This window comes from Clostridium sp. TF11-13AC, assembly GCF_003481065.1.
Taxonomy (GTDB): Bacteria; Bacillota; Clostridia; order Lachnospirales; family Lachnospiraceae; genus Otoolea; species Otoolea fessa.
Window position 1 is genome coordinate 1 of sequence record NZ_QUKJ01000006.1, and the last position, 115,343, is coordinate 115,343.

At 50.1% G+C, this 115,343-nt stretch carries 100 protein-coding genes and 6 tRNA genes (1 of these 106 running past the window's edge); 85 read left to right on the forward strand and 21 right to left on the reverse strand.

The window, feature by feature from the left end; translation table 11 throughout:
- Positions 1–87 precede the first annotated feature (87 nt).
- The 17 genes from DXD12_RS11630 to DXD12_RS11710 all read left to right on the forward strand — a co-directional run bounded on the left by DXD12_RS11630 (position 88) and on the right by DXD12_RS11710 (position 13,374).
- Positions 88–160: transfer RNA gene (locus DXD12_RS11630), tRNA-Val, on the forward strand.
- Between the two features lie 18 nt (positions 161–178).
- Positions 179–251, forward strand: a tRNA-Thr gene (locus tag DXD12_RS11635).
- A gap of 9 nt (positions 252–260) precedes the next feature.
- Positions 261–342: transfer RNA gene (locus tag DXD12_RS11640), tRNA-Tyr, on the forward strand.
- 66 nt (positions 343–408) lie between these two features.
- Positions 409–482 (forward strand) — tRNA-Met (locus DXD12_RS11645).
- A gap of 196 nt (positions 483–678) precedes the next feature.
- A tRNA-Phe gene (locus DXD12_RS11650) sits at positions 679–751 on the forward strand.
- A gap of 3 nt (positions 752–754) precedes the next feature.
- Positions 755–827, forward strand: a tRNA-Lys gene (locus DXD12_RS11655).
- Between the two features lie 318 nt (positions 828–1,145).
- Entirely contained in the window at positions 1,146–2,264 is a 1,119-nt protein-coding gene (locus DXD12_RS11660; protein WP_118482601.1) for an MBL fold metallo-hydrolase, read from the forward strand.
- Positions 2,265–2,356: 92 nt separating this feature from the next.
- Positions 2,357–3,949 carry an aminotransferase class I/II-fold pyridoxal phosphate-dependent enzyme gene (locus tag DXD12_RS11665; protein WP_243105387.1) on the forward strand — a complete coding sequence of 531 codons (1,593 nt, stop codon included), beginning with the start codon at positions 2,357–2,359 and terminating at the stop codon, positions 3,947–3,949.
- Between the two features lie 98 nt (positions 3,950–4,047).
- On the forward strand, positions 4,048–4,665 hold the full coding sequence (locus DXD12_RS11670) for a guanylate kinase (protein WP_118638403.1): 618 nt from the start codon (positions 4,048–4,050) through the stop codon (positions 4,663–4,665).
- A 260-nt stretch (positions 4,666–4,925) separates the two neighbouring features.
- Positions 4,926–5,915, forward strand: a complete 990-nt coding sequence (holB, locus tag DXD12_RS11675; RefSeq protein WP_117796592.1) for a DNA polymerase III subunit delta' — start codon at positions 4,926–4,928, stop codon at positions 5,913–5,915.
- Between the two features lie 4 nt (positions 5,916–5,919).
- Entirely contained in the window at positions 5,920–6,831 is a 912-nt protein-coding gene (locus tag DXD12_RS11680; protein WP_022360400.1) for a stage 0 sporulation family protein, read from the forward strand.
- A complete protein-coding gene (locus tag DXD12_RS11685) occupies positions 6,821–7,552 on the forward strand; it encodes a tRNA1(Val) (adenine(37)-N6)-methyltransferase (RefSeq protein ID WP_118638404.1) in 732 nt (243 codons plus the stop codon). The genes DXD12_RS11680 and DXD12_RS11685 overlap by 11 nt, the downstream gene beginning before the upstream one ends.
- A gap of 15 nt (positions 7,553–7,567) precedes the next feature.
- A complete protein-coding gene (gene rsmI / locus DXD12_RS11690) occupies positions 7,568–8,419 on the forward strand; it encodes a 16S rRNA (cytidine(1402)-2'-O)-methyltransferase (protein WP_107001770.1) in 852 nt (283 codons plus the stop codon).
- A 364-nt stretch (positions 8,420–8,783) separates the two neighbouring features.
- Positions 8,784–9,659, forward strand: a complete 876-nt coding sequence (gene pdxS, locus DXD12_RS11695) for a pyridoxal 5'-phosphate synthase lyase subunit PdxS (RefSeq protein ID WP_118638405.1) — start codon at positions 8,784–8,786, stop codon at positions 9,657–9,659.
- A 1-nt stretch (position 9,660) separates the two neighbouring features.
- Entirely contained in the window at positions 9,661–10,239 is a 579-nt protein-coding gene (gene pdxT, locus DXD12_RS11700) for a pyridoxal 5'-phosphate synthase glutaminase subunit PdxT (RefSeq protein WP_107001768.1), read from the forward strand.
- 556 nt (positions 10,240–10,795) lie between these two features.
- A complete protein-coding gene (locus DXD12_RS11705) occupies positions 10,796–11,941 on the forward strand; it encodes a PLP-dependent aspartate aminotransferase family protein (RefSeq protein ID WP_022360405.1) in 1,146 nt (381 codons plus the stop codon).
- Between the two features lie 260 nt (positions 11,942–12,201).
- Positions 12,202–13,374, forward strand: coding sequence for a MalY/PatB family protein (locus DXD12_RS11710; RefSeq protein WP_118638406.1), 1,173 nt, complete (start codon positions 12,202–12,204; stop codon positions 13,372–13,374).
- A gap of 117 nt (positions 13,375–13,491) precedes the next feature.
- On the opposite strand, the gene glgB is transcribed toward DXD12_RS11710, so the two are convergent.
- From glgB to DXD12_RS11730, 4 genes are all read right to left on the reverse strand, one after another.
- Entirely contained in the window at positions 13,492–15,438 is a 1,947-nt protein-coding gene (gene glgB, locus DXD12_RS11715) for a 1,4-alpha-glucan branching protein GlgB (RefSeq protein ID WP_118522886.1), read from the reverse strand.
- Positions 15,439–15,442: 4 nt separating this feature from the next.
- Positions 15,443–16,987: an alpha-amylase family glycosyl hydrolase gene (locus DXD12_RS11720; protein WP_242995791.1), complete on the reverse strand. Its 1,545-nt coding sequence runs from the start codon at positions 16,985–16,987 to the stop codon at positions 15,443–15,445.
- Positions 16,988–17,010: 23 nt separating this feature from the next.
- A complete protein-coding gene (locus DXD12_RS11725) occupies positions 17,011–17,253 on the reverse strand; it encodes a YaaL family protein (protein ID WP_107001765.1) in 243 nt (80 codons plus the stop codon).
- A gap of 81 nt (positions 17,254–17,334) precedes the next feature.
- The gene (locus tag DXD12_RS11730) at positions 17,335–17,748 is read right to left on the reverse strand and encodes a metalloregulator ArsR/SmtB family transcription factor (protein ID WP_242995792.1); all 414 of its coding nucleotides are present in this window, start codon (positions 17,746–17,748) and stop codon (positions 17,335–17,337) included.
- Positions 17,749–18,278: 530 nt separating this feature from the next.
- Between DXD12_RS11730 and DXD12_RS11735 the strand changes: the two genes are divergently transcribed.
- From DXD12_RS11735 to DXD12_RS11795, 13 genes are all read left to right on the forward strand, one after another.
- Positions 18,279–18,854, forward strand: a complete 576-nt coding sequence (locus DXD12_RS11735; protein ID WP_182457074.1) for a prepilin peptidase — start codon at positions 18,279–18,281, stop codon at positions 18,852–18,854.
- Between the two features lie 35 nt (positions 18,855–18,889).
- On the forward strand, positions 18,890–19,894 hold the full coding sequence (locus tag DXD12_RS11740) for a hypothetical protein (protein ID WP_118472977.1): 1,005 nt from the start codon (positions 18,890–18,892) through the stop codon (positions 19,892–19,894).
- A 120-nt stretch (positions 19,895–20,014) separates the two neighbouring features.
- Positions 20,015–21,223: a CpaF family protein gene (locus tag DXD12_RS11745; RefSeq protein WP_347561389.1), complete on the forward strand. Its 1,209-nt coding sequence runs from the start codon at positions 20,015–20,017 to the stop codon at positions 21,221–21,223.
- Positions 21,174–21,956, forward strand: a complete 783-nt coding sequence (locus DXD12_RS11750; protein ID WP_243015269.1) for a type II secretion system F family protein — start codon at positions 21,174–21,176, stop codon at positions 21,954–21,956. The genes DXD12_RS11745 and DXD12_RS11750 overlap by 50 nt, the downstream gene beginning before the upstream one ends.
- 6 nt (positions 21,957–21,962) lie before the next feature.
- Positions 21,963–23,186 carry a hypothetical protein gene (locus DXD12_RS11755; RefSeq protein WP_118638408.1) on the forward strand — a complete coding sequence of 408 codons (1,224 nt, stop codon included), beginning with the start codon at positions 21,963–21,965 and terminating at the stop codon, positions 23,184–23,186.
- A 27-nt stretch (positions 23,187–23,213) separates the two neighbouring features.
- Positions 23,214–23,402: a Flp1 family type IVb pilin gene (locus DXD12_RS11760; protein WP_022360416.1), complete on the forward strand. Its 189-nt coding sequence runs from the start codon at positions 23,214–23,216 to the stop codon at positions 23,400–23,402.
- On the forward strand, positions 23,399–25,333 hold the full coding sequence (locus tag DXD12_RS11765) for a DUF5702 domain-containing protein (protein ID WP_243105388.1): 1,935 nt from the start codon (positions 23,399–23,401) through the stop codon (positions 25,331–25,333). The genes DXD12_RS11760 and DXD12_RS11765 overlap by 4 nt, the downstream gene beginning before the upstream one ends.
- A gap of 207 nt (positions 25,334–25,540) precedes the next feature.
- Positions 25,541–26,380 carry a hypothetical protein gene (locus DXD12_RS11770; RefSeq protein WP_118638409.1) on the forward strand — a complete coding sequence of 280 codons (840 nt, stop codon included), beginning with the start codon at positions 25,541–25,543 and terminating at the stop codon, positions 26,378–26,380.
- A gap of 45 nt (positions 26,381–26,425) precedes the next feature.
- Entirely contained in the window at positions 26,426–26,989 is a 564-nt protein-coding gene (locus tag DXD12_RS11775) for a prepilin peptidase (protein WP_118638410.1), read from the forward strand.
- Positions 26,986–27,378, forward strand: coding sequence for a hypothetical protein (locus DXD12_RS11780; protein WP_118638411.1), 393 nt, complete (start codon positions 26,986–26,988; stop codon positions 27,376–27,378). Before DXD12_RS11775 ends, DXD12_RS11780 begins: the two co-directional genes overlap by 4 nt.
- Positions 27,379–27,391: 13 nt before the next feature.
- Complete coding sequence (locus DXD12_RS11785) at positions 27,392–29,014, forward strand: DUF6382 domain-containing protein (RefSeq protein WP_118638412.1); 1,623 nt, start codon at positions 27,392–27,394, stop codon at positions 29,012–29,014.
- Between the two features lie 215 nt (positions 29,015–29,229).
- Positions 29,230–29,652, forward strand: coding sequence for an HIT family protein (locus tag DXD12_RS11790; RefSeq protein ID WP_022360422.1), 423 nt, complete (start codon positions 29,230–29,232; stop codon positions 29,650–29,652).
- Positions 29,653–29,662: 10 nt separating this feature from the next.
- Positions 29,663–30,220 carry an RNA polymerase sigma factor gene (locus DXD12_RS11795; RefSeq protein ID WP_227589698.1) on the forward strand — a complete coding sequence of 186 codons (558 nt, stop codon included), beginning with the start codon at positions 29,663–29,665 and terminating at the stop codon, positions 30,218–30,220.
- 100 nt (positions 30,221–30,320) lie between these two features.
- Here the strand turns inward: DXD12_RS11795 and DXD12_RS11800 are convergent, their stop codons facing one another.
- Positions 30,321–31,388: an undecaprenyldiphospho-muramoylpentapeptide beta-N-acetylglucosaminyltransferase gene (locus tag DXD12_RS11800; RefSeq protein ID WP_117796602.1), complete on the reverse strand. Its 1,068-nt coding sequence runs from the start codon at positions 31,386–31,388 to the stop codon at positions 30,321–30,323.
- Between the two features lie 175 nt (positions 31,389–31,563).
- Here DXD12_RS11800 and DXD12_RS11805 point away from each other — a divergent pair, with 175 nt between their 5' ends.
- Positions 31,564–32,406, forward strand: coding sequence for a hypothetical protein (locus tag DXD12_RS11805; protein ID WP_117796603.1), 843 nt, complete (start codon positions 31,564–31,566; stop codon positions 32,404–32,406).
- Positions 32,407–32,419: 13 nt separating this feature from the next.
- A complete protein-coding gene (locus tag DXD12_RS11810) occupies positions 32,420–32,956 on the forward strand; it encodes a hypothetical protein (protein WP_117796604.1) in 537 nt (178 codons plus the stop codon).
- A 191-nt stretch (positions 32,957–33,147) separates the two neighbouring features.
- Here DXD12_RS11810 and DXD12_RS11815 read toward each other — a convergent pair whose 3' ends face one another.
- Entirely contained in the window at positions 33,148–33,396 is a 249-nt protein-coding gene (locus tag DXD12_RS11815; RefSeq protein WP_022360027.1) for a TIGR03905 family TSCPD domain-containing protein, read from the reverse strand.
- A 458-nt stretch (positions 33,397–33,854) separates the two neighbouring features.
- Between DXD12_RS11815 and DXD12_RS11820 the strand changes: the two genes are divergently transcribed.
- The 29 genes from DXD12_RS11820 to DXD12_RS11960 all read left to right on the forward strand — a co-directional run bounded on the left by DXD12_RS11820 (position 33,855) and on the right by DXD12_RS11960 (position 70,248).
- Positions 33,855–34,553: a 5'-methylthioadenosine/adenosylhomocysteine nucleosidase gene (locus DXD12_RS11820; RefSeq protein WP_022360026.1), complete on the forward strand. Its 699-nt coding sequence runs from the start codon at positions 33,855–33,857 to the stop codon at positions 34,551–34,553.
- Positions 34,554–34,898: 345 nt separating this feature from the next.
- The gene (locus DXD12_RS11825; RefSeq protein ID WP_117796605.1) at positions 34,899–35,984 is read left to right on the forward strand and encodes a hypothetical protein; all 1,086 of its coding nucleotides are present in this window, start codon (positions 34,899–34,901) and stop codon (positions 35,982–35,984) included.
- Positions 35,985–36,110: 126 nt separating this feature from the next.
- A complete protein-coding gene (locus DXD12_RS11830; protein WP_107001753.1) occupies positions 36,111–37,460 on the forward strand; it encodes a glucose-6-phosphate isomerase in 1,350 nt (449 codons plus the stop codon).
- A 428-nt stretch (positions 37,461–37,888) separates the two neighbouring features.
- Complete coding sequence (locus tag DXD12_RS11835; protein WP_118638413.1) at positions 37,889–39,256, forward strand: ABC transporter substrate-binding protein; 1,368 nt, start codon at positions 37,889–37,891, stop codon at positions 39,254–39,256.
- Between the two features lie 278 nt (positions 39,257–39,534).
- Positions 39,535–40,425: a sugar ABC transporter permease gene (locus DXD12_RS11840; RefSeq protein WP_022360022.1), complete on the forward strand. Its 891-nt coding sequence runs from the start codon at positions 39,535–39,537 to the stop codon at positions 40,423–40,425.
- On the forward strand, positions 40,415–41,239 hold the full coding sequence (locus tag DXD12_RS11845) for a carbohydrate ABC transporter permease (RefSeq protein ID WP_022360021.1): 825 nt from the start codon (positions 40,415–40,417) through the stop codon (positions 41,237–41,239). Before DXD12_RS11840 ends, DXD12_RS11845 begins: the two co-directional genes overlap by 11 nt.
- Before the next feature lie 42 nt (positions 41,240–41,281).
- On the forward strand, positions 41,282–42,430 hold the full coding sequence (locus tag DXD12_RS11850; RefSeq protein WP_117796609.1) for an ABC transporter ATP-binding protein: 1,149 nt from the start codon (positions 41,282–41,284) through the stop codon (positions 42,428–42,430).
- 78 nt (positions 42,431–42,508) lie between these two features.
- Complete coding sequence (locus DXD12_RS11855; protein ID WP_227589700.1) at positions 42,509–43,312, forward strand: sugar phosphate isomerase/epimerase; 804 nt, start codon at positions 42,509–42,511, stop codon at positions 43,310–43,312.
- 150 nt (positions 43,313–43,462) lie between these two features.
- A complete protein-coding gene (locus DXD12_RS11860) occupies positions 43,463–43,729 on the forward strand; it encodes a hypothetical protein (protein WP_107001749.1) in 267 nt (88 codons plus the stop codon).
- Positions 43,730–43,774: 45 nt separating this feature from the next.
- Positions 43,775–44,869, forward strand: coding sequence for a hypothetical protein (locus DXD12_RS11865; protein WP_118638414.1), 1,095 nt, complete (start codon positions 43,775–43,777; stop codon positions 44,867–44,869).
- Between the two features lie 215 nt (positions 44,870–45,084).
- Complete coding sequence (gene yyaC, locus DXD12_RS11870) at positions 45,085–45,684, forward strand: spore protease YyaC (protein WP_117796679.1); 600 nt, start codon at positions 45,085–45,087, stop codon at positions 45,682–45,684.
- A gap of 191 nt (positions 45,685–45,875) precedes the next feature.
- Positions 45,876–47,174, forward strand: coding sequence for a LysM peptidoglycan-binding domain-containing protein (locus DXD12_RS11875; protein WP_117796612.1), 1,299 nt, complete (start codon positions 45,876–45,878; stop codon positions 47,172–47,174).
- Between the two features lie 72 nt (positions 47,175–47,246).
- Positions 47,247–48,530, forward strand: a complete 1,284-nt coding sequence (locus tag DXD12_RS11880; RefSeq protein ID WP_118638415.1) for a DUF5711 family protein — start codon at positions 47,247–47,249, stop codon at positions 48,528–48,530.
- Positions 48,531–48,576: 46 nt separating this feature from the next.
- A complete protein-coding gene (gene tkt, locus DXD12_RS11885) occupies positions 48,577–50,562 on the forward strand; it encodes a transketolase (protein WP_022360014.1) in 1,986 nt (661 codons plus the stop codon).
- A 229-nt stretch (positions 50,563–50,791) separates the two neighbouring features.
- Positions 50,792–51,736 (forward strand): ROK family glucokinase, encoded by a 945-nt coding sequence (locus tag DXD12_RS11890; protein ID WP_107001744.1) that lies wholly within the window; start codon positions 50,792–50,794, stop codon positions 51,734–51,736.
- A 372-nt stretch (positions 51,737–52,108) separates the two neighbouring features.
- Complete coding sequence (locus tag DXD12_RS11895) at positions 52,109–53,773, forward strand: putative manganese-dependent inorganic diphosphatase (protein WP_107001786.1); 1,665 nt, start codon at positions 52,109–52,111, stop codon at positions 53,771–53,773.
- A gap of 94 nt (positions 53,774–53,867) precedes the next feature.
- Positions 53,868–54,143: a type II toxin-antitoxin system HicB family antitoxin gene (locus tag DXD12_RS11900; RefSeq protein WP_107001743.1), complete on the forward strand. Its 276-nt coding sequence runs from the start codon at positions 53,868–53,870 to the stop codon at positions 54,141–54,143.
- Positions 54,144–54,155: 12 nt separating this feature from the next.
- Positions 54,156–54,842: a flavin reductase family protein gene (locus DXD12_RS11905; protein WP_333489860.1), complete on the forward strand. Its 687-nt coding sequence runs from the start codon at positions 54,156–54,158 to the stop codon at positions 54,840–54,842.
- Complete coding sequence (locus tag DXD12_RS11910; RefSeq protein WP_118638416.1) at positions 54,839–55,375, forward strand: shikimate kinase; 537 nt, start codon at positions 54,839–54,841, stop codon at positions 55,373–55,375. The genes DXD12_RS11905 and DXD12_RS11910 overlap by 4 nt, the downstream gene beginning before the upstream one ends.
- Positions 55,376–55,571: 196 nt before the next feature.
- Positions 55,572–56,852, forward strand: a complete 1,281-nt coding sequence (locus tag DXD12_RS11915; protein ID WP_118293721.1) for a DUF1576 domain-containing protein — start codon at positions 55,572–55,574, stop codon at positions 56,850–56,852.
- Between the two features lie 101 nt (positions 56,853–56,953).
- Complete coding sequence (locus tag DXD12_RS11920) at positions 56,954–58,633, forward strand: potassium/proton antiporter (protein WP_117796614.1); 1,680 nt, start codon at positions 56,954–56,956, stop codon at positions 58,631–58,633.
- A 217-nt stretch (positions 58,634–58,850) separates the two neighbouring features.
- Positions 58,851–59,402 carry a TetR/AcrR family transcriptional regulator gene (locus DXD12_RS11925; RefSeq protein ID WP_117796615.1) on the forward strand — a complete coding sequence of 184 codons (552 nt, stop codon included), beginning with the start codon at positions 58,851–58,853 and terminating at the stop codon, positions 59,400–59,402.
- A 301-nt stretch (positions 59,403–59,703) separates the two neighbouring features.
- Entirely contained in the window at positions 59,704–60,825 is a 1,122-nt protein-coding gene (locus DXD12_RS11930) for an efflux RND transporter periplasmic adaptor subunit (protein ID WP_243027860.1), read from the forward strand.
- Positions 60,822–63,872 (forward strand): efflux RND transporter permease subunit, encoded by a 3,051-nt coding sequence (locus DXD12_RS11935; protein ID WP_118629899.1) that lies wholly within the window; start codon positions 60,822–60,824, stop codon positions 63,870–63,872. The genes DXD12_RS11930 and DXD12_RS11935 overlap by 4 nt, the downstream gene beginning before the upstream one ends.
- Before the next feature lie 88 nt (positions 63,873–63,960).
- A complete protein-coding gene (locus DXD12_RS11940) occupies positions 63,961–64,620 on the forward strand; it encodes a TetR family transcriptional regulator (protein WP_118629901.1) in 660 nt (219 codons plus the stop codon).
- 2 nt (positions 64,621–64,622) lie between these two features.
- A complete protein-coding gene (locus tag DXD12_RS11945; RefSeq protein ID WP_182457076.1) occupies positions 64,623–65,864 on the forward strand; it encodes a TolC family protein in 1,242 nt (413 codons plus the stop codon).
- Positions 65,865–65,985: 121 nt separating this feature from the next.
- Positions 65,986–67,194 (forward strand): TolC family protein, encoded by a 1,209-nt coding sequence (locus tag DXD12_RS11950; RefSeq protein ID WP_118629905.1) that lies wholly within the window; start codon positions 65,986–65,988, stop codon positions 67,192–67,194.
- 316 nt (positions 67,195–67,510) lie between these two features.
- Positions 67,511–68,938, forward strand: a complete 1,428-nt coding sequence (locus DXD12_RS11955) for an amino acid permease (RefSeq protein ID WP_107001735.1) — start codon at positions 67,511–67,513, stop codon at positions 68,936–68,938.
- Positions 68,935–70,248 carry a M18 family aminopeptidase gene (locus DXD12_RS11960; protein ID WP_333493401.1) on the forward strand — a complete coding sequence of 438 codons (1,314 nt, stop codon included), beginning with the start codon at positions 68,935–68,937 and terminating at the stop codon, positions 70,246–70,248. The genes DXD12_RS11955 and DXD12_RS11960 overlap by 4 nt, the downstream gene beginning before the upstream one ends.
- A gap of 89 nt (positions 70,249–70,337) precedes the next feature.
- On the opposite strand, the gene DXD12_RS11965 is transcribed toward DXD12_RS11960, so the two are convergent.
- Positions 70,338–71,258, reverse strand: a complete 921-nt coding sequence (locus tag DXD12_RS11965) for a LysR family transcriptional regulator (RefSeq protein WP_117796620.1) — start codon at positions 71,256–71,258, stop codon at positions 70,338–70,340.
- 211 nt (positions 71,259–71,469) lie between these two features.
- Here DXD12_RS11965 and DXD12_RS11970 point away from each other — a divergent pair, with 211 nt between their 5' ends.
- The 3 genes from DXD12_RS11970 to DXD12_RS11980 all read left to right on the forward strand — a co-directional run bounded on the left by DXD12_RS11970 (position 71,470) and on the right by DXD12_RS11980 (position 74,804).
- Entirely contained in the window at positions 71,470–72,333 is an 864-nt protein-coding gene (locus DXD12_RS11970; RefSeq protein WP_117796621.1) for a DUF6282 family protein, read from the forward strand.
- Between the two features lie 13 nt (positions 72,334–72,346).
- Positions 72,347–73,660 carry an SLC13 family permease gene (locus DXD12_RS11975; RefSeq protein ID WP_118638418.1) on the forward strand — a complete coding sequence of 438 codons (1,314 nt, stop codon included), beginning with the start codon at positions 72,347–72,349 and terminating at the stop codon, positions 73,658–73,660.
- Between the two features lie 145 nt (positions 73,661–73,805).
- Positions 73,806–74,804: an isocitrate/isopropylmalate dehydrogenase family protein gene (locus DXD12_RS11980; RefSeq protein WP_022360657.1), complete on the forward strand. Its 999-nt coding sequence runs from the start codon at positions 73,806–73,808 to the stop codon at positions 74,802–74,804.
- 141 nt (positions 74,805–74,945) lie between these two features.
- On the opposite strand, the gene DXD12_RS11985 is transcribed toward DXD12_RS11980, so the two are convergent.
- Together DXD12_RS11985 and DXD12_RS11990 are read right to left on the reverse strand one after the other, a co-directional pair.
- Positions 74,946–76,619, reverse strand: coding sequence for an AAA family ATPase (locus DXD12_RS11985; RefSeq protein WP_118638419.1), 1,674 nt, complete (start codon positions 76,617–76,619; stop codon positions 74,946–74,948).
- Between the two features lie 110 nt (positions 76,620–76,729).
- Complete coding sequence (locus DXD12_RS11990) at positions 76,730–77,644, reverse strand: LysR family transcriptional regulator (protein WP_118638420.1); 915 nt, start codon at positions 77,642–77,644, stop codon at positions 76,730–76,732.
- A gap of 255 nt (positions 77,645–77,899) precedes the next feature.
- Between DXD12_RS11990 and DXD12_RS11995 the strand changes: the two genes are divergently transcribed.
- From DXD12_RS11995 to DXD12_RS12025, 7 genes are all read left to right on the forward strand, one after another.
- Positions 77,900–78,958 (forward strand): TRAP transporter substrate-binding protein, encoded by a 1,059-nt coding sequence (locus DXD12_RS11995; RefSeq protein ID WP_182457077.1) that lies wholly within the window; start codon positions 77,900–77,902, stop codon positions 78,956–78,958.
- Between the two features lie 146 nt (positions 78,959–79,104).
- Positions 79,105–79,581 (forward strand): TRAP transporter small permease, encoded by a 477-nt coding sequence (locus tag DXD12_RS12000; RefSeq protein ID WP_118638422.1) that lies wholly within the window; start codon positions 79,105–79,107, stop codon positions 79,579–79,581.
- 22 nt (positions 79,582–79,603) lie between these two features.
- Positions 79,604–80,890: a TRAP transporter large permease gene (locus DXD12_RS12005; protein ID WP_118638423.1), complete on the forward strand. Its 1,287-nt coding sequence runs from the start codon at positions 79,604–79,606 to the stop codon at positions 80,888–80,890.
- 57 nt (positions 80,891–80,947) lie between these two features.
- Positions 80,948–81,259 carry a citrate lyase acyl carrier protein gene (citD, locus tag DXD12_RS12010; protein WP_118638424.1) on the forward strand — a complete coding sequence of 104 codons (312 nt, stop codon included), beginning with the start codon at positions 80,948–80,950 and terminating at the stop codon, positions 81,257–81,259.
- Positions 81,244–82,143 (forward strand): CoA ester lyase, encoded by a 900-nt coding sequence (locus DXD12_RS12015; protein ID WP_118638425.1) that lies wholly within the window; start codon positions 81,244–81,246, stop codon positions 82,141–82,143. The genes citD and DXD12_RS12015 overlap by 16 nt, the downstream gene beginning before the upstream one ends.
- On the forward strand, positions 82,136–83,707 hold the full coding sequence (citF, locus tag DXD12_RS12020; RefSeq protein ID WP_243105389.1) for a citrate lyase subunit alpha: 1,572 nt from the start codon (positions 82,136–82,138) through the stop codon (positions 83,705–83,707). The genes DXD12_RS12015 and citF overlap by 8 nt, the downstream gene beginning before the upstream one ends.
- 15 nt (positions 83,708–83,722) lie before the next feature.
- Positions 83,723–84,550 (forward strand): amidohydrolase family protein, encoded by an 828-nt coding sequence (locus DXD12_RS12025; protein WP_182457078.1) that lies wholly within the window; start codon positions 83,723–83,725, stop codon positions 84,548–84,550.
- On the opposite strand, the gene DXD12_RS12030 is transcribed toward DXD12_RS12025, so the two are convergent.
- The gene (locus tag DXD12_RS12030; RefSeq protein ID WP_118638427.1) at positions 84,551–86,548 is read right to left on the reverse strand and encodes a LacI family DNA-binding transcriptional regulator; all 1,998 of its coding nucleotides are present in this window, start codon (positions 86,546–86,548) and stop codon (positions 84,551–84,553) included.
- Positions 86,549–86,924: 376 nt separating this feature from the next.
- On the opposite strand from DXD12_RS12030, the gene DXD12_RS12035 reads away from it, so the two are divergent.
- The 5 genes from DXD12_RS12035 (at position 86,925) to DXD12_RS12055 (ending at position 93,119) form a co-directional block, all read left to right on the forward strand.
- Positions 86,925–87,953 (forward strand): sugar ABC transporter substrate-binding protein, encoded by a 1,029-nt coding sequence (locus tag DXD12_RS12035; protein WP_107001728.1) that lies wholly within the window; start codon positions 86,925–86,927, stop codon positions 87,951–87,953.
- A 99-nt stretch (positions 87,954–88,052) separates the two neighbouring features.
- Positions 88,053–89,561, forward strand: a complete 1,509-nt coding sequence (locus tag DXD12_RS12040; RefSeq protein ID WP_118638428.1) for a sugar ABC transporter ATP-binding protein — start codon at positions 88,053–88,055, stop codon at positions 89,559–89,561.
- Entirely contained in the window at positions 89,561–90,547 is a 987-nt protein-coding gene (locus DXD12_RS12045) for an ABC transporter permease (RefSeq protein WP_107001726.1), read from the forward strand. The genes DXD12_RS12040 and DXD12_RS12045 overlap by 1 nt, the downstream gene beginning before the upstream one ends.
- A gap of 36 nt (positions 90,548–90,583) precedes the next feature.
- A complete protein-coding gene (locus DXD12_RS12050; protein WP_118638429.1) occupies positions 90,584–92,059 on the forward strand; it encodes a glycoside hydrolase family 32 protein in 1,476 nt (491 codons plus the stop codon).
- Positions 92,060–92,156: 97 nt separating this feature from the next.
- Positions 92,157–93,119 (forward strand): carbohydrate kinase, encoded by a 963-nt coding sequence (locus tag DXD12_RS12055; protein WP_022360666.1) that lies wholly within the window; start codon positions 92,157–92,159, stop codon positions 93,117–93,119.
- A gap of 116 nt (positions 93,120–93,235) precedes the next feature.
- Here DXD12_RS12055 and DXD12_RS12060 read toward each other — a convergent pair whose 3' ends face one another.
- The 8 genes from DXD12_RS12060 to DXD12_RS12095 all read right to left on the reverse strand — a co-directional run bounded on the left by DXD12_RS12060 (position 93,236) and on the right by DXD12_RS12095 (position 102,505).
- A complete protein-coding gene (locus tag DXD12_RS12060; RefSeq protein ID WP_118638430.1) occupies positions 93,236–94,990 on the reverse strand; it encodes a [FeFe] hydrogenase, group A in 1,755 nt (584 codons plus the stop codon).
- Complete coding sequence (locus tag DXD12_RS12065) at positions 94,984–96,825, reverse strand: NAD(P)-binding protein (protein ID WP_107001723.1); 1,842 nt, start codon at positions 96,823–96,825, stop codon at positions 94,984–94,986. Before DXD12_RS12065 ends, DXD12_RS12060 begins: the two co-directional genes overlap by 7 nt.
- Before the next feature lie 562 nt (positions 96,826–97,387).
- Positions 97,388–98,572 (reverse strand): J domain-containing protein, encoded by a 1,185-nt coding sequence (locus DXD12_RS12070; protein WP_118638431.1) that lies wholly within the window; start codon positions 98,570–98,572, stop codon positions 97,388–97,390.
- A gap of 149 nt (positions 98,573–98,721) precedes the next feature.
- The gene (locus DXD12_RS12075; RefSeq protein WP_117796632.1) at positions 98,722–99,240 is read right to left on the reverse strand and encodes an Hsp20/alpha crystallin family protein; all 519 of its coding nucleotides are present in this window, start codon (positions 99,238–99,240) and stop codon (positions 98,722–98,724) included.
- Positions 99,241–99,557: 317 nt separating this feature from the next.
- Positions 99,558–100,916, reverse strand: coding sequence for an MATE family efflux transporter (locus tag DXD12_RS12080; RefSeq protein WP_117796633.1), 1,359 nt, complete (start codon positions 100,914–100,916; stop codon positions 99,558–99,560).
- Positions 100,909–101,358 (reverse strand): MarR family transcriptional regulator, encoded by a 450-nt coding sequence (locus DXD12_RS12085; protein ID WP_117796634.1) that lies wholly within the window; start codon positions 101,356–101,358, stop codon positions 100,909–100,911. Before DXD12_RS12085 ends, DXD12_RS12080 begins: the two co-directional genes overlap by 8 nt.
- A gap of 153 nt (positions 101,359–101,511) precedes the next feature.
- Complete coding sequence (locus tag DXD12_RS12090) at positions 101,512–101,952, reverse strand: peptidylprolyl isomerase (RefSeq protein ID WP_117796635.1); 441 nt, start codon at positions 101,950–101,952, stop codon at positions 101,512–101,514.
- Positions 101,953–102,067: 115 nt separating this feature from the next.
- Positions 102,068–102,505 (reverse strand): transcriptional repressor, encoded by a 438-nt coding sequence (locus DXD12_RS12095; protein WP_117796636.1) that lies wholly within the window; start codon positions 102,503–102,505, stop codon positions 102,068–102,070.
- A gap of 250 nt (positions 102,506–102,755) precedes the next feature.
- On the opposite strand from DXD12_RS12095, the gene DXD12_RS12100 reads away from it, so the two are divergent.
- The 5 genes from DXD12_RS12100 to DXD12_RS12120 are packed head-to-tail and all read left to right on the forward strand — an operon-like array spanning position 102,756 to position 107,718.
- On the forward strand, positions 102,756–103,772 hold the full coding sequence (locus DXD12_RS12100) for a metal ABC transporter substrate-binding protein (RefSeq protein ID WP_117796637.1): 1,017 nt from the start codon (positions 102,756–102,758) through the stop codon (positions 103,770–103,772).
- A gap of 16 nt (positions 103,773–103,788) precedes the next feature.
- Positions 103,789–104,454, forward strand: a complete 666-nt coding sequence (locus DXD12_RS12105; protein WP_117796638.1) for a metal ABC transporter ATP-binding protein — start codon at positions 103,789–103,791, stop codon at positions 104,452–104,454.
- Complete coding sequence (locus DXD12_RS12110; protein WP_117796639.1) at positions 104,451–105,254, forward strand: metal ABC transporter permease; 804 nt, start codon at positions 104,451–104,453, stop codon at positions 105,252–105,254. Before DXD12_RS12105 ends, DXD12_RS12110 begins: the two co-directional genes overlap by 4 nt.
- Positions 105,251–106,819, forward strand: a complete 1,569-nt coding sequence (locus tag DXD12_RS12115) for a permease (protein WP_118638432.1) — start codon at positions 105,251–105,253, stop codon at positions 106,817–106,819. The genes DXD12_RS12110 and DXD12_RS12115 overlap by 4 nt, the downstream gene beginning before the upstream one ends.
- Positions 106,816–107,718, forward strand: a complete 903-nt coding sequence (locus tag DXD12_RS12120; protein ID WP_118570674.1) for a TIGR03943 family protein — start codon at positions 106,816–106,818, stop codon at positions 107,716–107,718. Before DXD12_RS12115 ends, DXD12_RS12120 begins: the two co-directional genes overlap by 4 nt.
- Before the next feature lie 150 nt (positions 107,719–107,868).
- On the opposite strand, the gene bsh is transcribed toward DXD12_RS12120, so the two are convergent.
- Entirely contained in the window at positions 107,869–108,843 is a 975-nt protein-coding gene (gene bsh, locus DXD12_RS12125) for a choloylglycine hydrolase (RefSeq protein WP_118638433.1), read from the reverse strand.
- Between the two features lie 290 nt (positions 108,844–109,133).
- Between bsh and DXD12_RS12130 the strand changes: the two genes are divergently transcribed.
- Positions 109,134–110,258: a M20/M25/M40 family metallo-hydrolase gene (locus DXD12_RS12130; protein ID WP_117796643.1), complete on the forward strand. Its 1,125-nt coding sequence runs from the start codon at positions 109,134–109,136 to the stop codon at positions 110,256–110,258.
- A 302-nt stretch (positions 110,259–110,560) separates the two neighbouring features.
- Positions 110,561–110,836, forward strand: a complete 276-nt coding sequence (locus DXD12_RS12135; RefSeq protein ID WP_022359589.1) for a hypothetical protein — start codon at positions 110,561–110,563, stop codon at positions 110,834–110,836.
- A gap of 109 nt (positions 110,837–110,945) precedes the next feature.
- Here DXD12_RS12135 and coaBC read toward each other — a convergent pair whose 3' ends face one another.
- Positions 110,946–112,139, reverse strand: coding sequence for a bifunctional phosphopantothenoylcysteine decarboxylase/phosphopantothenate--cysteine ligase CoaBC (coaBC, locus tag DXD12_RS12140; protein WP_182457079.1), 1,194 nt, complete (start codon positions 112,137–112,139; stop codon positions 110,946–110,948).
- A gap of 602 nt (positions 112,140–112,741) precedes the next feature.
- On the opposite strand from coaBC, the gene DXD12_RS12145 reads away from it, so the two are divergent.
- Both DXD12_RS12145 and DXD12_RS12150 read left to right on the forward strand, forming a co-directional pair.
- Positions 112,742–113,365, forward strand: coding sequence for an ECF transporter S component (locus DXD12_RS12145; RefSeq protein ID WP_022359587.1), 624 nt, complete (start codon positions 112,742–112,744; stop codon positions 113,363–113,365).
- Positions 113,366–113,371: 6 nt separating this feature from the next.
- Complete coding sequence (locus DXD12_RS12150; protein ID WP_118638434.1) at positions 113,372–114,136, forward strand: type III pantothenate kinase; 765 nt, start codon at positions 113,372–113,374, stop codon at positions 114,134–114,136.
- A 132-nt stretch (positions 114,137–114,268) separates the two neighbouring features.
- Here the strand turns inward: DXD12_RS12150 and sstT are convergent, their stop codons facing one another.
- A protein-coding gene (sstT, locus tag DXD12_RS12155; protein WP_118638435.1) for a serine/threonine transporter SstT crosses the window boundary here: on the reverse strand, positions 114,269–115,343 show its 3' portion. It continues 149 nt past the right edge of the window; only the last 1,075 of its 1,224 coding nucleotides appear in the window; its start codon lies off the right edge, out of view; the stop codon is at positions 114,269–114,271.

The window sequence follows — 115,343 nt, forward strand, 5'->3', positions numbered from 1 at the left end:
CGTGGGTTCGAACCCCATCCGGGTCGTTTAGATACGACTATTTCAATTCTTTGAAAAATGAATATGGACTGGTGCAGTATCGTAGATGGGGTCTTAGCTCAGCTGGGAGAGCATCTGCCTTACAAGCAGAGGGTCACAGGTTCGAGCCCTGTAGGCCCCATTGTTACCAATGTTTTATGCCGATGTGGCTCAATTGGCAGAGCAGCTGATTTGTAATCAGCAGGTTATCGGTTCGAGTCCGATCATCGGCTTTTTAAAATGGATGGGTTCCCGAGTGGCCAAAGGGGGCAGACTGTAAATCTGTTGCGTCTCGCTTCGGTGGTTCGAATCCACCTCCATCCATTATTATTTTTACAATAATGGTTGTATTTTTCCAGAAATTGTATATAATAATAGAGTAAGAATTAGCGCGGGGTGGAGCAGTCTGGAAGCTCGTCGGGCTCATAACCCGAAGGTCGCAGGTTCAAATCCTGCCCCCGCAATTTTTTTATGCAATGAGAAGTGCGGTCTTCAAAATATAGGAGTCAAAAATATGCTTGCATATTCTTTGACGGATAGATTTTGAAGAACATACGGCGAATGCCGTAAGCGAAAAAACGAAGTTTTTGAGCTGAGCACTTCGGACTAAAAAAAGCGACAAGCAAACTTTTAATCCGCATAAAATCAAATAACCATTACGCCCAGATAGCTCAGTTGGTAGAGCAGAGGACTGAAAATCCTCGTGTCACTGGTTCGATTCCGGTTCTGGGCATATGGGGTATTAGCTCAGTCGGTAGAGCACTTGACTTTTAATCAAGTTGTCCGGGGTTCGAATCCCCGATGCCTCATGAAGATGAGAAGCCGTCACACTGGAGACAGTGTGGCGGTTTTTTTGTAATAGGGAATTCCAAGGAATTTCCTATTACAAAAAAAGGCACTAACGTGCCAATGATGAGCACTCGCGCGAAGAAGAAATAGGAAACTTCGTTTAACATTCATGTTAAGTAAAAAAGCCATTCAGACAGGAGTCTTTCTTGAATATATAATTTCTTGTTTTCGGATATGGCAACTGTTATAATTGATTGAAAACAGAAGCAAATAGAAAACCAAAATGGAAGTAAGAATAGAACTAGGCAAATGCAGAAATTTTAAAATGGAGAAGAAAAATGGAGCCAAACAAGATGAAACAGAAACGCCGGAAATATTTATATGCAGCGGCGCTTGGCATGACGTTCCTTTTGAACTTGAGCGGATGCAGCCGCCGGTTCACGAACTATCCGGAGACAGCCGGAACGGTAGCAATCGTGGACAGTACAGAGCGGGAGACTGTCCGAGATGAAAATGGAGAAAATCCAGATCAGCCGATTGATTTAGATAACCTGGGGGAACAGCAGTCGGCGGCAGAAATGGAAGCATTAGCTGCGGCGGAGGCGGCGGAGCCGGGCGTGGAGGAGCCGTATCTGGACGGGGGAGAGCTTCGGCTTTTAGCGTGTGCGGATATCTGGCAGAACCTCTCCTGCGTTATGAAGACGAAGGAAGGCGCGGTGATCGTGGTAGACGGCGGTCGTGATGTCGATGCACCGCATTTGATTGAGGTTATTCAGGAGTTGGGCGGTCATGTGGATGCATGGCTTTTAACCCATCCGCACAGCGATCATGTGGGGGCGATCACGGAGATTTTAAACATGGATCCGATGCCGATCTCGATCGGTAAGGTGTACTATTCATTTCTGAATAAAGAATTTTTAGGTCAGGAGCAGGTTTCAAGACGGGATTCAGATTTGGAGTGTTATGATCAGATCACGGAAGCGATTGCGAAACTGCCGGAAGCAGAAAAATGCGGGACGCTTACGAAAGGGCAGAAGATTTCAGTGGCGGGCGCGGAGATCACAGTGATGAACGAGCCATTTGCCTGCACGGAAAATAGTTTTAATAACAGCTCGGTCGCGTACCGCGTGGAGATGGGCGGAAAACGGATCCTGTTTTTGGGTGATATGGGCTGGCAGGCAGGGGAAGATTTTCTTGCCAATCATACGCAGGAGGAACTGAAATCGGATGTGCTACAGATGGCGCACCATGGGCAGAGAGGCGTAGAAGAGGAGCTCTATCAGGAGATTTCACCGGAGGTCTGCTTATGGCCGACGCCGGACTGGCTCTGGGATAATGTGCAGGATGGCGTCGCGGGCGCTGGTTCGTATAAGACGCCGATTGTCCGTGGATGGATGGTAACATTAGGTGTGAAGAAAAATCTTTGTGTCAAGGATGGCGATCAGATACTGCGGTAGTTTTTTATAAAAGATTAAAATAAAATTTTAAAAAGTTGTTTTCAGGGAAATGAAATGCTTTTGGGATGCGGTGCAGCGGATAGAAATAAGACATGAGCGAAAAAAGAGAGAAACAGAAGGAAGAAGAAAAAGTGAATAAAGACAGGAAAATGCGGTCGGAAACAATCATCCTACGTCCGGAAGTGCCGCTTTTAGAACGTTTATCCACCTATGCGGCGTCGGATGCCTACCCGTTCCACATGCCGGGCCACAAACGCCAGGTGAAAATGGGGATAACTTCCGTTCCGAATCCATTTTCGGTGGATATCACGGAGATTGATGGATTCGACAACCTGCATCATGCGGAAGATATTTTGAAAGAGTCGATGAATTCGGCGGCTGCGGTGTACGGAGCAGACCGGAGCTGGTATCTGGTGAATGGCAGTACGTGCGGGATTCTGGCGGCGATCGCGGCGGCGGTGAAGCCGGGGGAAAAAATCCTCATGGCTCGAAATTCCCACAAATCGGCGTATCACGCGGTGGTTTTAAACCAGCTGGAACCGGTATATTTATATCCGGAGGAGGTGCCGGAGTTTCAGATTCCGGGAGGGATCGAGCCAGAGCAGGTGGAACGAGCACTTTTGGAGCATCCGGAGATCCGGGCTGTGTTTGTGACTTCCCCGACCTATGAGGGGATCGTGTCGGATATCCAGGGGATTGTAGCGACGGCGCACCGGCATGGAGCGGCGCTGATTGTGGATGAGGCGCACGGCGCGCATCTGCCGTTTGGGGATGGGAACTATTTCCCGGATGGGGCGTTACAGGAGGGGGCGGACCTGGTGATCCAGAGTCTTCACAAGACGCTTCCATCCCTGACACAGACGGCGATTCTGCATCTGAAAAGCCAGATTCTGGATGCGAAGAAGGTGGAACAGTATTTATCGGTTTACCAGAGTTCCAGCCCGTCGTATATTCTGATTGCGTCGATGGAGAACTGCGTCCGGTATATGGCAGAAAAAGGAGCCGGGGAGATGGCGCGGTATGGCGCGCGATTGCGGGAACTCCGGGAAAAATTGGCGAAGCTAAAACATTTCCGGCTTCTGAAAGAGGAAATCTGTGGTGCGGCAGGTGTGTATGGATATGATCCGTCAAAACTGGTGCTATTTCCAGATTTTATGACGGGAACTAGACTGGCAGAGGTTTTGCGGACAGAGTACCATCTGGAGGCGGAGATGTCGAGCGGGCGGTATGTGCTTCTGATGACTTCGTTTATGGATACGGAGGAAGGATTTTCGCGTCTGGAGCGGGCACTTTTGGAGCTGGATGCGCGGGTGGAAAAGCTGGAGGCGGAAAGTGTTGGGCTGAAAGATGCAAAACAAGGCAGGCAGGAACCGTTTTCGGGAGCACAATTGAATCAGAAACCGAACCAAGAAAATGATTCAGAAAACTATCCACAGCAGATGTGTCTCCCCTGGCAGGCATGGCATGGGGATGGCATGCTGGTGCCGCTTGAGGAGGCGGAAGGAAGGACGGCGCGGACCTGCGTTACCATTTATCCGCCGGGGGTGCCGATGCTGATGCCGGGAGAGCGGATTGGAACAAGGGAGATCGCGCGGATCCGTGAGGATTGGAAGCTGGGACTTACGGTGGAAGGAATTTGTGAAAAATCAGACAAATTGGATTTGTGGATAGAGGTTGTTATTTAGCAGGTTCGCACATTTGCCATAAGAAACAGAGAAAAATCGGATTTATATATACGATGGAATGCGTGTGAAAATACTGGCTGGAAAGGCATAATAGGAAGATGGGACATATATTTTACGTGATGGGAAAGAGCGCGTCCGGGAAGGACACGATCTATAAGATATTGAGAGAGCGGCTGCCGCAGATCCGGACGGTGGTGCCGTATACGACCAGACCGATCCGGGCAGGCGAGCGGGACGGTGTGGAGTATTATTTTGTGACCGGAAAAAGGCTTGCGGATTTGGAGAAACAGGGAAAGATCATTGAAAAGAGAACCTACCAGACTGTTTATGGACCGTGGAGTTATGCAACGGTGGACGATGGGCAGATCGATCTGGGATCGCATGATTATTTCATGATCGGGACGCTGGAATCGTATGAGGGGACGCGGAATTATTTCGGTGCGGATGCGCTGGTGCCGCTTTACATTGAGGTGGAGGACGGTGAACGCCTTCAGCGTGCGCTTGACCGGGAACGGCAGCAGACAGAGCCAAAGTATGCGGAGCTGTGCCGCCGTTTCCTGGCGGATGAGGCAGATTTCAGTGCCGAAAATATGGAAAAATGTGGGATCCGGGCGGAAAACCGGTTTGAAAACCGCGAGCTGGAAGCGTGTGTGGATACGTTGGTAAGGGAAATTCGGGCTCAGGGATTGGCACTTTTGGAACCGAAAGTGCCGTAAGAAAACGTGGTGGCAGCAGGAATTTGCCGTATTTAAATGCGAAGCCACGGCAAATTCCGTTACTGGGCACGTATGCGTGAACAGTAACAAATTCGGAATTTCATCGCACTAGGCAGAGGGTAAATCTTGTGTTATACTAAGATGATAGAGATTTACAAATAATAAAAGAAGGGCATGATAGAAGGGATCCCAACCGATCCATACGATTGAAACGATTTTAGAATTAAAATCCAGAGTCCAGCCCTGAAAGGAGCATCAAGATGGCAGGTTTTCACGATATTATTGGACATGAGAAGATAAAAGAGCACCTTCAGAAGGCGATCGGGTATCAGAGAGTTTCACATGCCTACATATTGTCGGGCGAGGAAGGAATGGGACGCAAGACGATCGCGAAGGCATTTGCCATGACGCTTTTGTGCGAGAAACATGGGACGGAGCCATGCATGGAATGCCATTCCTGTAAGCAGTTTTTGTCGGGCAATCATCCGGATGTGATCTGGGTGACACATGAGAAACCTGCGAGCATTGGTGTCGATGATGTCCGGATTCAGATCAATGATACGGTTTCGATCCGTCCGTATAGCAGTCCATATAAGATATATCTGGTCGATGAGGCGGAGAAAATGACGGTGCAGGCGCAGAACGCTCTTTTAAAGACGATTGAGGAGCCGCCGGCCTATGCGGTGCTGGTGCTTATCACGACGAACCCGGAGGTATTTCTGCCGACGATCCTGTCCCGCTGTATCCAGTTGAAACTTCGTCCGCTCAAGGATTCGGTGGTAAGCGATTACCTGACGGAGAAAATGGGCGTTTCGGATGGTCAGGCGGATATTTATGCGGCGTTTGCGAGAGGAAATTTAGGAAAAGCGATTCATCTCGCCTCTTCGGAGGAGTTTGCACTTTTGTACCGAGAGGTGCTGACGCTGCTTAAAAATATTAAGGATATGGATATTCCGATGCTTCTGGATTATATCCGCAAGCTGCAGGAGGACAATCTGGATCTGTATGAGTGCCTGGATTTCATGCAGCTCTGGTACAGGGATATTCTGATGTTTAAGGTCACAAAGGACATGAATTCGCTGATCTTTAAGGAGGAGTATTCAGCGGTCAGCAGTTGCTGCCAGAAGAGTTCCTACGAGGGTCTGGAAGAGATATTGAGTGCGATTGAAAAGGCAAAAGTCCGGCTGAATGCTAACGTCAACACCGATTTGGCGCTGGAGCTGATGCTTTTGACGATGAAGGAGAATTAAATTTATGATAAAGGTAATCGGAGTCCGGTTCCGCAAGGCCGGAAAGGTATATTACTTCGATCCGGCGCAGATGGAAATCAAGATGGGCGATCATGTGATCGTGGAGACCGCCCGCGGAATCGAGTTCGGAGAGGTGGTTCTTGGCGTCCGCGAGGTGGATGAGAAGAAGGTGATCCAGCCGCTGAAATCGGTCATTCGTATGGCGACGAAGAATGACGAGGAGCTGGAACGGAAGAATAAAGAAAAAGAGCATGAGGCATTCCAGATCTGTCAGGAAAAGATCCGCAAGCATGAATTGCAGATGAAGCTGATCGATGCAGAATACACCTTTGATAACAATAAGCTGCTGTTTTATTTTACGGCGGATGGAAGAATCGATTTCCGTGAGCTTGTCAAGGATCTGGCGGCGGTCTTTAAGACGCGGATCGAGCTGCGCCAGATTGGCGTCCGGGATGAGACGAAGATTTTGGGTGGCGTTGGTATCTGTGGTCGTCCGCTCTGTTGTCATTCATATTTATCGGAGTTTATTCCAGTTTCAATCAAGATGGCAAAAGAGCAGAACCTGTCCTTAAATCCGACGAAGATTTCGGGTGTGTGCGGTCGTCTGATGTGCTGCCTGAAATACGAGGAAGAGACGTATGAGGATCTGAACAGCCATCTGCCGAGTGTTGGCGATTACGTCACAACGGATGACGGGCTGAAAGGCGAGGTTCACAGCGTCAGCGTCCTGCGCCAGCAGGTAAAGGTGGTTGTGACGGTAGGACGGGATGAGAAGGAGATCCGTGATTACCGTGTGGATCAGCTCAAGTTTAAGCCGAAGCGCCGCCGTGACAGGGGAAATGTCAACGATGCGGAGCTGAAAGCGCTGGAGGCACTGGAGAAAAAGGAAGGAAAGTCGAAGCTGGATGATAATTAAAGAGGGCGAGCGGATCGATGAACTGCAGCGGAACGGATACCGGATCATCCAGAAGACGAACGGGTTCTGTTTTGGCATGGACGCGGTGCTTTTGTCCGGGTTTGCATCGGTAAAGCTGGGCGAGAAAGCGCTTGATCTGGGAACGGGAACCGGTATTATCCCGATTCTTCTGGAGGCAAAGACGGAAGGAAGCCATTTTACAGGTCTGGAGATCCAGGCGGAGATGGCGGAGATGGCATCCCGGAGTGTGGCGCTCAACAGGCTGGAAGAGAAGGTTTCGATCGTGCAGGGCGATATCAAGGAGGTTCCGACGCTGTTTGAGAAGGCATCCTTTGATGTGGTAACGACGAACCCGCCGTACATGAACGACAGCCACGGGCTGAAAAATCCCGATCTTCCCAAGGCGATTGCCCGCCATGAGGTTCTCTGCAATCTGGAGGATGTCGTGCGCGCGGCGGCTTCAGCACTTCGTCCCGGCGGACGACTCTATATGGTGCACCGTCCGAGACGGCTCATTGAGATTCTGATGGCGATGAAAAGTCAGAAATTGGAGCCGAAGCGGATGAAATTTGTCCATCCGTTTGCAGATAAAGAGGCAAATATGGTTCTCATCGAGGCGGTGCGCGGCGGCGGTGCGCTGATGACAGTGGAAAAGCCGATCATTGTGTACAAAAAGCCGGGCGTGTATACGGATGAGATTTATGATATTTACGGGTATTAATGGAATAGGAGAACGATGGAAGGAACATTGTATTTGTGTGCCACGCCGATCGGCAACTTGGATGATATCACATTCCGGGTGCTGGAGACGTTAAAGCAGGTGGATCTGATTGCGGCGGAGGACACGCGGCACAGTATTAAGCTTCTGAATCATTTTGATATTCATACACCGATGACGAGCTACCATGAGTACAATAAGGTCGAGAAAGCGCGTGTGCTGGTGGAGAAGCTGAAATCAGGTATGAATATTGCCTGCATCACGGACGCCGGGACGCCGGGTATTTCGGATCCGGGCGAGGAGCTGGTGCGCCAGTGCTGCGAGGCGGGAATTAAAGTAACCGCGCTTCCGGGAGCGGTGGCGTGTGTTACGGCGCTGATTATTTCGGGACTTCCGACGAGACGGTTCTGTTTTGAGGCATTTCTTCCGACGGACAAGAAGGAGCACCAGCGGGTGCTTGCAGAGCTTCAGAATGAGACGCGCACGATTGTGCTTTACGAGGCGCCGCACCACCTTCTGCGGACGCTCACGGAGCTTTACGAGGCGCTGGGGGATAGAAAGGCGTCCATCTGCCGGGAGCTGACGAAGAAATACGAGACGGCGTTCCGGACGACGCTTTCGCAGGCGGTGGCGTATTATACGGAAAATGAGCCGAAGGGCGAGTGCGTGATCGTCATCGAGGGCAAATCCGTCCAGGAGATCGAGGCGGAGGATCAGGCGCGCTGGCAGCAGATGTCCCTGGAAGAGCATATGGAACATTATGAATCACAGGGAAACAGCCGCAAGGAAGCGATGAAGCTGGTGGCGAAGGACCGCGGGGTTTCGAAGCGGGATGTGTACCAGGCGCTGCTGGAGGCGGAAGAGGCGTAGATACGATCGGAAATCTGAAAAATGGGTAAGCGGAGTGGTATTGGTGGAATGCCGGGGCGCTCCGGTCTGTGTAGATAAAAGAAAAATAGAATAAGATTTGAGAAAAGAGCAAACTGTACCGATTAAAATATTTAAAAGTGTATATTTTAATCAGTACAGTTTTTGCTATAATTCCTACTAAGTTGATGCGGAAATGAATGTAAAAATACAGAATGTCAGTGAATTGTTTTTCGCAAGGCAGAATAGAAAGGCAGAAGAGGCGCTTGCCTGTGAATGATTCAGTGGATTCGGGTATTGATTGCAAGGATCGTAAGGACGCTTGGCTTACAAAGAAAAATCATATTCAACTACGGGAGGAATAAAAATGGCAGAGAATCGTTATGAACTGAATAAACAGCTGGCACAGATGTTAAAGGGCGGCGTTATCATGGATGTCACAACCCCGGAGCAGGCGAAGATCGCGGAGGCGGCAGGTGCGTGTGCGGCTATGGCGCTGGAGCGGATTCCGGCGGATATCCGGGCAGCGGGCGGTGTGTCCCGTATGAGTGACCCGAAGATGATTCGCGGCATTCAGGAGGCAGTTTCGATTCCAGTTATGGCAAAGTGCCGGATCGGTCATTTTGTGGAGGCGCAGATTCTGGAAGCGATCGAGATTGATTATATCGATGAGAGCGAGGTATTATCTCCGGCGGATGATGTGTACCATATTGACAAGACACAGTTCAAGGTTCCGTTTGTCTGCGGTGCGAGAGACCTGGGAGAGGCGCTGCGCCGGATCGAGGAAGGTGCTTCGATGATCCGTACCAAGGGCGAGCCGGGAACGGGCGATGTCGTACAGGCAGTCCGCCATATGCGTGCGATGAATTCGGAGATCCGCCGGGTTCAGAACCTGCGTGAGGATGAGCTTTATGAGGCAGCAAAACAGTTAAAAGTTCCGGTTCATCTGCTCCGCTATGTACATGACAATGGACGTCTCCCGGTTGTCAATTTCGCGGCAGGCGGCGTGGCTACCCCGGCGGATGCGGCTCTGATGATGCAGCTGGGCGCAGAGGGAGTCTTTGTTGGATCTGGTATCTTCAAGTCAGGCAATCCGGAGAAACGTGCGTCGGTGATCGTGCAGGCAGTAACGAATTACAAGGATGCAAAATTACTTGCTGCGATTTCTGAGGATCTGGGCGAGGCGATGGTTGGTATCAATGAGAATGAGATTGCGATTTTGATGGCAGAGCGGGGACAGTAAGATGGAGAAAAAACAGATAGGCGTGCTGGCGGTGCAGGGCGCGTTTGCCGAACACATTGCCATGGTACGGAGACTGGGCGCAGAGGCGTTTGAGATCCGGCAGCTTCCGGATCTGGAGCGGCCGATGGACGGACTGATTCTGCCGGGCGGCGAGAGTACCGCGATGCGTAAGCTCCTGGATGAGCTGGGGCTTTATGAGCCGCTTCGGGCAAAGATTGCGGCAGGGCTTCCGGTGTATGGAACGTGCGCGGGGCTTTTGCTTCTGGCCAAGGAGATCGAGGGCGGAACGCCGTGCTTTGCGACGATGGATGTGTCGGCGGTGCGGAATGCCTACGGACGTCAGCTCGGAAGTTTTTACACGGAGGCTGAATTTGCCGGTCTGGGGACGATTCCGATGACTTTTATCCGCGCGCCGTACATCGCTTCGGTTCAGAAAAATGTTAAGGTGCTGGCGACAGTGGACGAAAAGATAGTCGCAGCCAGACAGGGAAACCAGTTTGCGACGGCATTTCATCCGGAATTGAATGAGGATGTGACGGTGCACCGGTATTTTCTAGAGGAAGTCTGTAAAGGAAATTAAGAGTGTAATTTGGTAGAAATTAGCGTGTGGTTGATGAAAAGTGAAACCTACTGGTAAGGGGAGCGAGAACTGCAGCCATTTAAAGCGGTCAGAATGGATGATATATTTCTGAAATGTGGGAAGATGTCATTGATTCTGACCGTTTTTTTATCTCAGTCGAGAAGACTCCCACCTCTTCAGGTGGTGAGTAATAGCAAATTTGTCTCAGTGGGAGTCCATTCTCCGACTGAGATAAACGCTCCGCGAGGATGCGCAGTGATTCTGTAAAGAATATGTCAGCTTCGCTGACCAGAATCACGCGCCAAGTCTCACGGACGTTCGACTTGAATTGTTTGGAAGGTGCGTTCTGTGAAAAAACAAAAAATGTACCTTGATAGGTTTTTGCGCTGAGGAAGGAAAACGCCCGGGAAAATGGCGGACTGCATGGAATTCCTATTGACAAAGTAGGAATTTCGCATTACAATCACTGATAAACCAATTAAAACAATATGAAATAAGAAAATTATATAAAAAACGAATTTGCTGATATAGCAAATAGACACAGGAGGATGACATCGTGGCTTATCAGATAGAGACAACTTGTATTTGCGGAGATCCGGAAACTTCTAAAAACCATTCTTTTGGCGCTGTTTCAGTGCCGATTTACCAGACGGCGACTTTTGCCCACCCGGGTATTGGGGAATCAACCGGTCATAATTATACGCGTGAGAGCAACCCGACCAGAGACGAGCTGGAAAAGACTGTTTCGGCGCTGGAAGGAGCGGTTGATACCGTTGCCTGCACATCCGGTATGGCGGCGATCTCGCTGATGATGGAGCTGTTTGACAGTGGCAGCCATTTTGTATGTACCGAGGATCTGTATGGCGGTTCCGTCCGTATTTTTGAGGCACTGGAAAAGAAGCGCGGTTTTTCATTTTCCTATATAAATACAGCCGATGTGGAGGCGGTTGAGAAGGCGATCACGGATCAGACGAAGGCACTCTACATCGAGACACCGAGCAACCCGACGATGCAGGTGACCGATCTGGCGGAAATGAGCCGTCTGGCGACGAAGCACGGACTGCTTCTGATCGTGGACAATACCTTCCTGTCCCCGTATCTGCAGAATCCGATCGCGCAGGGCGCGGATCTGGTTGTCCACAGCGGCACGAAGTTTTTAGGTGGTCACAATGATACGCTGGCTGGATTTTTATGTACGCCGATCAAGGCGCTGGCAGAGCAGATCCGGTATCTGTTCAAGACGATCGGAAGCGGACTTTCTCCGTTTGATTCTTTCTTAGTCCTGCGCGGCATCAAGACTCTGTCAGTGCGTGTGGAACGGCAGCAGGAGAATGCGATGAAGATCGCGAGCTGGCTGAAAGAGCAGAAAAAAGTAACGGATGTCTACTATGTAGGACTTCCGGAGCATCCGGGTTATGAGATCAACCAAAAACAGAGCCGCGGCGCGGGCAGCATGATTTCGTTCCGCACTGATACAGAGGAGACGGCGAGAAAGGTGCTGGAGCGCGTGAAGCTTATTTCCTATGCGGAGAGTCTGGGCGGCGTGGAGTCCCTGATTACCTATCCGATGCTGCAGACACATGGCGATGTGCCGGTTGAGATCCGGGAACGTCTTGGAATTACAGAGACATTTTTACGTCTGTCTGTCGGTATTGAAAATGTGGATGATCTGATTGCGGATCTGGAGCAGGCGTTAGCGTAAAAAGAGGGTAACTGTTCAGTAGGTCTGCGCATTTACTGCGCTGACCGTACGAAAACATGGGCCAGCAGGCAAAAATCCCATTGCCGTAGGCAATTTTTAATGGTTTTTTGCGCGTGACTGTGAAGGTACTGAACAGTTACAAAAGAGGATAGATATGTTTGGTATCGGTTTTGCATGGGCAGTGGGATATGGGCATGGATGACAGGATGCCAGAGTGAAAACCGTTCATTGACAGGAACGATGGATTGGGAGGAAAATGCATGAAATACGATTTTGACAAAGTGATGGACCGGCATGGTACCAACTGTTTAAAATATGATTTTGCCATCGAGCGAGGAAAACCAGCGGATATTTTACCGCTTTGGGTGGCTGATATGGATTTTCAGACGGATCCGGCGATTTTAGAGCGGCTGGAAGAGACAGTAAAACATGGTATTTTCGGCTACAGTGATGGAAAAGAGGGCTATTTTGCGGCAGTCCAGAACTGGTACCGGGAGCGCTTTGGCTGGGAGACGAAACCGGAGTGGCTGGTGAAGACACCGGGCGTTGTATTCGCGCTGGCGGCGGCTGTCCGGGCGTATACAAAGGAAGGTGACGGCGTACTGCTTCAGCAGCCGGTGTACTATCCGTTTTCGGAAGTAATTACGGACAATGGGCGTAAGATTGTCAACAGCTCGCTGAAAATCACGGATGGCTATTACACGATGGATTTTGACGACCTGGAAACGAAGATCGTCGAAAATAAGGTAAAATTGTTCCTGCTTTGCAGTCCGCACAACCCGGTCGGACGTGTCTGGAGCGAGGAAGAACTGCGCCGGGTCGGCGAGATTTGTCTGCGTCACGGTGTGCTCGTGGTCAGCGATGAGATCCACAGTGATTTTACCCGCGAGGGACATCCGCACACAGTATTTGCGAAGCTGGGTGCAGAGTTTGAGCAGAACTGCCTGATCTGCACGGCACCATCTAAGACGTTCAATCTGGCGGGACTGCAGATTTCCAATATCTTTGTGCCGAACCCAGAGCTTCGGAAGAAACTCTTAAAGGAGATCGCGGCGGCAGGCTACAGCCAGGTCGGTCTGATGGGACTGGTAGCATGCCAGGCGGCGTATGAAGAGGGAGCGGAGTGGCTTGCACAGCTAAAAGCGTATCTGGAGGAGAACCGGAAGTTTGTGAAGGCGTATCTGGAAGAGCATCTGCCGGAAATCCGTCTGATCGAGCCGGAGGGAACCTACCTTCTGTGGCTGGATTTTAAGGCGCTTCATTTGAATGAAAAAGAGCTGGAACATCTGATCGTGGACAAGGCACATCTGTGGCTGGACAGCGGCGCGATGTTCGGACCGGACGGCGAGGGCTTCGAGCGGATCAATATCGCATGCCCGCGGGTGACGGTGGAGAAAGCGCTGAAGCAGCTGGAAGCGGCGATCCGCGGATAAAATTGATTGGGTCACGAATCAGAACCCGTATAAATAAAACCTGCCGCAGGCAGACTGTATCCCCCCATATAAACAGTCTGTCTGCGGCAGGTTTTTTGACTTCATAGGAACATTATTTTATGAGAACCGGAACACCGCAGTTCCATACGCCGGAAGCGGGTACGCGAAGGAGTATGGCTGTCCGTCACATTCGCTCTTGATGGAGCGGTAATGGCTGATCTTATCGCCGCGCTTGTAGTAGCCGTGTTCCTGGTCAAGCAGCAGCGTGTAGGTGCCGCGTTTCGGAACACCGATGCGGTAATCGTCACGGTCTACCGGGGTGAAGTTGCAGATGAAGAGAAGATTCTTTTTCTGTGTTTCATCGCGGCGGATAAAGCTGAAAATACTGCGGTCTCCGTCGTTGGCGTTGATCCACTGGAAGCCGTCATACTCCTCGTCCAGGCGGTAGAGCGCCGGATATTTGTGGTAGAGCGTCAAAAGCCCTTTCACATAATTCTGGAGGTCGGCATGGAACGGCTCTTTCGTAAGGTACCAGTCGAGGGAGACTTTTTCATCCCATTCATGGAACTGACCGAAATCCTGTCCCATGAAGAGAAGTTTCTTGCCCGGATGTCCGAGCATGAAAGTGTAGCCGACTTTCAGGTTGGCAAATTTATCCTCGTATTCGCCCGGCATTTTGTTGATCATCGAGCATTTGAGGTGGACGACCTCGTCGTGCGAGAGCACTAGAATGAAGTTTTCGCTGGTGCAGTAGGTGATGCCGAAGGTCATTTTGTTGTGGTTAAATTTACGGAAATACGGGTCGAGCTTCATGTATTCGAGGAAGTCATGCATCCAGCCCATATTCCATTTGAAGGTAAATCCAAGACCGTCCTCCTCCGGGCTCTTGGTAACGTTCGGCCAGGCGGTGGATTCCTCGGCAATGATGATGGCGCCGTCCTTCCGGCCGCGGATCACGCTGTTTAAATGTTTGAAAAACTCGATGGCTTCGAGGTTTTTGTTGTCGCCATATTTATTTGGTACCCACTGTCCGTCCTGGCGCCCATAGTCTAAGTAAAGCATGGAAGCGACGGCGTCCACGCGCAGACCATCGATGTGGTATTCATCGAGCCAGTAGAGCGCGTTGGCGATCAGAAAATTGGATACCTCGTTTTTGGCATAATCGAAGACCTTGGTACCCCAGTCCGGGTGCTCGCCTTTGCGCGGGTCGGCGTACTCATAGAGCGCCTGTCCGTCGAAATCGGCAAGTCCGTGTGCATCTTTCGGAAAATGCGCCGGAACCCAGTCTAGGATGACACCGATGCCTTTTTTATGTAAGTAATTGACGAAATACATAAATTCCGCCGGGGTTCCGTAGCGGGAGGTCGGGGCAAAATAGCCGGTTACCTGATAGCCCCAGGAGCCGTCATACGGATGTTCGGCGATTCCCATGAGCTCTACATGGGTGTAGCCCATTTCCAGGACATAGTCAGCCAGCTCATGCGCGGCTTCCATGTAAGTGTAGTAACCGTCCTTTTCCGGGCGATTTTTCTTTTTCCAGGATCCTAAGTGAACTTCGTAGATAGAGATTGGCGCCTTGACCGGATCGGTGCCCGCGCGCGATTCCATCCATTTGGAATCGTTCCATTTGAAGCCGCGGATATCGGCGGTCACGGAAGCGGTTCCCGGACGGTATTCTGCCGAAAATGCATATGGATCTGCCTTAAATAAAATCGTTCCCGTGTGCGTGGTGATGGCGAATTTGTAGAGCTGTCCCACGCCAAGTCCCGGTACGAAGAGCTCGTAAATGCCGCTGTCTGCGACCGGCTTCATCGGTGTTGCATCCGGATTCCAGGCGTTGAAGTCGCCGACCAGGCTGACGGCGGCTGCGTGCGGCGCCCAGACCGCGAAATAGTAGCCGTCCTGTCCGCGATATGTATAAGGGTGTGCGCCCAGCTTGTGGTAGAGCTGGTAGTGGCGGCCTTCTCCGAAGAGATACCGGTCAAGCTCGCCGATCACGCCGAGTCCCTCTGTCTTTGGTTTTTTCGATGTGGTTCGTTTAGTAGTGGAAGCTGCTTTTTTCATAAGGTTACCCCTCCGTGATTCCGAGAATAACAGCGCTGTTACCCTCTAATTCTATCTGAATTTTGTTTGTATTCTTATCGATCAAAAACGATTTTCCGGTAATCAGATCCGTAGCTTGTTCCGCTGTCGTGTGGAATGGAAGTGGAACTTGTAAATAAGCGGCGTTGTCATCGTTGTTGGCAGCGGTAAGGATCGCCTGGTGGTCACCGTGTCTGGCAAATGCGTACTGCCGGTTTGTCAGCAGAAGTTCCTGATAACGCCCACCGTGAAGCGCCGGTTCGGCGGCGTGGATGGCGGCGAGTTTCTGGATCAGAAGTGTAAGCGGTGTCACGGTGCCTGCGCTGGTATCTGTGTTTGAGCCTGTGGTGCTTGAAGTGGTCTGGCAGCAGGTGTTTGCGCCTGCGTGTATGTTTGGGCCTGTGGCGCTCGAAAAGCTCTGGCAGTTGCCATCTGTGCGGATGCCGGTGTTTTGTCCGTCGCTGGTCTGCATTTCTTCTGCAAGCGGTCTCGGCGGCAGGATTCTCGGACGGAGTTCCGTATCAGAGTTGTGTCCGCGGCGTCCCTGAATGCCCCATTCACTTCCATAATAGATGGACGGAATGCCCGGAAGAGTGAACAGCAGCGTGTAAAGCGGCGCAAGATGTGCCGGATTTAACAGTTTGCTTGCGATCCGGTCTTCGTCGTGGTTGTCCACAAAGGTGTAGAGATCCCGCCCCACCGCTTCGAGGCGGCGGACATTGTGTGCCAGTTCGAAATAATTGTGGTCGTTGTGCGCGGAATAGATACTTTTGTGCATCTCGTAGTTGGTGACGGAATGAAGCATCTGCGGATTGACCCAGCGGGCGTATTCGCCGTGGATGACTTCGCCCATCAGCCAGAATTCCGGCTTGATTTCATTTGCCAGCCGGCGCAGTTCCTGCATAAATTCAAAGGAAAGATCGCCCGCGCAGTCGAGGCGGATACCGTCGATGTCAAATTCCTGCACCCAGAAACGGACAGTGTCAAGCAGATAGTTCCGCACTTCCGGGTTTCGGTGGTTTAAGCAGGGAAGCTCCCAGATGCCGTGCCAGGATTCATAGCCGAAGGAATCGCCCGGCGGGCTGCCCCAGCCGAAATTGACGTTCCTGTACCATCCGGCGTAAGGGGACTGGTCACGGTGCGCCTGCAGGTCGCGGAAGGCGAAAAATTCGCGACCGGTGTGGTTGAACACGCCGTCCACGACGACGCGGATGCCATGCTCATGGCAGCAGTCCACGAAAGATCGGAACGAAACGTTGGTTCCCAGCCGCCGGTCGATGAGCCGGAAATCGCGGGTATCATAGCCGTGCGTGGATGATTCAAACAGCGGTCCGATGTAAATCGCGGAAATATGCAGGCTCTCTAAATAGGGAATCCACTGCATCAGTTCGTCCATGCGGGAATCGGAGGAAACGTCCCTGGTGCCATCCGCTGTCCCATCGGAGACAGGATAGGGATTGGCAAACGGTGCTCCGGTCATTCCCAGAGGATACATATGGTAAAAGATAGCTTTGTCGTACCAGGCTGTCATGAGAAAGGTCCTCCTTGTGTCGGTTAAATGGTATTTTCCTGTTGTTTAATATGTCGTAAAAGGAACTGATACCGGAGGTGTGCGGCTTTCAGTTCGTAGATATAGCAGTCAATCAGAGTCGGATCGACGACCTCTTCAAAATGGTTGAAAACGGTGTTGATCGTGCTCATGGTCTGTCGCAGTTCTGTCAGCAGCTCCGGGTCAGGGTGGGCGGAAAAAATGTCCGTGCTGGTGCTCCCGGAGCAGTGGGTGCGGTTGTGCTTCATGGTTTGATGCTCTCTTTCTGAATCCTATAAATTGGTACAACGATCAGTATATTCAGAAAATGGAAAGATATGCATCCTGGTTCAGGCGTTCATGGAAAGCACGGATTCCAGCAGATGTCCGAGCTGCATCAATTTCCGGGTGCTGTCTTCGATCGAGAGGTAATAATAATTGCAGGTTCCCTCCCGGTGGACGTCGATCAGCCCGGCTGTCTTTAAGATCTTCAAATGGTGGGAAACTGCCGGGCGCGACAGGCTGGTCCGTTCGGTGATTTCCCGGACATTTAAGCCGTGCGGACGGGGCTGGGTGGGCAGGCTGATTGGACGGTCATCGTTTTTATCCGGCTGATTTGTGTTCATAGGGGTGTTTTTTGTGCGTCCCGTGAGGGCTTCGTCCGTCAGTGCTTCGATGATCGTCAGCCGTATTTCATCACCCAGTGCGATAAAAAGAGGCATACAGGTATGAAAATGCTGTTTAAGTTCTATTCCTTTTTTCATCGCGGCTCCTCCTTCTATAATGGTTTAAAAATTTAAACTAATAGTATTTTACCATTTTTTGTTTCGTCAGTCAATGGAAAGGAAAATGCTGGAATGGGTATTTATAGATAAAAAATAAAGAGATATTTTGGCAATTATTTTCAAATAACGAAATTGTCTAGCTAAAATAATGGGTTCAGATGCACAAAGTTTTTGAGATGTTTTTGGCGCATATTTCGGGTGTTTTGGGATTGACTTTTGATCAAAAACTGTTCATAATGGAGGAACATTCATGGATGGGTTCTTCCATCTGTCACGGGAATCCGGATTTCCCGTTGATCTATTATTAAGATTCTAAAAGTTAAGTTCAGAGAAATGTTCGATAATTTTTCAGGAATGTTTGAAGTGCATACAGGAAATGAATGGAAAAAGGTGGCGGTAAAAGCTGGCGCAGGATTGGCAGCTATCGTTTGCGGCAGGAGTTTTGAAAAGAGGACATACTGTGCAGAAATTGTTTGTTTCATGTATGCGAAAGAGAAGGAGGGGATGGATTGATCTTTTTGCTGCTGTTGTTTACTGGCGGCTGTGCGTTTTGGGATTTGAAAAAACGCCGTATTCCCAATGGGATGCTTCTGCTTGGCGGCCTGTTGTTTCTTTTGATTCGGTTTGGTCTGGGGATGAAGATGGGATATACGGCCGGATGGGGCGGGCGGCTGCCGGGATATGGGGCGGCGCTTATGATGGGGATTGGCGAGACTTGTGGATATTTGATTCGTGTCGGGAGTTTACTGATTGTCCTGTTTCCTCTGTATCTGTTTCGCATGATAGGTGCGGGGGACATCAAAATGGCAGCCGTCCTGTTTGGTGCCGCCGGGCTGCGGCAGGGCGGGCGGATTTTCCTGTGCGGGCTGGCAGCTGCCGGAATATGGTCACTTGTATTACTTATCCGGCGTGGGATTGCCAGGCAGCGGCTTACATATCTTGTGTTTTATTTGTACCGGTCTGCGCTTGGGGGAAGCGTCGAGCCGTACTATCTGGAAGCGCGGGATGGAAAAGAGGCATCTTTTTGTCTGGCACCGTGCCTGTTTTTGGGAGTGATTGGGGCGGAGCTGATTCGGTATCTGTAAGGAAAATGGCTTGTGATTAGGGAGGTGGCGGTGCGATGAAGCATATTCTGGCTGTGTATGACGTGGATCCAGTCTATGCGGCGCGGTTTGCAGAGGTAGTTAACCAGAAGGAAAAAATACCGTTTGAGGTGGTGGCGTTCAGCTCGATCGAGCGGCTGCGGGCATTTGCGGCGGAACATCCGGTAAAGCTTCTGTTGTTGGGCGAGCATGTTCCGGCGGAAGAAAAGGAGTCTATCCGGGCGGAAAAGGTCATTCTTTTATCGGATAATGGGGGAAAGCCGGTTAGTCCGTCAGTTCCCTGTGTCTACAAATACCAGTCCAGTGATGCGATTGTGCGCGACGTGATGACCTGGTATGGGGAAAGCCCGGGGGATCTGCCGGAGGTGTCTGGACGGGGGCTGGCGAAGGTCTTGGGAGTGTATTCGCCGGTTGGACGGTGTTTAAAGACCTCGTTTGCCCTGACAATAGGAAAACTTCTGGCACAGGAGGAGCGGGTGCTGTATCTGAACCTGGAGGAATTTTCCGGTCTGTCGGTTTTGATGAAAGAAGAATACAAGAGTGATTTGTCGGATCTGTTGTATTTTTACAACGGTGGAAGCTATAATTCGCTTCGTTTAAGCAGCGTTGTCCACACGATGGGGGAGTTGGACTATATTCCTCCGGTGCGCTATCCGGAGGATCTGGATCAGGCAGGAGAGGAGGCGATCGCGGGGCTTATACGGGCAATTGCCGGGGAGAGTGCGTATGATACGCTGGTAGTGGATATAGGAAGCGGGCGCAGGACGGCGCTTTCGGTAATGAAGCTGTGCCGGGTAATCTATATGCCGATCCGGGAAGATCCGGTGTCTTTGGCAAAGCTTAAGGAGCTGGAGCAGTATTTTTCACAGACAGGAAATGGCATGCTAAGGGAACGTATTAAACGCCTGAAGCTTCCGTATCACGGCAGTTTTGGACGGGGCGATTATATTGACCAGCTCTTATGGGGAGAACTGGGTGATTATGTACGACAGCTGCTGCGGGGAAGCAGTGTGGGCGGATAATGTTCATTGTGGGTTAAATTAGAAGGGGCAAAGTCTTTTGACAGGGATAAATGGAGCGGGATTTTGCCAGTCATTCTAAAGAGTAAACGGTTGTGAGAGAAACAACTGGCAGGGGGAAGTATGCAGGAGCAGAAAATGGTTTTGAGGCAGCGTCTGATGGAGCAGATGGAGAGCCGTATGCAGGTGGAGGATGAGGAACTGCGCGACCTGATCGACATGGCGATTCTGGAAGCAGCAGAAGGGGCGTATCTGCCGTTAAAAGAGCGGCTTTCTTTGAGAAAAGAGCTGTTTGATTCATTCAGACGGCTGGATATTTTGCAGGAGCTGGTCGATGATCCGACGATCACGGAGATCATGGTAAATGGCGCGGAGCACATTTTTGTCGAGCGGCAGGGGCGTGTGGAAGAATTAGAAAAGCACTTTGATTCGGTAGGGCAGCTAGAGGATCTGATTCAGCAGATTGTAAGCCGTGTCAACCGGACGGTCAATCTGGCGTCTCCGATTGCGGATGCGAGACTGGAAGATGGTTCGCGTGTTCACGTGGTGCTGGCACCGGTGGCGTTAAATGGTCCGATTTTAACGATCCGGAAGTTCCCGGAACCGATCACGATGGAACGTCTGATTGAGTTAAAAAGTATCAGCCGGGAGGCAGCGGCATTTTTGCAGAAAGCGGTCGAGCAGGGGCTCAATATCTTCATCAGCGGAGGAACCGGATCGGGAAAAACGACGATCTTAAACGCCATGTCCGGCTATATTCCACAGGAGGAACGCATCATCACGATCGAGGATTCGGCAGAGCTTCAAATCCGCCATGTAAAGAATCTTGTCAGCCTGGAAACAAGGGTGGAGAACCGGGATGGTTCGCAGGAGATTTCCATGCGCGATCTGATCCGGGCGAGTCTCCGAATGCGTCCGGACCGCATCATCGTTGGGGAGGTCCGGGGCGGCGAGGCGCTGGAAATGCTGCAGGCGATGAATACGGGGCACGATGGCTCGCTCTCAACTGGACATGCAAACAGCGCAAAAGACATGCTCTCAAGACTGGAGACAATGGTTCTGATGGCGGCAGAGTTGCCGCTTGCGGCGGTCCGGAGCCAGATCGGTTCAGCGCTCGATCTGATGGTCCATGTCGGGCGGATGCGGGACCGGAGCCGGAAGGTACTGGAGATCACGGAGGTGATAGGCTATGAAAATGGGGAAATCCGCCTTTCTCCCATCTATCAGTTTCAGGAAAGCGGGGAGGCTGATTCCGGACAGGTGGAAGGAGCACTTATCCAGGTTGGCAGATTTGAAGGGCGGCGCAGATTCGCGGGAGGAAGTGCTTTCTGATTACCGGGTTTACCACCTGACGGGGCAGGAGTGGATACGTTACCTTCTGGAGGGAACAGCGGTGTGCGCCGTGACGGCGTATGTATTCTACCGTTCATTTCTGGCGTTCGTTCTGATGCTTCCGGCGGGGATGCTGCGGCCGTTTTTTAAGAGGCGGGAGCTCTGCCGCCGGAGAAAAGAGGAACTGCGGCTCCAGTTTAAGGAAGCGATTCAGATTGTGGCTTCGGCGCTGGCTGCAGGCTATTCGGTGGAAAATGCGTTTATCGCGAGCGTGCGCGATCTGGAAGAACAATACGGAAAAGAGGGGATGATTACCCGTGAGTTTTCATACCTGGCAAGTCAGCTTAAAATGAACCGGACCGTGGAGGTGCTGCTTTCTTCCTTTGCAAAGAGGAGTGGTCTGGATGAGGTGGAAAATTTCTCTGTTATTTTTACTGTATCCAAACGGAGCCGGGGTGAGCTGGCAAGCGTGGTTCACCATGTCGTTCACGTGATTTCGGATCGCATACAGGTGCGGGAGGAAATTCTCACGATGACGGCAGAAAAGCAGTTTGAACAGAGAATTATGAACCTGATGCCGTACCTGATTGTGCTCTACGTGGATTTGTCATCGCCGGGGTTTTTCTCACAGATGTATGAGACAGCGGTGGGGCGGGTGGTGATGACCGGGTGTCTGGTGGTCTATCTGCTGGCATGGAGGGTATCGGGGAAAATTCTTCAGATTGAGGTGTGAAACATAATGGGGAAAATGGGGAAAAAGCAGGTTTTATGCATTCTTTTGGGGATAATTCTGGCAGTTGTGGGATATCTGGTGGAAAAAAGGGATGGGGCGCTGGAAGAGGGGAACCGGCTGAACCGCTATGCATACGGAGAAGGGGAACGGCAGCAGGAAGTGTGGGTGCGCGGACTGTGGGAGAAGGAGATTCCGGTGGAGATTGCGCTCGGAGAGCGGGAATATGCGGAAGAGGATGCAAAAAAAGCATTGCTGGAGGCAGGAGGTAAACTGGCGGATTTAATTCGGGGAAACAATCCGTCCCTGCAGGAGGTAAGGGAAGATCTACATCTCGTTGGCTGGCTGGAAGAAGAGGGCATCCGGGTCCGCTGGACACCGGAGGATGCGGAATGGATTCAGACAGATGGGACAGTTTTAAATGAAGAATGCCCGGAGAAGGGGATTCAGACAGAACTGACCGCATCCCTGCAGGCGGGGGCATTCAGCCGGGAGTACCGGTTTCCGGTCACGCTATATCCGCCGCTTCGGACGAAGCAGCAGGAAAAAGAGGCAGGTTTTAAGCAGCTGTTAAAGCAGATGGATGAGGCGCAGAGAACGGAAGGTCAGCTGGTTTTGCCAAAGATGTATGAGGGGAAGAATTTATCTTACCGGGTGCGCGGAGACAGGGAATATCTGCTGTTTCCGGTGCTGGGGATTGCGGCGGCAATTCTGCTTCCTCTTTATGAAAAACAGAAGGAGAGTGAGGAGAAAAAGAAGAAAAAGCGGGAACTGATGGAAGACTACCCGGAGATTGTGTCAAAGCTGACCGTATTTTCCGGGGCGGGGCTTCCGGTCCGCCGGGCATGGGAACGGATTGTGCTGGAATACGAGGCGGCATGCCGGGCGGGAACACAGACGGAGCGGGCGGCATACCGGGAAATGGCAGCGGCATATCACCGGATGCAGCGCGGTGTCCCGGAACTGCAGGCATATGCGGAATTTGGTGCGGGCTGCCGTCTGAGACCGTACCGGAAGCTTTCCGGGCTTTTGGAGCAGAATGTCAGAAATGGGGCAGAAGGACTTCGAAAGGCGCTGGAGACAGAGATGGAGTCGGCGTTTGAAGAAGAGAAAGCACTGGCAAGACGCCGGGGGGAAGAGGCGTCCACAAAGCTGATGCTTCCATTGTTTCTGATGTTGATGATTATTATGGTGATGGTTTCAGTCCCGGCGTTTCTGGCGTTTGGGATCTGAAAAATGGGGAGAAAGGAGAAAAAGTATATGGATAAAGCGTATCTGGTAAGAGAAGTAAAATCGTTTCTGATGGACGAGGATGGCGTGGGGGTCATTGAATTAGTGCTGATTCTGGTGGTGCTGATCGGTCTGGTCATTGTCTTTAAAAAGCAGATTAATACGCTTCTTACAAATATCTTTAAACAGATCAACAGCAAGTCGAAGGAGGTATATTGATCCGGGCAGAACGGCACGTTGAAGCAGAAATGGACGTTTGCGGGGGTATCACAGTTTTCCTGAGTTTGATTCTGACCTGTATCTGTGCGCTGATGGGCGGGCTGTTTGAGTCCGCCCGGGCAGCCGGAAGCGGCTGGTATATGCAGATGGCGCTCAATTCCTCCCTGGATTCGCTGATGAGCTGTTATCACCGGGAGATTTGGGATAAATACCGGATTTTTGTGCTGGAATGTGCGGATAAAGAGCGCCTGGCGGCGGAGATGGAGCCGCAGATGGAAACATATCTGGCGGCAGCGCCCTTTTATCCGGTCAGCGGCGGCAAGGTACAGATCGAAGCGATGGATGCGATCACCGGGCATAATGGGGATTTCTTTGCGAAGGAAGTTACCGATTATATGAAAGTGGGTGTCTGGACGCTGGAAAGTGAGGAGTCTGAACTGCCTGAGATGGAAAAACGGATGACGGAAGCAAGGGCGGTTCATGGGATTGCGGAAGGATATCAGGAAAATGGCAGAAAAGTGCTGCGTCTGGAAGAGTCGATCGAGGCGATCGGAGCCTGCCTGCAAAAACAGGAGAAACATCTGGAGGAGATGGAGGCAGCGGTTCGCCAGGCGGATGGAAGCTCGTTCTTTCAATCGGCGGAAAGCTTAGAGAAAGAATTAAAGCAGATTCCGGGGCTGGTTGCGGCGTATGAAAAACAGGCGGACCGGCTTGCGAAAGAACTGCAGGGATCGGAGCAGGAGGCGCAGGAAGCCCAGCCGGATCTGGAAGAAGGCTCCTGGGGCATGGTACAGGAGGAGATGCGGGGGTATCGTTCGTATTTGGATGCGGATGGAGCGCGCCGCCAGGAGGTAAAAAAGACAGAAGAGACGGCTCAAGGAAATGAAGAGGTGGTTGCAGAAGCAGTCCGGAAAGGGAAGGAGATACAGGATTATATCGATGATTGGGAGCCTGACGATGAGGACGATGAGCTGGACGAGGAAGCGCTGTGGGCGCCGGTTCTGACGATCACAGCGGGTTTTCAGAAGGATGGACGTTTCCGGGTTCCGGCAGTCCGAGACAAGAAAAAAATGAATGTGCTGGAAGCAGTCAGCCGCCTGTCGGGGACGGATCTGCTGAGTCTTTGTGTGCCGGCGGGAACTGTGATTTCAGAAAACTGGATTTCGACCGCGGAATTTCCGTCGGCGTTGTATGCAGGCGGAGAGAGCGGAAAGCGGGGGACGACTGGGGATGTCTGGACAGCGGGGCTTGAACGGGCTCTTTTAGATGCGTATGCGGCGCATTTTTTTACCCGGTTCGGGCAGGAAAAGACGGGAAGTGTCCATTATGAGCAGGAATATCTCTTACAGGGAAATGCGTCGGAGCGGGAAAATTTAAAACGCACCGTCAATGAACTTCTGGCTGTGCGCGAGGCGGTGAATCTGGCAGCTTTATATGCGGATTCTGAAAAACGGTCGGAGGCGGAAGCATTGGCGCTGGCAATCACGGGGCTGGCGGGAATCACACCGATCACGGCGGCGGCATCCTTCTTTATCATGACAGTCTGGGCGTTTGCAGAGTCGGTGGCAGATGTGAAGGTTCTGCTGGCTGGCGGAAAAATTCCTTTTTTCAAACAGCTGGGGGAGTGGCAGATTTCGCTTTCTGCTCTGACGGAAAAGGGCGCGTCCATCTTTCTGGAAACGGGGACGGATCCTTCATTGAAAAACGGGACAGACGACAGCGGGCTGGACTACCAGGACTGGCTGAAACTCTTTTTCCTGATACAGGGAAAGAGCCGTTTCTGTTACCGGATGATGGATATGATTCAGAACCGCATTTCAGAAAAAGAGCCGGGATTTCGGATGGATCAGTGCCAGTATGGGGTAAGTGTGTCCTATACGGCACAGGGAACGTTGATACCGCTTCGTAGAACGTCCCAGAAGGAATATTAAACACAATTACAGGGGAGTGGAGGACAGTGTCCTTTTTCAGGAGATGATGCAAGTGAATGTGCCTCTCCAAGTACATAAAGAAAGCCAGTAAAAAAGATGATGACAACTAACCTAACAAAACGAATAAATGAAAGTATCTGTGCGGTCGGGATACCCGTCCTTCGGCGGCATAGAGCCCAAGTAACAAAACGACCCTGGAAAAGGGCATTGTCCTCTGCTTCCCTGTGTGCGAGCCTGACGATTGAGGCGGCGCTTAGTCTGACATTGTTTATGTTTACGGTGATTCTCCTGTCAGTTCCGATGGAAATATTGGATACTCAGAGAAAGGTGCAGACGGTGCTGGAAGTGACGGGGCGGGAACTGGGATGGCAGGTGTATCGGACATCCCATACGGTGCATCGGGCAGAAATGGAGGCGGGAAAAGCGGCAGAGGCAGGAGAAAAGGGAACGGGGGGCTGGTCAGAACTTCTGTCCGGGCTTATTCTGCAGGGATATTTAAAGGAGAAGATTCAGACAGCGGTCGGGAACAAAGTGTCCAATATCCAGTGTGGCGCCAGCCGCGTATCGGAAGATGGAGAATGGATTGACCTGCGCGCCTCCTATCAGGTGCGGCTGCCGTTCTCGGTATTTGCGCTTGACCATGTGACGCTTACTTCCCGGAGCCGGAAGCGGGGATGGATTGGGGCGGAAGGCGGGTATTTCTCAGAGAAAAACAGTTCAGAACCGGAGGAAAAATGGGTCTATGTGGGGCGGGACAGTACGCGCTACCATCTCTCGCTTTCGTGCCATTATATATCGAATCAGATCACCGCGGCTGCGTATGCAGATGTAATTTCGGGGGTGCTTAGAAACAGCGGGGGATGCCGTTATAAGGCTTGCAGATACTGTGGAAAGACGGTGTCGGCGGGAGGTCTGGTGTATATTCTTCCGTCCGGCGAGGTTTACCATGGAAAGCAGGACTGTTCGTCATTGGCATATTATGTGCAGAAGGTGCGGCGATCAGATGTGGAATATATGGGTGTGTGTTCATACTGTGGAAGTGGATAGGTGCGGATGGCGGAAAGAATCAAGGAGGGGTGAGAGGGCGGAGTGATGGAAAACAGTGCAGGGATAAGTTTCATGGGATTTACGCGGATGGATTTGGAAAGTGCAGTATGTTTCCTCTGTGCGGTTGTTTTTTCCCTTTTTCTGATGGTCTTTTCCTGGCAGGATCTTCATAGAAAACGGATACGTGTAAGCTGGCTATATGGATTTGGAACGGCAGGAATGGCGCTTACGATGATACGGTGTGTACTGTCGGTTATAAAAGATGGATGGGATTGGAAAAAAAGTGCGTTGCAGATAACGGTATGGCTTTTGGGAATGCTGCCGGGGATTTTTTTGTTCTGGATGGGGCGGCAGACGAAAGGTGCGGTCGGACTGGGAGATGGCGGCTTTTTTCTGATCACTGGGTGCTATCTGGGGGGATGGCGGACGCTTGAACTTTTGATGGGAGCTGTATTTGTGAGCAGTCTGGCAGGAGGTGTCTGGGTGCTTACGGCACTGCTTGGCGGAAAGGGGAATGGTCTATGGGAGAAAATGCGGAAAAAGAAGCTGCCATTTCTGCCGTGTGTGCTTCCGGTGTGGATTTGGATGCTGATAGCATCTCTTGGATGAAGCGGGAGGTTTCTGCCAGTTATACGGTGGAAGCCTCGTTTGTGATGGCGGTTGCATTCTTTTTTATCGCGGCACTGTTAAATGGGGTGTTTGAGGTGCATGGCAGGATTATGGGGCGTTTTGTCCTGCAGGAGGCGATGGAACGGTGCCTGTATCGGGAGGAAAAAACGTTGCGGGGAGATGGAATGACTGTGGGGGAGATAAGCAGCAGAGCTGGACAGCGCCTGCGTGGATTCTTCCGGTGCGGGGATGCAGTTTTGACGATCCGGGAAGATGGGGGAGACTTGGACGGAAGGGTAAAGAGCAGTACAGAGACGGAGATATCCCTGCGCGGACAGGAGCCGGAGCGGGCGATCCGTTTGCTGACAGTGTTGGAAAATGCAGAGTGATGGAGGATACGGGATGGAGATTCGGTATAGCCGGGAAATGAATCATAATTATATGATAATCGAAGCGCCGGAGAAAGAAACGGGCTATGCGGTACAGATGCTGTCGGCGAATGCCATCGAAGGGCTTTTGAAGTTCCGGGTCCGCCAGACGGAGGAGGCGAGAGAATATTATTATGAGATAACGTCGAGACAGCCGCTTAGACGGGTGTTGGAAAAACGGACCTTGTCGGGACAAGAACTCCGGTCGATTCTGCTTGGTGTGCTGGCGGTTCTGAAGCGGGTGGAAGAGTACCTGTTAAAAGAGGAACAGCTTTTGCTGGATCCGGAATACCTGTATCTGGAACCCGATCATTTTACTGTGGAATTATGTCTGGTTCCGGGGCATCGGGAAGAGGCGCCGCAGGCGCTCTCAAAACTGCTGGGGTATCTTCTGGAACGTGCGGATCATCAGGATCGGGAGGCTGTTGTATTAGCTTATAATCTGTACCAGATTAGTCTGCGGGAGAATTACGGAACGGCAGATCTGCTGCGCCAGCTTTCGGGGGAAGATCGGATCTTTTCGGCAGAAAAACGAAACGAGGATGAGGGGGATCCTGAGACGGCGGGAGTGTGGGCGGATCGGCAGGAGTGGCTTGAAGCGGAGCAAAATCGGAGGGATACGTTGGAATCTGGATCTGGGAAAATGGCTTTTGACATTCAAACGCCAGCCAGGAAGGATTGGAAATATAGGCAGGAAGCGTTGTATCAGGAGAAAACGACGAAAAAGAACCTGGAGTCGGTAGAGAATTCAGATGAAGTGGGGGAAAAGTCTGAAAGGGCAGGTGGAAAACAAAAGGGACAATGGCAGAACAGGTGGATAAAGGTACTTGGAAGCGCGGTGGCAGCTGGCATTGTGTATTGGTACGTGACGGGAGAAATGGATGTATGGCTGTATGCAATCAGCGGCGGCATCGGGGGAATCGTGTTTTTGAGGGAGATGTTGGCAGCCCGCAGAAAATGGCAGGTATATGGTGGCAGGAAGAAAAATCGAGGTCAGGGAGAGGATAGAGAGGAAAGCACGGAAGTGGATCAGGCGAATGAAGCTGGACGAGGTGGAAAGAGTAGTCGTGTGCGGAATGGTGAGAGGAAAGTGATCCAGAAAAAGAAAGAACGGTCTGGGATAGAAGGGACTCTATCATATCAAGACTGGCAGCAGACAACGCCTGAAAACCGCTGGCAGGTCTATCCGGAGAGTGAAGAAGCTTATCGGCAGGAACTTCGAAGAGAAGAAGAAGCACAGATAGAGCGGGCGAGAGAAGCGGGGACTACGCTTCTGTCTGCCTCAAAGAATGGGGAAGGAACGGTGCGCTTAGAGCCGGTGGAAGCCGGAGGAACAGTGATTCAGATTTCCTATATTCCATTTACACTTGGAAAACATCCGGGGCTGTCGGACGCATGTATTGACCGTCCGACCGTCAGCCGTCTTCATGCGCGGATCGATCAGAAGGAGGGCGTATACATTCTGACAGATCTCAATTCAACCAATGGAACATCGGTCAATGGCTATCCGCTTCAGGCAAATGAAACAGTCAGTTTGGGGAATGGGGATTCCATTTATTTGGCGGATGTCGGATATAAATTTTGGGAACACCGATAAATTGTCTGAAAATATGAAATAATAACCAAAAACACGAAATTGATGTGAATTATTTTGCAAGTACATCAATTTCGCGTTTCTGCAAATTTACATAGAACAAGCCATGGGGATATGCTATAATAAAGGCACTTGACATGGAAGTTTCAAGCCAAGTGACAAAAGAAAATACCGCTTTTCCAGTGAATGGAGAAGCATAGAGAGAAGGAGAGACCGACATGACAGACAAAGAATGTATTTTTTGTAAGATCGCTGGCGGAGAGATTCCATCCTCAACGGTTTATGAAGATGAAGATTTTCGTGTGATTCTGGATTTAGGACCGGCATCGAAGGGACATGCGCTGATTCTGCCGAAGCAGCATTTCAAAGATTTATGTGAGCTGGATCCGGCGATTGCGGCCAAAGCTCTTCCATTAGCTGGAAAGATTGGTGCGGCGATGAAGAAAGCACTGGGCTGCACGGGTTTCAATGTGGTTCAGAACAATGGCATATCCGCAGGACAGACTGTTTTTCATTTCCATGTACACATTATTCCGAGATATGAAAATGGACCGGATATGGTGACATGGGCGCCAGGAAAAGCAACGCCGGAAGAGCTGGCAGAAATTAGCAGCTCCATCCGCGAAGAACTGACGCGATAGGAGTTTGGATATGCACCATGAGAATGAAAAAATGGCGCTTTTTGAAGCGCTTTACAGAGAGTACCTGGTACCGCTGAAGAAATATGCGTATAGAATTGGAGTAGGGTACGATGACATTGAGGATATGGTGCATGAAGCTTTCATTGAATATTACAAGCGCTATTCGTTAGATCTGGATCATAAAGTAAAGTTGGTTTTACTGATCCGCATTTTACGGAGCAAGTGGATCGATAACCGGAGGCAGATGCGGCGCCGCGAGATGCTGCATCTGGAAGATCCGGATGCGGAAGAAGAGATTATGAACCTTCTTTTGGAAGGGGAGATAGGAATTCAGCTTCTGGATCAGGAGGTTATCGATAGGGATATCTATTGGAACGTATGGAAGATTGTCAAATCTATGAAGAAGGACTGGCGGGATGTTTTGATTCTCCGTGTTTTGGAGGGCTTGACGGCGGAAGAAGCCTGTGCGGTTTTGAAAATCAAATCAACGGTATGCTGTACACGTCTTTACAGGGCAAAAGCAGAATTGCAGAAGCGCGTGTTGAGGGCAAAGCTGTTTGATATTTAAAAATCACATCGAAGCAGAGCCGTTTCGAATCTGTCCGATGTGATGATAAGCTTACATATTCAGTGTTTTAGTCTTGTACTATACAAACGTAGCAATGCTACTAACTGCGTGCGCAATCATGAATCAGCCCCATGATGGTTTTGACAGCATTGTTTAAGTGGCTTTCAGACATTTTATCAATGAACTGCTGGCGATTTTTATAGGTCTCTTCGATTGCCTGGCTGAGAGTATCTGCGGTTAAAACTTCTTCTTCCAGAACGGTGCTGAATCCCTGTTTTGCAAAGGAGTTGGCATTTAAGATCTGGTCGCCGCGGCTGGCAGCAGCCGACAGAGGGATCAAAATGTTCGGTTTGCGGAGTGCCAGAATTTCGCAGATGGAATTTGCGCCCGCGCGGGAGATGATCAGATCTGCCGCTGCAAAGAGATGGCGGAGTGGTTTATCCACATACTCATACTGAACATATCCTTCGGTGCCGATGAGAGACTCATCCAGATTGCCTTTTCCGCAGATATGTATTACCTGATAGGTTTTCAGAAGCTGCGGAAGAATGCCGCGGACAGCCTGATTGACCGTGACGGAGCCGAGACTTCCGCCGATGATCAGAATTACTGGGCGATCGGCAGAAAGATGGGCGTACTGGAGTCCCGCCAGACGATCCCCGTGCAGAAGCTCTTCACGGATCGGGGAACCGGTCAGAACCGCCTTATCTTCCGGAAGATATTTAAGTGTTTCCGGAAAGTTGCAGCATACCTTGGAAGCGGCTGGAATACAGATTTTATTTGCCAGTCCTGGGGTCATATCGGATTCATGGATGATGACAGGCACTTTATAATGCTTGGCAGCCAGAACGACCGGAACAGCGACAAAACCGCCTTTGGAAAAGACGATATCCGGTTTGTATTTTTTCATAAGCTTGCGAGCCTCAAAGTATCCTTTCAGAACGCGAAGCGGATCTGAAAAATTCTTAAGGTCAAAATAACGGCGCAGTTTTCCAGATGAGATTCCATCGTAAGGGATGCTGGCTGCCTCGATCAGGCGGCGCTCAATGCCGTTATAAGAACCAATATAGTGAATCTCAAAGTCTTCCTCGCGCAGTGCCGGAAGCAGGGCGAGATTCGGTGTAACATGACCTGCAGTACCACCGCCGGTCAGAATGATTTTTTTCATAGTAGTTTCCTCCACACATCAGCCGCTGGTTACGGTGTGAGGGGACAACCATAACCTGAAAACAACTGTTTTTATGCTTTATCATACCCGCAAAGGGTTACATTTAGTATAGTAAACGGAAAAAAAGAAAAGTCAACCTAAAAGTTAGGACGAGGACAGAGAGGAGGGATAAAAAGTGAGCAGAAGCCGGCGCGGAAAAAAAGCTGGAGAAGATGCAGAGCGCCTGCTGCAGGAAGCGTTTGGAGTCAGCGAAGATCAGCTGTTGAAGGATTTTATCCTTGCACAGACGGAAGTAAAAGACAGCGACATACCTCCAGGATCAGAAGATGGCTTTGAGAGGTTGATGGCAAAGTTAGAAGCGGAGGTGGGAACAAGCCCGGAAAGTGAAAAAGAATCATCCAGCGAGAACATTGTCAAACTGCACGAAGAAGCTCGCAAACCACGCCGGTTGAAATCGATTGTAAAAGTCTCTGTAGCTGCCGCCGCTATCGCAGTGATGGTTGTGGCGATGGGGATTTCGGTTGGGGCGAAGAGGGAGTATCGGTATGTGGTGCGGGAGAAGGACAGTGTACGGAATGAGATTGTCTTAAATAATGTTGAGGCTATTCCTGGAGAGGATGAATTAGATAAAGCATATATAGAAATAACTAAAAAAACAAAGGTTCGTCCGTTGAAACTTGCGTATATGCCTAAAAAGATGAAGTATGTAAAAGCAGATATAGGAGAAACGTGGGTTATAATGTATTTTTCTTATGAAAAATATCGTGTAAAGATATTAGAAGAAGTAGGTGGTACTGGTAATTCTACAAATGTTATATCTGATAGAAAAAAAGAAGAGTATATTTATAATGATTTGTTAAAAGAAAATATTTATTTTGAAAAATCAGAGCTTTCAGATGGGAAATTTGAATATAGTGCTAATATTGTAAAAGGGGATACATACTATCAAATTTCGGGGATAATTCCTAAAAAAGAGTTTAAAAAGATTGTTGAAAATTTATTTTTAGAAAATTATTAGGGGGAAATTTTATATGAGAAAAAAATTATATACACTGATATGTGCAGGAATGATTATAGCTGCAAGTATGATGCAAGTTTATGCAGCAGACACACAGTATATTAATGGAGTTTCGGTTGAAGAGGCGGATTATAGCAATGCTTGTTTATTAAATGAAAATGTTTCGGAGGGAATTGCGAGGGGGATAGAACCAAGGGGAAGTATTATTGATACGGCATTAACAAGAATTAGTAATTTAGGAAAAGGAGATATTGGAATCCTTATTCAGACAGTAGCTCATGTAGAGTGTGATAAAATAAAAAATATTGCAGTTCTGCAAAGAGAAGAGGATGGTAAATGGGTAGAAGTTTCTAGATATATATATGATGCTAGCAAAGAGGATTTTCCAACGGAAGATTTATCAGGAATGTCGAATGATTTTACAGTGAAAAACCAGAAAACAGGATATTATTATAGAGTAGTTGGCGTTCATTATGTAGAGTCAAATGGAAAGGGACAGTCCTTTATGACAAAAACAGAGGGAATCAAAATCACCGAATACGGCGACTAATTCTAAACGGGGACAGTGTTACTAAATTTATATTTGCAACACGAAATAGTATGAAAAAAGCGATCACATAAATACCCCCACCTGCAACCATCCAGGAATTTCTGATTCAAAATTCCAGATGTTTTCAGGTGGGGGTTCTTAAACGGTTTTTCATTATGCCAACAGGCGTGAAAGAATCTCCTCAAAAATTCCTATTTCACGTTCGCTTTATACTCCTTCAACGCCTGTGCCAGCTGATCCGGGCAGGAAGTTGGGCGGAAGCCGCACTGGATGCCTTCGATGCGGGAGATTGCCTCGTCAATATCCATGCCATCGATCAGGCGGGCAACGCCCTGTGTGTTGCCGGAGCAGCCGCCGACGAACTGCACATTCTTTACTTTATTATCTTCTACTTCAAAATTAATCTCACGGGAACAGACTCCCTTTGTCTTGTATGTCATGGTAAAACCTCCTCAAAATGGTATGTGTTTTAATCTGCTGTGGCGGGAATCCACCGCAGTAAAATGATTATAGTCTGCCAGTAAAGGTGTTGTCAAGATAACAAAAATCCAGTATACTTTCTTTTGAGAAGATACGGTGTAACTGTTCATAGGTAGGCACTTTTGGAATCGAAAGTGCCGTAAGAAAACATGGTGGCAGCAGGAATTTGTACAACGTGTGAACTGTGACGATACGGTCGTGTTAAAAAGAATAGAAGGATAAATAATAGAATGTACGCTCGGAGTCTTTTCTGCACTTGCTTTTGCGGCTTATTTTCCGCCAGCTGCACCCGAATTTCAGAGGCGGACGCAACGCCAACGCTTCAGAAATTTGGGCGCAACTGACAAAAAATTATCTCACAAAATCAAGCACAGAAAGATTCCGAGAGTACATTTAGAAAAAACAGGAGGATAAACAGATGTTAGGAATCATCGGAGCGATGGATGAAGAGGTGGCTCAGATCAAGGAGAAAATGACGGATGTTACCGTGACAAGCGTAGCCGGTATGGATTTTTATCAAGGCAAACTGGGCGGAAAGGACGCAGTTGTGGTTCGCTCTGGTATCGGTAAGGTAAATGCAGGTATGTGCAGTCAGATTCTGGCGGATCGGTTCCATATCAGCGCGATTGTGAACACAGGTATCGCCGGTTCCCTGCGTGCAGAGATCAACATTGGCGATATCGTTGTATCGACGGATGCGGTGCAGCATGATATGGATGCGAGCGGATTTGGATACCGGATCGGACAGATTCCGCGAGTAGATACCTTTGCATTTGAGGCGGATGAGAAGCTGCGCGAGCTGGCGATTGAGTGCAACCAGAAGGTCAATCCGGAGATTCAGGCATTTCCGGGACGCGTGGTAAGCGGCGATCAGTTTATCTCGGATAAGGCAAAAAAGGAGTGGCTGATCGAGCAGTTTAGCGCAAGCTGTACCGAGATGGAGGGCGCAGCGATCGCACAGGCGGCATATTTAAACGGAATCCCGTTCCTGATTATCCGTGCCATTTCAGATAAGGCGGATGACAGCGCAGGTATGGACTATGCGGCGTTTGAGGCGCAGGCGATCAAGCATTCGGTAAACCTACTGCTTGAAATGGCGTCCCGGTATGAGGCGTAATGAGTCATAGATATGATTCACAGACAGAATTTTTAATAACCCGAAATTTTGCATGATACGCATTATTAATACCTATTTAAAATCGAATTAAGGCAGAATTTGACGAACGATTTTCCCCTTTCTCATCTTCACAAAGACTCTTTCGGCGGCTATAATAAAGCCACGATGCAGGCGGGATTTGACAGGGCGCAAAAAGCAGAATGTGAAAAGCAGAATGTGAAAAGCAGAATGTGAAAAGCAGATTGTAAAAAGCAAATTGCAAGAGACAAACTGCGAAGCGCCTAAACCTGACCTGTGGCAAGCCATCCGGAAGTGATCCGGAAGTAGAGAAAGGGGAGCTTTTTTATGCTGGAATTTTTACAAACTGGAAAAGCGCTGTCCGTTCTTGCGGCGATCGGAATGATCGGATTTGTCAGCAAGTTGATTACACGGAGCCTCTACAAAAGATTATTAAAAGAAACTGACAACATGGCGATGACCCGGAACAAGAATCTTCAAAATCTGAAGCAGCGGTTGGAAAATACCTGCCGCCTGGGACAGAACATCGTGAACACGCAGGCATATCTGGACAAGCAGATTGACGGATTTTCATTTTTACATATTTCGCTGGATGCGTGGAACGGCGTGTCAATGGAAATGGTGCTTTTAGGGCTTCTGACCGGAGCAGCGGAGGCATTTCTGGCGTACTGGTATGAGCTGGATGCAAGCTATATTGTGCTGTATGCATCGGCAGCTGTCATGAGTGGTCTGTTTCTGGCATTTATCGAGAGCTGTTTCCAGATTGACCAGAAACAGCAGCGGCTGGAAACGGCGCTTTTGGAGTATGTGGATAATTCGGTGTTCCTTCGGGCGGCACGTGAGAAGGAGACGCGCGGACAGGAAATGTCAGGAGTTTCTGGAGTATCCGGCGGAATTGCTGGCGCGGACTCGAATGTGCGGGAAATGCCGAAACGGCTGCAGAGTGCTTTGCGGGCAGAGCGCGGTGTGAGCAGTCGGGATGGCGCAGAAACGAATAATCGGGATCTGGGAGAAACGGAGTTTGAAAAAGGAAAATCGCGGACAGCGATGAGAGTGAATCCGTTCCGTGAGCGGGATGCACGGGCACAGAATCTGATGCGGGCAGTTCGCACTGCACCGTGCGAATCGGAGGAACGGGACAAGCATGAGACAGATGGGCATCTTGCGGATCGCCGGATGGTATCAGGAAATGAAACGGGAAACAATACGGGTCCCAGGCAGGAAGCAAAGGAGCGTCCCAGCGACAAGGAAATGGAGTATTTGAAGCAGAGCCTCGCTCAGATTGCAGCAAGCCGGGATACGCGGGAAACACGAAATGGAGAGGCAAATGCAGGTGACTGGATGAAAGGTTTGAGCCGCGAGGAGGCGCAGGTCCTAGGAGATATTATGAGGGAGTATTTATCGGGATTGTAAATGATGAATCCAACTGAAAACCGGTTGCACATGGGTGTCCAGATTGCTATAATAAGGATAAGTTAAGTTTTTGACAAAGTAATCACGCCGCCTGCGGACGGCTGAAATGCAAAGGAGAGAAAACGTATGGGAAAAGATGTGATCTTTGATTATTCAAAAGCAGCTGCATTTATTCATGAGGAAGAGATCGCCGGTATCAAGGCGGGCGTGCAGGCGGCAAGAGAGACGCTGGTAGAAAAGACCGGCGCGGGCAATGATTTTCTTGGATGGATCGACCTTCCGGTGGACTATGATAAGGAAGAGTTCGGACGCATCAAAAAAGCTGCGGAGAAGATTCAGAAGGATTCCGATGTCCTGCTGGTAATCGGTATCGGCGGTTCGTATCTGGGCGCAAGAGCGGCGATCGAGTTCCTGTCCCATAGTTTTTACAATAATCTTCCGAAAGAAAAAAGAAAAACACCGGAGATTTACTTTGTTGGCAACAGCATTAGCAGCAAATACATCCATGATCTGATGGATTTGGTCGATGGAAAAGATTTCTCTATCAATATTATTTCCAAGTCCGGTACGACAACGGAGCCGGCGATCGCATTCCGTGTATTTAAGGAGATGCTGATTGAGAAATATGGTAAAGAAGAGGCAAACAAGCGAATCTACGCGACGACAGACCGGGCGCGGGGCGCACTCAAGAATCTGGCAAATGAAGAGGGCTACGAGTCCTTCGTGGTTCCGGATGATGTTGGCGGTCGTTTCTCCGTCCTGACGGCAGTCGGTCTGCTTCCGATCGCGGTCAGCGGCGCGGATATAGATGCGTTGATGCAGGGCGCGGCAGACGCGAGAAAGAATGCACTGGAGACTCCGTTTGAGAAGAATTCTGCTCTGTTATATGCGGCGGTCCGCAACATTCTGCTCCGGAAGGGCAAACAGGTCGAGATTGTGGCAAACTATGAGCCGAGCCTGCACTATGTATCGGAGTGGTGGAAACAGCTCTACGGCGAGAGCGAGGGCAAGGATCAGAAAGGTATTTTCCCGGCAGCGGTTGATTTAACGACCGATCTTCATTCGATGGGTCAGTTCATCCAGGATGGCGCGAGAATCATGTTTGAGACAGTTCTGGAAGTGGCTGAATCTCCGGCGGAGATCATTTTGAAGAAAGAAGATGTTGACACGGACGGTATGAACTATCTGGCTGGCAAGAGCGTGGATTTCGTCAACAAGAGTGCGATGAACGGCACGATTCTGGCACATACCGACGGCAGTGTGCCGAACCTGAAAGTGACGATCCCGGCGATGGATGCATACAGCTTGGGACAGCTCTTCTATTTCTTTGAATTTGCCTGCGGCGTCAGCGGATACCTTCTGGGTGTCAATCCATTCAACCAGCCGGGCGTAGAGAGCTATAAGAAAAATATGTTTGCACTGCTTGGCAAACCGGGCTATGAGGAAGCGAGAGAGGCGCTGCTTAAGAGACTGTAGGGGGCGGACATATAAAAAAGTATGCGTTCTGCGGCATTCTCTCCGGCATGTTCCATGAAGGAAACTGCAGCCCGGATATAAACATAGAAAACGGAACATAGAATAAAAAACGCTTTTATCAGCAAAAACTGATAGAGGCGTTTTTTTGTGTAATAGGAAATTCCTTGGAATTCCCCATTACACAAAAAGGCACATTCTTTTATGCCGCAGAACCTCGAAAAAACAATTTTCAAAAATTATAGATAATTTTTACATAAATCACCTCCTGCATTTTACAAACCATCTTTAAGATAGAATCTGGACACAGCACAAGTGATTTGACAGAAGAGAAGCGCGGCAAAGGACTCCCGATCACGATTTTGACATAGATGGCTGGTTCCAAGGTAAGACAGACTGGGAGATGGGACACCGCAGCAGGAGGAGAACGAATGAAGGTAAGTATGAGACGTCTGATGGCGCTTGCGATGGCAGGCACGATGACATTGATGGCAGGATGCAGCCAAGCATCCAGCTCGGCGACAGGAAGCAGCGACACACAGAGCGCGTCCGGAGAGAGCGGGGCAGAGAAGACGGCATCCGGCGATAAAACGGTGATTGAATACTGGCACTGTAACGCAGAAACCCAGGGAGGTCTGGTCGTAGACGATCTGGTAAAGAAATTTAATGAGGAAAATGATCACATCGAGGTAGTAGCGAAATACAATCCGGATATGTACAAAGGTCTGATGCAGAATCTGCAGGCGGAAGCGGCGACCGGAAATACACCGGCGCTTGTTCAGATTGGCTGGGCATTTCTGGATTATTTCTCCAATAACTTTGACTATGTGGCGCCGCAGGATGCGATTGATAAATTCGACAGCGAGGATGCAAATTTCTTAACCGACAATTTCCTTCCAAATGTCTTAGACCTGGCGGTCAACAGCAACGGCGAGCAGGTCGGAATCCCGTACTCCTTAAGCAGCCCGGTTCTCTACATTAATAAAGATCTCTTAAAAGAAGCGGGCCTTTCCGAAGATGGACCGGAGACCTGGCAGGAAGTACAGGAATTTGCCGAGACAGTCAAAGAGAAGACAGGAAAATATGGTTTCTATATGCAGGAACCGGCAGACTTCTGGGCGCAGCAGGCATTGGTTGAGAGCGCAGGAGCGGATATGTTGATTGCGGATGCATCCGGCAAGAAAAAAGCAAGCTTTGCAACTGAGGACGGCATTGCGGCAATGCAGATGATGCAGGATATGGTAAAAGATGGTTCTGCCCTTCATGTTTCATGGGAAGAGGGCTGCCAGAGCTTTATCGACGGCAACTGCGCGATGCTTTACACCACCATTGCGAGACGCGCTTCCGTACAGAAGGGGGCACAGTTTGACGTAGCAACCGTGAAATCCCCGCTGTGGAACGACAAGGAGCGCAAGGTTCCGGCAGGAGGCTGTTTCTTAGCCATCACCGCGCAGAGCGATGAGCAGATTCAGGCGGCATGGGAGTTTGAGAAGTATCTTTACAGCGTAGAATCAATGGCAGCATGGACCGAGGGAACCGGTTATGTACCGCCGAGAAAAGATGTGGCAGAGGCAGAAAATGGATTGAAAGATTTTCTGGCTGAGAACACAATGATGAATGCAGCGATTGAGCAGATGGACGGCGTTGTATCATGGACCGCATTTCCGGGCGATGCAGGCCTTGAGGCAGAGCAGCTTCTTCTGGATATGAGAGACCAGATTCTGGGCGGTCAGGTATCTGCGAAAGATGGTATGACGAGCACACAGGATGCGATCAACCAGCTGCTGGATGCACAGTAGGGACAGGCAGCCTGACGCTTGGAACAGCTTTCGGGTGGCAGGAAAATCATTACAAAATTTAGGACAGAAATGAGAATGGGGTTGTTGCGGAATAGCAGAACGTGTTTTGGCAGAATGGACTGCGTGCAGATAAGACGCAGGAAGCGGCCGGAGCGCAAAAGAGCTGTTTGGCGGCAGCCCCTTCATAAAATGCAGGCTCAGGGTCTTTCCAACACCTGCTGTTGTGGCTGGGCAGGCGCCGAAAGATTCCGAGCGTACATTAGAATGGAGGAAATAGTTTGAATCGGGAGGACAAAAAACAGGCAGCGCTTGGATATGTTTTTTTGCTGCCGTCGCTCGTCATGTTTGCGGTATTTATGTTTTATCCGCTTTTTTACACGCTGTATTTGAGCTTTTTTGAGTGGAACATGGTAAAGCCGGTCAAGAAGTTTGTGGGACTGGGGAATTATATTTCCGTTTTGAAGGATCCGAATACATGGAAAATCTTTGGCAATACATTCTGGTACATCGTGATTCTTCTGGTGTTTAACTTTGTGATGCCGTACATTTTATCATTCATTCTTTCGTGCGTCATCAAAAAGGGACAGAGTTTTTACAAGGCGGTCTTTTTCCTGCCGAGTGTGATTTCGCTGGTCGTCGGCTCGATTCTGTATACATGGATTCTGAATCCGATTTCGGGTCCAGTCGCGATTGTGGCAGGCTGGTTTGGGCTGAAACTGCCGTTTTGGTCGAAAACGGAGGGCTGGGTCATCGCGGTACTCTGCATTATCACGACCTGGAAGACGTTTGGCTACAATTTCATCAACATTCTGGCGGGTGTCTCCGGTGTCTCAATGGAGGTCATCGAGGCGGCGCGTCTGGAAAATGTGCCGATGTGGAAGATTTTTAAGGATATCGTCGTGCCGATGAGTTCTGCAACTGGAATCTATGTGTTTATTACGACGATCGTGCAGGGACTCCAGTATGTGTTCACGCCGATCAAGGTCGTCACACAGGGAGGACCGAACTATGCCAGTTCGAACCTGATTTATATGTCGTACCATGAGGCGTTTACACTCTATAAAACAGGAACTTCCTCGGCGGTATCGGTCATGACGATGGCACTCTTTATCATTCTTTTGGTGCTGGAATTCCGGTTTGTAGAAAAGGGGGTTTACTATGAAAACTAAAGACAGACAGATCGGCTGGCATCTGTTTCTGGTGGTGGTCGTTTTCCTCCTTCTGATGCCGATCGTATTTGCAATTTCCAACTCTTTCAAGACGATGCAGGAGGCGTTCAACACGGTTTTTCAGGTGATTCCGCTGCATCCGACGCTGGAAAATTACCGGCATGTATTTGACAAACTGCCGTTTGTGAAAATCACGCTGAATACGTTTCTGATCGCATCGACGGTCACGATTTTTAAGACAATTACGGGACTTCTGGCGGCGTATGCGTTCGTCTATTTCCGGTTTAAGGGAAAAGGATTTTTGTATTTTATTATGTTAAGTACGCTGTTCATCCCGTTTACGGTCACGATGATTCCAAATTATCTTCTGATCTCTAAAATCGGTCTGCGCGATCGTATCTGGGGCGTCGCACTGCCGCAGCTGGCGGATGTGCTGGGAATTTTCCTGCTGCGCCAGGCAATGCGTGGAATCCCGCTGGCACTCATTGAGGCGGCACGGATGGAAAATATCCGGCACATGAAAATCATGCGCGACATTGTGATTCCGCTGGTGCGTCCGTCCATCATTTCCACCGGCATCATTTTCTTTATCAATTCGTGGAATGAATATGTGTGGCCGGTGCTGATCTTAAAATCCAAGGAAAATTATACGCTGTCGCTGGCATTGCAGATGTACATCAGCGCCGAGGGCGGTACGGAATTTACGATCGCGATGGCGGTGTCGGTGCTCACGATGCTGATTCCGCTGGTACTGTATATCATTTTCCAGCGCTATATCATCAATACATTTGCGGCGTCTGGATTGAAGGGATAACGGGAGATTGCGCTGGACATAAGAAAGGGATAGATTAATTCAATGAAAAATATTGTATTTGAAAATGTTAAAAAAGCGTATGGCAAAAATGTGGTCGTGGAGGACCTCTGCATGGAGGTAAAGGAGGGCGAACGCCTGATTTTATTAGGTCCGTCCGGCTGTGGAAAATCGACGACACTTCGCATGATTGCGGGACTGGAAAATGTGACCGCCGGAAACCTGTGGATGCGCGACCAGGTGGTAAATGATGTGCCGTGCGGCGAGCGCGGTGTCTCGATGGTGTTTCAAAACTATGCGCTGTTTCCGCATATGAGCGTCAAGAATAATATCATATATGGTTTAAAAGCGCACAAGATGGATGAGAACGAGATCGATGCGCGCTTAAAAGAAGTCCTCAAAATGCTGGAACTGGAAGGGCTGGAGGATCGGAAGCCGAAGGAGCTTTCCGGCGGACAGCGCCAGAGAGTGGCATTGGCGAGAGCCGTGGTAAAGCGCGCCGACTATTTCCTTCTGGACGAGCCGCTGTCAAACCTGGATGCACAGCTTAGGATGCGTGCGAGAAAAGAACTGGTAAAAATCCATGAAATGTACCACCCGACGTTAGTCTACGTTACGCACGACCAGATCGAGGCGATGACGGTTGGCGATCGGATCGCGCTCATGTACCGGGGCAAGATGGAAATGCTCGATACCCCGTCACACGTGTACAATCGTCCGGCAAGCGTGTTCTGTGCGAAGTTTATCGGTTCGCCGTCCATGAATATCGTGGAGGCGGAATATCATAACGGGGCGCTTGTCATCGGGAAACAGAAGGTAGAACTTCCGGGTATCTGGCAGCGGATCGCCGCGCAGTGCCCGTCGGGACTGCTGTACGCCGGTGTCCGCCCGGAACACGTGATGATGAGCCGCACCCCGCAGGAGCGGTCGATCGAGGGCATGGTCCGTTACGTGGAGGATTACGGAAACCGGTACGGTGTTTATATTCAGGTCGAGGGAGACAAGAACGAGCTGATTGCCATCCGCGAGGGCGAGATTCCACAGCCGGGTGAGAAGGTATACATCCATGTGGAGACGGAAAAGCTGCATCTGTTTGACCGCGGGACGGAGAAATCGCTCGGTTACCCGGAGATGGTGATCCGCGCACAGGAAAAGCTGGCGGTGCCGAAATTGGAAAAGGCGATCGCCCAGTAAGAATAGAGATAATAGAGCGAAAAAAGTGTTTTCAAAACAAGATTATGAACGTATATTTTGAAGAGGAGACATGCAATCATGAGAAAAATTCTTATCAGCACTAATATGTATAAAGGCAGCGAGTTCGGTCAGGTTCTTCCATATCTCAAACGGTTTCCTGGACAGGTGGGAGTCGAGGTGTTTCCGATGTTTCATGAGGAATGCTTTGAGAAGAACCTGCGGGACGCCATGCCGCTCTTAAAGGAAGTCCCGGTCAGCTTCCATGGTCCATATTATCAGGCAGAGCATTCGGCAGCGGAGGGGACTGTAGAGTATGCGCGCACGATGGAGCTGCTTGAAAAGACGCTTTCGTATGCGAAAGAGCTTTCAAGCAAATATCTCGTTTATCATCACAACAACTGCCGCATCATACCGGGCGAGAAGGAAGACCGCGTCCGTGTTTCCTGTGAAAATTATTACACCGTGAAACAGCTGTGTGAGGAGGCGGGAACCCAGGTGGTCGTGGAGAATGCCGGAGTTCTGGAGCGCGGAAACCGTCTCTTCGATGAGCAGGAATTTATCGATCTGTGCCGCCGGGAACAGTATGCGGTGCTCATCGACATCGGGCACGCCTGGGCGAACGGCTGGTCGCTTAAGCGGGTCGTAAACGCGCTGGCGGACCAGATTGTGGCGTACCATCTCCACAACAACGACGGTGTCCACGACAGCCATCAGAGGATTCATGAGGGAACACTTGATTTTGACTGCTTTTTAAAACTGGCAAAGCAGGCGACGCCGGATGCCGAGTGGGTCATGGAGTATGCGATGGACGTTTCTGGAAATGTGCGGGGGATTGAGGAAGATCTGCAGTTTCTTTTGAAAATGGGAAGTGCTGCACGATGACACAGTGGCAGTGAATTTTGCCGAAAAGCCCCGCCTTGTCAACTCTTAAAAAAGCTGATATACTGGACATAAGATTGTGAGAAAAGATGTCCGGAGAGAACATCCGGACACGGTAAAAATGAAATTTGACAGCGGGAAAGGAACGGCAGGATGTTTCGTCTTTGGGGAAAAATGATGAAGGAAAACCGGATGCTTAGGGATATTGTGATCAGCAACGGTGATTATACAATGTCAAGAACGGCGATGGTGTTTGACGCGATCGACCAGATTTGCTATGCCTTTGATCTGGGGCATCCGGTCTGGCTGGATAAGACGATCGAGGAGTTCAAACGTCACGATAAGGCGCGTTTTACCCAGGACAACTTTATCGAGAGCATCGATTTCGATTATCTGGAGATACAGGTGCTGGAAGAATAAAGGGCAGGCAGCCGTTACAAAAAGACAAAGACCGGGAGGGGCGAGATGGCACAGGCGATAACGGATGTGAAAACATTTCTGGAAGACGCCAGACAGGCAGTGGTGGAGCTGGCGGAGTTTGAAAAACAGGAGGAGACGCTTGCTCAGGAAGAGAAAAAGCGTCTGCGCGTGCTGGAGACGGAGCGGAAAGCGGTGGCGGATGCCGTGAATTCGACCGTGAAAAGGCGCCGGGATGAGATTGAAAAAAGCTATGACGATGAGCTTGGGAAGCTGCAGGATAAGCTGAAACGCACGCGGACACGCCGCGAAAAGGCGAAAAACCAGGGCATCAAGGAGCGGATTAAGGAAGAAACGCAGGAGCTTCACGCGCACAACCGAGAGCTTTCCGTGCGGATGCGGACGCTGTTCCAGTCGGATCGTGTTCCATTTGTCTGCAAAAGCCCACTGTACTATGCGCTGTATTTCCCGAGGGGATTCAAAGAATTTCTGACGGTGTTGATTACCTTTGCGATCTGTTTCCTGTTGATCCCGTGCGGCATCTACAAGCTGCTTCCAGAACAGAAGACTTTATACCTGGCGATGATCTACGGCGTGGATGTGGTTGTTTTTGGCGGACTGTATATCCTGATTGGAAACTGGACGAAGGATCGCCATCTGGCGGCGCTGCAGGAAGGACGTTCGATCCGCAGTCTGATCGCGGCGAACAACCGCAAGATCGCGGTGATCACCTCCTCGATCCGCCGGGATCGCAGTGAAGCGCTCTACGATCTGGAAAAATACGACGATGAGATCTCCCAGATGGAGCAGGATCTGGAGGAGACGGCGAAGAAGAAAAAGGACGCATTAAACACCTTCGAAAATGTGACAAAAACCATCCTGACCGATGAGATCACCAGCAACAGCCGTGCAAAGCTCGAACAACTCAAAGAAGGCCATCAGGAGGTCGAGAGCCGCCTGCACTATACCGAGACGGTAATCAAGGAAAAGAGAATCTTTATCACAGATACCTACGAGTGCTACTTAGGCAAGGAATTTCTGAATCCAGAAAAGTTGGACGCGCTAAAACATATTCTGGATAACAGCACAGCCGTTAATTTAAGCGAGGTCATTGCAGAGTACCGCGAACGCGGCGGAAAGTAAACTGTGGAAATTATTTCATAAAAATAAATAATTAGATATAGGAACAACCAGAAAAAAGATGTGACACCGGGCGCTGTAAAGCTGCCTTCTGTCACATCTTTTTTCGTCCGTGTATATATCCTTCAATTTTCGCATAATTTCCTGCCACCCCGCCTATAATAAAGGTAAAACAACCCCTGTCCAACAGGCAGGGAGAAAACAGGACGGTGTGGGAGATGAACAGACGGGGACGCAGCCGCTTCGGTGGCAGTCCGGAGATATATTATTACAATTCAGCCCGCCGGGACGCGGTGGGAGAGCTGGCAGGGCAGTTAAGTGGGCTGATTCAGGAAGAAATGACCCGAAGGCATAAAAAGAAACTGGTTTTCCTCTGCATCGGCACGGATCGCTCGACCGGAGACAGTCTGGGACCGTTGATCGGATATAAACTCAAACAGGAACGGCGGCGCGGTACGCTGGTATTCGGAACACTTGATCGCCCCGTGCACGCGATGAACCTGGAACATTACGTGCAGGTTTTAAAAAATGGCTACCCGGATGCGCTGGTGGTGGCGGTCGATGCCTCGGTTGGTGATGAAAACCATATCGGCTATGTCACGTTAGGGCGCGGGGCTTTAAAGCCGGGGCTTGGCGTCTGCAAGGAGCTTCACGCGGTCGGAGATCTCTTTATCACCGGGATCGTGGCGGGCTGCAGCCATTACGATCCGATGATGCTGCAGAGTATCCGCCTGGCACTCGTCATGCAGCTGGCAGACTGCATCAGCGCGGGGATCGGGCTTGTCGAAAATTTTTGCCTGGATGCTGCCTCCGTTTGACAAATTTTGCATGCAATCGGCGTTATGATAGGCGGAAAGAAATTCATCATACTCCTGAAATTACGGAAAATCATGTTACTGTATTTGTGCAGGTATTTTCAGCACTGAAAATGCTGCGCGGTGCAGCAATCAAATCATGGAAGCAAGTACAGACCCGGTTTCAGGAGAATCTATCATAGCGGGGTGAACATATGGGAGAATATTCTGGTTCCCGCGCAGAACTGCCGAAAAATATCCGGCAGATCGGCGAGCGGGATGAGGTGGTCCGGTTGTATGTGGAGGATTATGTAAACACGTATTTGAAACAGGTATATCCATCCGGCGGACCGGGACTCCGGGTCGGGCTGCTGCTCGGAAATTCGGATCCACAGCAGGAGGTTCCGTGCCTCTTTGTGGACGGGGCGCTGGAGATGGAGGAGGTTGTGCCGTCCGGGGAGAAGATTGTCTTTTCGGAGGCGGCATGGAAAAAGGCATACCAGCGGATGGAGGAGACATTTCCGAAAAAGACCGTGCAGGGGTGGTTTATCTGCGGCGCGCCGGGGTGTATGTTAAGTCCCCTGACCTACTGGCGGCTGCACAAGCAGTATTTCGGTGGGAAAAACCAGCTCATGTACATAAACAGCGGTGTGGACGGTGAGGCGGCATACTATGTGATGTCGGAGGACGGGTTTTACCGTTTGAAAGGATATCATATATACTACGAGAAAAACCAGATGATGCAGGACTATATGATTCTGCGGAAGGACGCCCGCCGGGTGGAGACAGGCACCGGCGATCGGGTGATCCGCGATTTCCGTAACCGGATGGAAGAGCGGCAGCAGGAGGCGGCGTCGCGTTACGGGACGATCCGGGCGCTGGGGACGCTGTGCGGCGTGCTTTCGGTCGCGGTGCTTGCCGGCGGCGTGGTGCTTTTCGGCAATTACCAGAAAATGCGCGAGATGGAGAGTGTGCTGGTATCCGTCCTCCCGGATGGTGTGCGGGGCACTGCGGACGGGAAAGAGGCGGTCACGGTGGAACAGCTCCGCGGCAGTGTGACGCCGCTTGAGAGCAGCGATGTGGATGCAGACGGAACAACAGCGGAAAACGGAGGACAGGCGCATAAATGGACACTTGAGAGCGCGGCGGATGGAGATACAGAGGGCACTGCCATAGCAGGCAGACAGAATGGACAGGCTTCCGGCGGGCAGAGCGAAGAGGACGGAAAAATGGCGGAGACGAAAGCCCCGTACATTTTGCCGGAGCCGGAGGCACAGCGCGACCTGCCGAATCCGGGCGGCAATTCGACGGCGGGACAGGACTATCCGGTCACAAACTTGAAGCCCGGCGGCACGTACACGGTCGGGGATGGGGAGACGCTCTATGGGATCTGTTTTAAGCTTTATGGCAATATCCGTCATCTGGACGATATCCTTGCAGTCAACCATCTGACCGATGAAAACCGCATTATCGCAGGGCAGACGCTGGTGCTGCCGGATGTGTCCGGAGAATAGCAAAAAGATAATGCCAAACCATCTAAAATAGTGTATAATCAAGATGGCAGTCCAGCTACAGGAGATAAAAAAATGAGTGAGATGAACCCGATTGAACGGGAACAGAAGAAAAAGCAGCTGAGAGGGCGTGTGATCGACACCGCCACGCAGGACATGTTTCCCCGCCGGGGCATAAGCCACGGGGAAAATGAGGAAGAGGTGGCGGAGAAAGCCGAGCGCCATTCCAGACGGAAACGTCTCCGCAGGGTGCTGACGGCGGTGTTAATCGCGGCGCTTTTGGCGGTTGGTTTTATGTATTATAAAGATAACCATGCCTACACGGACTATACGGTGGCGTGGGAAAAAGAGATTGCGGCGAGTGAGAGCAGCACGACGGAATTTGTCCCGTTTGGGGAAAATGTCCTGAAATACACGAAGGACGGAGCTTCCTATCTGGACAAGTCCGGCAAGGCAGTCTGGTCGATGAGTTATGAGCTGAAATCACCGATCTGCTATGTCAACGGCGATTATGCCGTGATCGGGGACCAGCAGGGCAATGATATTTATATTGTGGACAAGACCGGAAGCCAGGGACAGGCGACGACGCTTCTGCCGATCCTGCGCGTCAGCGTATCGGCATACGGCATCGTGGCGGCGCTGGTGGAGGACAGCAATGCTTCGTATGTGACCTTTTTCAAGAAAGACGGCAGCGAGCTTGACTGGGCGATCAAGACGGTTATGTCGGGAAATGGTTACCTGATGGACGTTTCCTTATCGCCGGATGGTACGCAGGTCATGCTTTCCGACCTGTATCTGCAGGACGGGGCACTCAAAAACCGGATTGTATTTTACAATTTCTCCGAATATGGAAAGAATTATCCAGACCGTCTGGTCGGAGGTTTTGATGAGCTGGGAGACAGCATCTGTCCGCGCGTCCGGTTTCTCGACGAGGATCACGCGTGTGCATTTGCGGATGATCAGGTGGCATTTTTCTCTTTGGAAAATGTAACAAGCCCGGCGCTGGTGCGCCAGGCGGAGATCGACGGGGAAGTCCGCGGCGTGGCATGGTCGAAGGACTATGTGGCGGTCATCTCGGACAACACCGAGGGCGGAAGTGAGAGCCGTTTGAGCATGTTTAAATCCGATGGAACCGCTATGGGTACGGCAGATTTCTCGTATTCGTGGCGTAACATAAATATACAGGGCGATTTCGTCATCCTAAATAACGAAAATTCCTGTCGGGTCTACAGTCTGTCCGGCAAGGAGCGGTTTGCCGGGGAGTTTGATTTCTCTGTGGCGCAGGTAACACGCGGCCGCGCGTTCAATTCATTGATTATCAGCGGCGGCGACCGGATGCGCGAGATCCGCCTCAAATAACACACGTTTAGTTTTTAAAATTAAGATACATAGCAGGAGGTTACTTATGAATCAGATTGACACATTATCCGTAAACGCGATCCGGATTTTATCCGCAGACGCAATCCAGAAGGCAAATTCCGGTCATCCGGGACTTCCGCTGGGATGTGCAGCAGCGGCTTATGAACTGTGGGCACATCATATGAACCATAACCCAGCTAACCCGAAGTGGGAGAACAGAGACCGTTTCATCTTATCCGGCGGTCATGGTTCCATGCTGCTGTACTCTCTGCTGCACCTGTTTGGCTACGGAAATCTTTCCAAAGAAGATCTGATGAACTTCCGCCAGTTAGATTCCAAGACTCCGGGACATCCGGAATATGGTCATACCGTTGGCGTTGAGGCGACGACCGGTCCGCTGGGCGCAGGTATGGGTATGGCAGTCGGCATGGCGATGGCTGAGGCACATCTGGAAAGCGTATTCAACAAAGAAAATTATCCGGTAGTTGACCATTACACCTATGTATTGGGCGGCGACGGATGTATGATGGAAGGCATTTCCTCTGAGGCATTCTCTCTGGCAGGTACCCTGGGACTTTCCAAGCTGATTGTTCTCTATGATTCCAACCGCATCTCCATCGAGGGAAGCACCGACATCGCATTCCGTGAGAATGTACAGGAGCGTATGCAGGCATTTGGTTTCCAGACGATCACTGTAGAAGACGGCAATGATATCGACGCGATCGGCAAGGCGATCGAGGCTGCAAAGGCAGATACCGAGCATCCGTCCTTTATCACCATCAAGACGCAGATCGGCTTCGGCTGCCCGGCAAAACAGGGCAAGGCGAGCGCACACGGCGAGCCGCTGGGCGTGGAGAATGTGGAAGCACTCAGAAAGAACTTAAACTGGCCGAGCGAAGAGCCGTTCTTCGTACCGGAAGAGGTATACAAAAACTACTCCGAGATCGCAGAGCAGAAGGCAGAGGTAGAAGCTGCATGGAACGTGATGTTTGCCGCTTACTGCGAGGAATATCCGGAGATGGAAGCGCTCTGGAACCAGTATCACAATGCAAAGGCGGGCGAGGCGCTGAAAGATGACGCCGGATTCTGGGCAAAACAGGAGAAACCGGAAGCAAGCCGTGCGATCTCCGGACGCCTGATCAACTACATCAAGGATGTTCTGCCGAACCTGTTTGGCGGTTCTGCTGACCTAGCACCGTCCAACAAGACTAACATGAAGGATGCGGGCGACTTCTCCAAGGAGGACAGAGCTGGACGTAACCTGCACTTCGGTGTCCGCGAGCTTGCGATGGCAGCGATCGGAAATGGCATCATGCTGCATGGCGGTCTGCGTGCGTATGTATCGACCTTCTTTGTATTCAGTGATTACTGCAAACCGATGGCAAGACTGTCTGCACTGATGGGCGTGCCGCTGACCTATGTATTTACGCATGACAGTATCGGCGTTGGTGAGGATGGACCGACCCATGAGCCGATCGAGCAGATGGCAGCGCTGCGTGCGATGCCGAACTTCCATGTATTCCGCCCGTGCGATGCGACCGAGACAGAGGCAGCTTGGTACAGTGCTGTTACTTCCGAGCACACACCGACCGCACTGGTGCTGACCAGACAGAATCTGGAGCCGATGGCAGGCAGCAGCCGTGAGGCATTAAAGGGCGGCTACATCATCGACGACTGCGAAGGCACACCGGAGTTAATTCTGATTGCCAGCGGTTCCGAGGTAGCTCTGGCGGTTCATGCAAAAGAGACTCTGGCAGCAGAAGGTCAGAAAGTCCGCGTTGTCTCCATGCCGTGTATGGATCTGTTCGAGGAGCAGAGCGAGGAGTACAAGGAGTCCGTACTTCCGAGAGAAGTACGCCGCCGTGTAGCAGTAGAGGCGCTTGGAAGCTTCGGCTGGGACAAGTACACCGGCTTAGACGGCAAGATCATCGCGATGGAAAGTTTCGGCGCCAGCGCACCGGCAGGGCTTCTGTTCAAGAAGTTCGGCTTTACCGTTGAGCATGTGGTAGAGGTGGCTAAGAGCCTGAAATAATGCTGATTTTGGTAAAAAAATAAGATAAAAGACAGGCACCTGTCTGTCGGCAGAAAAGAATGCGGTACCGCTTAAGCAGAAATGCGCCTTTCTCCGGCAGGCAGGTGTATTTTGCTTTCCAAACCTTGCAAAACGGGGATGCATTGCGTATAATAAGAGCCAGCGCAGAAAAAAGATGAGGGCATAGAAGAAAGGCTGCCGGTGCAGCCGTAAGGGAAGGGATCCAGACATGGAAAAAAAATGTATTGGGATAGACGTCGGCGGAACGACGGTTAAGATTGGTATTTTTGAGACGGACGGAACGCTTGTTTATAAGTGGGAGGTTCCGAGCCGCAAGGAAGAGAATGGGGCGTACATTCTTCCGGATGTAGCCGCTTCGATCAGGAAGAAATTGAACGAGCAGGGAATCCCGATGGACGCCGTGATCGGCGCAGGTATGGGATTTCCGGGTCCGGTGCAGCCGGACGGCTATGTGGAGGTCTGCGTCAACTTGGGATGGCGCGATCTGAACCCGCAGAAGATTTTGAGTGAGTTATTAGATGGAATGCCGGTCCGCTCCGGTAATGATGCTAATGTGGCGGCGCTCGGCGAGATGTGGCAGGGCGGCGGCAAGGGCTGCCATGATATCGTGATGGTGACGCTGGGAACCGGTGTCGGCGGCGGCGTGGTACACGATCAGAAGATCGTTGCAGGACGCCACGGACTGGGCGGCGAGATCGGTCATATCCATATCCGCGAGGGCGAGAAAGAAACCTGCAACTGCGGCGGACACGGCTGTCTGGAACAGGTAGCGTCCGCGACCGGTATCGCCAGGGAAGCGAGGCGGAAGATGGCGGCAAAGCCGGATGCGTCGGTGATGCGTGCCTACGGTGATGCGATCACCGCAAAAGATGTGCTGGATGCGGCAAAAGCCGGGGATGCACTGGCGCTGGAGGTTATGGACACCGTGTGCTATTATCTCGGATGGGCGCTGGCGACTATTTCGATGACCGTGGATCCGGAGATTTTTGTCATCGGAGGCGGCGTGTCAAAGGCGGGGACTTTTTTAACGGATTGGATTGACCGCTATTACCGTGAATTGACCCCGATCTCTGAGAATAAGGGCGAGGTTCGCCTGGCAACATTGGGAAATGACGCAGGTATCTATGGGGCGGCGAGACTGATCTTAGATTAGGCGCCTTGTTTTGAGTGACAGAGTGCAGGGTAAAGGGTCTGGACGTTTGAAGGAAATAGAGATAGAAAAGCGTTCAGATATGCCGAAAATATGCTGTAGACAAGAGGAGACCCCGGAGCGGTCAAGCATCCGGGGCAATTATGAAAAATCTATGTGCAAAATCACTATAAAACAAATTTGAAAAGTGAAATCTTTTATGCTTTTAGTATAAAAATAAGATATGAATAAAATATGAACACCGTGTAAACAGATTATGAAAATTGGAGATTTTGTACAAAAAAGTTTCACGAATCAGAGGTTTCTCTATCAAAACAGAGGATAGAAAGAAAAATGGCAGAATTTGCAGCGCACGGTGCGAATCAGGAGGAAAAAATGGCAGCAGAAAAAGCAAAGAAAACGATTGTAATTGGACATAAAAACCCGGATACGGATTCGATTTGTTCTGCAATCGGCTATGCGAATTTCAAAACACTTCAGACGGGCGGCGAATATGTACCGTGCCGTGCCGGAGAACTGAACCCGGAGACAACCTTCGTACTGGATTACTTTAAGGTAGATGTGCCGAAACTGATTAAATCCGTCAAAACGCAGGTCAAGGATATTGAGATCCGCGAGACTCCAGGTGTTTCCAAGAATATTTCCCTGAGAAAAGCATGGAACCTGATGCAGGAGGATGGTCTGGTAACACTTCCGGCTGTTACCGATAAGAATATACTGGAAGGTCTGATCACAGTCGGCGATATTACCCGTTCTTATATGAATGTATACGACAGCAGCATTCTTTCCAAGGCATGCACTCAGTATGCAAATATCATCGAGACCCTGGAGGGCGCGATTTTTGTTGGCGATGAGAAAGCGTACTTTGATAAAGGAAAAGTCCTGATTGCGGCAGCTAATCCGGATATGATGGAATATTATATTGAAAAGAACGACCTGGTTATCCTCGGCAACCGCTATGAGTCGCAGCTGTGCGCGATCGAGATGGGTGCAAGCTGTATCATCGTGTGTGAGGGCGCTGGCGTTTCCATGACGATCAAAAAACTGGCACAGGAGCGCGGCTGTACCGTCATCACAACTCCGTATGATACCTACACGGCAGCCCGTCTCATTAACCAGAGTATGCCGATCAGCTATTTCATGAAGACTGAGAAGCTGATCACCTTCGATACAGATGATTTCATCGATGATATTAAGGATGTGATGGCAAGCAAGCGTTTCCGTCATTTCCCGGTACTCGATAAAGAAGGCAAATACAAAGGCCTGATTTCCCGCCGTAACTTACTGGGTGCGCGCGGCAAGAACGTGATTCTGGTCGATCACAATGAGCGCGGCCAGGCGGTAGACGGCATCGAGAATGCCAATATCCTGGAGCTGATTGACCACCATCGTCTGGGTACTGTGGAGACAGTCGGACCGGTCTTCTTCCGTAACCAGCCGCTCGGCTGTACGGCAACAATCATCTTCCAGATGTACCGCGAACAGGGGCTGGAGATCGACAAGACCATCGCAGGTCTGCTCTGCAGTGCGATCATCTCCGATACGCTTCTGTTCCGTTCTCCGACCTGCACACCGATGGATCGGGCGGCAGCGGTTTCTCTGGCTGAGATGGCAGGCATCAAGCTGGATGAGTTCGCAAACCAGATGTTTGAGGCAGGCAGCGAGTTAAAGGGCAAGAGCGATGCAGAGATTCTGTATCTGGATTTCAAGAAATTCTCAGCTGGAAAGACAAACTTCGGCGTCGGTCAGATCAACTCCCTGAATGCAGAGGAGCTTGGAAAGCTGAAGAACCGTATGCTGCCGTTTATGGAGAAGGCGCGTGAGGACGAAGGTCTGGATATGCTCTTCTTCATGCTGACGAATATCCTGACGGAGACGACCGAACTTCTCTGTGTTGGACAGGGGGCGGCACAGGTTGTGGCAGATGCGTTCCACGTAGGTGATGCAAATGAAGAGCTGAAGCAGACGGCAACACTGCCGGGCGTTGTTTCCAGAAAGAAACAGCTGATTCCGGCACTGACAGTGACACTGGAGCAGTAAATCAGGTGACAGTGCGCGGACGGGATTGTTTCATACGGAAAATCCAGTGATAGTTCGTGCAGGGCAGGAAGGTCGGACGGAAAGGAAGGATACCATGACATTTGTATATCCGGCGGTTTTTACGCCTAAGAAAGATGGAAAAGGGTATGATGCATATTTCCCGGATTTGGAGTGCTGCGAGGCGGAAGGTCCGGATCTGGAGGATGCGGTGGAAAATGCGCGGGAGGCAGCGTACAACTGGATCAGCCTGGAGCTGGAGGAAGAGGGCGATCTGCCGGCACAGACGCATATCGATGATATGAGCCTGCCGGAAGGAAGCATGGTGAAACAGATCATGGTCCGGATCAAACTTCTCCCGGACAACGATTAAGAGGATATAGGGATGGCACAGAAGAGAGCGGCTGGAAAGCCAGAAGAGCGTCGCCGGGGAGGAGCAAGGCAGAACCCGGAAGGACAGTTGAAAAAACGGATGGAGACCCGGAACACTCCGGGACCGCGCGCCCAGTGGAAGCCGGGCAATATGATTTATCCGGTTCCGGCGGTGCTGGTCACAGTGGCGGACTGCGAAGGAAACAGCAACATCATCACGATTGCCTGGACGGGCACGATCTGTACGAACCCGCCGATGGCGTACATTTCGGTGCGCCCGGAGCGCTATTCTTACCATATGCTGCGGGAGAGCGGTGAGTTTGTCATCAACCTGGCGACGGAGTCGATGGCGTATGCGACCGATTACTGCGGCGTCCGCTCCGGCAGGAATGTGGATAAATGGAAGGAGACAGGGCTCACACCGGTTCCGGCGCAGACGGTGAAGGCGCCGGTGATCGCCGAAAGCCCGGTCGCGATCGAGTGCCGGGTGACCGAAGTCAAGGAACTGGGGTCACATCATATGTTTCTGGCAGAGGTAACGGGTGTCAGCGTGGACGAGCAGTGGCTCAACGAGCGCGGCAGCCTGGAGCTTGCAAAGGCGGAACCGATTGTGTATTCGCATGGCGGCTATTATGGGCTTTCAGAGCTTCTTGGAACATTTGGATGGAGTGTAAAGAAAAAGAAGAGGTGCCAAAGATGAAAAATAATGTAACCCTGATTGGTATGCCGTCCGCAGGAAAGAGCACGGTCGGAGTGCTTTTAGCAAAGAGACTGGGCTATTCCTTTATAGATGTGGATCTGCTGATTCAGGAACAGGAAGGTAAGCGTCTGCGCGAGATCATCGAAGAACAGGGACTGGACGGATTTCTCGATGTGGAGAACCGCGTCAACGCGGGGGTGGAAGCCGAGCAGGCGGTCATCGCACCGGGTGGCAGCGTGATCTACGGAAAGGAAGCGATGGAACATTTAAAATCCATCGGACTGGTTGTCTATCTGAAAATTACTTATGACGAGCTGGTAAAACGCGTCGGCGATGTCAAGGACCGCGGCGTGGCGCTGAAAGACGGCATGACACTTCTGGATCTCTACCATGAGAGGATCTCGTATTTTGAGAAATACGCGGACATCACGATCGACGAGGAAGGTAAAGAGCTGGGGGCGGTGGTTGATGAGCTGCGCAAAATATTGGAAGAGCGCGGTTATGTGCTGGGAAGTGCGCCGGAGGAAGAGTAACAATTTCACATGAGAATGGGGGCAGCCGGTTCTGCCGGACGGGTTTCATAACGGGTTACAGTGAGAAAAAAATCAGTTGCAAAACAGTTGAAAATCCAATACAATAGAATAGTAACCATTTTTATAGAATGTTAACAGTCGGGGGTGCAAAGATGCGGAATCTTTTTTGCATCCCTTTTTTGAAAGGTGTGCGTATATGACTACAGTGAAATCTCTGTCCAGAGAGATGAAATTCTTTCTTCTGGCACTGATTCCGATCTATTTCATTTCAGTGGGGCTGATTATACAGCCGTTTGATTCCATTGTGACTGGTATCTATGAAATCATATGGGAGCCGGATTTCCTGATCACCGATTATATTGCGGTCGGCGGCATGGGAGCCGCGTTTGTCAATGCCGGGATGATGGCGCTTATCAGCATCTACTTTGTCTATAGTCTTGGGATGGAGATGGACGGGCATACGATCACGTCTTGCTGTCTGATGTTTGGATTCTCTTTGTTCGGAAAAAATCTGATGAATATCTGGGCGATTTTTCTGGGTGTATTTCTCTATGCAAAATATCATAAAATGCACTTATCCAACTATATTTATGTCGGCATCTACGGAACGAGCCTGTCTCCGATCATCACACAGCTGATGCACGTGGTGGAGCTGCCGATCTGGCAGCGCTTCTGTGTGACGATTCTGGTGGGAATCTGTATCGGATTCGTGCTTCCACCGCTCGCGACGCATTCCCACTATGCCCATAAGGGATATTCCCTTTATAATGTGGGATTTGCCTCTGGCATCATTGCGACGGTCCTGGTCTCCACGTTTAAGTCCTTTGGAATTGAGACGGAGGCGCGTCTTATCTGGTCCTCCGGCAATGATGCGATGCTTCTGGGGCTGCTATTTGTCCTGTTTGCAGGCATGTCGGTGGTGGCAGTGCTGTGGCGCGGAAAAGATACGCTTTTAGGCTATGAAAAACTCCTTGCGACAACGGGAATCGGCGGTACCGATTACCTGCTGGAATTGGGCGGTGCGGTGACGCTTCTCAACATGGGACTCAATGGTCTGTTTGCGACCTTCTTTGTGCTGGCAGTCGGCGGAAACCTAAATGGACCGACGATCGGCGGAATCTTTACCATCGTTGGATTCAGTGCGACTGGAAAACATTTGCGGAATATTTTCCCGATCATGGCGGGCGTCTGCATTGCGAGTACCGTCCGGGCGTGGGATATCACGAATCCGTCGGCACTTCTGGCGCTGCTCTTTTCCACGACGCTGGCGCCGATCGCCGGAGAGTTTGGAATTTTATGCGGCGTGTTAGCCGGTTTTCTGCACGCGTCGGTGGCGCTCAATGTCGGGATCGTGTATGGGGGCATGAACCTCTATAACAATGGATTTGCGGGCGGTATCGTCGCAATGTTCCTGGTGCCGGTGATCCAGTCGATCCGCGACCGGAGGGCGCGGGCGAAGGGAGATCTGTCGCTGTAAGATTTCCTCTTTTTAATGGAATCTTAACACGAAAGAGGCATAGAGATATTGTATCATTATAAAAACACCACATTTATGATACCTACTAAACATAGAAAGGAATGATACATATTTCAACTTCATTTGCGCTTCTGGTCGTAGCGATTATTATCCTTGTCTGCATCGCGGGAAGCCGTCTTTCGGGGCGGCTGGGGGTGCCGACGTTGTTTATTTTTATTATGCTGGGAATGCTGTTTGGATCGGACGGTATTTTTAAGATTCCATTCGGCAATTTTGCACTGGCGGAACAGGTCTGCTCGGTGGCACTGATTTTTATTATGTTTTACGGCGGGTTCGGCACGCGCTGGAGTGAGGCGAAGCCGGTCGCGGGGCGGTCGATTTTGTTATCCTCGGCGGGTGTAGTGCTGACGGCGTTTTTGACCGGGCTGTTTTGTCATCTGGTGCTTAAGATGGCATTGATGGAAGGAATGCTTCTCGGCGCAGTTCTTGGATCGACCGATGCGGCATCCGTGTTCTCGATCCTGCGTTCGCGCAAGCTGAACCTCAAATACGGCACGGCATCCATGCTGGAGTTAGAGAGCGGAAGCAACGACCCGTTTGCGTACATGATGACGGTGATTCTGCTGTCTGCGATGACGGGGAGTGTGAGCGGCGGTTCGGCGGTTCTGCTTTTGATCCGCCAGCTCGCATTTGGGCTTTTGACCGGCGCGGCGGTCGCGTGGCTGGTGACATGGCTTTTAAAGCGGTATGCCTTTTATGGCGAGGGATTTGACACGATCTTTGTCTTTGCGGCGGCAATCATTTCCTACGCGCTTGCATCCCAGATTGGCGGAAATGGCTACCTAAGCGTGTATCTGACCGGTATTATCCTTGGAAATCAGGAGCTGAAGAACCAGAAAGCGCTGGTTGGCTTCTTTGATGCGTTTACCGGCATGATGCAGATGCTTCTGTTTTTCTTACTGGGACTTCTGGCGTTTCCCTCGCAGATGCCGTCGATCGTGCTTCCGGCGATCGCAATCGCATTGTTTTTAACATTTGTGGCGCGTCCGGCGGCGGTTGGCTTGCTGCTCGCACCGTCGAAACCGCCGATCGGGCAGTATCTGGTTATTTCCTGGGCGGGTCTGCGCGGTGCGGCGTCAATCGTATTTGCGATCATGGCGACGCTCAGTGAGGGATATATGAAATATGATATATTCCACATCGTGTTCTGCGTTGTTTTATTTTCCATCATTTTTCAGGGTTCGCTGCTTCCGAAGGTGGCAGAAAAATGCGACATGATCGACAACTCGACCGATGTCATGCGGACGTTCTCAGACTATACGGGCGATATGCAGATTCAGTTCGTGCAGCTTCCGATCGGGGACAATCATCCGTGGAAAAACCGTAAAATCTGTGAGATTGAGATGCTTCCGGGTATGTTAATCACAGTGATCCGGCGCGGCGCGCAGACGATTGTGCCCAAAGGGCAGACTGTAATTCTGGAAGGGGATACCGTCGTCTTGGGTGCAGAGGGCTTTACGGACAGCCAGGGAATCCTTTTAAAAGAGATTCTGATGACACCCGATCACCGCTGGTGTGGTAAGAAGATCGCGGAGGCGCGCTTCTATAAGAATACGATCATTGTGATGATAAAGCGGGGCAGCCAGATCGTCATTCCAGACGGCGGTACGCAGATACTGGAAGGCGACCGGGTGGTTGTATACTCGCAGAAACTGCCGCAGGTGGAAGGGCGTGTGAAGCACGAAAGCGGACCGTCCGTATCGGCTGCTGTCCACAAATAAGCACGTTTGCGTGAACAGTAACGTGGATTCATCGTTACTGTTCACGGGTAGGCACTTTTGGAACCGAAAGTGCCGTAAGAAAACGTGGTGGCAGCAGGAATTTGCCGTATTTGAATGCGAGATTCATCGCAGGAACATGGAAATTTCAGGCAATACTTGCAGTTTATTGAATTATAAACTATACTTAAACAACAACGGTTTGCCGGAGGAAAAGAGTATGCAGCAGGGAAATACGAAGGAACGGATTGTAGAGGCTTATATCGAGCTGGAGTCGGAAAGACCGGTCGAGAAGATCACGGTTACGGCGCTGGTTGAGCGGAGCCGGATCACAAGAAAAACATTTTATTATTACTTTAAAGATATATATGATTTGATGGAATACCGGATGGAACGCGAGATGAAGCGCATCATGGAAGAGACGATGAGCCAGCCAGATCCGGAGAAGGCGCTGACACAGCTTTATATGTATATCATGGAAAACCAGAAGCATATCCGGGCATTGTCCGAGTCGGTACAGTTCATGGCGCTGCGCCGTCAGATGGGAGAAAAGGTGTACCAGTATTTTTATAACCATCTGGAGCGGATTGGTATGTTTAAGAACCTGACGATGCCGGAGGCGGCGATGGCGGTGCAGATCATCATTTTCTCGGTTATGGGAGTTGCGTTTGACGCGCCGTTTAAGGATGAGGCGGATGTGAAGGAGCGCGTCGCCACGTTCATGAGCGTGATCCGCAAATGCACCGGGTGCGACCCTATGCAGGTCCGTTAGGAAAGCAGGTTTCCGGCAGTTTTGAGAATTATTATCAATTAGAAAATGGAACAAGGAAACGCAGGAGGAATCAGCGGTATTTGGTTGGTTTTTCCTGCGTTTTTGCTGTCATGTACCCCAAAAAACGGTCAGCGGCAGGAAAATTCGGGTGCCATGAAAAAAAGATGAACATAGATGGATACATTTTGACAAATTTGTGTACACACCTGTCCAAACTTGGGAGTGGCAAAGTGTATACGAGATGAGTAAAATATAGACTGAGAAAAATTTATACCAAGAACAAGCATAGATGGAGGAAATTATGAAAAAAAGAGGAAAGATTCTGGCGCTGGCTGCGATTGTAGTAGTTGGTGCTGTCGTTTTGTCCCGATGCGGTCATAAGAATACGGCGGCGGAATATGAGTCCCGTCCAACCGTAAAGGTAGAAAATCCGGTTCGTCAGGACATCAGCCTGTACACGGATCTGACCGGACTGGTAGAGCCGCAGTCCCGCGCGAGCGTCATGCCGAAGATGAGCGGCGAGGTGCTGGAGGTTTACTTCCAGGCGGGCGATACGGTCCAGGCAGGGCAGGCGCTGTGCAAGATCGATTCCGACGCGTTGACAGCGTTAAAGCTGCAGGTGGATGCGGCTTCCGTTGCCTTAAAGAATGCGGACAGCAATTTAAGCCGTACCCAGGCGCTCTTTGCAGATGGTTTTGTCTCCCAGGAGGCGATGGAGCAGGCACAAAACAGCGCACAGAGCGCGAAGATTTCCTATGAATCTGCGAAGAATCAATACGATCTGCAGGTGAAATACACAACCGTGACAGCGCCGATCGACGGTGTGATCGAGTCCCGGAGCGTCGAACCGCATGATCATGTATCTCCGGCAGGCGAGATCTGCACGATCTCCGGTGCCAGCCAGTTACAGGTTAAATTCGGTATCACCGAGAAGATCCACCAGACGATGGAGCTGGGTGACAGCGTGACGCTGGAGAAAAATGGTGTGGATTACACCGGTACAGTGACCGAGATCGGATCTATGGTCAACGAGAGCAGCGGTCTTTATGACGCGCGTGCGATGGTGCCGGATGCAGCAGGTCTTACGAATGGTTCCCGCGTAAAAATGACGGTTATCATGGACCGTGTCAGCCAGGTGCTGACCGTTCCGGTCGATGCAGTCAGCTACGACAACGGTGCCCCGTTTGTATACCTCTATGAGGACGGAAAAGCGGAGAAAACCGAGATCGAAGCAGGTATTTATGACGATGAAAATATGGAAGTAAAATCGGGTCTGACGAGCGACAGCCAGGTCATCGTAAGCTGGAGCAACGAGCTGGTGGATCAGGGAGAAGTCCTGTTGGCACAGGATAACGACGGCGCACAGACAGACGGAAACAATGAGACAGCAGCGGAGACGACAGAGGCAGGTGACAAAGAATGATTCGACTGACAAAACTCGCACTGCGGCGTCCGGTTACCATCATTCTCTGTCTGATCACCATCGCGTACTTCGGTCTTCAGTCCGTCATGGGCATGAAGCTGGAACTGACGCCAGAGATGGAGATGCCGATGTTAATCATCGCTACGGTGTATCCGGGAGCCAGCCCGGAGGACGTAACCGATCTGGTTACCAAGAAAGAAGAAGATGCGATCACATCATTGGACTCGGTAGATAAGGTACAGTCCATTTCCCGTGAAAATGTATCGATCGTCATTGTCCAGTATGAGTACGGCACCAACATGGATACCGCATACATTAACCTGAAAAAGGCGATAGACGGCATTCAGGGCGATCTGCCGGACGATGCCAATGACCCGAATATCATGGAGCTGGATATTAACTCGATGGCGACGGTTACGCTGGCAGTCAGCGGCGACGTCGATCAGAACCTTTATACATATGTAGATGACAAAATTGTTCCTGAGTTTGAGAAATTAAGCTCGGTCGGCGAGGTTTCGATTGCCGGCGGTCAGGAGAGCTACACCCGCGTGGAACTGATTCCGGAAAAACTGGCACAGTACCACCTGAATATGAATACGGTCGCACAGTTAGTCGGTGCCGCCGATTTCACGATCCCGGCGGGCGATGTCCGGGTTGGAAAACAGGATCTCGACGTCAGTGTCGGCAACGAATTTAAGAGCACGGAAAGTCTGAAAAATGTCGTGCTTCCGCTGGAAAACGGTGAGACGATCCATCTTTCTGATATCGCGAATGTCTATGAGGCGCTGGAGGATGCAAACTCGATCGGACGCTATAATGGCGAAGATGTTATCTCCCTGGGAATCAAGAAACAGCAGAGTTCCACCGCGATCGAGGTTTCCAACCAGGTAACCAAGAAGGTGCAGGAAATTGAACAGCAGTATCCGGGTCTTAAAATCACCGTGGTAGATGATGCCAGTGACACGCTGAAACGGTCTTTAAGCAGCGTAATCCAAACGCTGCTCCTGGCGATCATCCTGTCCATGATCATTCTGTTCTTATTCTATGGCGATCTGCGTGCGTCGGTCATCGTAGGTACGTCCATTCCGATCTCCGTTGTGTTGGCGATCATTTGTATGGCGGCGATGGGATTCTCAATGAACATTATTTCCCTGACGTCGCTCGTTCTCGGCGTTGGTATGATGGTTGATAACTCGATCAACGTCCTCGACGGATGTTTCCGGGCGAAGGAAAAACTGGATTTCTACGACGCGGCGCTGGAAGGTACGCGCACGATGATCGGCTCGATCACCGGCGGTACGCTGACAACCTGTGTTGTATTTATTCCGCTTCTGATGTTAAACGGTATGTCTGGACAGCTCTTTACACAGCTCGGCTACACGATCATCTTCTGTATGACGGCTTCCTTATTCTCGGCAGTCATCATCGTGCCGCTCTGCTATATGTTCTGGCATCCGGTGGAGAAGGATCATGCGCCGGCAGGACGCATCATCAAAGGCATCCAGGCCTGGTACCGCAAGCATATGCCGCATGTCATTAAGCGCTATGCGCTGGTATTTGGAACGACGGCGGTGCTGGTTGTTCTGGCCCTCCTCATGGCGTCCAGACTGAACCTGGAGCTGATGTCCTCGATCGATGAAGGTATTGTCACGATGACGATCAAGACGAAGCCGGGTTATTCGGTATCGGCAATCCGTGACACTGTGCTTGATTTGGAAAATATGGTAGAGGCAGACGAGGATGTGGATCATTACCTGATGACATATGGAAACAGTGGCGTCAGCATGACTTCCGGAAGTGATGTGACACTGAATGCCTACTTAAAAGATAAGAGAAAGCTTTCCACGGACGAGGTTATCGAGAAGTGGAGATATGCGACACAGAACTACGTTAATGCGACTATTACGCTGGAACAGGGCAGCAGCAGTATGAGCAGCAGCATGAGCAGCGGTGATTCGATTGAGGTGGATCTGCAGAGTACCGATTATGATACATTAAAGAAGTCAGCGGATGATCTGGTAACGGAGCTTCGCAAGCGCGAGGATGTTATGCAGGTACATTCTTCTGTTGAGAATGCGGCGCCGGTTATCAAGGTAAAAGTGGATCCGGTCAAGGCGGAGGCAGAGGGACTGACCCCGGCAAGCATCGGTTCGGTTGTATACAGCAATTTAAGCGGTGTGAAAGCGGCGACGATCTCCGTCAACGGCGAGGATCAGGATGTGAAAGTAGAATTTGCGCCGGATCGCTACGATTCCATCGCGAAACTGCAGGGCATGATGATCACGACGGCGGCGGGCAATACGCTTCCGCTGGAGGATCTGGCAGAGATTTACTACCAGGACAGCCCACAGGAGATTTCACGAAAAGAGAAACAGTACCAGGTATCGATCACGATGCAGGCACAGGCAGATTATAAGAAGACGGCTGAAAAAGATGTCAAGAGCTTCGTGCAGAACTGGGAGTTCCCGTACGGTGTTGAGATGGCGACCAACAGCCTGGATGAGTCGATGGGTGAGGAGCTTTCCGCGCTGGGAATGGCGCTTGTCACAGCGATCTTTCTGATTTTCATTGTCATGGCGATTCAGTTTGAGTCTCCGAAGTTCTCCCTGATGGTTATGGCAACGATACCGTTCAGTTTGATCGGTTCCTTTGGATTCCTGTTCCTGGCGGACTGCCCGATCAGTATGACCTCCATGCTTGGTTTCCTGATGCTGGTCGGTACGGTTGTAAACAACGGTATTTTGTACGTGGATACGGTCAACCAGCTGCGGGTGGAGATGCCGTTAGACGAGGCGCTGGTAGAGGCAGGTGCGATCCGTGTACGCCCAATCTGCATGACGACACTGACGACCATCATTGCGATGATCCCGAACTGTCTGGCATTTGGTAAGGCGGGCAAGATGATGCAGGGCTTAGCGCTTGTAAACGTCGGCGGTCTGGTTGCGGCGACGATCCTGACGCTGGTACTGCTTCCGTCCTTCTACCGAGTGGTTTATAACATGGGAAAAGGCAAAGAAGATGAGTATGATAAGCTGGACTGCGACTAAGGAAAAGCAGGTTAAGCAGTGAATCTGTCAGGCGGCGGACCCGGGGCGGGGAAGCTGCCTGTACTGATAGAAAAAGGGGGAGAAGAAGATGCCGTCGGAACGATTTAAGCGGCTGCCGGAGGAAAAACAGAAGAAAATCCGGGACGCGTGTATGGCTGAATATACGCGGACAACGATAGAAAAAGCATCGCTCAACCGTATGATAGAAGATGCCGGGATCTCCCGGGGCAGTTTTTATACGTATTTTGACAGTAAATGGGATGTTTTAGGATATCTGTGTGAGAGTTTTATCAATGAATTTTATGAGTGCGGCGTGCGTTGCCTTGAAGAGGCGCAGGGGGACATCTGGGAGATGTTAGGGCAGTTTTTAAACGGTTCGCTTGCCCTGTGCCGCGATGAGAGACGCGCCGATTTCATCCGCAACATCATGGAGTGCAGCAGCCGTGAGGCGCTGACCTTTGATATATTCAGCTCCGATCCGGACAGTCCACGCGCCGTGCGTGGACGGAAGCTGGAACGTGCCGCCTATGAGTCGTGCGTGGGAAAATCCTTGCGGAAGCTGGGCTGGGAGGAATATATGAGTTTTTTCCGCATGGCGATGATGGCGATCGCGATGGAGATCAAGAGCTTTCACGACGGAGTTCCGGAAAACCGTATCCGGGAACGGTTTGCCCTGACACTCGGCATCCTGAAACGGGGCGCTGGGATAGAATCGGGAGCGGGCGCGCAGAGCGCCGAAAGGAAATGAAGATGAGTAAGATGAAGAAAAACAGGAAAAAACTGTTTGCCATTCTTTTACAGGCGGCGTTAGTCAGCACGGCTATGACGATGCCGGCATATGCGGCTAAAATGCCGGGGATCGGCTCAGATGCGCTGATCGGCGACGATGCGACCGGTCCGGTGCTGACGGGCGGCAATACCGAGGTGGAGGAGGAAACTTCCCCGTACACCAAAGAACAGCTAGAGGATGGGACGCTGGAATATGGCGAGATCGCATGGCGAATCGAGGGGTACAACAGCACGTACTTAAACCTGCGTTCCCAGCTCTACAGCCAGACGACCAGCCAGTCGGCGGGAACTGCCCTGGCGGCAGAGGCGAGCGCCCTCATGGAAGATGCGATGGACCTGAAGTCCGACGATATGGATGCGGAGACGAGAGAGCTGTTTGAGGGCTACAAGGCGGCAGCGAGAGAGCTGCGCAAACAGGGGGCAAAGCTTACGAACAAGGAGCTTTCCGGCACCTATGCCCGGACCCTGCGTCAGACAAAGAATAAGTTAGTCAAGGCGGTGCAGAACTTGCTCATCCAGTATGAGGAACTGCTCCCGCAGGTGGAAACAGCGAAAAAGAATGTGGAAATGTGCCAGGTAAATGCGGATGCCGCACAGAAGATGCAGGCGCTCGGCCGTGCTTCCGCGCAGGAGGTCCTGACGGCGCAGAAGGCGCTGCAGCAGGCCAATTCCAGCGCCCAGCAGGCAGAGAATGGGGCACTGCAGCTCAAGCAGAATATTTTGATGCTGCTTGGATTTGACGCGGATGCGCCGGTGACATTTGCGGATGTGCCGGTTCCGGATGCCACCCGCCTTGCGACGATGGATCTGGCAGCCGATACACAGGCGGCAGTCAGCGCAAATTATGATTTGATGTCTGTGCGTGCTGCGAAAGCGGAAAGGTCTTCCAACCGCACAGTCAAGAAGCGAAACGTCGCCTATACCGAGGATTCGGTGACGATCACGGTTCAGAACCTCTATGCGGCGGTGGTATCAAAGAAACAGGCGTATGACAGTGCGACGGCTGGATATCAGGCGGCAGCGCAGAGCTACGAGGCGGCAAAGCGTCAGAACGCACTGGGAATGCTCTCAAGAGCCAATTATTTGGGGCTTGAGTGCTCCTGGCTCAGCAGCGTGGCGTCGTATAAGAGCGCGGAACTGGAATATACCAAAGCGGTGGAAAACTACGAGTGGGCTGTGAAAGGTCTGATTGTGGCGAATTAATCCGTCAGGAATGGCAGTTTACTTAAGGTGTGAACAGGTTGCTATTCACGGGTAGGCACTTTTGGAACAGAAAGTGCCGTAGGATAACATGGTGGTAACAGAAAGGAAGTAGGAACCGGAAATGAAACATAGAAGAAGGAAAACGGCGCTTCTGACCGCAGCGGCAGCAGCTGTTCTGGCATTGCAGGGACCATTTGCGGCGCTGGCAGCCAGCCCGCAGTTCGCTTATGACGCAGATACATGGGCGAAGCTTCAGGACAATGTGATGGAATACAGCGAACTGCCGTATCTGGTACAGGAGTACAACCCGACGTATCTAAACAACCAGACGACCTATCAGGCAGGGCGCGATACGAAGAATGCGAAGGAAGTGCAGGATAAGCAGTACAATCAGGCGAATGATCTGTACGACAGCGCGGATAACCTGCGGGATCAGGCGGATCAGATTGAGGATTTTCTGGCGGTGCCGGGCATGGCGAGTGCTTACGCAAGCCTGATGTCAGCGTCCGTCATGGTGGAGCAGAATGCGTTAAAAACCCAGCAGTCTGCCGATGCTTCTTACCGCGACAGCGAGATGGACCGTCTGGACTATATCAACAGCCAGGATGCGGTTGTCGCGCAGGTGCAGTCGGCGTTTGCTGCTTATAATCAGGTCAAAAAGACAATTCCGTTGATGGAGAAATCAGTGGAATTGCAGGAACTTTCCATGCAGCTGACCCAGAAGCGCCAGCAGCTAGGTCAGGCGACCCAGATTGATGTGTTAAATGCACAGAAGTCGCTGCAGTCGCTCCAGTCCACGCTGACCCAGACAAAAGCGGGACTTCAGGCCCAGCATCAGCAGCTCTGCGTCCAGACCGGATGGTCCTATGACGCGGAACCGGATATCCAGGATCTGCCGCAGGCGGATCTCACCCGGATCGCGGCGATGAACCTGGCGGCGGACACGCAGACGGCACTCGAGCAGAACCTGTCCTTACAGTCCAACAAGCGCGGTTATGCCAATATGGCAGAAGGTTCAGCCGATAAGAAAAACATGGACCGCACCATCAAGAACCAGGAACAGACGATCCGCTCCGGTATGCAGACACTCTACAACGACATCATGCAGAAGCAGACAGCCCTGCAGCTTGCCGATGCGTCCCTGGCAGCAGAGACGCAGACGATGAATGCGATGCAGAAGAAGCTGGAGCTTGGCATGGCGACCCAGCTGGAGTACAAGAGCGAGGAAGTTTCCTTCCTGGAGAAACAGATCGACAAAGAGACAGCTAACATGAACCTGCAGCAGGCGATCGAGACGTATGAGTGGGCGCTGAAAGGTTACATGAAGTAGGGACAGAAGTTAAGTCTCTGGCACTTCCTCTGCGCGGGGGTTAACGTGGCGCTGGAGGAGCTGTGTATATCGAAAATGATATAATAAAATATTTATAAAACAAGAGGCAAAAAGCGGCGTTTTCTTTCGAATCGCCGCTTTTTTTGGGAAAAAAATAGGTGCATATTGTATGGATTTAACAAAAAATAGCCACAAACTACAGAATACTACCGATTCGGACTGGAAAATACTGGGTTAATAAAAAAATACTTTTGACAATTAACGCAGCATATGAGAGAATAAAAAAGATACTTTCAGTAAGGAGAGAAAATAAGATATGAACAAATCACAACAAAACAAAATCAAGTGGTATATGCTTTCCTTTATGTGTTTCTCCACCCTCTGGGGATTTGGAAACGTTTTAAATGGTTTCGTATACTTCAATGGAACACAGGTTATCTTCTCCTGGATTCTGATGTTCGCACTGTACTTTGTACCGTACGCACTGATGGTCGGAGAGCTTGGTTCCGCATTTAAGAATTCGGGCGGCGGTGTCAGCTCCTGGATTCATGAGACAACCGGCGCGAAGGCTGCATACTACGCAGGTTGGACCTACTGGGCTTGCCATGTCACCTACATCGCATCGAAGGGATCCGGCGGTCTGAAAGCGCTGAGTTGGATGATTTTCCAGAACGCAGAGAAGTATGCGTCCTTTAACACGAAAGCGGTTCAGTTAGTTACCTTTGCGGTACTGCTGTTCTTCTGCTGGGTTGCAAGCCGCGGCTTAAACCCGTTAAAGAAACTGGCTACCCTGGCGGGAACCAGTATGTTTGTCATGAGTATCCTGTACATTCTGCTGATGTTTGCTGCACCGGTCATCAATCCGAACGGTGGTTACCTGTCGGTGGATTTCAGCTTGAAAAACCTGATTCCGCATTTTGATTGGAAGTATTTCAGCAGCTTGTCCATCCTTGTATTTGCAGTCGGCGGCTGTGAGAAGATCTCCCCATATGTAAACAAGGTAGAGGATCCGTCCAAGGGATTCCCGAAGAGTATGATTTTTGCAGCGATCATGGTAATCGTCTGCGCGATCTTCGGTACAATCGCGATGGGTATGATGTTCGATGTATCCTTGGTTGAGGCTAATTTTGACTCTTACAATGCGAATGGACAGTACTGGGCATTCCAGAAACTGGGTGAGTATTACGGCGTTGGAAACCTGATTATGATCATTTATGCAGCCTGCAACGCGATCGGCCAGTTCTCGACGCTGGTAGTCAGCATCGATGCACCGCTTCGTATGCTGCTTGACAACGAGGATGCGCGTCAGTTCATCCCGACCAAGCTCTTAAAGAAAAACAAATTTGGCGCTTACGTCAATGGTATCTGGATGGTAGTCATCCTGTCCGGTTCCATCATTCTGGCTCAGGTTCTGGTTCCGAATGCGGATACGGTTCTGCGCCAGCTGACACAGCTTAATTCGGTTACCATGCCGATGCGTTATCTGTGGGTATTCTTTGCGTACTTCATGCTTCGCAAACATTCAGATAAGTTTGAGCGCGAGTATCGTTTTGTGAAGAACAACGGAGTGGCACTGGGCTTTGGCGCATGGTGCTTTATCCTGACCGCAGCCTGCTGCTTATTAGGTATGTACAAACAGGGTGATCTGTACACAACCATGCTGAATGTCATCACACCAGTCGTTCTGGTAGCACTGGGACTGATTTTACCGGCGATTAAGAAGAGAGAAGGGAAGTCTGCATGATGAATGCTGCGAAGGAATTATTGACTTTTATTGAGAACAGCCCGAGTATGTTTCATTCGATTGAGACGATCAAGGGAATGCTGGATGAGGCAGGTTTTACCTATCTGCCGGAGAGAACTTGCTGGGACGTGAAGCAGGGTGGAACGTATTACACGATCCGCAACCATTCCAGTATCATTGCGTTCCGCGTCGGAAAGGAACTGGGCGATTACCATTTCCAGATGTGCGCCTCCCACAGTGATTCACCGACTTACAAGATCAAGAATGTACCGGAGTTAAATGGTCCGGGCGAGTATCTGCGTCTCGATGTAGAAGCATACGGCGGCATGATCGACAGCACATGGTTTGACCGCCCTCTGACTGTCGCAGGCCGTGTGCTGGTAAAGGACGGTCAGGGCGTGAGCGCGAGACTTCTGTACATCGATAAAGATCTGTTCATCATTCCGAACGTAGCGATTCATTTCAACCGTGAGGTGAACAATGGATACAAATACAACCGTCAGGTTGATTTATGCCCGCTGTTCTCCGCTGGTGAGCTGAAAAAAGGCGCGTTTGACGCGATGATTGCGAAAGAGCTTGGTGTGGCAGCGGAGGATATTTTAGGAAAGGATCTCTTCCTTGTAAACCGCCAGCCGGGTACGATCTGGGGGTATGCGGACGAGTTCATTTCCAGTCCGAAACTGGACGACTTACAGTGCGCTTACGTTTCCCTGAAAGCATTCCTGGAGGCGAAGAATGAGCGCGATGTCAGCGTATACTGCTGCTTCGACAATGAGGAAGTTGGTTCCAATACGAAGCAGGGAGCGATGTCCACCTTCTTACAGGATGTCCTGCACCGCATCAACGGCGCACTTGGCAAGACACCGGAGGACTATTATCAGGCAGTTGCCGGTTCTTTCCTCGTAAGCTGCGACAACGCACACGCCGTTCACCCGAACCACGGGGAGAAGACGGATGCAGTCAACTGCTCCTGGATGAACAAAGGTATCGTCATCAAGGAGAGCGCGAACCAGAAATACACCACGGACGCATTCAGCCGTGCGGTATTTACGAATGTCTGCAATGAGGCAGGTGTTCCGGTTCAGGTGTTTGCAAACCGCAGTGATATTTTAGGCGGTTCCACCCTTGGAAACCTTTCCAACACGCAGGTCAGCGTCCATGCCGTCGATATCGGTCTGCCGCAGCTTGCGATGCATTCCTGCTACGAAACGGCAGGTGTGAAGGACGTTGAGTACGCAATCCGCGCACTGACGAAATTCTACCAGACCGCTCTTCAGATTGAAGGGGCAGAACGGGTTTGCTTTGAGTAAATATAGTTAAAAGAGCAGCCGCTCCGCGAACGATGAAATGAATCGCGGGGCGGCTGTTTTGATAGATTGAAAAAAGCTTTTTAAGAAAATTACCTCCGCAGCAGCTCCGGCGCCATCTCCTGAAACAGCTTCGCGAGCGCCATCGCCGCCCGCGAGCGGTATTTTCCGGCGGGCCAGGCGAGCGCCAGATCGAGGAAAATACCATCTTTCCCGATCCGCAGATAGCGGAACTCATCCCGCATGATGCGGCAGGAACGGTAGGTAAACGCGAGTCCGACCCCCTCCCGCGCCATCGCCGCAGCAAAAGAGGCGGAGAGGTAGGTGTCGAGTCCCAGAGGTTCCACACCCGCCTCGCGCAAGGATCGGCGGGCAGTCCGTCCGAGGACGGTGCTGGGCGGGCCCAGAATATATTCAAATGGTGCGGTGTCCTTTAGGTCGATCCACATCTGTTCCGGATCCGATTCGCATGGCTTCGCAAACCTCATGACCGGGTGATCGGCGGTAGTGGCGATCATGATCTCATCCCGCATCAGGGAATCCACACCGTGTTTGATTCGAACCGGCGGCGCGGCGATCAGCGCCAGATCTAAAAGTCCCTCTAAAATCTTATTTTCCAGATCAATGCTGTCCATCTCACAGATCTCCACATGAACCCGTGGATACAGGGCATGGAATTTTTTCAGAACCGGCGGCAGCAGGTACGTCCCCCGGTAGGTGCTGATGCCGAAGATGACGGTGCCGCCCTTTAAATTTTCAATATCCGAAGCCTCACTGCGCGCCTCCTGGTACTGCTGTAAAATCTGTCTGGCATGGAAAATAAACGCCTCCCCGGCAGAGGTTGGACGGACTCCGCGGGCTGTGCGGACGAAAATCGGCGTTCCCAGATCCTGTTCAAATAGGCGGACTGCCTGACTTAAGCTTGACTGCGCCATAAACAATTTTTCGGCCGCGCGGGAGATGCTCCCCTCGTTAGCGACGGTTACGATATAGTCTAGTTCTTTTAAATCCATGAGAATCCCCCTCACGAGATATCGGAATTTTCGATATCTGGTATAATAAATCTTGCCTTTCTCCTATAACAAAAATAGTATAAGATAAAAACAAGCAAAAATCAATGGCAGAGACTGAAGCAGCGGCTGGAAAATCGAATAGGAATCCGGCGAGGGAACGCAGCTTTGAAAAAGCCTCTGTGGACGATTACAAATAGGAGGAATAAGCAAGATGAAGCAGGATTTAATGAAGGGCATTATAGATATGCACGTTCACACGAATCCCGATCTGCGTCTGCGGGCGTATGATGATTTCGAACTGATGGAGGCAGCTATCCGGGTTGGGGCACGCGCTATCGTCATCAAGACGCATCAGGGAACCACGATGGATCGGGCCTATCTGTGCAACCGCCACAACGAGATTGTACACGGGAAAACGAACAATTTTACGATGTTTGGCAGCATTACCTTAAACAAGGTAGTCGGCGGCATCAATCCGAAGGCAGTCGATGTGGCGCTTCGTCTGGGTGCTAAGGTAGTATGGCTTCCGACCCAGTCGGCAAAAAACCATATGCAGAAGATGAATCAGGATCTGAGCCAGTGTGTGGAAGTAGTGAAAGATGGTAAAATTGTACCGGAGCTGCGTTCAGTGTTGGAGCTGATTCGTGACCACAACGCTGTACTGGGAACCGCACATATTGCACCGGAGGAGATTTTCACTGTTGTGGAAGCTGCCCGGGATATGGGAGTAAAAAACATCGTTGTAACGCATCCGGAATGGTGGATTGTAGGCATGAGCCATGAGGATCAGCTTCGTCTGGTAAAGGATTATGACGTTATCTTAGAGCGCTGCTATGCACAGAACATGGGTGGCGGAAAGTACAAGAGCAATCTGGCAGATAACCTGGAGCTTATCAAAGAAGTTGGCTATAAAAATGTCATGGTTGATACCGATGGTGGCCAGACAGAAAACCCGCATTGGGAGCTGGCACTGGCGGAATATATGCAGTATCTGGTAGATCATGGAATTTCGGAGGAGCAGGTGTACCATATGACACACACTATTCCGGCAAAACTGTTGGGCATCGAAGAATAGGGGGACGCATCATATGTTAAGTGCAGTTTTGGTGGCATCCATTGCGGTTGCCGTTATATTGGGATATAAAACGAAAATCAATACGGGATTTTTCTGTATTGCCTTTGCATACTTGATTGGTTGTTTTGGCATGGGATTGAAAACAAAAGAACTGATTGGCTTCTGGCCGGTCAGCACCATGTTCGTCATCCTGTCAGTATCACTGTTTTACAACTTTGCAGCTGTGAATGGAACCCTTGAAAAAATGTCGGCCAGTCTTCTCTATATGTGCCGCAAGTTTCCGGGCATGCTTCCTTTTGCGTTATTTTTTGTAGCAGTTGTACTTTCTGTTATGGGTGCTGCATACTTTACCGTTCTGGCATTCCTGGCACCGATTACCATCCTTATCTGTGAGGAAGCAAAGATGGACAAGCTGACCGGTGCGGTGGCGATCAACTGCGGTGCACTGGCAGGCGGAAACTTCCCCACAGCTTCGCTGGGCGTCGTATTCCGCGGTCTGATTGATACTGCTTATGAAGCAGAACCGGCATTTGAAGCAACGAATTCCTTTGTAGATGAAATGAAAATTTTTGGTTTCGCGATTGTATTTTCCCTAATTCTGATTGCAATTTTCCGTTTCGGTTTCAAGAGCAACCGCGGTATCGGAAAAGGCGTAACGTTCAATCGCCCGGAGCCGTTTGACAAGAAACAGAAAACAACCCTGCATTTAATGATTCTGATGATGGTGATTGTCCTGATATTCCCGCTCTTAAAGATGGCAGTTCCTGGCAATGAACTGATTGGAAAAATCGCTGGAAAGGTTGATGTAGGACTGGTGGCATTCTGCTTTACCATCATCGCACTGCTCTTTGATCTGGCACCGCAGAAGGAAGTGATTGCACGTGTTCCGTGGAACACCATCCTCATGATTGCCGGAGCCGGCATGCTTATCGCCGTTGCAGTTCAGGCCGGTACTATTGATGCATTATCCGCATGGATTGGTTCTAATGTTCCGACAGCCCTGATTCCGCTGGCATTCAGCTTTGTAGGCGCATTTATGAGTTTCTTCAGCTCTACAACAGGTGTTGTAGCACCGGCCCTGTTCCCGCTGATTCCGGGACTTGCGGCAGCAACCGGATTAAATCCGGCAGCGCTCTTTGCCTGCACGATTCTTGGTGCACAGAGCAGTGCGATCAGCCCGTTCTCATCCGGCGGCAGCCTGATTCTTGGTTCCTGCGGAAACGAGGAAGACCGAAATCACTTATTCAACCGTCTTCTCTTTGTAGCAGTACCTATCAGCGTTATCTGCTGTGCGGTATATAACCTGATTGTAGCAGTTGTTCTGTAAGGGAAATTTAATTGAAAAGTTGTTTGTTCGAAAAGCTGTCAGCCTGTTCTGGCAGCTTTCGATGAAATTTTTAATGGATTTTTGCGCGTGACTGTGAAGGTACTGAACAGTTACGATTGGGAAAATCAAGAAGGAGGATAAAGAAATGAGTCATAAAATTACAGTATTTCGCGGCGATGGTATCGGACCGGAGCTGGTTGATAATGTATTAAAAATCTTAAAAGCGGCAGATGCTCCGCTGGAATATGAAATTTTCAATGTTGGTGAGGATGAGTGGAAACGCAATGGTGCCCTGATTCCGGAGGAAGCATATGCTTCCTTTGAGCGCACCAAAGTACTCTTAAAATCCCCGATTACAACTCCGGTTGGAAAGGGCTTCCGCTCTTTGAATGTAACACTCCGCGGACAGTATGACCTGTATGCCAATATCCGCCCGGTTAAGTCCAACGCGGCAGTAAAAACTCCATTTGAGAATGTGGATATCGTGATTTTCCGCGAAAATACAGAAGGTCTTTATGTTGGTGTAGAGGAGCAGGTAAATCCGGATACGGTTCATGCAATTAAGATTGTTACAAGACAGGCAAGCGAGCGCATTATCCGCGATGCATTCGAGTATGCGAAAAAGAACGGACGCAAGAAAGTAACCTGTATTCATAAGGCAAATATCCTGAAAATGTCCGATGGCATGTTCCTTTCCATTTTCAAAGAGATTGCAAAGGAATATCCGGAGATTGAAGGTGATGATAAAATCATCGATAACACCTGCATGCAGCTTGTCATGAATCCAAACCAGTTTGATGTTATGGTAATGCAGAACCTGTACGGAGATATTCTTTCGGACCTGTGCAGCGGCCTGATCGGAGGTCTGGGACTCGTTCCATCCAGCAATATCGGTTCTGACTATGCGATGTTCGAGGCCGTACACGGCAGCGCACCGGATATTGCAGGTAAGCACCTGGCAAACCCGACCGCATTCCTGTGGTCTGCCTGCATGATGCTAGAGTACTTAGGTGAAAATGAGACCGCCGGACGCATCCGCAAGGCTGTGGATGAGGTTCTGGCAGAAGGCAAGCACCTGACAAGAGATCTGCATGGAACTGCAACCACCGAGGAATATGTGGACGCAGTGATTGCGAGACTGTAAGAATTTAATAAGTGAAGATGTAAGAAGGGGCTGTTGCACAAACCGTGCAGCAGCTTCTTTTGGCTATAAAATAGGGTTATCGGCCAGCATATTTGTAAATGCGACAGACGCCCTATTTGTGTATAAAAACAGATGCCAGCATTATTTACCTATCCCCTTTACCATACACCGTTTCTTGAAGAAGGAAATTCCATAACAGAAAATTTCATCATAATTTCCCTCAAATTCTTTTGCATACATGCGTTCATCGATCTGGCGCAGGGCTTTGTCGCAGTCATCGCTGAGTTTTTCAAATGTTTTCGAATATTTCGCCTCGAAAATCGCCATTCGTCCACCGTGCAGATCATATACAACCACATCGCTTCGTCCTTCGCCATGCTCACGGTTTGATTCTACCACATATCCGGCTCCGGCAAAAATTCCGGCTAAAAAGGCGTGATAAAAATCTTCTTTATAATCATGGTAGCTGATTGTCATACGCAGCAGGGCATTCATCTCCTGTGTGAGTAGGTCGGTGTTGCCATGCCATACGGCATAAAATAATTGTTCCCGATTCCAGGTTTTGGCGCTGTCGTTAAACCATTTTAAAATGGTACTTTCGAAGATTTCCCGGATTTCAGCATTCGGAACCATTAGGGCAGTTAAACCATCTGGAAGGTTATCGATGCGAGCCTGCGTCAGATAGCCGGTAAGATACAGGATACTCCACAGATTATCTTCGGAGGAATGGAGGTAATCATACGTCAGATTTTCTTCCACATGCTGAAGAATATAGCCTCCGGAAAGAAGCGCCTCCAGCTTCATCGTGATATTGCTTCCGGCATAGTCGATAAACGAACGGATGATCGCGTTATCGCTGGTATTTTTCCAGTAGCCGATGGGTTTAGCCTGCGGCTTTTTCTGGCAGTCGAGGAGGTAATTCATCACATCCCATGGACAATAGACATCCGAAGCACCGAAGTGATAACCGTCGTACCAGTTTTTGATTTGCGATGCTCGTTCAATCATGCCGGCATCTGAAAGAAGTTTCTTCATATCGACCTGGGTAAATCCAAAATATTCATCCAGTGACGAAGATGAGATCGTATCAGAAACAAAGTTGTTGGTTCCTGTAAAGATACTTTCCTTTGCGATTTTCAGACAGCCGGTAATAGTGGCAAAACGCAGGGTGCTGTTATCTTTCAGTGCTGTACTCATGAGGGATTTCATCAGTTCCAGCATCTGGGGATAATAACCATTTGCGCTGGCTTTGGCAAGCGGTACATCATATTCATCCAGAAGCAGAATGACGGGCTTCTGGAAATGTGCCTGCATCATACGCATCAAGAGCAGAATGCTGGTTTTTAACATAGTATCCGTCGGTTTTCCATCGACAATATCGGCAAGCTGTATAAACTCTTTCCGATCATTTTCATTAACCGAAGGGCTGTCTGCCAGATAGCTGTGTTCATTGCAGAGACGGGCAATCTGGGAGCGGAGCATATCCCTGGCAGAAGCATAATCCAGTCCGTCTACATCCTTAAAGGTCAGAAAGAGCGTCGGAAATTGATTCATCCATGCCTGGCATAGATCTGGACGAGATTCGATTTGAAGTCCGGTAAAAAGATTCTGGCTTTTTTTTCGAATATCAAAAAAATTGGCAAGCATACTCATCGCCAGTGTTTTTCCAAAACGACGCGGGCGGGTAATCAGGGTGACTTCCGAGTTATTCGTCAGAAGATCAGCGATCAGCCCGCTTTTATCAATATAATAATAGCCGTCTTCGCGCAGCTTTTTAAAATCAGAAATACCAACAGGGATTTTTAGGGGTGCCATCGATGATGCTCCTTTCTGAAGATACGGAATTGTTACGAATAACTTTATCATATCATGGGGGGAGGTGGTTGGCAAGATTTTGGACTGTGTAGTCATTTCCCACCGTAAATTTAAAATGTATGACAAATTCCACGCAAAAAATCTAACAGCCGCAGAGTCGCTTTTGATGTATACCCGTCCCGTTTGACGGCAACATAGAAGGAAAATGGAACGTCATACGGTTCTTCTAAAAGAAAATATCCTTTCTTTTGCAAGGCAGGAGAGAGCTGCTTTTCCGGAATCAGGACGGTTGCATAGTCGATTTGTGCCAGGGCGTCCATGGTACTGATATTGCGGGAAACCTGCCGGTAGCGCGGGGCGAAACCGGCGTTGGTAAAGATTTGCTCGGTAATCATGCGGCTGCGCTGCCAGGGCTGCGTGACGGCAATTGGTTCGTTTCGCAGAAATTCAATATCAATATAAGGATGTGCCTGGTTTTTGTGAGTTCGGACATAGGCTTCATATCCGCTGGTGCGCCGGGGAACGACAACCATATGATCGCGGCTGAGTTCAAAATAATCCAAATCGGGATTTAGGACTGGTGGATGGATGATGCCGATATCGATTGTTCCCTTAGAAAGCCGCTGTTCAATATCGTTGCTGGTTGCTTCCTCTAAGAGAATACGGATATTTGGATGCCGTGATTCAAACGCAGGAAGAAAGTAGGGCAGCACATAGGTAGCCTGTGTGCCGGTAAATCCGAGCGTAATTTCGCCGCCTTCTGCATTCTGCACATCGATAAGTTCTTTTTGGAAATTTTTTTGTTCCAGTAGAATTCGTTCAACAAATTCAAAGAAACATTTTCCCTCGGCGGTAACGGAAACGCCGCTGCTGGTGCGGGTCAAAAGGGTGGCATTTAATTCTTTTTCGAGCTTCTGGACACACTGACTGAGAGCCGGTTGGGCGATATACAAGGTGGAAGCCGCTTTTGTTATATTTTTTTCTTGTACGATCGTATAAAAATATTGCATATCTTTCAGTGTCATATCTGCTGTCCCTTTCAATAAAAAATTATGTCTGTCTATATATTATCAAAGTTGTGTCCGATTTTCTAGCGGGTATATATGTTAATAAAATGTAAAAGAGAAGAAAGACATAGAATTTACTTATGGGATGTAACGGATTTCAATATTTTACAAAAAGGCTGTCAGAATATATGATAGGTATTGTAAAAAGTAACAATCATCTAACAGGAGATGACAAAAAAACATATAAGCAAACGAAGAGGGAGAGGTAAATTTATGAGAGTACGAGGAACATTGGCAGTTTTGACAATCACAGCGCTCGCGCTGACTGCATGCGGAAATAATTCGGGAGGTTCGAGCACAGAAGAAGATACCAAGTCAGCGGATCAGGGCGCCGCTTCCGCAGATGTATCGGCAGAGCCGGTTACGGTGAAGCTGGGACTCTCCTTTGCGGACAGCCATCTGATCACACAGGAATTATATGCGATGGCGGATGCGGTCAAAGAGAGAACAAACGGCGGTGTTGATATTGAGATTTATGCAGATTCCCTTCTGGGAAAAGAGAGCGAGATGTATGAACAGCTCTATATGGGCACGATCGATATGGCACTGGAGACAATCGCATTCCAGAGTACAACCCACCCAGAGCTGACGATCGAGGATCTCCCGTATATGTTTGCAACCCGTGAAGATGGATATAAGGCGCTGGATGGAGATTATGGCGATAAATTAAATGAGATTATCGCATCTGACGGTGCGGTACGAAACTTAGGTTATATGGAGCTAGGATATCGCCATATGACGAACAATGTAAGACCGATTGAGAAGCCGGAAGATATGAAGGGAATCAAGTTCCGTACTACGACTTCGGATCTGCGCCTGGCAGTATTCGAGGCACTAGGTGCTCAGCCGATCTCCATGAGCTTCAGCGAAGTGTTTACTGGACTTCAGCAGAACGTAATCGACGGACAGGAAAGTCCACTCAGCACAATCGACAGTTCTTCCTTCTATGAGGTTCAGAAATATTTATCTTTGACTGGTCATTTCTGGACAAATGAGTGCCTTCTGATGAACGAAGCAAAATGGGAAAGCCTTCCGGAAGAGTGGCAGACAATTATTCAGGAAGAGGTAGATGCCTGCGAAACCAGAATCCGCGAGAAAAACGTTCAGGCGGATGAAGAGCTGGTAGCAAAGATGCAAGAAAAAGGAATGGAAGTCAACGAAGTGGATAAAGCCGCATTCGTAGAAGTCCTGAAACCATTATATGATGAGTGGGAAGAGAAAGTAATTGGTTCTGAACTGATGGATGTGTATAAGAAATATGCAGGCTATTAATCAGAGACCGGAACGGTAAATAAAAAGCGCCTTCTGGCGGAGAAACAGGCAGAGGGCGCTTTTTTGTACCGACAAGCGGAACGTATGTTTGAGATTTGCACAAGTAAAACAAAAATATAGTTTTTGGCAGACAGGAGGCGGAGACGATGTTGTTTGAGAAAGCGATAGTGAAGGTGCTGCGGTCGTTATCCTTTTTATGTTTTGCAGTCATGATCGTGGTGGTATTTGCACAGGTCATTCTGCGGTATTTCTTTGGAGCGCCGCTTGCATGGAGTGATGAGCTGGCGAGATTGCTTCTGGTTTGGGTATCATTTATGGGGGTGACACTGGTTCATTATTCAGATGCAGGTCATCCGGCAGTAACATTTGTTATTGAAAAATTTCCGGAGGCGGTACAGGAGATCGTTGGTTGTGTACTAAATATTGCGATGGCAATGGGATTTCTGGTTATTTTTAAGGCAAGTCTGGATTATACGCTGGCAAATCAGAAATTCGTAAGTGCGGTGTTACATTACCCAAATGCGATTAAATATGCAGTGGTTCCTATCTGTATGCTTCTGATGGCGGCAAAGAGCCTGATTCGTTCTTATGAGGATGTACAGAAGCTGAGAAAGAAAGCATAAGGAGGAAAGGAGAGGACGAACAATGATGCTTGGAATGTTGTTTGGCAGTTTTTTTATATTGCTGGCGCTGGGAGTCCCGATCGTATTTTCGATGGGTATTTCAGCTGGAATTTATTATGTGATGAGTGGTTATCCACTGATGCAGTTTGTACAGAAAACGATAGGCGGTGTGGATTCGTTTACATTGTTAGCCATCCCGTTTTTCCTGCTGGCAGGCGATATTATGGGGAAAGGCGGTATCAGCCGGAGAATGCTTCGGTTTGCGAATGCGTTAGTAGGTCCGCTGACAGGCGGTCTGGCAGTCACGGGAGTTGTATCTAGTGCGATGTTTGGAACGATTTGTGGTTCGGCTCCGGCAACAGCGGCTTCGATCGGTGGCATCATTGCACCGGAGATGCTGGAAAAAGGATATAGTAAGCGTTTTACGGGTTCAATCATTGCAGCATCGGGACTTTTGGGAATCATCATTCCGCCAAGTATCGTTATGGTAAATTATGGCGCAACTGCCGGTATTTCCATCGGAAGCCTGTTTGTCGGCGGTATTATTCCGGGCGTGATGGCAGCAGCAGGGCTGGCGTTATACTCTATTTTCCAGAGCAAGAAAAATGACTATGGAATGGTAGAAGGGCATAAGAGCCATTATGATACAAAGGAAATCTGGGATTCCTTTAAAGGGGCGATACTTCCTCTGACAACCCCGCTCTTTATCATGGGAAGTATCATGCTGGGTATCGCAACGGCGACGGAGGCAGCAGTTATTTCCGTTGTATGGTCCGCATTTTTAACCGTTATCGTATATCGGGAAATGTCGGTAAAAGAGCTTTGCAAGGTAACAACAGATGGTGTAGGAAAAGCTGGACAGATTATTGGTATGATGGCATCTTCGGCAGCGTTTGGTTATGCGCTGACGGTTGAGAAAGTACCGGCATTGATGGCAAACTTCTTTGTACAGTATGTAGACAGTAAATTTGTATTCCTGTTAATTACTTTTGTGATTGTCCTTGTTTTTGGATGCTTTCTGGAGGTTATTGCGATTATCGTACTTGTAACGCCGATTTTGCTTCCGGTAGCGACAGCGATGGGATTGGATCCGATTCATTTTGGTATGTTTATGTGCCTGACCCTTTGCCTCGGCGGTCTGACTCCTCCAGTTGGTCTGTGCCTGATTACGACGAGCCGGATTGTCGATACCGATATTGATAAGATGTTTCCGGATCTGCTGCATTGCATCTTGATTTATGTGGCGGTTATCGCACTGGTAGGTGCAATTCCGGCACTTTCAACCTGGCTTCCGAGCATGATGGCATAGGACGAAAAGGTGAATAGCTAAGATTTGCGATAGTAGAAAGAAAAGGAGAGTGGCTTTATGAAGATAGAAAAAGAAGCCGTATGCGGTAATATAGAGTCCGGTGATATCCAGGTTACCTTATCTCCCAATGAGGAAGAAGGCATCGTGATTGAGCTGACAAGTGTGGTAAAACCGATTTTTGGCGATGCGATTGAAGAGACAGTGCGGGAGGTGCTGGCAGATTTTGAAATTGATACAGCGAAGGTGACGCTTCAGGATAAAGGGGCGCTCGATTGCGTGATTCGTGCCAGAATGCAGGCGGCGGTTCTGCGTTCCCTGGGACAGAAATATGACTGGTCAAAGGAGGATGCGTTATGGCAGGCAGTTTAAAAAGAACTTCTCTCTATGCCAGCGGAGGCAAGCCGTCCAACCTGATTCAGGCAGTGTTTTATGGCGAGGACTGTCTGGTGTACGATCTAGAAGATTCGGTGGCAGCAGCGGAAAAAGACGCGGCTCGTCTTCTGGTATACAATGTGCTTCGATATCAGCGCCCGAAAGATGTTTATGTGGTTGTGCGGGTCAATGGAATTTATTCTGAGTATATCGATGAGGATCTGGAGGCGATTGTGCGGGTAAAACCGGATGCGATCCGGATTCCGAAGGTTGAGTATGCACGGGAAGTTGTCCGGATTTCCGAGAAAGTAGCTGAAATTGAGAAAAAAGCCGGAATTGTTCCGGGAAGTATCAAGTTCTGGTGCAACATTGAGTCCTACATGGGGGTGTTAAATGCGAGAGAGATTGCCAAAGCAGATCCGAGAGTGGAAGCGATGGCGCTGGGAGCAGAAGATTTTACCGCCAGCATGGGGGCGCTGCGCAGCCGAGAAGGCATGGAAGTGTTCTATGCCAGAAATGCGGTTCTGATGGCGTGCCGGGAGGCAGGAATCGATGCGCTTGATATTGTGTATTCGAACTTCCGCGATATGGAAGGATTAAAGGCGGATGCTGAGTTTTCCAGAGCCCTTGGATTTGACGGAAAGACGGTGATCCATCCGGGACAGGTAGACATCGTAAATGCAAGCTTTGCGCCGAGTGAGAAAGAAATTAAGCAGGCGATCCGCGTGCTGGAAACCCTGAAGCAGGGTGAGGCGGAAGGAAAAGGCGTCATTACACTGGATGGCAGTATGTTAGATAAGCCGATGGAACTTCGCGCAAAGGCAGTGCTTGAGAAAGCGAAAGCGGCAGGTATGGTGATAGGAGGTGCGGACGGTGAGTAAGACAGTGATCAATGCGGTCGGCAGGGAACTTCCGGAACAGATCGGTTCATATAAAGTAAAACCATTTCAGGGTGCAGCACAGATGGACTGCACAGCGCAGGGAACCGTACATTCCAACCGGAAACTGAAAAATGTGCGTCCGGGTGAGAAAAAGCTTTATACAGATTTAAAAGAAGTAATCAAAGCCAGCGGACTTTCTGATGGAATGACGATTTCGTTCCATCACAGCTTCCGGGAGGGCGATCAGGTCATCGGACAGGTGCTGACAGCGATCCGGGAACTGGGAATTAAAAAGCTGACCTTTGCACCGAGCGCGGTTGTAAATATTAAAAACCCATCGATCGTGGATTTCGTAAAAGATGGTACGATCACACACATTGAGGCGAGTGGAATCCGCGGCGAGCTCGGGGACGGAGTCTTGTCAGGATTGATGGAGGATGCGGTAATTCTCCGCCCACATGGATCCAGACCGAGGGCGATCGAGGCAGGAGAATTGTCCGTTGACGTGGCGTTTATCGGAGCTTCGGCAGCAGATGAGTACGGCAACTGTACCGGTCTTGTAGGACCGAATGCCTGCGGTGCACTGGGATATTCCTTTATCGATGCCCATACGGCAGGATGTGTGGTTGTAGTGACAGACAATCTGGTGGAATATCCGTGTATTCCGATCAGCATTTCCCAGGAGTATGTAGACTATGTGGTGACCGTGGAGTCGATCGGAGATACAGAAAAGATCGGAGCCGGTGCGGCCCGTGTGACGAAGCGCCCGCGAGATCTTCTGATTGCCAAGCGGACGGCACAGGTGATGGCGGCTTCCAGACGATTTAAAGATGGTTTTGTATTCCAGACAGGAGCTGGTGCGATCAGTATCGCCTGCACGAAATATCTGGCAGAAGAAATGGAGAAAAAAGGCGTGACTGCTGCGATGGCACTGGGCGGAGTACCGGCTGCGATTGTGGAAATGTACCAGAAAGGCCTAGTAAAGGCGGTTGCCTGCTCGCAGTCATTTGATGCGGTGGCAGCCAAGGCCATCGTGGATGAACCGGGTATTGTTGAAATTGATAATACATTATATGCGGATCCGTCCCGCAAGGGCTGTATGCTGAATCAGGAGGATTTTGGTATTCTGGCAGCATTGGAGGTCGATACCGATTTCAATGTGAATATCCTGACGGGATGCAACGGACAGATGATGGGCGGTCTTGGCGGAGGACCAGATGTAGCCGGCGGCGCGCAGATTCCGATTGTTGTGCTTCCGATCATCCGCGGACGTATCCCGTCGGTAGTAAAACGGGTCTTTACCTGCTGTACGCCGGGTGAAACAGTAGCGGCAGTTGTGACGGAAGCAGGTATCGCCCTGAATCCGAAGCATAAAAATTATCAGGAGCTGAAGGAAGATCTGGAGAAAACGAACTTGAAACTGGTATCGATCGAAGATCTGCAGCGCCAGGCAGAGGCAATGACCGGTGTGCCGAAGCCGCTTGAATGCACCGATAAGGTTACCTGTGTGGTAGAATACCGGGATGGAACCGTGATTGACGTGATCCGGGAGGTTAAAAAATAGGAGATGAGGACAGATATGGAAGATAGAAAAAAATTAACCATTGCAAATGCCTGCAATTCCCATCTCCACATCATAGACCCTGCCTTTCCGAATGATGGAAAGGCAGAATCCCAGCGTGGAACGGTACAGGAGTATCGGGCATTAGCAGATGAACTGGGACTTACAAGAGCTGTTTTTGTGCAGGCAAAGCCGTTCGGAACTGATAACTCATGTCTGTTGGATGCCCTTGCGGAATACGGAGTCGAAAACAGCCGTGGAATCGCCGTCGTGCGGGAGAATGTAAGCGAGGCGGAGCTGGAACGCCTACATCAGGGTGGCGTGCGCGGATTGCGGTTTAGCGTATGGAACCCGAAGAATGCGGTTGTTTCCTTTGAAGAATGTCTGCCGCTTGCAGAGCGGACGAAGGAATATGGCTGGAATACCCAGCTTCATATGGGAGCGATGCAGCTTGTACAGCGGGCATCGGAAATCGAGAAGCTCCCGGGAAAGATCGTGATCGATCATATGGGACGTCTGGATCCGAAGCTGGGAACGGAAGATCCGGCATTTGCACAGATCTGCCGGTGGATCGACAAGGGAAATACATGGGTAAAGCTTTGCGGTCCGTATCTGAATACACAGATCGGTTATCCGTGGGAGGATGCGGCAAAAACAGCCCGTGCCTTTGCCGCCTACGCGCCGGAGCGCGTCCTATGGGGAACCGATTATCCCCATGTGACAGAAAAAGAAAAACTGGATGAATGGAAGCTTCTGGAGACTATCGATGCCTGGTTTGATACAGAGAAACAGAAAGAACTGGCATTGGTAAAGAATCCGGAAGAGGTGTATGTGTTTGGAAAATAGCTACTGACCCATCTGCTTCTCCCCCAGCTCCTCCGGCAGTGCCTCAAAGAAAATATCCTTCCAGGCACGTTTCAGCTGTTTTTCATGAACTACATAGGGCTGCACTCCAATATATTTAGGAACGTTATCACTGACCAGGGATTTAGCGACTGCAAGAGCGGCCGCTTTTCCCTGGTCATATGGTCTCTGGGTGCTGAGTCCTTTTACAAATCCTTGATTCATTTCTTCTGCAATCTCAAAATCCAGATCTGTGGTAAAGACAGCGATATCTGTCCGGTTCAAAGCTTTCAGGGCCTTGATGGCGAGCAGGGCGGGGCGATCCCAGCTGACATAGAGTGCCTCGATATCCGGGTGCTCGCTTATCATTTCAAAGCATACCTTGTAAGCATTTTCGATTTGGATGAAGCCTTTTCTGGCAGTGATCTCAATATTGGGATAGGATTCCCTTAATATTTTTTCGGCACAGTTATCACGCTCGGTAGTGCCGTAAAACATGGCGCCGTGGATGATGAAGCCGACTTTGGCGTGCGGTTTTTCTTTCAGGTATTCGCCGATCATGCGCCCTGTATTGGTGCCATTTTCCCGCTCATTGACGGAGATACAGGAGACGTAATTGTTCCGGCTGAAATTCTGCGGGACATTGCTTAAAAAGACCAGCCGCGTCATTTTGGATAATTCCTGAAATGCCGGGCCCGTCTGGACATCGTCGGTGGGGATGGCGATGACGGCGTCCGGGTGCTGCATTTTGATGCTTTCGAGCTGCATATTCTGGAGGGCAGGATCAAAATGGGCGTCCATGGTGGAAATAATATCGATTCCGTACTGTTCCAGTTCATCCCGGATGCCTTTCTGATGCAGGGCGGCCCAGGCGGTTCCAGTGTAGTGGAAGGAGATGGCGACGCGGTAATTTCCAGTTCGCAAAAGCTGTTTTTCCTCCTTGGAGAGGCGGATGCTGTCCGGGGAGACGGCGTGTTCACCGAGCGGACCGTTGTCGATGATCCGGGTGGAATCACGCAAAATCAGCTCTACATCTGCGTAGCGGGTCAAAGGTGCGCCGGAGAGGTGGTTGATCTCGTCAAAGAGTGCCTGCGAGGCGAGTTCTGCCATCTGGTCGATGTCCCGGTGGATGCAGGATAGCGGTGGGGCGGTCAGCTCGCACCAGAGCATATCGTCAAATCCGATGATGGAAATATCGCGCGGACAGTCTTTTCCCAGCTCCCGCAGCGCCTTGAGAAGAAACATAGTCAGCCGGTTTCCACCGGCGATGATAGCGGTGGGGAGATACCGGGTGATGCTTTTCTGAATATTCAGGCTGATGGTATCACTGGACTGATACAGATTGATCTCCGCGATGCAGGAACTGCTCAGGGTATGGTTGGCGGAGAGAAGCGCCCGCTCATATCCGGCAATCTTGTCCTGTTTGGCGAGGCTGTCTGTTTTTTCTACCAGAAACAGCACATTTTCGTGTCCGCTCTCAAAAAAATAGGAAGTAGCGGAGTGAAATGCTTTGGTGTAATCAAAAAGGATCCGCGGTGTGACATCGTCATCGATGAATCGTTCGACACAGACAAACGGGATACCGGATTCATAGAGAAATGAATAGGCAGCCGGATTACTGCTTACTGGGGAGAGAAAGATGCCGATGGTCTTGGCACTGGAGATTAAGTTTTGCAGGATGCTTTTCTCCTCTTCTAGGTTGTCGTTGGTGACGGCGGTGTAAAACTGATAGCCCTGGCTGGTCGCGTAGGACTGCAGCTGATTGCACAAATCGCAGTAGAGCGCGCTCTTGATATTTGGAAAGACAGCGACAATCTGTGAACTGCGTCCGCTGCGGATTTTACGCACCTTTTTTTTGATTTTTTCAGAATATCCACTTTCCTCAATAATAGCTTCGATTTTATCCACCAGTTCCGGGCTGACATAGCGCGTATGGTTGATAACATGGGAAACGGTGGCGATGGAGACGCCTGCCTTTGCGGCGATTTCTTTGATGGTCATAAAACTCCCCCTTGCTGGTACGGATTTAGTCCGGCGGTTCCTGCGCGGCTGGATTTGGATTTGCCGCAATTTTATATTTCTGTTTTTGATTATAGCACAAAAATAGAGGCAAAACGATAAGATAAACGAAATTTACGTAAAAAATTAAAAGGAACGGTAGAAATGCATAAATATCAATAAAACAGGATGAATATATCGCTGAAATTAGTGCAATATGCCAAAAGAGTATTGACGAAAGGGCATGGAATAGAGTAATATCTAGATATCAGACAGGGAGACTCCTTCCAGAGAGAAAAATTTTTACGTAAAAAAGAAAACTATAACAATCCGTTTGAAATGCACTAAACAATGATGAAGTAAGAGGAGGATCAGATTTATGAAAAAAAGTCTTAGATTTACAGCAGCAGGTCTTTCAGTTTGCATGATGGCAGCAATGCTGGCAGGATGCGGCTCTTCCAGCAGTACCGATACAACAGCGGCAGCCGATGCTTCTGAGGCAGCGGCAGATACGCAGGGGGCTGAGGCAAAGACCAGCGATTTATCGTTTGCATTCTGTACGAATACTTTAAACAATACTTTCCAGAGTTCCATTGATGCAAAGCTCAGCGAGCTGTGCAAGGAAAATGGCATTTCCTACACCTGCCTGGATCCGGATTATGATTTAAACAAGCAGCTCAGCCAGTTATCTGACTGTGCAAACAGCGGTTACGATGCAGTATTTGTTATCCCGGTTGACTCCGCAGGTATTACCTCCGGACTGGCTGAGATTGCAGATGCAGGTATTCCGATTTTCAACGTAGATACCGCGGTCATTGATGATGATATCGAACAGTTCGTGACACAGTTCGTTGGAACCAACGCATATATGGCAGGCCAGTTAGTGGGCGAGCAGATGACGAAAGATTATCCGGATGGCGCAAAGATTGCAGTTCTGGATTTCCCGTCCAATGAAAGCTGCGTGGATCGTGTCAATGGTTTCCTTGAGGGCCTTGGCGATCAGAAAGATAAATTTGAGATTGTAGCACAGCAGGATGGCGGTGCAGCGCTGGATCAGTCGATGGGACTGGCTGAGGATATCATCACAGCAAACCCGGATCTGGAAGCATTCTTCTGTATCAATGACCCGTCTGCCCTGGGTGCAGCAGCAGCTATCAAGGCAGCAAACAAGACCGGCGAGATCGGTGTATATAGTATCGATGCATCCCCGGATGGAAAACAGGCACTCTTAGACGGCGAGTTCACCGCAGTTGCATGCCAGGTTCCGCTTCAGATTGCAGAATATGCATTTGACGCAGCTGAGAAATATGTAGGCGGCGATACCGCAATCGATGAGAAGAAAGTATATCTGGATTCCCATCTGGTAGAGAAAGAAGAGGCAGAGAAGACTCTGAACGACTGGCAGTAATGAACTGCGAGGAAGCTTAACAGTTACGTGAAATAAAATAAAACATGGAAAATGCGGCGATGGGGTTCATTGCCGCATTTCTAAAAAACGGAGGGTTCTATGGGAAAAACAATTCTGGAAATGATAGATATCAAGAAAAGTTTTTCCGGGATCTATGCATTGTCAGGGATCAATTTTTCCCTGGAAATGGGCGAGGTTCATGCGCTTCTGGGAGAAAATGGAGCGGGTAAATCAACGCTTATCAAGGTCCTTGGAGGAATTTATAAACCGGACAGCGGGACAATCAAGATTAATGGTCAGGAAGTTGAGATAAATGGTGTTTCGGACGCCCAGGAGAAAGGAATCGGAATCATACATCAGGAGATCGTCCTGGTTCCGTATCTGACGGTCGCGCAGAACCTGTTCCTGGGACGGGAAATCAAGACGAAATTCGGCACCGTGGATATGCGGGAGACGAACCGCCGGGCAGGCGAGATGCTGGCAAACCTCGGGGTCAATATCCACCCGGATACGCTGGTAGAATCTTTGACGATCGCCCAGCAGCAGATGGTTGAGATTGTAAAGGCGGTATCCTTCGACGGACGGATCATCGTCATGGACGAGCCGACGTCCTCCCTTTCCAATGACGAGGTAGAACAGTTATTTGGAATCATTGAGAGATTAAAAGCAAAACAGGTAAGCATTATATATATTTCCCACCGTATGGAAGAACTGTTCCGGATCTCGGATCGGGTTACCATCATCCGCGATGGCGCCTATGTGGGAACAAAAAAAACATCGGAGACGAATGCGAACGAGCTGGTAGCCATGATGGTAGGACGGGAGTTAGAGAGCTTCTATGCCAGAGATTACAACGATCTGGAACATACAGAAACGGCATTGGAAGTGAAGAATTTAACCTGTGAGGGTGTGTTCTCAGATATCAGCTTCCGGGTAAGAAAGGGAGAGATCCTGGGATTTGCAGGTCTGGTCGGAGCCGGACGAAGCGAGATCATGGAATGTATCTTTGGAGCCAGAAAATACCAGAGCGGAACCATTCTTTTAAATGGAAAGGAAGTTCGCTTCACGACACCGATTCAGGCAATCAAGGCGGGCATCGGCCTGGTGCCGGAGGATCGGAAAAAACAGGGACTTGTCCTTGGTAATACGGTCGGTTTTAACCTCACGCTGGCATCGATTGACTCTTATATTAACGGAATTGCCATCAGCGACCGGAAATGTCAGGAAGTGATTGATTATTATAAAGAAAAGCTTCATATCAAAGCAGTGGCAGACCGGGTGGAACTGGTGGAAGCGGGAAGTCTTTCCGGCGGAAACCAGCAGAAGATTGTCCTTGGAAAATGGCTGGCAATCAAGCCGGATGTCCTGATTCTGGACGAGCCGACGAGAGGCGTCGATGTCAATGCGAAGTTTGAGATTTATTCCGTTATTAATGAGCTGGCGAAGGCGGGTATCGCCGTTATCATGGTATCCAGCGAGCTGCCGGAGATCATCAATATGTGCGATAACGTATGTGTCATCAAGGCGGGAAAAATGACGGGAATGCTCGGAAGAGAAGAACTGGATCAGGAGAGAATCATGCAGTATGCAGCAGGAGGCGAAGAGTGATGAACGGAAAGAAAAGTACAGCAGGCAATTCGGTACTCTCGGTATTTACCGGAAATACAGGAATTATTGGAGTGCTGGTTATCTTATGTGTGGTAGTCGCACTGGCAACCGATAAATTTTTGACACCGAGCAATATCATTTCAGTGCTCAGACAGATTTCCATTAATACATACATTGCACTGGGAATGACGTTGATTATTATTCTCGGACACATCGATCTGGCAGTTGGCGCGATCGTAGCGATGAGCGGAACTCTGACCGTAGGATTTGTAGTTAATCAGGGACTTCCGATTGGCGTGGCGATTGCGGCTGGCATCATCATCGGTGTTGTGGCTGGTCTGATTGATGGTATGGTTGTATCGAAATTCCGTGTTCCGGCATTTATCATTACGATGGCAATGATGAATGTCTGCAACGGTATCGCGTATGTATATTCGGGCGGACAGTCCACCCGTATTACGGATAAGTTTTTCATTGCAATCGGAACGGGTTATCTGTTTAACATTATTCCGCTGCCGGTTGTCTATATGGTTATTTTAATTATCGTATTTAGTTTTCTGCTTTCTAAAACAAAATTTGGTACCTATGTGTATGCAATCGGCGGAAATCGTGAGGCGGCGCGTCTCTCTGGTGTTCCGATCAAGAAAGTCGAGATCATCGTGTTTACATTGTCGGGCGCCCTGGCGGCGTTTGCAGGTCTGGTTCTGGCATCGAGAATGTATTCCGGACAGCCGTCCGTCGGAAGTGGCTATGAGATGGATGCGATCGCAGCCTGTGTCCTCGGCGGAACCTCGATGGCAGGCGGACGCGGACGTATCAGCGGCACAGTATTTGGTGCGATGGTAATCGGTATTATTTCCAATGGTCTGAATCTGATCGGTGTCAGCTCCTACTGGCAGCTGATTGTAAAGGGTCTGATCATTGCCTGCGCGGTTGTACTGGATTCCCAGAAGGGCAATCTGGCACTCCTCAGAAAAAAGAAATGATTCCAAGAGCACATTTAGAAAGGCAAGGAGAGAAGAATGGACTTTTTCAGAAAAATGTCATTTGCGGATTCGACCGGTGACGCGATTCCGTTTTATCATGAAGGTAAATATCATATTTTTTCACTGACATCCCCGCCAGGAACCACGGTATATCCGGCGAGACTGCGTACTACCTGGAGCCACTCTGTTTCGGAGGATCTGGTGCACTGGGAGGAGCTGCCGACAGCACTGTATCCGGGCGAGGGCGATGAGCCGGATGCGTCCGGCGTGTGGACGGGATCGGTTATCTACGGCGAAGGAAAATATCACGCATTCTATACGGGTTACTGCCTGACGGCAGAATATCAGCAGACGATCTGCCATGCGACGAGCGAGGATGGTATCACCTGGACGAAGGACGCGGCAAACCCGGTTATCACGCCGATGATAGAGTTATATGAAAAGCTGGACTGGCGTGATCCGTATGTATTTTATAATGAGGAAGATAAATGCTACTGGATTCTGATCTCGGCGAGACGGCTGGATATGCCGGTGACAAGACGCGGCTGTATCGTCCTGTACCGCTCGAAAGATCTGGTAAACTGGGAGTATTATGGTCCGTTGTATTCGGCAGGCAATACGAATTGTCCGGAATGCAGCGAGATGTACAAGATAGGCGATACCTGGTATCTTTCCTATTCCCGCTTTTCCGAGTTTGTCAACACGATTTACCGCACTTCCAAATCTCCGTTTGGACCGTGGAAAAAGCCGAAGAAAGACGGCATCGGCGGACGCCGCTTCTATGCAGCTAAATCCATGCAGGATGACAACGGGCGCCGTTTCTATTTTGCCTGGGCGCATGACCGTGCAGAAAACAGCGACCGCGGCGAGTGGTACTGGGGTGGCACGTTCTGTATTCCGCATGAGGTCGTTGCAACGGCAGACGGACAGCTGGACGTGAAGCTTCCGGAAGAATATGTAAACTGCTTTAAAGAGAAAGTTGACTGGAAATACCTTCCGGTCATGGGAGAATACAAGCTGTATGGAGATACAACGGTTGAGCTGGATGGATGCGGGACAACCTCGTATGGTTTCCTGGAGCAGCCGGAAGAAAAGTTCCTGTTTACCGGCACGGTGATCCCGAAAGAAGCGAATGATTCCTTCGGAATCCTGTTGAAATCCGACTGGGAGGCAAGCGGCTGCCTGTTCTTAGAGTTTGATATGGCGATGCAGCGAGTGTCCCTTCTGTCCCTGCCGATGGGAGTTGACCCGTTCTGGGAGCAGTCCTGCCAGGCGGTTCCGAAAGCAACGGAACCGGGACCGGATGGCGTTCGGGTGGCTGAGAAGACCTTTGAGATTAAAGATGGACAGGCAATTGATGTAAAGATTTCGGTGGATCATGATATGGTTGAGGTGTTCGTGGGCGAGCAGGTGGCATTTACCTATCGTATTTTCCGGAAACCGGAGTACGAGATCGGTCTGCTGGCGCAGGACGCGAAAGTAGAATTTGCAAATATTGCGATTCGGAAGTAAAATTCCTTGTGAGAGACGAACGGATGTGGCTGTCCGCCTGTGAGAGGGCTGGATGGCGGCACCATTGATATAACTTGTAATACGGAGGATGATTCGTATGAGAATAAAAACAGACATCACAGCGCTGGGAGAGCTTCTGATTGATTTTACTCCAGCAGGCGTTTCACAGCAGGGAATGCGTCTGTTTGAGCAGAATCCGGGAGGTGCGCCGGCCAATCTGCTGGCGGCGGCTGCGAAATTTGGAAGGAAGACAGCATTTATTGGCAAGGTGGGTAAGGATATGCACGGCGATTTCCTGAAGGAAACCCTGATCCGGGCAGGTATCAATACGGACAACCTGATTCAGGATGAGAAGTATTTTACCACGCTTGCATTTGTAAGCCTGAAAGAAAACGGGGAGCGCGAATTTGCCTTTGCGAGGAAGCCGGGGGCAGATACGAATCTGTGCATGAAAGAGATCGATCCGGAGATCCTGGAAAATACGAGAGTATTTCATGTCGGTTCCCTGTCGCTGACCGATGATCCATCCCGGACGGCAACCTATGAGGCGATCAATATTGCTAGAAACAGCGGTGCGGTGATTTCCTACGATCCGAACTACCGGGCGGCGCTCTGGAGTGATCCGGAGACCGCACAGCTTCGGATGCAGTCGCTGATTCCCTATGTAGATATGATGAAGATTTCGGATGAAGAAACCTCGCTTCTGACCCCGTATCAGGACCCGGAGGAAGCGATTCAGTATCTGCTCCGTCAGGGCGTGCACCTGGTGGCAGTGACGCTCGGAAGAGATGGCGCCCTGATCGGCAATGAAAATGGAATCATAAAAGCGGAGGGCTTTTCCTCCCATGCGGTCGATACAACCGGCGCTGGTGATTCCTTCTGGGGAGGTTTTCTCGCCTCCTATCTGCAGGAAGAAACCTCGCCGGAACACCTGACCCGGGCGCAGATGATTCAGTTTGGCAGGGTCGGCAACGCAGTGGCAAGCCTGTGCGTCGAACGCCGCGGCGGAATCTCGGCAATTCCGGAGATGGAGGAGATTGAAGAGCGGCTGAGAGGCTAGAAGAAAAGATGGAGTAAGTAGTTGGTAACTAGCCTCAGATTGGTCATCTGTGAATGACACAAAACCCCAGAGAGCGTCAACTCTCTGGGGTTTTGTTGTGTGACCGTTTGGATATATTAATATTCCTCCACATGCAGCAAATGATGTGCACGATCGGATAACGGAGCTTCAAGATACTCGTCATACAGTGTCTGAACGGCCTGGTTTTCATGGCTGAAGCGGATTGCGCTGTTTACATCATAAGCACGCAGGCACTGGTCGCGGTCTGCGCAGTCCTTCGGCTTATTCTGGAAGGATGGGCGGATCGGCTGACCGCCGCCGTTGATACAGCCGCCCGGACATGCCATGACTTCAACGAAATCATAGTGGCATTCGCCGCGTTTCATCGCCTGAATGAGGCGTCTGGCCTCTCCTAGGCTGCTGAGTGCTGCACAGTGCAGTTTCACACCCTTGATATCGATTTCCAGTTCCTTAAAGGAACCGATCTGGCGCAGAACCTTCAGCGGACTCTGTTCGCCGATCTCCGGATTTTCACCGGTTACGGTGTGATAAGCGGTACGAAGCGCTGCTTCCAGTACACCGCCGCTGGCACCGAAGATCACACCGGCTCCGGTTGCTTCACCGAGAGGATCGTCAAAATCGCACTCCGGAAGTCTGGATACATCGATATGATCGGCCTTGATGAGACGGCATATCTCACGGGTGGTCAGAACATAATCAATATCTTGTCCGGTTCCGGCGCTGTCCATGCCCGGAAGAGTCAGTTCGCGCTTCTTGGACATACACGGCATGATGGAAACACAGGTGATATTTTCCGGTGCAATGCCTTTTTTCTGTGCAAAATAAGTTTTGATGACAGCACCGAACATCTGCTGCGGGGACTTGGCAGTGGAAAGCTGCGGCAGAAGCTCCGGATACTGGCTCTTTGCAAAGCTGACCCAGCCAGGGCAGCAGGAGGTGAACATTGGCCAGCTGTATTTATCCGGCTGCTGTAAGCGGGCTAAAAGCTCGTTGCTTTCCTCCATAATGGTCAGGTCGGCTGCAAAGTCAACATCGAATACATAGTCAAATCCAACGGATTTTAAGGTGGATACGAAACGTCTGTCAGTAGCAAATTCCGGGGAAAGACCAAATTCTTCACCCCATGCGGCCCGGACAGCCGGAGCGACAACCGCTACGGTTACCTTGTCATCATTTGCCAGTTCGCCGTGAATACCGTTGATGGATTCCACATCATCTCTCTCCTGCAGAGCGGCAGTGGGGCAGTGGGTTACACACTGTCCGCAGAGAGAACAGTCGGATTCTTTGATTTCCAGATTGTGGGAAACATCGACGGTTGTATGGGAACCGGTTCCGGACACATCCCAGATATTTAAGGTCTGGATCTTGTCGCAGATCTGGACGCAGCGCATGCATTTGATACATTTTCCTGCATCACGGATCAGTGGGAATGTAGAAGTCCAGTTCATTTCCGGGTATTCGTTTTTGTAACGGTCAACGGTCAGGTTCAGATCGCTTGCCACCTGCTTTAATTCACAGTTGGAACTGCGCACACAGGTGGGGCAGTTCGTATGATGCTGGGAAAGAAGCAGTTCTACGTTGATCTTGCGAGCTTCACGGACTCTGGGGGAGTTTGTGAGAATCTCCATGCCGTCCTGCACCTGGTTGTTGCAGGAGGTAACGAGATGGTGGATTCCCTTGACCTCTACCACGCAGACGCGGCAGGCACCGATCTCGTTGATATCCTTTAAAAAGCAGAGATAAGGAACGTGGAATCCGTTGTCGCGGCAGGCGTTCAGAATCCGGGTTCCTTCCGGAACCTGCAGCGGTATATTATTAATTTTGATGGATACAAGATTCGTATTTACCATGATGTGGTCCGCCCTCCTTTGAAGTTTCCATAACCGAAGTGATCACAGCGCAGGCAGCGTCTGGCTTCCTGGCCAGCCTCCTTGAGGCTCATGCCGCATTCGGTAAGTGTAAAGTCACATTTGCGTTCTCCGGCAGGCCGCTCTGTCAGGTTGACACGCCCGCAAGGAGTACGGTCGGAGAGATCTGGTTCTGGAATCTTGACATCGCAGGTGATCTCATGATTGTAGCCGAGATACTGATCAATGTTGGCAGCGGCTACTTTGCCGGCAGCGATTGCACGGATCACGGTTGCCGGTCCGGTTGCACAGTCGCCTCCGGCGAAAATACCCGGCATATTCTGAATGGAGGTCCATCCGGTTGCCTGGATGATGCCCCATTTTGCGTCGATACCCTGTTCTACGAAGTAACGGCTTTCGATGCCCTGCCCCACAGCTGCGATGACGATATCACATTCAACCGGGATAGAGTCGGTGCCGATAGCCTTCGGTGAAGGACGTCCGCCGCGGATTTCTCCCGGCATCTGCTGGCTTACCCAGAGAGCTTTTACCTGGCCGTCCTCGTCTGCTTCAATCCGCTCCGGTGCGTAAAGTTCCATGATCTCTACGCCTTCAGCCATGGCACTTTCAACCTCTTCCGGAAGAGCTGTCATATCAGCTTTGCGGCGTCGGTAGGCAACTGCCACCTTGTCTGCACCCAGGCGGACAGAAGAACGGGCTACGTCCATGGCTACGTTGCCGCCGCCGATGACACAGACCTTCTTTCCGGTAAGATCCGGATATTTGCCGTCGCCGATAGCACGGAGGAATTCGACAGCGGAGATAACACCGCCGGCATCTTCTCCCTCAATACCAATCTTTTTATCACTATGAGCGCCGATGGCGATGTAGATAGCATCATATTCTTTGCGGAGTTCATCCAGAGACAGCTGTCCTGGATCGTTTCCGACCGAAGTTTCAAGACGGACTTCCACACCGGTTTCCAGAATGACATTGATATCATCCTGCAGGCGCTCTCGTGGCAGGCGGTAGCTTGGAATTCCGTACAGCAGCATGCCGCCGAGTTTCTTGCGTTTTTCAAATACAGTGGTCTGATGTCCCATCAACTGCAGATAATAAGCAGCGCTCAGGCCGCTGGGGCCGCCGCCGATGATCGCGATGCGCTTACCGGTGGAGGTTGGACAGACCGGTGCCGGTACATATCCTGCCATATCCACAGCTACACGTTTGATACCGCGGATATTGATAGAATTATCCAGCATGTTGCGGCGGCAGCGGGACTCACATGGATGTTCGCATACCAGCGCACAGGCGGTTGGGAATGGGTTATCTTTGCGGATCAGGCGGACTGCATCGGCATAGCGTCCTTCACCGGTCAGGGCGATGTAACCCGGAATATCAACTCCGGCCGGGCACAGAGCCACACAGGGAACCGGCTGATCAAGATTACTGCGGCAGCGGTTGTGTAAGATATGTTCCATAAAATCCTCTTTGAAGCCGTCCAGTCCTTTTAAAACCATCTGGGCAGCGGTATAGCCGATGGCACAGTCAGCCGTGCTTTCGATGACACGGGCTGTTTCCTCCAGCATGGTTAAATGCTTCATGGTTCCTTTTCCGTTTAGGATGTCTTCCAGAAGATTGGAGAGCTGCGCGAGACCGATTCGGCAGGGAACGCATTTGCCGCAAGTCTGTGCATGGCACATTTTTAAAAATGCAGCGGTCAGGTCGACAGGACAAAGACCTGGCGGGCTGGCGATGATGCGCCGTTCCAGATCCTTATAAAGTCCCTCTACGACATTCTGAGCCTCGCTGTTGGTTGGAATGACGAGTCTGCTCATAGGGTGTGTAACTCCTTTCATAAATGTGAAAAAATAAACGATATATTTTCGATAAAATATTGGCTTTAGTATAACATAAATAAGAGATTAGATACAAGGGTTATGATAAATTATCTAAAAAAATACAATTCATAGTGAGAAAAACAGAAAAAATAGACAAGAAAACAGAGGGCAGAGAGGGAGAAAAAGAAGGAAAAACGGAAAAGTAGAAAAATGAAATGATTTCATAATAGAAAAATAGAAGTTCATTTATATATAAAAAATTAAATTTAAAATCATAAAAATGAAAATGCTTTTTGGCTGATGAAATGTCCAGGCGGGAAACGCGGGTGCAGCATGGAATAGGTGTGCCTGCAAATTGAGAAATTCAAGTCGAACGTCCGTGAGACGTGGCGCGTGATTCTGGTCAGCGAAGCTGACATATTCCTATCAGAATCACTGCGCATCCTCGCGGAGCGTTTATCTCAGTCGGAGACCCAACTCCCACTGAGACAAATTTGCTATTACTCACCACCTGAAGAGGTGGGAGTCTTCTCGACTGAGATAAAAACGGCAGGAGCCGTCAAGCTGCGCTCCTGCCGTTGGGTCCGCCCTGACTGTTTTTGTCCAGTCCGCAGGCGTGTTCAAATTCGCGAAGTTTCTGTTCTGCCTCGGGGGTCAGATGGTTCGGGACATCGATCTGGACCGTCACGTACTGATTGCCATGGATGGACGGATTCTTCATGGAAACAATGCCTTTTCCCTTTAATTTAATCTTGGTTCCCGACTGCGTCCCGGCTGCGATCTTGCACAGGACATTGCCGTACAGGGTGGAAACCAGCGCCTCACCGCCGAAGACTGCGGTGGTAAACGGAATGCGGACGGTCGAGTAAACATCCATCTCCTTGCGCTCCCATCCCGGTTTCGCGGTGACGGTGATATTTAAAAGAAGATCGCCCGCCTCGCCGCCGCCCGTTCCCGGCATGCCTTTTCCTTTCAGACGGATAGATTTACCGGTATCGATGCCCGCTGGGATGTGAACCTGTAAAGACTGGCGCTTGCCGGTCTGTGGGTTCTGCAGGGTAATGATTTTCTCACAGCCGGATACTGCTTCATCGAAACTTACGGTTACTTCGGACGTGAGGTCAGAACCTTTCTCACGGAAATCGGCGCTGTGAAAGCCCTGACTGCCGCCGAAGCCGCCAAAGCCAGACCCGCCGCCAAAATGAGCGCTAGAACCGCCAAAATTGGAACCACCGGTAAAATGAGTCCCAGAGCTGCCAAACCCGGAACCGCCCGTGAAATGTCGGCTGCGGGAACTGCCGCCCGAACTCTTGCCGTGGAACATGCCGCCAAACATATCTCCAAAAATGTCACCCATATCGTCCATGTCATCCCCGGTAAAATGGTATTCTGCATAACCGCCCGGACCGCTCTGATAGTGCCAGGCACCGCCCTGACCGGTACCGCCAAAGCCAGAGCCAAATGGATCTCCAGAAGCGCCGGAACCGCCAGTTGTGCCGTATGCGGCACTGTTCGGGTCAAACGCAGCGTGACCGAAGCGATCGTAGAGTTTTCGCTTCTCCGGATCACTTAAGATGGAGTAGGCTTCGTTGACATCCTTAAACATCTGCTCTGCCTGGGGATTACCGGCATTGGAATCCGGGTGATACTTTTTGGCAAGTTTCCGGAATGCTTTTTTGATCGTCTCCGCACTGGCATCCCGTTTTATCCCCAGTATGTCATAATAGTCTCTTTTCTCTGCCATCGATTATCACCTCCGTATGTGCAGTGATTTAGGTTTCAATTATTTAGGTTATGATAAAAGATTGGGTATGATAGAAGCTGCCGCATTCCTGCGACAGCTTCTAAACTGGCTGCTGATATTATCAGGTGTGAGCCACAGCCGTTTTTATATTAACCTTCGATGGAAACGAAATGTTTCTCTTCAGCTGCTTTCTTTTTCAGCTCTTTCGGGAAGGTCAGGGTCAGAGTGCCATTTTCAAATTTGGCATGGATATCCTTTTCCTCTAGGTTCTCGCCGACGTAGAAGCTTCTGCTTACGTTTCCGCTGTAACGTTCCTGACGGATGTATTTAACCGGCTTCTGCTCGGCTTTATCATCTTTCTTGGAAGCATCCGACTCTGTGGTTTTGGCATCCTTCTGATTTTCCTTCGGCTCTTCCGTGGAAGAAACTTCCTTCGAACCGCTGACGGTCAGATAACCATCTTTTAGTTCAATCTGGAGCTCTTCTTTCTTAAAGCCCGGCAGGTCGATGGAAACTTCATAATCCTTATCGGTTTCCTTGACATCCGTCTTCATCAGCTGGGAAGAGGAAGCACCATACAGTCTCTGGTTAAAGCTTGGGAAGGAAAAATCCATCCAGTTATCAAAGTTATCAAATACACTATTATTAAAAATACTCGGCATATACATAAGTCATCTCTCCTTTTCGTATTATCTTAACGTTACTGTTCACGCATACGTGCCCAGTAACATCTTAACATCTATGTGAAAACATCGGCGGCAACAAGCTTGTTCTCATTTCCTTGTTCCTCTCCTTTGTTCTAGCTGTAATATAACACACATAATTAGCACTGTCAAGAGGTGAGTGCTAATTTTTTTGTGAAGAATTTGTGAACAGCGCAATTATTCAAGGATAGGCACTTTTGAAACCGAAAGTGCCGTGACGATAACAGGCAGACACCTTCGCTCTGAAAGTGCCTGCCTGTTACGGAGCAGTTCCTGTGTTTTTATATGATTTCTTCTACTGGCGGGTGCTGCTGTTTCCGGGTCCAGTAGATATAATATCCGATATTTAGTACAATGCCGACGATCGTAGAAACGGGGGCTGCGAGACCGATCTTGGTCAGGCTGGCATCCGGCTGGATACTCATGAAATACGCTAGCGGGAGACGCACCAGAAGTGTCTGGATGAGTCCCTGTGTCATAACCCAAAGTGTCTGGTTATTTCCGTTGAAATATCCGATCATGCTGAACAGAACCGCGGTCACGATGGACTCGAGTGCGAATCCTTTCAGGTAATCATAGCTGTTCTGGATGACCGCCGCATCCGTCGAGAAGAAGCCGGACAGGACATCGCCTTTTAGGAGAACCAGGGTAAAGACGATACAGCCGACGCACAGACCGACGCCGATTCCCGTAAAAAGGGTGTGCCTGGCACGTTTGACTTTCCCTGCCCCCACGTTTTGGGAGACGAAGGAAGCCATCGACTGCATCAGGGCGCTCGGGACAAGCATGGCGAAATTGACGATTTTGCATGCTACACCGTAACCGGAGGACGCTTCCAGTCCCAGTCGATTGACAAAGGCGCACAGGGCTAAGAAGGAAAGCTGGGTTAAAAATTCCTGAAGCGCCAGCGGCAGTCCGATGGAAAGAAATTTCGGACACTGGGTGTTGAAGCGGAAATCGTGCCGGGTGATCGTAAATGGCAGAGTTTTCTTAATTAAAAGAATAATCGCGAAAATAACGCTGAGCGCCTGCGCGGAGACGGTCGCGATGGCGGCACCGGCGGCGTCCATATGAAGACCAGCTACCAGTGCGAGGTCGCCGATCACATTGACGATGCAGGCAACCAGGACAAAGAGAAGCGGTGACTGGCTGTCACCGAGCCCGCGGAAGATGGAGGACAGCAGGTTGTAGGCGACGATGAAGAAAATGCCGCCTCCGCAGATGCGGATGTAGCTGGCGGTCTGATCCACCGCCGCCTCGGGTGCCTGCATGAGAATGGCGATCGGGCGGGCAAAAAAGACCATGACGACGAATAAAACGGCGGAAATGATCGTAAATACAATCGAAGCTCCGCCGACAACTGCGCCGATCTGCTGCGGTTTCTTTTCACCGAGATAGCGGGCGATCAAAACGGTGATACCCATAGCGAACTGAATTACGACGAAGGTGACGAGGTTTAAGACCTGGCTGCCCGTCGAAACGGCGGAAAGACCGGAGGTCGAACCGAACCGTCCAACCACCAGCAGATCGACCGCGCCGTATGCCGCCTGCAGAATCAGTGCACCGAGCACCGGAATCATGAAAGCGATCAGTTTTTTCAGGATACTGCCCTGTGTAAAATCAGCTTTATCATTATTCATGGGAATCCCTCCGTTTGCACATAATCTGATAAAATGTCTCCATCGTCTGAATCATCTGGCGGGCGTCCTCCTCAGTAATGGTGTCTAAAGACGGGGCGAGCGCGCTGAAGTATTCGGTGTCATACGTCTGTGAGAGCGTCCTGCCCGCTTCGGTGATGGAAATGTAGGTAACACGCCCGTCGTTCTGCGAGGTTTTCTTTTGGAGATAACCGCCCGCTTCCATCTCCTTGACAGTCCGGGTCACGCCTGGGCGAGGCAGGTTCAGCGCATCGCTGATGTCCGATATTTTTACATGGATGCCGTTTCGCTCCAGCGACTGGATGACATCCAGATATTGAATATAGGAGGAAGTGACTCCCTTCGGCAGCGGCGGAAGCATATCCCGGATTCGTTTGCCCTGATAACAGGCGTCCAACATCCGCTTGATTGTTTCGATGGTCATATGGAAAGTCTCCTTATCAAATAGTTACTTGTGATAATTACCGTGGGTAATTATAGTGGAGGAGTGAGAATTTGTCAAGAAAAAATACCGCCAGCTCCCGGGATGGGCGCTGACGGCGCGTGTTGTTATAATGTAAGGGCAGTTGTGTTACGGTTATTTTACTTCAACCAGCTCAATCTTAAAGTTAAGCTCCTTACCAGCCATCTCATGATTGGCATCAAACGTGATATTTACCTCATTCTTTGCGATAACCTTGACCGGGAACGGCTGTCCCATCTGGTTGGTTAAGTATACCTGCTGTCCAACTTCCAGTTCCTCGGAACCTGGCAGTTTAGCGATCTCCAGTTCCAGAATGGCGTTCGGATCCGGCATGCCGTAAGCTTCCTCCGGCATCAGGTGAATCTCTTTCATCTCGCCTACTTCCATATCAGCGACAGCGGCATCGAAGCCTTTGATCATCTGACCGGCACCGCAGACAAACTCAAGGGGTTCGCCACGATCGTAGGAAGAATCAAACTGTGTTCCGTCATTAAAGGTTCCTTTGTAATGAGTGCGGCAGGTTTTGCCGACATTGCGTCCTGTGATTTCAGACATGATAAAATCCTCCAAAAGATATTGATATGCGGTAATGGGAAAATCCGCCTCAAACGGCCGTTTTCCGGTAAATTCGTGTGCATATGCTACCAGTATACTAAAAAATGCAGGAACATTAAAGCTCTTTTTCAGAACCTTCTTTGGCGGCGCATTCCTGGCAGAGGCCATGCAGCAGATCACCGCTGCATTGGAGCAGAAAGCCATGCTCTTCTAGGAGATGCTGACGGAGTTCATCCATGAAATCGCAGTCAAGGTGAAACAGGCGTCCGCAGCGGGTACATTTAAGATGAAGATGCTCCATACAGTGGGCACCTTCTCCGGCATATTGGTAAACGGCTTTGTCATTTTCAGCATCTGGATATTTGATAACGATGTGCTCTCGGCACAGTTTGTCTAAAAATCGGTAAATGGTGGTAGTATTGGTTTCTGCCCGTTTTTCTTTCAGATAATTTTGTATATCGGCAACGCTTACCGTGCTGGAAGCGTGCTCTTTCAGGTATTCGAGAATCTCAGTCCTTGTTTTGGTTGTATATGGTTTTCGGATCGAAGTCATACGGCAATATCTCCTTTGTCTGTTAGCTCCTATTTTAGCGGTGAAGGGAGGAAGCGTCAAGCCGCATAAGAATAAAATGCAACTCATTTGCAAATTAATCTTGACGATGTAAAAAAAGGGTGCTATATTAATAAACGCAAATTACTTGCATTTATTAATGTGTAGAGCAGAAGACACAAAGCCTGCTGTTGACAGGCAGGTGCTTCTGCAAATGCTATGCGATAACCTACAGCTGAAAGGAGCAGACAGAATGAAAAAGAAAAGTGTGTTTATGGGAATGATAGCAATCTCTGCACTCGTGTGGATGACGGGCTGTGCCGGAAGGGCGGTGGAATCGTCCGATATAGAGACCGAACAGGAGGAGAAAGACGGAAGCGGGGAAACAGAGACGGATGTAATAAGCATCGATGGAGACAAGTTAAAGGTCATGGCGAGCTTTTATCCGATGTATGATTTTGCCCAAAAGATAGGCGGCGATCGGGTGGAGGTGACGAATATGGTGCCGGCGGGAACGGAACCTCATGACTGGGAACCGGCAGCTTCTGACATCAAGAAGTTGGAAGAGGCAGATATTTTTATATACAACGGAGCCGGAATGGAGCACTGGGCTGCCGATGTGCTTACGTCGCTGGACAATAAAAACCTGATTGCGGTGGAAGCATCTACGGGAATTGATCTGCTGGAAGGCTCAGAGCATGAGGAGGAAGAAAACGGAGAGAAGGATGAGCATGCAGAAGAGATTACCTATGACCCCCATGTGTGGTTAGCGCCGGAAAATGCGAAGAAGGAAATGGAAAATATAAAAGATGCACTTGTATCAGCGGATCCAGATCATCAGGAGTATTATGAGAAAAACTACCAGACCTATGCGAAGAAGCTGGATGATCTGGATGCAGAGTATCAGGAAAAATTATCGGATGTGAAAACACGGGATGTGATAGCTGCACATCAGGCATTTGGGTATCTGTGCCAGGCATACGGTTTAAACCAGAGCGGAATCGAAGGATTATCCGCAGATTCAGAACCGGATGCAGCCCGGATGAAGGAGATTGTGGATTTTGCAAAAAAACATCAGGTTAAGACCATCTTCTTTGAGGAGCTGGTAAGTCCGAAGATATCGGAAACGATTGCAAAAGAAATCGGAGCGCAGACAAAGATGTTAAATCCATTAGAAGGGCTTAGTGATGAGGAATTAAAAGCAGGGGCGGATTATTTTTCTGTAATGGAATCAAATCTTGAGACATTGGTGGAAGCACTGAATCAGTAAAGAAAAGGGAGCGGGCATGAAGATAGTGGATGTAGATCATCTTTCATTTGAATATGGGAACCGCAGAGTGTTACATAATTTAAATTTTTCAATCCGGCAGGGCGATTATGCAGTGCTGACAGGGGAAAATGGAAGCGGTAAAAGCACATTGATGAAAGTATTGTCGGGAGAGTTGGAGTCGGCAAAAGGAAGGGTTGTGATAGCAGGAAGTGATTCTTTGACAGCAGCGCTTCATCGAATCCGCATCGGCTATATGCCGCAAAATGGAACCAGCCGCAACGCATTTTTCCCGGCAACGGTGGAGGAAATCATGGAAACCGGAATGTATCATCCATTCTGGAAAAAGTGGGCTGTTAAAGATAAAAAGGAAAGAATATGCCGGACATTGGAAGAAATGGGAATGAAAGATGCGTTAAACCGGCGGATAGGGGAACTTTCCGGTGGCCAGCAGCAACGGGTTATGTTGGCACGTGTGTTGATTTCCAAACCTCAGCTTCTCCTTCTGGACGAACCGGCTGTCGGAGTGGATCAGGAGTCCCTTCGGCAGTTGGCAGCGGTATTAAAACGCAGAAATCAAGAAGAGGCGATGACAATTTTTTTGATTACCCACGGAAATCAAGCTGTATTTTCCGGAGCAAATCGCTTTTTTAAGATGGAAGAAGGAGGGGTAGAGGAAAAATGAGTATTTTCGAGTATGGATTTATGCAGAGGGCATTTTTAGTAGGAATTTTGCTGGCTGTTATTACGCCGCTGATTGGCATGACGGTAGTACTTAAACGGATGTCGATGGTGGGAGATGCACTGGCCCATGCTTCTTTAGCAGGGGTAGCGATCGGAATGCTGTTTGGAATCAACCCGGTAGCCGGAGCAGGCGGTATCTGTGTGGTGGCAGCGCTGGCAATTGAGGCGATTCGGCGTCGTCTTCCCCGGTATTCAGAAAATGCGATTGCGATCGTTATGTCTGCTGGAATAGGTCTTGCCGGAGTATTGTCCGGATTTGTTAAAAACAGTGCTAACTTTAACAGCTTTTTGTTTGGAAGTATCGTGTCAATCAGCACAGCGGAACTTTTGGGGGTATGTGCTGTCAGCGCAGCGGTACTGCTGCTTCTTATTTTATTTCGGAAGGAACTTTTTTATATAGGATTTGATGAAAATGCAGCCAGAATCTCGGGAGTTCCGGTGCGTAAGGTGAATTTTCTATTTACTGTTTTAACAGCATGTACCGTATCGATCGCATCAAGAACCGTGGGAACCTTAATTATTTCTTCGATGCTGGTGGTTCCGGTAGCGTTTGGAATGCAGATGGGAAACAGTTATCGGATGACGGTTCTGTGGTCTGTTTTGGCAGCGGTCGGGACAACGATTCTTGGATTGTTTATCTCGTACTATTGGGGAACAAAACCGGGTGGTACAATTGTACTTCTGGAAGTCGCGTGCTTTGTGGCAGCTCTTGGAATCAAAGGAAAGGAGATGGGACGATGACAACACCGGTTTATATCGTAGAAGGGTTTCTGGGCAGCGGAAAGACGAAACTGATAGAAAATAGTCTTCGTCTCAGACATTGCCGGAATGTACTGATTTTTCAGTTTGAAGAAGGAGAAGAGGTACTGGATACAAAGGAGGCAGAGAGGTGCAGTTGGAAAATCCGGAGCTGGGATCGGGATGAGCTGGAGACACATCTGGAAGAGGTAGCAGACAGAGTGGAGGTGGAGCTTGAAATCCACCGCTATGAAGAGATCTGGGTGGAGTGGAACGGAATGGAACGTTTTGGAACACTGGAGAAGCTTCTCCTGTCCAATGCGCTCCGACGAAAGATTCATATCGAAAGGGTAATGTATCTGGCAGATGTGGAAATGGCGGGAATGATGCTTGGACAGACCGGGGAAGGTCCGATTTCACAGGTAGCTTCTAGTGATGTGATTTACTTGAGAAATACGGAAGATGAAAACGCGGTAAAGCAGTTGGAGCATATGTGCAAAGCACTGGCGCCATCGACAGAAGTCTGGGAATATTCAAAAGAAGCCCTGTTGGATGAATTGGGAAAACAGAAGGGAAGCCCGCTGTTAGAATGGCTCGCTTTTGCGCTGCTTGCCTGTTTTTTACTGATGGTAGTGGCACTGGCAGAACAGCGAGGCGTGCCGTTGATCCGCTATTTTACTATTTTTATGGGAGTGTTTTTGCAGGCGGTTCCATTTTTACTCTTGGGTGTCCTGATTTCCTCGGCCATTCAGGTCTTCATTCCGGTAGGGGTTCTGGAGCGGATATTTCCGTCTAATCCGGTCTTTGCGATGGGAATGGGAATTGGAGCCGGATTTTTTTTGCCGGTGTGTGACTGTGCGTCGATCCCTGTTTTCCAAGGATTACTGAAAAAAGGGGTTCCGCTTCCGGCTGCCATCTGTTTTATGACGGCAGCACCAATTGTAAATCCCGTTGTACTTCTTTCAACGTATTATGCTTTTAATGGGAGTTTTCGGGCAGTTTTTTACCGGACCGGTCTGGGAATCCTCTGTTCCTTTTTGATTGGCACCAGCTTTTTCATCCGGAAACCGACGGATTATTTGAAAGGAGAAGCTGGAAACACTTCATTTTGTACCTGTGGCTGCTATCGGGAGAGCAGAAGCGGAAGGCTGGGCAGGGCAGAACAATTTTTGTGGCATGCCCGCATGGAATTTTACTCGGTTGCCAGGTATCTGGTTGTGGGAATTGCGGTATCCACCCTGTTTCAGGCGGTGAATCTGGGAGTTTTAAACGAATGGGGGGCTTCCTGCCTTCCGGTGGCGTTGTTTGCGGCGATTCTGCTGGCATTTCTGCTTTCTCTGTGCTCGTCCTCGGATGCAGTGGTGGCGAGAAGCATGGCGGGAACTTTTTCAACGGTTCCGCTTCTTGGATTTCTCGTATTTGGACCCATGATGGATATCAAAAACGTGATGATGCTGCGAGGATATTTTAAAGCATCGTTTATTGTCAGGCTGGCGCTTACGGTATTTGCAGTCTGCTTTGGAGTGGTGCTTACAGCAGGACTTCTGGGAGGAGGAATGGCAGGATGAGAAGGCATTATATCAATCCGGGGGCACTCATTGAGGCAGTGATAAGCCTCCTCTTTGGACTGAAACTCTTCTGGATGGCGTATACAGGCCAGTATCTTCTCTTTGTGACTCCCAGGATGAAAGGGTATCTGTATTTTGCGGCGCTGGTAATGGCAGTCTGGGCATTTTCCTGCTTTGCCCGGACCGGGATACCGGAATACCGGCAGCATCTGAACCGGACGCTGGTTCTTCTAATCCCACTCATGGCGCTGCAGCTGCCATATCAGGCGCTGGGGGCATCGGGGAATATGTCCTATTCCAGCCAGGGACTGGTACAGGCGGGGCGTCCGAGAGAAGAAAGCGGACAGAATGAGAAGACGGATAAGCAGGCTGTGTCTGGCGAGAGTGAAGCGGCAGTGACACAGGCAGCGGATATGTATACCGGCTCGTCTGATGACGGGACAGAATCCCTAGAAGAAACACAGGGCGGCAATATAGATGAAACAGCAGGAGCACAGGAAGATTCAGAAAGGATCGAAACGCCTCCTGGGCTGGATACAGAAAACAGGCGGATTGTCGTGGATGATGCCAGTTTTTATCCGTGGCTGGTGCAGCTCAGCTATTATCCGGAGATGTACGAAGGATATGAAATCCAGATGCATGGAACTGTTTACCGGGATGATACACTCACAGTGGGGCAGTTTGGCTTGATCCGTATGCTGATGAGCTGCTGTGTGGCAGATCTGCAGCCCTGCGGACCGCTGTGTATCTGGGATCAGGCGGAAACTCTTTCACAGGATGAATGGGTGACAGTCACAGGAACCTATCATTATGATGAAGAGAAAGGAATGGAGATTCAGGTCTTGAAGGTAGAAAAAGCAGAGGCGGCAGAGGATGAATACGTATATCCGGTTTATTGATGTCGGCCGTTCGGCTTGAACAGGGAGAGGAAATGTTTGCGGAATATTTCCTCTCCCTGCTTTTTGCTTTATAGGAACGTGTGTCCGGAGTCTTCATACGGTGGGCTGCCTGCCATGCGTGAAGAAGAGGATAGAAGAAAATGCTTCGTCCTAATTCTCCCACCGTATCTGTTCCCCCTGTACCAGCGGAAATCTTGAAAGAGTCTCCCCGTCCAGGTTCTCCCGGTTCATATCCACTGCCGTGATCTGATGGTTTTCATATGTCGTGTAGTAGTAAATCCCCTTATCCGCGTTGCAGCAGGAGGTGTAGAGTGTGATTTCATATTTTCCATCGGAGACCTCGCAGCATCCGCGCTGCTGGTCAACCGAACCTAGGATATGGAAAAACTGGCTGACACTTTCTAGCTCGGATGCGCCGGAGCGGGCATTTGATTTTGTAAAAGCGACCCGTGCAAACCGGGAAGCGGAGGAGAGGTCTCCCGGAAGTCCGAGAGCGCCCATGCCGCGGCTGTAGGTTGTAAGCGGCAGATCGGCAGAAAATGTATTCTGCGGCTGCTTCGGGGACAAGTTCATGTAATTGTTGAGGGAGAACAGCTGCTGCGGGAACGGCGGATTGTTTGTCAGGACACCCACCGGATTGTCGTAGATATGCAGCCCGTCCGCCATCGGCTCGATGACGATGCATTCATTTTTATCGGCAAGAATCCAGTGAAGCTGCGCCGGGGCAAACTGCTCGTTGAATGGGGTGTCGGTCAGTAGCATCTGGGAGAGGCGGATGCGAGCCTCTTTCACGGACGCGCACTGGCTGAGAATCCAGGGGATGAACTCAAACTGTGCGATGTTGTCATGATCCTCCTGCGGCTTCTGGTAGGAAGCATTGCCGACGAAATTCAGTCCCGCCATGCAAAGCCCCTTCTCATTAAAAGCATCATAATAAAGCGGATAATCCCCCGCCACATGTGCCATGCCGATGATGGCATAGTGGGTAGAAACCGCGCTTGCGTGGCGGAAAGTAAGTGGATAGTTGCGAGGTGTGACGGTTACTTCGTCCCCGTAAGAAAATTCATAATCTAAGGTTCTGCCGAAGTAGAAATCGGCGGTTTTGTAAGTTGCGGCTGTACACATATATGGTCTCTCCTTTTTATCTCAGTCGAGAAGACTCCCACCTCTTCAGGTGGTGAGTAATAGCAAATTTGTCTCACGGACGTTCGACTTGAAATTAAAATTTTTTGTATTTTTAGTATAACAGATTTTTCAGCGAATATAAAAAAGAATATGAAAGTACATTTAAAAATTTCCGCGTTGCTTACAATCATGTTCCGGTGTATAATACACAAAACAGAGAAAAATAGTAGGAATTAGCGGGAGAGTAAAAAATAGATAGAAAAAAGAATGGAAAACAGGAGGAAGTCATCATGGCACAGATTGAGATAAACGAAGCCCGCATCCGCGCCGAATTCGGCGAGTTGGCGCGGATCGACTCGGAAAGTTTCGGGGAACGCGAGCTGGCGGATCGCCTGAAGGAAAAGCTCACAGAGCTGGGAATCCAGGCAAAGGAAGATGACACAGCCGAGAAAATAGGAGGCAATGCGGGAAATCTGTTTGGAACGTTAAAGGGCGGGCTGCCGGGCACGCCGATCCTGCTGTCCGGGCATATGGACACGGTCGCGCCGGGAATCGGAAAGAAGCCGGTTTTTCATGAGGACGGAACCATCACTTCGGATGGAACCACCGTGCTTGGCGCGGACGATCTGACCGGGGTAATCGCCATCTTAGAAGGCATCCGTGCCGTGCAGGAGGCAGGAATCCCGCACCGGGATATCGAGATCCTCTTTGCGGCGGCGGAAGAGCCGTTTACAAGAGGAAGCTCGGAGTTCGATTTCAGCCAGATGAAAGCGAAGGAATCTTACGTTTTGGATGTAACTGGACCAGTCGGGACAGCGATCCTGCAGGCACCGACGATCCTTTCCTTTGAGGCGGCAGTCAAAGGGCGTGCAGCACACGCCGGATTCGAGCCGGAGAAAGGCATCCACGCGATTCAGACGGCGGCCCGCGCGATTGCCGCATTGAAGCTGGGGCACGTGGATGAGGAAACAACCCTGAATGTGGGCTTGATTTCGGGCGGTTCGGTTGTGAATGCCGTTCCGGAACTCTGCACCTGCCGGGGCGAGATCCGCAGCTACAGCCATGAAAAGGCAATGGAGACCCTGGAAGATGTCCGCCATGTCTTTGAAACCGCCGTCAAAGAGGCGGGGGCAGAGCTTTCTTTCACACACCGCCTCCATGTTAAAGCCTTCCATCTGGAACCGGACGCGCCGGTGGCAGTTCATTTTGCCGAGGCCTGCCGCACCCTGGGAATCGAGCCGAAATTCGGCAGCACCTTCGGCGGCAGCGACGGAAACACGATGATGCAGCACGGAATCCCATGCGCGGTGCTTTCATGCGGTATGTACGATGTTCATTCCGTGCGGGAGTATGCGAAGATAGGCGATATTGTAAATGGGGCGAGATTGATCGCGGAGTTGATTACGCAGGGGTAAGAGGCGAGTATAGAGTAAACTTCACAAGTGTTGATAAGACCGTTTGACGATATGCAGCATAAAATATAGTCGAACGGCTTTATTATTTTATTCAAATAAAAATATAGCCGTTCGAACAAAATTTCAACAAAAATACAGAGAGTTTTATCGTAATGATTTCGTAAGAAATTGTCTATATATTTCGGAGGGGAGATCTGATATTATACGAATAAGAAACTAGAAAAGCAATCTTGTAAAAATAAAAAGCGATAACAAATATTTTATGAGATTTTTTGCTTAGATAGAATCGAGAGGTGATCAATATGAAGAAAAAATTCTGGCTGACATTATACAATATAGGCGTCTCTATTTTATTCTTACTGTCATTGTACAGTTATGCAAAAGGCATGGCAGGCTTTTCTTTATTTTTAGCGCTGGCAGTTTTTGGAGAAATTGCGGCAAGGGCTTTTATTGAATGCAAATACTTGCAGGAGAGTCCAGAGATAAAAGAGGATACGGCTTATCGAATCACGAAAGTATTGCGATTGCTTTGTGAAATTATCTTGATCATAGGAGTATGGCGGATTCGTTTTAAATAGCCACATTCTAAAAATAATGCTTATGATATATTCCATATTCAATGAAAGAGGAGGCATCCGTCCATCAACCTCGGTTGCTTCCTCTTTCTCTATCTATTTCAATCAAAATCTATTTCATCATATCGCGTAAAACCGTCAATATTTCCATCGCCGCTGCTTCCTTACTCATCTGCTCCAGATGGCGGGTCTGCTGCTTATCGATCAGCGTGATGACGTTTGTATCGGTTCCGAATCCGGCGCCGGCTACCTTTAAGTTGTTGGCAGCGATCAGATCCAGATTTTTGCGTTCCAGCTTGCCGCGGGCGCGTTCCTCGAGCTGGGAGGTCTCCATCGCGAAGCCGCAGAGCAGCTGTCCCGGACGTTTGTGTGCGCCGAGGTAGCTTAAAGTGTCCTCAGTGCGCTCCAGCGCCAGGCTCAGATCGCCGTCGGATTTCTTGACCTTTTCATCAGAAACGACTGCCGGACGGTAGTCAGCGACGGCTGCCGCCTTGATGATAATGTCCTGTTCCTCACTCCGGGAGGTGACTGCTTCAAAGAGGTCGTGTGCGCTTTTGATGTGGACAGTATTGACAAATGGAGGCGGAGTCAGTGAAGTTTCGCCGGTGACGAGTGTCACGTCGGCACCGCGCAGCATCGCCATCCGTGCCAGCGCATAGCCCATTTTTCCGGTCGAATGGTTCGTGAGGTAGCGCACCGGATCGACCGCTTCCTGGGTCGGACCGGCGGTCACAAGGATCTTCTTTCCGGCGAGATCCTTCGGGTAGGCGATCGCGCGGAGAATATATTCCAGGATCAGCCCCTCATCCGGGAATTTGCCCTTTCCGGAATCGCCGCAGGCGAGCAGACCGCTTGCCGGTTCGATGATGGTAAAGCCGTAATGTTCTAACAGGTGGAGATTATCTTGGGTAATAGGATTCTCATACATCCGTGTGTTCATCGCCGGAGCAATGATGCGCGGGCACTGGCAGGCCAAGAGCGTGGTCGTCAGCATATCATCAGCGAGCCCGTGTGCCAGCTTGGCGCAGACATTGGCAGTCGCCGGGGCGATGATCGCGAGGTCGGCTTTCTTTGCCAGTTCCACGTGCTCTACTTCAAATTTAAAATTCCGGTCAAAGGTATCTGTCAGGCATTTATTGACGGTCAGGGTTTCAAACGTCAGTGGAGTAATAAACTCCATCGCATTTTTTGTCATGATGACATGCACATCGGCGTGCTGTTTCTTTAAAAGGCTGGCAAGGTTTGCCGCCTTGTATGCGGCGATTCCGCCGGTTACTCCCAAAATAATTGTTTTTTCGGTTAACATAATACATATCCTTTCGGTTTGCACTCTGGTTTTCTGGGTCATTTTCGAACAGCATAGCATCTGGAGGAAAAATTGTAAACCTTTTTTGGCTTCCGTTCTCTGTTGGGGTCTTTGGTAAGCGCACATAACAGGAGAGGAAAGAAACATGTATTTTGTGAAAAGACAATAAAAAACAGCACATATTCTGGTAGAATTGTTGGTTGTATGTTGAAAAGTGATGTGATATAGTGTGGAGGTGTCTGCTGGCTGACCTGGTTTTCACTAGATGTGAACAGGGACAGGCGGCAGCAGTTGTATTGTATCCCATAGAAAACAGGCACCGAACGTGCTGGCAGCAAATCTGCGGAAAGCGGCAGAAGAAAGAAACTTCTGCCGGAATGTGCGTATCTGCATACGGATCTGTATCTGAGATGGAGAATCATACCGGAAGAGACGGGGAATTAAAATGCCCTGGCTCGCGGCTTTTCTGGATGGTATCGCCGGAAAGAACAGAATTTGTACGGATTTTATGCACATGATATTGGCGCAGGTAAGCGGCAGTCTGGTGAACAGAAGGTGCAGCAGGTTTTTCGAACGGGAATAATAACAAGGAGGAAAATTTCATGAACACAACAAACAACACATCTAAACTTGTCATCTTAGGTCTTATGACCGGCATTCTTCTGCTGATGGCGTACACTCCCCTCGGATATCTGAATATTGGGCCGCTGGCGATTACATTTAATGTGATTCCGGTTGCGATTGCGGCGATCACACTGGGACCGGCAGGCGGCGCAGCGATCGGTGCAGTCTTCGGCATGACCAGCTTTTTACAGTGCATCGGCATCGGCGGCAGCAGTGCGATGGGCGCGATGCTTTTCAGCATTAACCCGTTTCTGGCATTTGTACAGAGATTCGTTCCGCGTATGCTGGATGGTCTTCTGTTAGGCTACATTTTCCAGTTTGTACGCCGCAGAACCGATGCGTACATGGCGAGTCTGGTAACCGGATTCTGTTCCGCGTTTTTAAATACAGTTTTCTTTATGACGGCTTTAGTGGTTCTGTTTGGCAATACCGAATATATGCAGGGGCTGATCGGCGGAAAAAATATTATCCTGTTCGTATGCGGTTTCGTAGGAATCAATGCAGTATGCGAAATGGTATCGTCCACAATCCTCACCGGTGCAGTCGGCGCAGCACTTTACCGGGCAAAATTTGTACCGGCTCTGGAAAAAAGCAGGGGGTAAGACAGTATGATTTTGGCATTGGATATCGGAAATACGAATGTGGTTCTCGGTTGTATTGCGGATGGGGAAATTCTCTTTACCGAGCGGATGGCGACAGACAGCGGGAAAACAGAGCTTGACTATGCGATTTCCCTGAAAATGGTGCTGGAGCTGCGGGAAATCAAGGTAAGTGAGATCACCGGCGCGATCATCGGTTCGGTAGTGCCGCCGGTTACATCCCTGATGCGGGAGGCGATCCGCAAGGTGACGGGGCAGGAAGCTCTGGTCGTCAATGTGGATATGAATATCGGTCTGGAAGTGCTGATGGACAATCCGTCCTCCGTCGGTACCGATCTGATCGTCGGTGCCGTCGCGGGAATCAACCGGTATCCGGTGCCGCTCATTCTGATCGATATGGGAACGGCAACCACCATTTGTGTGGTGAATGAGAACAAGCAGTACATCGGCGGCATGATTCTGCCGGGAATAGGTGTATCGATGAATTCCCTGACCAGCCGGACCGCCCAGCTTCCGCGCATCAGCCTTGACCCGCCAAAGCGCCTGATCGGCAAGAATACGGTTGAATGTATGCAGAGCGGCGCGCTCTATGGCAATGCGTCCTGCATCGACGGTATGGTAGACCGGATCCAGGAAGAGCTTGGACAGGAGGCAACTATCGTAGCGACGGGCGGACTGGCGAAGCGGATCATTCCGCTGTGCCGTCACCACATCGAGCTGGATGATGAGCTGCTGCTGAGGGGGCTTTGGATTATTTACGAGAAGAATAAATAAGGTCTGTGATTCTGATATGAAAAAAGCGGTTGGAGAGAGTCTAACCGCTTTTTACTGTATAGGATAATCGCATTGCAAAAGAAAATCCCCGGTGTATACAGCACCAGGGATTTTTGAGTTTAAGTATTTAAATTAATAGGTAATCTCCCGGCCTTCTTTTCTCCACTCCCGGAACTGGGCTGCCGCTGAGAGCAGCAGGTCGCAGGAGGAGTTGAGGGCGGTCTCGACGGAATCCTGCACCACGCCGATGATAAATCCAACACCGATGACCTGCATGGCGACATCGCTGGAGATGCCAAACAAGGAGCAGGCAAGCGGAATTAAAAGCAGGGAACCACCGGCAACACCGGATGCGCCGCAGGCGGAAAGTGCCGACAGGACGCTTAAAATGATGGCGGTCGGAATATCCACCGGAATTCCCAGTGTATTGGCTGCCGCCAGCGTCATGACGGTGATGGTAACAGCCGCACCGTTCATATTGATGGTCGCACCGAGCGGGATGGTAACAGAGTAGGTATTTTTGTCCAGTCCCATTTCCTCGCAGACTTCCATGTTGATCGGGATATTTGCCGCTGAGCTCCGGGTAAAGAAGGCGGTGACCGCGCTTCGTTTCAGACACTTGAAAATCAGCGGGAACGGGTTTTGGTGGATGCACCAGTATACGAGAATCGGGTTGGTTACGAAGTAGATAAACAGCATCGAGCCAACCAGCACGGCGAGAAGCCGTCCATATTCGGTAAATACCTGTAAACCGTTGGTGGATACAGTGTCAAACACAAGTCCGAGAATACCGAACGGGGCAAAGTTGATGATCCAGGTAACAACCTTGGACAGTGCCGCCGCAAAATTGTCCATAATTTCTTTCGTGCGTTCGCTGGCGCCGCGCATCGCCACGCCGAAGAGAACCGCCCACGCCAGGATACCGATGTAGTTTGCCTCTGCGATGGAGGTGATCGGGTTCTTTACGACATTTAATAAAAGTGTCTGCAGGACTTCTGCGATTCCCTGCGGGGCAGAGGTTTCTTCTGCAGCCTGTGCAAGTGTCAGGGTGATCGGGAACAGTTTACTTGCGACGACCGCGATCACAGCGCCGAGCAGTGTGTTGAACAGGTAAAGGCAGACAACGGTGCGGATGATGCCGCCGTGGCTCTGCTTTGCCTGGCAGAGGGAACTGATAACAAGGAAAAATACGAGCAGGGGCGCGATG

Bases quoted from the DNA above. Each gene is read 5' to 3' on its own strand.
- DXD12_RS11660 (WP_118482601.1), top strand. From the start codon at position 1,146: ATGGAGCCAAACAAGATGAAACAGAAACGCCGGAAATATTTATATGCA.
- DXD12_RS11665 (WP_243105387.1), top strand. From the start codon at position 2,357: ATGAGCGAAAAAAGAGAGAAACAGAAGGAAGAAGAAAAAGTGAATAAA.
- DXD12_RS11670 (WP_118638403.1), top strand. From the start codon at position 4,048: ATGGGACATATATTTTACGTGATGGGAAAGAGCGCGTCCGGGAAGGAC.
- holB (WP_117796592.1), top strand. From the start codon at position 4,926: ATGGCAGGTTTTCACGATATTATTGGACATGAGAAGATAAAAGAGCAC.
- DXD12_RS11680 (WP_022360400.1), top strand. From the start codon at position 5,920: ATGATAAAGGTAATCGGAGTCCGGTTCCGCAAGGCCGGAAAGGTATAT.
- DXD12_RS11685 (WP_118638404.1), top strand. From the start codon at position 6,821: ATGATAATTAAAGAGGGCGAGCGGATCGATGAACTGCAGCGGAACGGA.
- rsmI (WP_107001770.1), top strand. From the start codon at position 7,568: ATGGAAGGAACATTGTATTTGTGTGCCACGCCGATCGGCAACTTGGAT.
- pdxS (WP_118638405.1), top strand. From the start codon at position 8,784: ATGGCAGAGAATCGTTATGAACTGAATAAACAGCTGGCACAGATGTTA.
- pdxT (WP_107001768.1), top strand. From the start codon at position 9,661: ATGGAGAAAAAACAGATAGGCGTGCTGGCGGTGCAGGGCGCGTTTGCC.
- DXD12_RS11710 (WP_118638406.1), top strand. From the start codon at position 12,202: ATGAAATACGATTTTGACAAAGTGATGGACCGGCATGGTACCAACTGT.
- glgB (WP_118522886.1), bottom strand. From the start codon at position 15,438: ATGAAAAAAGCAGCTTCCACTACTAAACGAACCACATCGAAAAAACCA.
- DXD12_RS11720 (WP_242995791.1), bottom strand. From the start codon at position 16,987: ATGACAGCCTGGTACGACAAAGCTATCTTTTACCATATGTATCCTCTG.
- DXD12_RS11725 (WP_107001765.1), bottom strand. From the start codon at position 17,253: ATGAAGCACAACCGCACCCACTGCTCCGGGAGCACCAGCACGGACATT.
- DXD12_RS11730 (WP_242995792.1), bottom strand. From the start codon at position 17,748: ATGAAAAAAGGAATAGAACTTAAACAGCATTTTCATACCTGTATGCCT.
- DXD12_RS11740 (WP_118472977.1), top strand. From the start codon at position 18,890: ATGAAGCATATTCTGGCTGTGTATGACGTGGATCCAGTCTATGCGGCG.
- DXD12_RS11745 (WP_347561389.1), top strand. From the start codon at position 20,015: ATGCAGGAGCAGAAAATGGTTTTGAGGCAGCGTCTGATGGAGCAGATG.
- DXD12_RS11755 (WP_118638408.1), top strand. From the start codon at position 21,963: ATGGGGAAAATGGGGAAAAAGCAGGTTTTATGCATTCTTTTGGGGATA.
- DXD12_RS11760 (WP_022360416.1), top strand. From the start codon at position 23,214: ATGGATAAAGCGTATCTGGTAAGAGAAGTAAAATCGTTTCTGATGGAC.
- DXD12_RS11775 (WP_118638410.1), top strand. From the start codon at position 26,426: ATGGAAAACAGTGCAGGGATAAGTTTCATGGGATTTACGCGGATGGAT.
- DXD12_RS11780 (WP_118638411.1), top strand. From the start codon at position 26,986: ATGAAGCGGGAGGTTTCTGCCAGTTATACGGTGGAAGCCTCGTTTGTG.
- DXD12_RS11785 (WP_118638412.1), top strand. From the start codon at position 27,392: ATGGAGATTCGGTATAGCCGGGAAATGAATCATAATTATATGATAATC.
- DXD12_RS11790 (WP_022360422.1), top strand. From the start codon at position 29,230: ATGACAGACAAAGAATGTATTTTTTGTAAGATCGCTGGCGGAGAGATT.
- DXD12_RS11795 (WP_227589698.1), top strand. From the start codon at position 29,663: ATGCACCATGAGAATGAAAAAATGGCGCTTTTTGAAGCGCTTTACAGA.
- DXD12_RS11800 (WP_117796602.1), bottom strand. From the start codon at position 31,388: ATGAAAAAAATCATTCTGACCGGCGGTGGTACTGCAGGTCATGTTACA.
- DXD12_RS11810 (WP_117796604.1), top strand. From the start codon at position 32,420: ATGAGAAAAAAATTATATACACTGATATGTGCAGGAATGATTATAGCT.
- DXD12_RS11815 (WP_022360027.1), bottom strand. From the start codon at position 33,396: ATGACATACAAGACAAAGGGAGTCTGTTCCCGTGAGATTAATTTTGAA.
- DXD12_RS11820 (WP_022360026.1), top strand. From the start codon at position 33,855: ATGTTAGGAATCATCGGAGCGATGGATGAAGAGGTGGCTCAGATCAAG.
- DXD12_RS11825 (WP_117796605.1), top strand. From the start codon at position 34,899: ATGCTGGAATTTTTACAAACTGGAAAAGCGCTGTCCGTTCTTGCGGCG.
- DXD12_RS11830 (WP_107001753.1), top strand. From the start codon at position 36,111: ATGGGAAAAGATGTGATCTTTGATTATTCAAAAGCAGCTGCATTTATT.
- DXD12_RS11835 (WP_118638413.1), top strand. From the start codon at position 37,889: ATGAAGGTAAGTATGAGACGTCTGATGGCGCTTGCGATGGCAGGCACG.
- DXD12_RS11845 (WP_022360021.1), top strand. From the start codon at position 40,415: ATGAAAACTAAAGACAGACAGATCGGCTGGCATCTGTTTCTGGTGGTG.
- DXD12_RS11850 (WP_117796609.1), top strand. From the start codon at position 41,282: ATGAAAAATATTGTATTTGAAAATGTTAAAAAAGCGTATGGCAAAAAT.
- DXD12_RS11855 (WP_227589700.1), top strand. From the start codon at position 42,509: ATGAGAAAAATTCTTATCAGCACTAATATGTATAAAGGCAGCGAGTTC.
- DXD12_RS11860 (WP_107001749.1), top strand. From the start codon at position 43,463: ATGTTTCGTCTTTGGGGAAAAATGATGAAGGAAAACCGGATGCTTAGG.
- DXD12_RS11865 (WP_118638414.1), top strand. From the start codon at position 43,775: ATGGCACAGGCGATAACGGATGTGAAAACATTTCTGGAAGACGCCAGA.
- yyaC (WP_117796679.1), top strand. From the start codon at position 45,085: ATGAACAGACGGGGACGCAGCCGCTTCGGTGGCAGTCCGGAGATATAT.
- DXD12_RS11875 (WP_117796612.1), top strand. From the start codon at position 45,876: ATGGGAGAATATTCTGGTTCCCGCGCAGAACTGCCGAAAAATATCCGG.
- DXD12_RS11880 (WP_118638415.1), top strand. From the start codon at position 47,247: ATGAGTGAGATGAACCCGATTGAACGGGAACAGAAGAAAAAGCAGCTG.
- tkt (WP_022360014.1), top strand. From the start codon at position 48,577: ATGAATCAGATTGACACATTATCCGTAAACGCGATCCGGATTTTATCC.
- DXD12_RS11890 (WP_107001744.1), top strand. From the start codon at position 50,792: ATGGAAAAAAAATGTATTGGGATAGACGTCGGCGGAACGACGGTTAAG.
- DXD12_RS11895 (WP_107001786.1), top strand. From the start codon at position 52,109: ATGGCAGCAGAAAAAGCAAAGAAAACGATTGTAATTGGACATAAAAAC.
- DXD12_RS11900 (WP_107001743.1), top strand. From the start codon at position 53,868: ATGACATTTGTATATCCGGCGGTTTTTACGCCTAAGAAAGATGGAAAA.
- DXD12_RS11905 (WP_333489860.1), top strand. From the start codon at position 54,156: ATGGCACAGAAGAGAGCGGCTGGAAAGCCAGAAGAGCGTCGCCGGGGA.
- DXD12_RS11910 (WP_118638416.1), top strand. From the start codon at position 54,839: ATGAAAAATAATGTAACCCTGATTGGTATGCCGTCCGCAGGAAAGAGC.
- DXD12_RS11915 (WP_118293721.1), top strand. From the start codon at position 55,572: ATGACTACAGTGAAATCTCTGTCCAGAGAGATGAAATTCTTTCTTCTG.
- DXD12_RS11920 (WP_117796614.1), top strand. From the start codon at position 56,954: ATGATACATATTTCAACTTCATTTGCGCTTCTGGTCGTAGCGATTATT.
- DXD12_RS11925 (WP_117796615.1), top strand. From the start codon at position 58,851: ATGCAGCAGGGAAATACGAAGGAACGGATTGTAGAGGCTTATATCGAG.
- DXD12_RS11930 (WP_243027860.1), top strand. From the start codon at position 59,704: ATGAAAAAAAGAGGAAAGATTCTGGCGCTGGCTGCGATTGTAGTAGTT.
- DXD12_RS11935 (WP_118629899.1), top strand. From the start codon at position 60,822: ATGATTCGACTGACAAAACTCGCACTGCGGCGTCCGGTTACCATCATT.
- DXD12_RS11940 (WP_118629901.1), top strand. From the start codon at position 63,961: ATGCCGTCGGAACGATTTAAGCGGCTGCCGGAGGAAAAACAGAAGAAA.
- DXD12_RS11945 (WP_182457076.1), top strand. From the start codon at position 64,623: ATGAGTAAGATGAAGAAAAACAGGAAAAAACTGTTTGCCATTCTTTTA.
- DXD12_RS11950 (WP_118629905.1), top strand. From the start codon at position 65,986: ATGAAACATAGAAGAAGGAAAACGGCGCTTCTGACCGCAGCGGCAGCA.
- DXD12_RS11955 (WP_107001735.1), top strand. From the start codon at position 67,511: ATGAACAAATCACAACAAAACAAAATCAAGTGGTATATGCTTTCCTTT.
- DXD12_RS11960 (WP_333493401.1), top strand. From the start codon at position 68,935: ATGATGAATGCTGCGAAGGAATTATTGACTTTTATTGAGAACAGCCCG.
- DXD12_RS11965 (WP_117796620.1), bottom strand. From the start codon at position 71,258: ATGGATTTAAAAGAACTAGACTATATCGTAACCGTCGCTAACGAGGGG.
- DXD12_RS11970 (WP_117796621.1), top strand. From the start codon at position 71,470: ATGAAGCAGGATTTAATGAAGGGCATTATAGATATGCACGTTCACACG.
- DXD12_RS11975 (WP_118638418.1), top strand. From the start codon at position 72,347: ATGTTAAGTGCAGTTTTGGTGGCATCCATTGCGGTTGCCGTTATATTG.
- DXD12_RS11980 (WP_022360657.1), top strand. From the start codon at position 73,806: ATGAGTCATAAAATTACAGTATTTCGCGGCGATGGTATCGGACCGGAG.
- DXD12_RS11985 (WP_118638419.1), bottom strand. From the start codon at position 76,619: ATGGCACCCCTAAAAATCCCTGTTGGTATTTCTGATTTTAAAAAGCTG.
- DXD12_RS11990 (WP_118638420.1), bottom strand. From the start codon at position 77,644: ATGACACTGAAAGATATGCAATATTTTTATACGATCGTACAAGAAAAA.
- DXD12_RS11995 (WP_182457077.1), top strand. From the start codon at position 77,900: ATGAGAGTACGAGGAACATTGGCAGTTTTGACAATCACAGCGCTCGCG.
- DXD12_RS12000 (WP_118638422.1), top strand. From the start codon at position 79,105: ATGTTGTTTGAGAAAGCGATAGTGAAGGTGCTGCGGTCGTTATCCTTT.
- DXD12_RS12005 (WP_118638423.1), top strand. From the start codon at position 79,604: ATGATGCTTGGAATGTTGTTTGGCAGTTTTTTTATATTGCTGGCGCTG.
- citD (WP_118638424.1), top strand. From the start codon at position 80,948: ATGAAGATAGAAAAAGAAGCCGTATGCGGTAATATAGAGTCCGGTGAT.
- DXD12_RS12015 (WP_118638425.1), top strand. From the start codon at position 81,244: ATGGCAGGCAGTTTAAAAAGAACTTCTCTCTATGCCAGCGGAGGCAAG.
- DXD12_RS12025 (WP_182457078.1), top strand. From the start codon at position 83,723: ATGGAAGATAGAAAAAAATTAACCATTGCAAATGCCTGCAATTCCCAT.
- DXD12_RS12030 (WP_118638427.1), bottom strand. From the start codon at position 86,548: ATGACCATCAAAGAAATCGCCGCAAAGGCAGGCGTCTCCATCGCCACC.
- DXD12_RS12035 (WP_107001728.1), top strand. From the start codon at position 86,925: ATGAAAAAAAGTCTTAGATTTACAGCAGCAGGTCTTTCAGTTTGCATG.
- DXD12_RS12040 (WP_118638428.1), top strand. From the start codon at position 88,053: ATGGGAAAAACAATTCTGGAAATGATAGATATCAAGAAAAGTTTTTCC.
- DXD12_RS12045 (WP_107001726.1), top strand. From the start codon at position 89,561: ATGAACGGAAAGAAAAGTACAGCAGGCAATTCGGTACTCTCGGTATTT.
- DXD12_RS12050 (WP_118638429.1), top strand. From the start codon at position 90,584: ATGGACTTTTTCAGAAAAATGTCATTTGCGGATTCGACCGGTGACGCG.
- DXD12_RS12055 (WP_022360666.1), top strand. From the start codon at position 92,157: ATGAGAATAAAAACAGACATCACAGCGCTGGGAGAGCTTCTGATTGAT.
- DXD12_RS12060 (WP_118638430.1), bottom strand. From the start codon at position 94,990: ATGGTAAATACGAATCTTGTATCCATCAAAATTAATAATATACCGCTG.
- DXD12_RS12065 (WP_107001723.1), bottom strand. From the start codon at position 96,825: ATGAGCAGACTCGTCATTCCAACCAACAGCGAGGCTCAGAATGTCGTA.
- DXD12_RS12070 (WP_118638431.1), bottom strand. From the start codon at position 98,572: ATGGCAGAGAAAAGAGACTATTATGACATACTGGGGATAAAACGGGAT.
- DXD12_RS12075 (WP_117796632.1), bottom strand. From the start codon at position 99,240: ATGTATATGCCGAGTATTTTTAATAATAGTGTATTTGATAACTTTGAT.
- DXD12_RS12080 (WP_117796633.1), bottom strand. From the start codon at position 100,916: ATGAATAATGATAAAGCTGATTTTACACAGGGCAGTATCCTGAAAAAA.
- DXD12_RS12085 (WP_117796634.1), bottom strand. From the start codon at position 101,358: ATGACCATCGAAACAATCAAGCGGATGTTGGACGCCTGTTATCAGGGC.
- DXD12_RS12090 (WP_117796635.1), bottom strand. From the start codon at position 101,952: ATGTCTGAAATCACAGGACGCAATGTCGGCAAAACCTGCCGCACTCAT.
- DXD12_RS12095 (WP_117796636.1), bottom strand. From the start codon at position 102,505: ATGACTTCGATCCGAAAACCATATACAACCAAAACAAGGACTGAGATT.
- DXD12_RS12100 (WP_117796637.1), top strand. From the start codon at position 102,756: ATGAAAAAGAAAAGTGTGTTTATGGGAATGATAGCAATCTCTGCACTC.
- DXD12_RS12105 (WP_117796638.1), top strand. From the start codon at position 103,789: ATGAAGATAGTGGATGTAGATCATCTTTCATTTGAATATGGGAACCGC.
- DXD12_RS12110 (WP_117796639.1), top strand. From the start codon at position 104,451: ATGAGTATTTTCGAGTATGGATTTATGCAGAGGGCATTTTTAGTAGGA.
- DXD12_RS12115 (WP_118638432.1), top strand. From the start codon at position 105,251: ATGACAACACCGGTTTATATCGTAGAAGGGTTTCTGGGCAGCGGAAAG.
- DXD12_RS12120 (WP_118570674.1), top strand. From the start codon at position 106,816: ATGAGAAGGCATTATATCAATCCGGGGGCACTCATTGAGGCAGTGATA.
- bsh (WP_118638433.1), bottom strand. From the start codon at position 108,843: ATGTGTACAGCCGCAACTTACAAAACCGCCGATTTCTACTTCGGCAGA.
- DXD12_RS12130 (WP_117796643.1), top strand. From the start codon at position 109,134: ATGGCACAGATTGAGATAAACGAAGCCCGCATCCGCGCCGAATTCGGC.
- DXD12_RS12135 (WP_022359589.1), top strand. From the start codon at position 110,561: ATGAAGAAAAAATTCTGGCTGACATTATACAATATAGGCGTCTCTATT.
- coaBC (WP_182457079.1), bottom strand. From the start codon at position 112,139: ATGTTAACCGAAAAAACAATTATTTTGGGAGTAACCGGCGGAATCGCC.
- DXD12_RS12145 (WP_022359587.1), top strand. From the start codon at position 112,742: ATGAACACAACAAACAACACATCTAAACTTGTCATCTTAGGTCTTATG.
- DXD12_RS12150 (WP_118638434.1), top strand. From the start codon at position 113,372: ATGATTTTGGCATTGGATATCGGAAATACGAATGTGGTTCTCGGTTGT.